This is a genomic window from Vibrio sp. Vb1574 (assembly GCF_033338675.1).
In genome coordinates this window covers 57672-173014 of the sequence record NZ_JAWOTC010000005.1, presented here as the reverse complement: position 1 = coordinate 173014, position 115343 = coordinate 57672, and the positions used below count along the sequence as shown (strand labels likewise).

General features: G+C 44.8%; 107 protein-coding genes, 1 riboswitch and 1 other annotated feature (2 of these 109 cut by a window edge). Of the genes, 45 read left to right on the top strand and 62 right to left on the bottom strand.

Annotated elements, in window-relative coordinates; genetic code table 11:
• Positions 1 to 675 carry the end of an aspartate:alanine antiporter gene (locus R7O12_RS06020; RefSeq protein WP_005378028.1) on the top strand. Its footprint begins 1008 nt before the window's first position, so 675 of the gene's 1683 nt are visible here — the last part of the coding sequence; its start codon lies off the left edge, out of view; it ends in the stop codon at positions 673 to 675.
• Positions 676 to 753: 78 nt separating this feature from the next.
• Here the strand turns inward: R7O12_RS06020 and fabV are convergent, their stop codons facing one another.
• The 8 genes from fabV to R7O12_RS05980 all read right to left on the bottom strand — a co-directional run bounded on the left by fabV (position 754) and on the right by R7O12_RS05980 (position 13114).
• Positions 754 to 1956: an enoyl-ACP reductase FabV gene (fabV, locus tag R7O12_RS06015; RefSeq protein WP_213907849.1), complete on the bottom strand. Its 1203-nt coding sequence runs from the start codon at positions 1954 to 1956 to the stop codon at positions 754 to 756.
• A gap of 174 nt (positions 1957 to 2130) precedes the next feature.
• A complete protein-coding gene (locus R7O12_RS06010) occupies positions 2131 to 4413 on the bottom strand; it encodes an acyl-CoA dehydrogenase (protein ID WP_262639508.1) in 2283 nt (760 codons plus the stop codon).
• A 71-nt stretch (positions 4414 to 4484) separates the two neighbouring features.
• Entirely contained in the window at positions 4485 to 5120 is a 636-nt protein-coding gene (locus tag R7O12_RS06005; RefSeq protein WP_005378033.1) for a TetR/AcrR family transcriptional regulator, read from the bottom strand.
• 718 nt (positions 5121 to 5838) lie between these two features.
• Positions 5839 to 6990 (bottom strand): Na+/H+ antiporter NhaA, encoded by a 1152-nt coding sequence (gene nhaA, locus R7O12_RS06000; RefSeq protein WP_005378034.1) that lies wholly within the window; start codon positions 6988 to 6990, stop codon positions 5839 to 5841.
• 330 nt (positions 6991 to 7320) lie between these two features.
• The gene (locus R7O12_RS05995; RefSeq protein ID WP_086046643.1) at positions 7321 to 8445 is read right to left on the bottom strand and encodes a lipocalin-like domain-containing protein; all 1125 of its coding nucleotides are present in this window, start codon (positions 8443 to 8445) and stop codon (positions 7321 to 7323) included.
• Positions 8445 to 10898 (bottom strand): ABC transporter permease, encoded by a 2454-nt coding sequence (locus tag R7O12_RS05990; protein ID WP_005378038.1) that lies wholly within the window; start codon positions 10896 to 10898, stop codon positions 8445 to 8447. Before R7O12_RS05990 ends, R7O12_RS05995 begins: the two co-directional genes overlap by 1 nt.
• Complete coding sequence (locus R7O12_RS05985) at positions 10879 to 11550, bottom strand: ABC transporter ATP-binding protein (protein ID WP_005378040.1); 672 nt, start codon at positions 11548 to 11550, stop codon at positions 10879 to 10881. Before R7O12_RS05985 ends, R7O12_RS05990 begins: the two co-directional genes overlap by 20 nt.
• Before the next feature lie 187 nt (positions 11551 to 11737).
• On the bottom strand, positions 11738 to 13114 hold the full coding sequence (locus R7O12_RS05980) for an MATE family efflux transporter (protein ID WP_205460905.1): 1377 nt from the start codon (positions 13112 to 13114) through the stop codon (positions 11738 to 11740).
• Positions 13115 to 13208: 94 nt separating this feature from the next.
• Between R7O12_RS05980 and R7O12_RS05975 the strand changes: the two genes are divergently transcribed.
• Positions 13209 to 14660, top strand: a complete 1452-nt coding sequence (locus R7O12_RS05975) for an SDR family oxidoreductase (RefSeq protein WP_258475054.1) — start codon at positions 13209 to 13211, stop codon at positions 14658 to 14660.
• 30 nt (positions 14661 to 14690) lie between these two features.
• Here R7O12_RS05975 and R7O12_RS05970 read toward each other — a convergent pair whose 3' ends face one another.
• The 3 genes from R7O12_RS05970 to rsuA form a co-directional block, all read right to left on the bottom strand.
• Positions 14691 to 15353, bottom strand: a complete 663-nt coding sequence (locus R7O12_RS05970; protein ID WP_005378053.1) for a DUF2913 family protein — start codon at positions 15351 to 15353, stop codon at positions 14691 to 14693.
• On the bottom strand, positions 15353 to 16555 hold the full coding sequence (locus R7O12_RS05965; protein WP_085569576.1) for a Bcr/CflA family multidrug efflux MFS transporter: 1203 nt from the start codon (positions 16553 to 16555) through the stop codon (positions 15353 to 15355). The genes R7O12_RS05970 and R7O12_RS05965 overlap by 1 nt, the downstream gene beginning before the upstream one ends.
• A 437-nt stretch (positions 16556 to 16992) precedes the next feature.
• A complete protein-coding gene (rsuA, locus tag R7O12_RS05960) occupies positions 16993 to 17694 on the bottom strand; it encodes a 16S rRNA pseudouridine(516) synthase RsuA (protein ID WP_318125688.1) in 702 nt (233 codons plus the stop codon).
• Positions 17695 to 17815: 121 nt separating this feature from the next.
• On the opposite strand from rsuA, the gene R7O12_RS05955 reads away from it, so the two are divergent.
• From R7O12_RS05955 to rplY, 5 genes are all read left to right on the top strand, one after another.
• Entirely contained in the window at positions 17816 to 19567 is a 1752-nt protein-coding gene (locus R7O12_RS05955) for a DEAD/DEAH box helicase (RefSeq protein ID WP_021707635.1), read from the top strand.
• A 155-nt stretch (positions 19568 to 19722) separates the two neighbouring features.
• Positions 19723 to 20088 carry a PepSY domain-containing protein gene (locus tag R7O12_RS05950; protein ID WP_372008595.1) on the top strand — a complete coding sequence of 122 codons (366 nt, stop codon included), beginning with the start codon at positions 19723 to 19725 and terminating at the stop codon, positions 20086 to 20088.
• 76 nt (positions 20089 to 20164) lie between these two features.
• Positions 20165 to 20824 (top strand): response regulator transcription factor, encoded by a 660-nt coding sequence (locus R7O12_RS05945; RefSeq protein ID WP_005378073.1) that lies wholly within the window; start codon positions 20165 to 20167, stop codon positions 20822 to 20824.
• A complete protein-coding gene (locus R7O12_RS05940; RefSeq protein WP_267922723.1) occupies positions 20814 to 22163 on the top strand; it encodes an ATP-binding protein in 1350 nt (449 codons plus the stop codon). Before R7O12_RS05945 ends, R7O12_RS05940 begins: the two co-directional genes overlap by 11 nt.
• 284 nt (positions 22164 to 22447) lie before the next feature.
• Positions 22448 to 22726 carry a 50S ribosomal protein L25 gene (gene rplY / locus R7O12_RS05935; RefSeq protein WP_005378066.1) on the top strand — a complete coding sequence of 93 codons (279 nt, stop codon included), beginning with the start codon at positions 22448 to 22450 and terminating at the stop codon, positions 22724 to 22726.
• Between the two features lie 146 nt (positions 22727 to 22872).
• Here the strand turns inward: rplY and R7O12_RS05930 are convergent, their stop codons facing one another.
• Positions 22873 to 23388: a GNAT family N-acetyltransferase gene (locus tag R7O12_RS05930; protein ID WP_017634886.1), complete on the bottom strand. Its 516-nt coding sequence runs from the start codon at positions 23386 to 23388 to the stop codon at positions 22873 to 22875.
• 751 nt (positions 23389 to 24139) lie between these two features.
• Between R7O12_RS05930 and ushA the strand changes: the two genes are divergently transcribed.
• Both ushA and R7O12_RS05920 read left to right on the top strand, forming a co-directional pair.
• Entirely contained in the window at positions 24140 to 25828 is a 1689-nt protein-coding gene (gene ushA, locus R7O12_RS05925; RefSeq protein WP_017820852.1) for a bifunctional UDP-sugar hydrolase/5'-nucleotidase UshA, read from the top strand.
• A 415-nt stretch (positions 25829 to 26243) separates the two neighbouring features.
• Positions 26244 to 26465 (top strand): hypothetical protein, encoded by a 222-nt coding sequence (locus tag R7O12_RS05920; RefSeq protein WP_318125686.1) that lies wholly within the window; start codon positions 26244 to 26246, stop codon positions 26463 to 26465.
• A gap of 134 nt (positions 26466 to 26599) precedes the next feature.
• On the opposite strand, the gene R7O12_RS05915 is transcribed toward R7O12_RS05920, so the two are convergent.
• Positions 26600 to 26848, bottom strand: a complete 249-nt coding sequence (locus R7O12_RS05915; RefSeq protein ID WP_005378062.1) for a DUF1289 domain-containing protein — start codon at positions 26846 to 26848, stop codon at positions 26600 to 26602.
• A 184-nt stretch (positions 26849 to 27032) separates the two neighbouring features.
• Here R7O12_RS05915 and R7O12_RS05910 point away from each other — a divergent pair, with 184 nt between their 5' ends.
• From R7O12_RS05910 to R7O12_RS05870, 9 genes are all read left to right on the top strand, one after another.
• Positions 27033 to 27479: an META domain-containing protein gene (locus R7O12_RS05910; RefSeq protein WP_005378077.1), complete on the top strand. Its 447-nt coding sequence runs from the start codon at positions 27033 to 27035 to the stop codon at positions 27477 to 27479.
• Between the two features lie 435 nt (positions 27480 to 27914).
• The gene (locus R7O12_RS05905) at positions 27915 to 29075 is read left to right on the top strand and encodes an ABC transporter substrate-binding protein (RefSeq protein ID WP_017820853.1); all 1161 of its coding nucleotides are present in this window, start codon (positions 27915 to 27917) and stop codon (positions 29073 to 29075) included.
• A gap of 9 nt (positions 29076 to 29084) precedes the next feature.
• Positions 29085 to 30794 carry an ABC transporter permease gene (locus R7O12_RS05900; RefSeq protein WP_017820854.1) on the top strand — a complete coding sequence of 570 codons (1710 nt, stop codon included), beginning with the start codon at positions 29085 to 29087 and terminating at the stop codon, positions 30792 to 30794.
• Positions 30760 to 31407, top strand: a complete 648-nt coding sequence (locus tag R7O12_RS05895) for an ATP-binding cassette domain-containing protein (protein ID WP_017820855.1) — start codon at positions 30760 to 30762, stop codon at positions 31405 to 31407. Before R7O12_RS05900 ends, R7O12_RS05895 begins: the two co-directional genes overlap by 35 nt.
• A complete protein-coding gene (locus tag R7O12_RS05890; RefSeq protein WP_017820856.1) occupies positions 31400 to 32011 on the top strand; it encodes a CDP-alcohol phosphatidyltransferase family protein in 612 nt (203 codons plus the stop codon). Before R7O12_RS05895 ends, R7O12_RS05890 begins: the two co-directional genes overlap by 8 nt.
• A gap of 123 nt (positions 32012 to 32134) precedes the next feature.
• On the top strand, positions 32135 to 32614 hold the full coding sequence (locus R7O12_RS05885; RefSeq protein WP_005386695.1) for a glycine zipper 2TM domain-containing protein: 480 nt from the start codon (positions 32135 to 32137) through the stop codon (positions 32612 to 32614).
• 202 nt (positions 32615 to 32816) lie between these two features.
• Entirely contained in the window at positions 32817 to 34346 is a 1530-nt protein-coding gene (norR, locus tag R7O12_RS05880; protein WP_025766857.1) for a nitric oxide reductase transcriptional regulator NorR, read from the top strand.
• Between the two features lie 174 nt (positions 34347 to 34520).
• A complete protein-coding gene (gene hcp / locus R7O12_RS05875; RefSeq protein WP_258645916.1) occupies positions 34521 to 36182 on the top strand; it encodes a hydroxylamine reductase in 1662 nt (553 codons plus the stop codon).
• Positions 36183 to 36262: 80 nt separating this feature from the next.
• Positions 36263 to 37318, top strand: coding sequence for a hybrid-cluster NAD(P)-dependent oxidoreductase (locus R7O12_RS05870; RefSeq protein WP_025766859.1), 1056 nt, complete (start codon positions 36263 to 36265; stop codon positions 37316 to 37318).
• 213 nt (positions 37319 to 37531) lie between these two features.
• On the opposite strand, the gene R7O12_RS05865 is transcribed toward R7O12_RS05870, so the two are convergent.
• From R7O12_RS05865 to R7O12_RS05855, 3 genes are all read right to left on the bottom strand, one after another.
• The gene (locus R7O12_RS05865) at positions 37532 to 38473 is read right to left on the bottom strand and encodes a class I SAM-dependent methyltransferase (protein ID WP_047100750.1); all 942 of its coding nucleotides are present in this window, start codon (positions 38471 to 38473) and stop codon (positions 37532 to 37534) included.
• Between the two features lie 31 nt (positions 38474 to 38504).
• Positions 38505 to 39197 carry a TIGR01621 family pseudouridine synthase gene (locus tag R7O12_RS05860; protein WP_213907082.1) on the bottom strand — a complete coding sequence of 231 codons (693 nt, stop codon included), beginning with the start codon at positions 39195 to 39197 and terminating at the stop codon, positions 38505 to 38507.
• An 82-nt stretch (positions 39198 to 39279) separates the two neighbouring features.
• Entirely contained in the window at positions 39280 to 40650 is a 1371-nt protein-coding gene (locus R7O12_RS05855; RefSeq protein ID WP_042522154.1) for a sodium-dependent transporter, read from the bottom strand.
• A gap of 430 nt (positions 40651 to 41080) precedes the next feature.
• Between R7O12_RS05855 and cls the strand changes: the two genes are divergently transcribed.
• The 4 genes from cls to R7O12_RS05835 all read left to right on the top strand — a co-directional run bounded on the left by cls (position 41081) and on the right by R7O12_RS05835 (position 45979).
• Complete coding sequence (cls, locus tag R7O12_RS05850) at positions 41081 to 42535, top strand: cardiolipin synthase (protein ID WP_005378105.1); 1455 nt, start codon at positions 41081 to 41083, stop codon at positions 42533 to 42535.
• A 211-nt stretch (positions 42536 to 42746) separates the two neighbouring features.
• Positions 42747 to 43952, top strand: a complete 1206-nt coding sequence (locus R7O12_RS05845; RefSeq protein ID WP_318125685.1) for a cystathionine beta-lyase — start codon at positions 42747 to 42749, stop codon at positions 43950 to 43952.
• 248 nt (positions 43953 to 44200) lie between these two features.
• A complete protein-coding gene (locus R7O12_RS05840) occupies positions 44201 to 45106 on the top strand; it encodes an esterase/lipase family protein (RefSeq protein ID WP_017820863.1) in 906 nt (301 codons plus the stop codon).
• Between the two features lie 12 nt (positions 45107 to 45118).
• Positions 45119 to 45979 carry a lipase secretion chaperone gene (locus R7O12_RS05835; protein WP_318125684.1) on the top strand — a complete coding sequence of 287 codons (861 nt, stop codon included), beginning with the start codon at positions 45119 to 45121 and terminating at the stop codon, positions 45977 to 45979.
• A 24-nt stretch (positions 45980 to 46003) separates the two neighbouring features.
• Here R7O12_RS05835 and R7O12_RS05830 read toward each other — a convergent pair whose 3' ends face one another.
• The 7 genes from R7O12_RS05830 to pspA form a co-directional block, all read right to left on the bottom strand.
• Positions 46004 to 46570, bottom strand: a complete 567-nt coding sequence (locus R7O12_RS05830; RefSeq protein ID WP_005378109.1) for a DNA-3-methyladenine glycosylase I — start codon at positions 46568 to 46570, stop codon at positions 46004 to 46006.
• A gap of 72 nt (positions 46571 to 46642) precedes the next feature.
• The gene (vmeI, locus tag R7O12_RS05825) at positions 46643 to 49753 is read right to left on the bottom strand and encodes an efflux RND transporter permease subunit VmeI (RefSeq protein ID WP_318125683.1); all 3111 of its coding nucleotides are present in this window, start codon (positions 49751 to 49753) and stop codon (positions 46643 to 46645) included.
• A complete protein-coding gene (locus tag R7O12_RS05820; protein ID WP_136976057.1) occupies positions 49750 to 50847 on the bottom strand; it encodes an efflux RND transporter periplasmic adaptor subunit in 1098 nt (365 codons plus the stop codon). Before R7O12_RS05820 ends, vmeI begins: the two co-directional genes overlap by 4 nt.
• A gap of 1 nt (position 50848) precedes the next feature.
• Positions 50849 to 51880, bottom strand: a complete 1032-nt coding sequence (locus R7O12_RS05815) for an efflux RND transporter periplasmic adaptor subunit (protein ID WP_053307438.1) — start codon at positions 51878 to 51880, stop codon at positions 50849 to 50851.
• A gap of 161 nt (positions 51881 to 52041) precedes the next feature.
• Positions 52042 to 52431 (bottom strand): envelope stress response membrane protein PspC, encoded by a 390-nt coding sequence (gene pspC, locus R7O12_RS05810; protein ID WP_025766867.1) that lies wholly within the window; start codon positions 52429 to 52431, stop codon positions 52042 to 52044.
• Positions 52424 to 52657, bottom strand: coding sequence for an envelope stress response membrane protein PspB (gene pspB, locus R7O12_RS05805; protein WP_005378117.1), 234 nt, complete (start codon positions 52655 to 52657; stop codon positions 52424 to 52426). Before pspB ends, pspC begins: the two co-directional genes overlap by 8 nt.
• A gap of 14 nt (positions 52658 to 52671) precedes the next feature.
• Positions 52672 to 53343 (bottom strand): phage shock protein PspA, encoded by a 672-nt coding sequence (gene pspA / locus R7O12_RS05800; protein ID WP_005378119.1) that lies wholly within the window; start codon positions 53341 to 53343, stop codon positions 52672 to 52674.
• A 232-nt stretch (positions 53344 to 53575) separates the two neighbouring features.
• Between pspA and pspF the strand changes: the two genes are divergently transcribed.
• The 6 genes from pspF to R7O12_RS05770 all read left to right on the top strand — a co-directional run bounded on the left by pspF (position 53576) and on the right by R7O12_RS05770 (position 60027).
• Entirely contained in the window at positions 53576 to 54583 is a 1008-nt protein-coding gene (gene pspF / locus R7O12_RS05795) for a phage shock protein operon transcriptional activator (RefSeq protein ID WP_064368044.1), read from the top strand.
• A 205-nt stretch (positions 54584 to 54788) separates the two neighbouring features.
• Positions 54789 to 56408, top strand: coding sequence for an ABC transporter substrate-binding protein SapA (gene sapA, locus R7O12_RS05790; protein WP_017820870.1), 1620 nt, complete (start codon positions 54789 to 54791; stop codon positions 56406 to 56408).
• Positions 56408 to 57370 (top strand): ABC transporter permease, encoded by a 963-nt coding sequence (locus tag R7O12_RS05785; RefSeq protein WP_005378122.1) that lies wholly within the window; start codon positions 56408 to 56410, stop codon positions 57368 to 57370. Before sapA ends, R7O12_RS05785 begins: the two co-directional genes overlap by 1 nt.
• The gene (locus R7O12_RS05780; RefSeq protein ID WP_005378123.1) at positions 57357 to 58244 is read left to right on the top strand and encodes an ABC transporter permease subunit; all 888 of its coding nucleotides are present in this window, start codon (positions 57357 to 57359) and stop codon (positions 58242 to 58244) included. Before R7O12_RS05785 ends, R7O12_RS05780 begins: the two co-directional genes overlap by 14 nt.
• On the top strand, positions 58244 to 59239 hold the full coding sequence (locus tag R7O12_RS05775) for an oligopeptide/dipeptide ABC transporter ATP-binding protein (RefSeq protein ID WP_318125682.1): 996 nt from the start codon (positions 58244 to 58246) through the stop codon (positions 59237 to 59239). The genes R7O12_RS05780 and R7O12_RS05775 overlap by 1 nt, the downstream gene beginning before the upstream one ends.
• Positions 59236 to 60027, top strand: coding sequence for an ATP-binding cassette domain-containing protein (locus R7O12_RS05770; RefSeq protein WP_005393308.1), 792 nt, complete (start codon positions 59236 to 59238; stop codon positions 60025 to 60027). Before R7O12_RS05775 ends, R7O12_RS05770 begins: the two co-directional genes overlap by 4 nt.
• Positions 60028 to 60109: 82 nt before the next feature.
• Here the strand turns inward: R7O12_RS05770 and R7O12_RS05765 are convergent, their stop codons facing one another.
• Positions 60110 to 60499 (bottom strand): DUF2750 domain-containing protein, encoded by a 390-nt coding sequence (locus R7O12_RS05765; RefSeq protein ID WP_017634677.1) that lies wholly within the window; start codon positions 60497 to 60499, stop codon positions 60110 to 60112.
• A 68-nt stretch (positions 60500 to 60567) separates the two neighbouring features.
• Entirely contained in the window at positions 60568 to 61473 is a 906-nt protein-coding gene (locus R7O12_RS05760; protein WP_017634678.1) for a manganese-dependent inorganic pyrophosphatase, read from the bottom strand.
• Positions 61474 to 61659: 186 nt separating this feature from the next.
• Between R7O12_RS05760 and R7O12_RS05755 the strand changes: the two genes are divergently transcribed.
• Complete coding sequence (locus tag R7O12_RS05755) at positions 61660 to 62874, top strand: putative manganese transporter (protein ID WP_025766868.1); 1215 nt, start codon at positions 61660 to 61662, stop codon at positions 62872 to 62874.
• Positions 62875 to 62951: 77 nt separating this feature from the next.
• Here R7O12_RS05755 and R7O12_RS05750 read toward each other — a convergent pair whose 3' ends face one another.
• From R7O12_RS05750 to torE, 4 genes are all read right to left on the bottom strand, one after another.
• Complete coding sequence (locus R7O12_RS05750) at positions 62952 to 64691, bottom strand: glycoside hydrolase family 36 protein (protein ID WP_318125681.1); 1740 nt, start codon at positions 64689 to 64691, stop codon at positions 62952 to 62954.
• A 198-nt stretch (positions 64692 to 64889) separates the two neighbouring features.
• The gene (torA, locus tag R7O12_RS05745) at positions 64890 to 67352 is read right to left on the bottom strand and encodes a trimethylamine-N-oxide reductase TorA (protein WP_005378138.1); all 2463 of its coding nucleotides are present in this window, start codon (positions 67350 to 67352) and stop codon (positions 64890 to 64892) included.
• A 26-nt stretch (positions 67353 to 67378) separates the two neighbouring features.
• Complete coding sequence (torC, locus tag R7O12_RS05740) at positions 67379 to 68563, bottom strand: pentaheme c-type cytochrome TorC (RefSeq protein ID WP_005378139.1); 1185 nt, start codon at positions 68561 to 68563, stop codon at positions 67379 to 67381.
• A 50-nt stretch (positions 68564 to 68613) separates the two neighbouring features.
• The gene (torE, locus tag R7O12_RS05735; RefSeq protein ID WP_005378141.1) at positions 68614 to 68793 is read right to left on the bottom strand and encodes a trimethylamine N-oxide reductase system protein TorE; all 180 of its coding nucleotides are present in this window, start codon (positions 68791 to 68793) and stop codon (positions 68614 to 68616) included.
• A gap of 462 nt (positions 68794 to 69255) precedes the next feature.
• On the opposite strand from torE, the gene R7O12_RS05730 reads away from it, so the two are divergent.
• Entirely contained in the window at positions 69256 to 70068 is an 813-nt protein-coding gene (locus R7O12_RS05730) for an ABC transporter permease (RefSeq protein ID WP_047100766.1), read from the top strand.
• A 354-nt stretch (positions 70069 to 70422) separates the two neighbouring features.
• Positions 70423 to 70560, top strand: coding sequence for a hypothetical protein (locus tag R7O12_RS05725; RefSeq protein WP_005378145.1), 138 nt, complete (start codon positions 70423 to 70425; stop codon positions 70558 to 70560).
• Between the two features lie 85 nt (positions 70561 to 70645).
• On the opposite strand, the gene focA is transcribed toward R7O12_RS05725, so the two are convergent.
• The gene (focA, locus tag R7O12_RS05720) at positions 70646 to 71506 is read right to left on the bottom strand and encodes a formate transporter FocA (protein WP_005378146.1); all 861 of its coding nucleotides are present in this window, start codon (positions 71504 to 71506) and stop codon (positions 70646 to 70648) included.
• A 299-nt stretch (positions 71507 to 71805) separates the two neighbouring features.
• Here focA and R7O12_RS05715 point away from each other — a divergent pair, with 299 nt between their 5' ends.
• Positions 71806 to 72039 (top strand): TIGR02647 family protein, encoded by a 234-nt coding sequence (locus R7O12_RS05715; protein WP_005387662.1) that lies wholly within the window; start codon positions 71806 to 71808, stop codon positions 72037 to 72039.
• Positions 72040 to 72082: 43 nt separating this feature from the next.
• On the opposite strand, the gene R7O12_RS05710 is transcribed toward R7O12_RS05715, so the two are convergent.
• Positions 72083 to 72529 carry a PACE efflux transporter gene (locus R7O12_RS05710; protein WP_042522041.1) on the bottom strand — a complete coding sequence of 149 codons (447 nt, stop codon included), beginning with the start codon at positions 72527 to 72529 and terminating at the stop codon, positions 72083 to 72085.
• Between the two features lie 89 nt (positions 72530 to 72618).
• Between R7O12_RS05710 and R7O12_RS05705 the strand changes: the two genes are divergently transcribed.
• From R7O12_RS05705 to R7O12_RS05695, 3 genes are read left to right on the top strand one after another with little or no spacing between them, the layout of a single operon-like run.
• On the top strand, positions 72619 to 73497 hold the full coding sequence (locus tag R7O12_RS05705; protein WP_005378151.1) for a LysR family transcriptional regulator: 879 nt from the start codon (positions 72619 to 72621) through the stop codon (positions 73495 to 73497).
• An 18-nt stretch (positions 73498 to 73515) separates the two neighbouring features.
• Positions 73516 to 74343: an NAD-dependent epimerase/dehydratase family protein gene (locus R7O12_RS05700; protein ID WP_064353801.1), complete on the top strand. Its 828-nt coding sequence runs from the start codon at positions 73516 to 73518 to the stop codon at positions 74341 to 74343.
• Positions 74340 to 74978 (top strand): YdcF family protein, encoded by a 639-nt coding sequence (locus R7O12_RS05695; RefSeq protein WP_318125680.1) that lies wholly within the window; start codon positions 74340 to 74342, stop codon positions 74976 to 74978. Before R7O12_RS05700 ends, R7O12_RS05695 begins: the two co-directional genes overlap by 4 nt.
• 60 nt (positions 74979 to 75038) lie before the next feature.
• On the opposite strand, the gene R7O12_RS05690 is transcribed toward R7O12_RS05695, so the two are convergent.
• Positions 75039 to 75617, bottom strand: a complete 579-nt coding sequence (locus R7O12_RS05690) for a thymidine kinase (protein ID WP_005378154.1) — start codon at positions 75615 to 75617, stop codon at positions 75039 to 75041.
• An 87-nt stretch (positions 75618 to 75704) separates the two neighbouring features.
• Positions 75705 to 77087 (bottom strand): cysteine--tRNA ligase, encoded by a 1383-nt coding sequence (gene cysS / locus R7O12_RS05685; RefSeq protein WP_005378155.1) that lies wholly within the window; start codon positions 77085 to 77087, stop codon positions 75705 to 75707.
• A gap of 202 nt (positions 77088 to 77289) precedes the next feature.
• Here cysS and R7O12_RS05680 point away from each other — a divergent pair, with 202 nt between their 5' ends.
• From R7O12_RS05680 to R7O12_RS05665, 4 genes are all read left to right on the top strand, one after another.
• Complete coding sequence (locus R7O12_RS05680; protein WP_005378156.1) at positions 77290 to 77784, top strand: peptidylprolyl isomerase; 495 nt, start codon at positions 77290 to 77292, stop codon at positions 77782 to 77784.
• A 60-nt stretch (positions 77785 to 77844) separates the two neighbouring features.
• Entirely contained in the window at positions 77845 to 78582 is a 738-nt protein-coding gene (gene lpxH / locus R7O12_RS05675) for a UDP-2,3-diacylglucosamine diphosphatase (RefSeq protein ID WP_170897160.1), read from the top strand.
• A 98-nt stretch (positions 78583 to 78680) separates the two neighbouring features.
• Positions 78681 to 79895 (top strand): EAL and HDOD domain-containing protein, encoded by a 1215-nt coding sequence (locus R7O12_RS05670; RefSeq protein WP_005378158.1) that lies wholly within the window; start codon positions 78681 to 78683, stop codon positions 79893 to 79895.
• Between the two features lie 80 nt (positions 79896 to 79975).
• Positions 79976 to 80491: a YchJ family protein gene (locus R7O12_RS05665; protein WP_171344584.1), complete on the top strand. Its 516-nt coding sequence runs from the start codon at positions 79976 to 79978 to the stop codon at positions 80489 to 80491.
• A 279-nt stretch (positions 80492 to 80770) separates the two neighbouring features.
• On the opposite strand, the gene hisIE is transcribed toward R7O12_RS05665, so the two are convergent.
• From hisIE to tet(35), 9 genes are all read right to left on the bottom strand, one after another.
• Positions 80771 to 81406 (bottom strand): bifunctional phosphoribosyl-AMP cyclohydrolase/phosphoribosyl-ATP diphosphatase HisIE, encoded by a 636-nt coding sequence (hisIE, locus tag R7O12_RS05660; RefSeq protein WP_005533681.1) that lies wholly within the window; start codon positions 81404 to 81406, stop codon positions 80771 to 80773.
• Positions 81403 to 82176, bottom strand: coding sequence for an imidazole glycerol phosphate synthase subunit HisF (gene hisF, locus R7O12_RS05655; protein WP_004749837.1), 774 nt, complete (start codon positions 82174 to 82176; stop codon positions 81403 to 81405). Before hisF ends, hisIE begins: the two co-directional genes overlap by 4 nt.
• A complete protein-coding gene (hisA, locus tag R7O12_RS05650) occupies positions 82158 to 82895 on the bottom strand; it encodes a 1-(5-phosphoribosyl)-5-[(5-phosphoribosylamino)methylideneamino]imidazole-4-carboxamide isomerase (protein WP_005390889.1) in 738 nt (245 codons plus the stop codon). Before hisA ends, hisF begins: the two co-directional genes overlap by 19 nt.
• Positions 82896 to 82907: 12 nt before the next feature.
• Positions 82908 to 83522 (bottom strand): imidazole glycerol phosphate synthase subunit HisH, encoded by a 615-nt coding sequence (hisH, locus tag R7O12_RS05645; RefSeq protein WP_017821716.1) that lies wholly within the window; start codon positions 83520 to 83522, stop codon positions 82908 to 82910.
• Positions 83523 to 83548: 26 nt separating this feature from the next.
• On the bottom strand, positions 83549 to 84622 hold the full coding sequence (gene hisB / locus R7O12_RS05640) for a bifunctional histidinol-phosphatase/imidazoleglycerol-phosphate dehydratase HisB (RefSeq protein WP_005378173.1): 1074 nt from the start codon (positions 84620 to 84622) through the stop codon (positions 83549 to 83551).
• A 69-nt stretch (positions 84623 to 84691) separates the two neighbouring features.
• Positions 84692 to 85732 (bottom strand): histidinol-phosphate transaminase, encoded by a 1041-nt coding sequence (hisC, locus tag R7O12_RS05635; RefSeq protein WP_262668612.1) that lies wholly within the window; start codon positions 85730 to 85732, stop codon positions 84692 to 84694.
• A gap of 18 nt (positions 85733 to 85750) precedes the next feature.
• Entirely contained in the window at positions 85751 to 87043 is a 1293-nt protein-coding gene (hisD, locus tag R7O12_RS05630; protein ID WP_318104647.1) for a histidinol dehydrogenase, read from the bottom strand.
• Positions 87044 to 87048: 5 nt separating this feature from the next.
• Positions 87049 to 87945: an ATP phosphoribosyltransferase gene (gene hisG, locus R7O12_RS05625; RefSeq protein ID WP_005378180.1), complete on the bottom strand. Its 897-nt coding sequence runs from the start codon at positions 87943 to 87945 to the stop codon at positions 87049 to 87051.
• A gap of 53 nt (positions 87946 to 87998) precedes the next feature.
• Positions 87999 to 88136 (bottom strand) — a sequence feature (His leader region).
• A gap of 180 nt (positions 88137 to 88316) precedes the next feature.
• Positions 88317 to 89918, bottom strand: a complete 1602-nt coding sequence (gene tet(35), locus R7O12_RS05620) for a tetracycline efflux Na+/H+ antiporter family transporter Tet(35) (protein ID WP_318125679.1) — start codon at positions 89916 to 89918, stop codon at positions 88317 to 88319.
• Positions 89919 to 90027: 109 nt separating this feature from the next.
• A riboswitch (Lysine riboswitch) is annotated at positions 90028 to 90210 on the bottom strand.
• 582 nt (positions 90211 to 90792) lie between these two features.
• On the opposite strand from tet(35), the gene R7O12_RS05615 reads away from it, so the two are divergent.
• On the top strand, positions 90793 to 91200 hold the full coding sequence (locus tag R7O12_RS05615; RefSeq protein ID WP_005378185.1) for an H-NS family nucleoid-associated regulatory protein: 408 nt from the start codon (positions 90793 to 90795) through the stop codon (positions 91198 to 91200).
• A gap of 126 nt (positions 91201 to 91326) precedes the next feature.
• Here the strand turns inward: R7O12_RS05615 and R7O12_RS05610 are convergent, their stop codons facing one another.
• Both R7O12_RS05610 and R7O12_RS05605 read right to left on the bottom strand, forming a co-directional pair.
• A complete protein-coding gene (locus R7O12_RS05610; protein WP_132936560.1) occupies positions 91327 to 92631 on the bottom strand; it encodes an inosine/guanosine kinase in 1305 nt (434 codons plus the stop codon).
• A 117-nt stretch (positions 92632 to 92748) separates the two neighbouring features.
• Positions 92749 to 93018, bottom strand: coding sequence for a hypothetical protein (locus R7O12_RS05605; RefSeq protein WP_005378190.1), 270 nt, complete (start codon positions 93016 to 93018; stop codon positions 92749 to 92751).
• Between the two features lie 188 nt (positions 93019 to 93206).
• Between R7O12_RS05605 and mnmA the strand changes: the two genes are divergently transcribed.
• The 3 genes from mnmA to purB all read left to right on the top strand — a co-directional run bounded on the left by mnmA (position 93207) and on the right by purB (position 96483).
• The gene (gene mnmA, locus R7O12_RS05600; protein ID WP_005378192.1) at positions 93207 to 94331 is read left to right on the top strand and encodes a tRNA 2-thiouridine(34) synthase MnmA; all 1125 of its coding nucleotides are present in this window, start codon (positions 93207 to 93209) and stop codon (positions 94329 to 94331) included.
• Between the two features lie 10 nt (positions 94332 to 94341).
• The gene (gene hflD, locus R7O12_RS05595) at positions 94342 to 94959 is read left to right on the top strand and encodes a high frequency lysogenization protein HflD (RefSeq protein ID WP_005378194.1); all 618 of its coding nucleotides are present in this window, start codon (positions 94342 to 94344) and stop codon (positions 94957 to 94959) included.
• Between the two features lie 153 nt (positions 94960 to 95112).
• A complete protein-coding gene (gene purB, locus R7O12_RS05590; protein WP_262627719.1) occupies positions 95113 to 96483 on the top strand; it encodes an adenylosuccinate lyase in 1371 nt (456 codons plus the stop codon).
• 133 nt (positions 96484 to 96616) lie between these two features.
• On the opposite strand, the gene R7O12_RS05585 is transcribed toward purB, so the two are convergent.
• From R7O12_RS05585 to htpX, 9 genes are all read right to left on the bottom strand, one after another.
• On the bottom strand, positions 96617 to 97150 hold the full coding sequence (locus R7O12_RS05585; protein ID WP_017821713.1) for a DUF3833 domain-containing protein: 534 nt from the start codon (positions 97148 to 97150) through the stop codon (positions 96617 to 96619).
• The gene (locus R7O12_RS05580; RefSeq protein WP_017821712.1) at positions 97150 to 97743 is read right to left on the bottom strand and encodes a chalcone isomerase family protein; all 594 of its coding nucleotides are present in this window, start codon (positions 97741 to 97743) and stop codon (positions 97150 to 97152) included. The genes R7O12_RS05585 and R7O12_RS05580 overlap by 1 nt, the downstream gene beginning before the upstream one ends.
• On the bottom strand, positions 97703 to 98215 hold the full coding sequence (locus tag R7O12_RS05575) for a DUF2878 domain-containing protein (RefSeq protein WP_042522066.1): 513 nt from the start codon (positions 98213 to 98215) through the stop codon (positions 97703 to 97705). Before R7O12_RS05575 ends, R7O12_RS05580 begins: the two co-directional genes overlap by 41 nt.
• Positions 98216 to 98221: 6 nt before the next feature.
• Positions 98222 to 99478 (bottom strand): SAM-dependent methyltransferase, encoded by a 1257-nt coding sequence (locus R7O12_RS05570; protein WP_238765127.1) that lies wholly within the window; start codon positions 99476 to 99478, stop codon positions 98222 to 98224.
• A complete protein-coding gene (locus tag R7O12_RS05565) occupies positions 99472 to 100290 on the bottom strand; it encodes a DUF1365 domain-containing protein (RefSeq protein ID WP_025766884.1) in 819 nt (272 codons plus the stop codon). The genes R7O12_RS05570 and R7O12_RS05565 overlap by 7 nt, the downstream gene beginning before the upstream one ends.
• Before the next feature lies 1 nt (position 100291).
• Complete coding sequence (locus tag R7O12_RS05560) at positions 100292 to 101602, bottom strand: NAD(P)/FAD-dependent oxidoreductase (RefSeq protein ID WP_318104640.1); 1311 nt, start codon at positions 101600 to 101602, stop codon at positions 100292 to 100294.
• 12 nt (positions 101603 to 101614) lie between these two features.
• The gene (locus R7O12_RS05555; RefSeq protein WP_025766886.1) at positions 101615 to 102340 is read right to left on the bottom strand and encodes an SDR family oxidoreductase; all 726 of its coding nucleotides are present in this window, start codon (positions 102338 to 102340) and stop codon (positions 101615 to 101617) included.
• Entirely contained in the window at positions 102337 to 102756 is a 420-nt protein-coding gene (locus R7O12_RS05550; protein WP_005378211.1) for a nuclear transport factor 2 family protein, read from the bottom strand. The genes R7O12_RS05555 and R7O12_RS05550 overlap by 4 nt, the downstream gene beginning before the upstream one ends.
• A gap of 209 nt (positions 102757 to 102965) precedes the next feature.
• Positions 102966 to 103835 carry a protease HtpX gene (htpX, locus tag R7O12_RS05545; RefSeq protein ID WP_005388085.1) on the bottom strand — a complete coding sequence of 290 codons (870 nt, stop codon included), beginning with the start codon at positions 103833 to 103835 and terminating at the stop codon, positions 102966 to 102968.
• Between the two features lie 510 nt (positions 103836 to 104345).
• On the opposite strand from htpX, the gene R7O12_RS05540 reads away from it, so the two are divergent.
• Positions 104346 to 104513 carry a hypothetical protein gene (locus tag R7O12_RS05540; protein ID WP_005378215.1) on the top strand — a complete coding sequence of 56 codons (168 nt, stop codon included), beginning with the start codon at positions 104346 to 104348 and terminating at the stop codon, positions 104511 to 104513.
• An 82-nt stretch (positions 104514 to 104595) separates the two neighbouring features.
• Here R7O12_RS05540 and bioD read toward each other — a convergent pair whose 3' ends face one another.
• From bioD to bioB, 4 genes are read right to left on the bottom strand one after another with little or no spacing between them, the layout of a single operon-like run.
• Complete coding sequence (gene bioD, locus R7O12_RS05535) at positions 104596 to 105282, bottom strand: dethiobiotin synthase (RefSeq protein WP_005388086.1); 687 nt, start codon at positions 105280 to 105282, stop codon at positions 104596 to 104598.
• On the bottom strand, positions 105279 to 106100 hold the full coding sequence (gene bioC, locus R7O12_RS05530; RefSeq protein ID WP_005388087.1) for a malonyl-ACP O-methyltransferase BioC: 822 nt from the start codon (positions 106098 to 106100) through the stop codon (positions 105279 to 105281). Before bioC ends, bioD begins: the two co-directional genes overlap by 4 nt.
• Positions 106100 to 107251 carry an 8-amino-7-oxononanoate synthase gene (bioF, locus tag R7O12_RS05525; RefSeq protein ID WP_064376604.1) on the bottom strand — a complete coding sequence of 384 codons (1152 nt, stop codon included), beginning with the start codon at positions 107249 to 107251 and terminating at the stop codon, positions 106100 to 106102. Before bioF ends, bioC begins: the two co-directional genes overlap by 1 nt.
• Entirely contained in the window at positions 107238 to 108290 is a 1053-nt protein-coding gene (gene bioB / locus R7O12_RS05520) for a biotin synthase BioB (protein WP_005378222.1), read from the bottom strand. Before bioB ends, bioF begins: the two co-directional genes overlap by 14 nt.
• A gap of 130 nt (positions 108291 to 108420) precedes the next feature.
• Here bioB and bioA point away from each other — a divergent pair, with 130 nt between their 5' ends.
• Positions 108421 to 109701: an adenosylmethionine--8-amino-7-oxononanoate transaminase gene (bioA, locus tag R7O12_RS05515; RefSeq protein ID WP_017634395.1), complete on the top strand. Its 1281-nt coding sequence runs from the start codon at positions 108421 to 108423 to the stop codon at positions 109699 to 109701.
• Between the two features lie 69 nt (positions 109702 to 109770).
• Here the strand turns inward: bioA and R7O12_RS05510 are convergent, their stop codons facing one another.
• The 5 genes from R7O12_RS05510 to R7O12_RS05490 form a co-directional block, all read right to left on the bottom strand.
• Entirely contained in the window at positions 109771 to 110037 is a 267-nt protein-coding gene (locus R7O12_RS05510; RefSeq protein WP_005437185.1) for a DksA/TraR family C4-type zinc finger protein, read from the bottom strand.
• Positions 110038 to 110233: 196 nt separating this feature from the next.
• Positions 110234 to 111541 (bottom strand): serine--tRNA ligase, encoded by a 1308-nt coding sequence (gene serS, locus R7O12_RS05505; protein WP_005378225.1) that lies wholly within the window; start codon positions 111539 to 111541, stop codon positions 110234 to 110236.
• Positions 111542 to 111632: 91 nt separating this feature from the next.
• A complete protein-coding gene (locus tag R7O12_RS05500) occupies positions 111633 to 112988 on the bottom strand; it encodes a replication-associated recombination protein A (protein ID WP_318125678.1) in 1356 nt (451 codons plus the stop codon).
• Positions 112989 to 113615 carry an outer membrane lipoprotein chaperone LolA gene (gene lolA / locus R7O12_RS05495; protein ID WP_005388103.1) on the bottom strand — a complete coding sequence of 209 codons (627 nt, stop codon included), beginning with the start codon at positions 113613 to 113615 and terminating at the stop codon, positions 112989 to 112991.
• Between the two features lie 61 nt (positions 113616 to 113676).
• On the bottom strand, positions 113677 to 115343 hold the 3' portion of the coding sequence (locus R7O12_RS05490; RefSeq protein ID WP_318125677.1) for a DNA translocase FtsK 4TM domain-containing protein. The gene runs 1381 nt beyond the window's last position; 1667 of the gene's 3048 nt are visible here — the last part of the coding sequence; its start codon lies beyond the right edge, outside the window; it ends in the stop codon at positions 113677 to 113679.

The window sequence follows — 115343 nt, the reverse complement described above, 5'->3', positions numbered from 1 at the left end:
GTAGTTCGCGCTCAGATTGAAATGCCTATGGACTTAGACATTGTGCTCGCTAAAGGGGACGTCCTTCAAGTGAGCGGCGAGAAAAGCCGAGTACATGGACTGGCGGAAAAAATCGGTTTCATCTCGATCCACAGTCAAATGGCCGATTTGCTCGCTTTTTGTAGCTTCTTTATTTTGGGTATTCTGTTTGGCCTCATCACAATGACGTTCGGTCAGGTGTCTTTCAGTTTGGGTAATGCGGTGGGTCTTCTGTTGTCCGGTATTACGCTTGGTTTCTTACGAGCAAATCACCCTACTTTCGGTTATGTCCCACAAGGGGCGCTGAATATGGTCAAAGATCTAGGGTTAATGTTCTTTATGGTCGGAATTGGTCTAAGTGCAGGTGGAAAGATGTTCGAGCACCTAACGCAAGTAGGACCAAAAGTCATTGGTTTGGCATTTATTGTCAGTGTTGTGCCTGTAGTTCTGGCTTACTTAGTTGGCGCACACGTACTCAAGATGAACCGTGCCCTGCTCTTCGGTGCCATTATTGGCGCCCGTACTTGCGCTCCGGCTATGGATGTCGTTAACGACTACGCTAAGTCCACCATCCCTGCCCTTGGTTATGCGGGTACCTATGCGATTGCGAATATTTTAATGACGTTAGCTGGTACGATTCTGATAATACTAAGTTAATACTCACTTTGACTATGAAATATAAAAAGGCGCTCAATGAGCGCCTTTTGTTTATTGGTTATCTAGTCTGTGATTCGATTAGATTTGAATGAAGTCTGCTTCAACTGCTGGATTCACATCCGCTTCGTAATCTACGCCTTCAACGCCGAAACCAAATAGTTTCAAGAACTCTTCTTTGTACTCAACGTAGTCAGTCAGCTCTTTTAGATTCTCAGTCGTAATTTGAGGCCATAGCTCACGACAGTGCTGCTGAATGTCGTCACGAAGTTCCCAGTCATCCAGACGTAGGCGGTTCATCTCATCAACTTCTGCCGTGCTACCGTCTTCTTTGTATAGACGTTGGCTGAACATACGGTAGATTTGTTCCATACAGCCTTCGTGCACACCTTCTTCGCGCATTTTCTTGAATACCATTGCGATATACAGTGGCATAACAGGAATTGCAGAACTCGCCTGAGTTACAACAGATTTAAGTACCGCAACATTGGCACTGCCGCCTGTTGCTGCTAACTTGTCGTTTAGCGCTTTCGCTGCACGGTCTAGGTCCATTTTTGCTTTACCTAGTGCACCATCCCAATAAATTGGCCAAGTTAGCTCAGTACCAATGTAGCTGTACGCGACGGTCTTACAACCTTCAGCAAGAACACCAGCATCAGACAACGCATTGATCCAAAGTTCCCAATCTTCACCGCCCATTACCGTGACAGTGTCTTTGATTTCTTCTTCTGTTGCTGGCTCAACGCTAGCTTCGATGATCACATCTTTGTTGGTATCAACAGCCGTTGATGTGTAAGTTTCACCGATAGGTTTAAGAGATGAACGAACTAATTCACCAGTTTCTGGCATTTTACGTACTGGAGATGCCAGTGAGTAAACCACCATATCGATTTGACCTAAGTCTTCTTTGATCAGCTCGATAGTTTTCTGTTTCGCTTCATTTGAGAAAGCGTCGCCGTTTAAGCTTTTTGCGTACAGACCTTCTTCACGCGCTAGCTTTTCAAAAGCAGCGGCATTGTAAAAACCTGCTGTACCTGGTTTCTTCTCAGTACCTTCTTTTTCGAAGAAAACACCGATAGTTGATGCACCGCCACCAAATGCCGCAGCGATACGAGAAGATAGACCGTAGCCACTTGATGCACCAACAACAAGAACACGCTTAGGTGCGTTTTTGATTGGACCTTGCGCTTTGGTGTACGCAATTTGTTCTTTTACGTTAGCTTCACAACCAACAGGGTGCGTTGTAGTACAGATAAATCCACGAATTCTAGGTTTGATGATCATATTCAACTTCCTTTAAAAAACCTTGTTAGGATAAAAGTTTCGTTGGGATTTCGCATCTAATTTCTGTAAAAATGCTCTTAAAAGGCAAGTGGTTGGAGCACTATCCCACCATCCACTCCCCAAGAATACAAAAAAGCACCTCATTGAGGTGCTTTTTTTAACATTAGTTGTCTATTATGCCGCCGGATTCAACTGCGACTTTTTTGGGCTATGAGTTCGCACTTCAGAAAAGTCATGACTAAAGTGGTCAACTTGAATCGCCTTGTAGCGCAATTTATCTGCAGCCATGATTTGATCAATTTCTTGTTCAGTTAACACGCCTGCTTCAAATGCTTGCTGCAAACGATCATGTAGCAGACCTTTACGAGCCACTTTACCATCCTTCGCAGCCTTCATAAGTTTACGCTCCAAAGGTTTAATGTCGTACATTGCAAGGAATGCATTCTCCATTAAGCCTACGCTGTCATCCTCTGATTTTCCGATGTAGCACAGATGCGTGAGGCGATCACGTTGCGCGCCTGGCGTCATCATCGCTTCAGCCAAATTCACACACAGCTCATCACTTGGCTTATTGAAATGATTACCAAGCGGGAACAATAGCCCCTTAAGCACACCGCCAACGTATTTCACAGGGAAGTTGGTGTAAGCCTCATTTAATGACTTAGAAGCGTTATACAAACAGTGTTGAACAGCGTAATGAACGAAGTCTAGATCGCCTTGTTGACGGCCTTCCTCTTCATACTTTTTCAAGGCAGCAGATGCCATATATAGATAGCTTAATCCATCACCCAAACGTGCGGAGATCATTTCTTTACGCTTCAAGTCTCCACCTAAGGTTAACATCGCAAAGTCTGCACTTACTGCAAGTGCACGACTGAGACGAGTAATGTCTTTGTAGTATTGCTGCGTTGGGCCACTCATGTGCGCGTTAACAAATCGAGAACCAGTTAGTGCTGCACCAAATGCACCGAATGTATTACCGAGAGCGTGCTTGATGTGTTTAAAGAGTAAGTTGTCAAATTCTTTCGCACCTTGTTCAGAATCTGGATTCGCCGCGGCTTCCATTTCTTTTAGAACATATGGGTGGCATCGAGTCGCACCTTGACCAAAAATCATCAGGTTACGAGTCAGAATATTCGCGCCTTCAACGGTGATAGCAACCGGGATACCAAGGTAATGTTTAGCAAGATAGTTCATTGGACCATCTTGAATCGCACGACCCGCGTGGATATCAAACGAATCATTTAGAATGGTACGCGCGATTTCCGTCATGTGGTACTTGGCAATCGCGGTTACAATCCCAGGTTTTTCTTTCATATCGAGAGAAGTCGTCGTTAGCGTACGCGTCGCTTCTAGTAGGTAAGTAAGACCACCAATGCGCCCCATCGCTTCTGCGACGCCTTCAAACTTACCGATCGACATTCCAAACTGTTTACGCACGTAAGCATAAGCACCTGTTGTACGTGTAGTAAGGTGACCAATCGCTGTGCCAAGCGCTGGGAGAGAGATACCACGCCCCGCAGAAAGACACTCAACCAGCATACGCCAACCTTTACCTGCGTAATCAGCGCCACCGATCAACCAGTCCATAGGGATGAAGACATCTTCACCACGAGTAGGACCATTCATGAACGCAGACCCCAGAGGATCATGGCGCTCGCCTATCTCGACACCTTCATGGTCAGCGGGAATCAACGCACATGTAATGCCAACCTCTTTCTTGTCACCAAGTAGCCCTTCAGGATCCTGCAGTTTAAATGCTAACCCGAGCACTGTCGCAACTGGCGCAAGCGTGATGTAGCGTTTATTCCAACTAACTCGCACGCCAAGCACTTCTTTGCCTTCATGGGTGCCGTAACAAACCACGCCTTGATCAGGTATGCCACCTGCATCAGAACCCGCTTCAGGGCCAGTTAGGGCGAAACAAGGGATGTCTGTACCATCAGCTAAACGAGGCAACCAGTAATCTTTTTGCTCTTGCGTACCATAGTGCGATAGCAGCTCACCAGGACCAAGAGAGTTCGGTACCATTACCGATACCGCGGTACTGATACTTCGAGTCGCAATACGAGAAACAATGGTTGAGTTCGCCAAAGCGGAAAATTCACGACCACCATATGCTTTCGAGATGATCAAAGAGAAAAATCGCTCTTTACGTAGGTACTCCCATACTTCAGGCGGTAAATCCCTGTCTTCTTTGACAATCTTCTGGTCATCAAGCATTTCTAGCAGGGTTTCAAGCTCATTATCCATAAATGACTGCTCTTCTGCCGTCAGTGTAGGCGTTGGATAATGATGCAATGTTGTGAAGTTTGGCTTGCCTGAGAATAGTTCGGCATCCCACCATACACTACCCGCTTCCATCGCCTCTTTCTCGGTGCTAGACAGAGGTGGCAATACTTTTTTGAACACTTTAAAAGCCGGGTCACTAATCCATTTTCTTCGTAGAGAGCTCATAGTTCAGATCCTTTTGTTCACGTAACCGCTCGGGGTATAATCTTATTATTGGTTTAACTTTCTTATTTGTCTTATGCCAACTGCTTTGCTGACATTCCTGCTGACAAATATGGAATCAGTAAATCGACGACAGATTTCACATCGACTTCCTTTTCAAACTTACTTTCTGCCAGCTCCGAAAGAGCTTGGCTTGAAGCCATCGTAAATACACAGGTCCCTAACGTGAAGTGCAGTCGCCAAAACAACTGTTCTTCACATAGTTCCGGGTTCGCCTTCATTATCGAGAAAGTGAAAAGGTTTAGTACCTCTTCGTATCTGGTGGTAATGAACCAGCGTAGATGACCTTGAACGTCTGTATAACCGCGGCCAATTAACAACATAAATAGCGCAGTACCATTTGGGCGTACATCATTTAATGTACGTAAAGGTAATCGCAATGACTCAAAGACATCGTCCATGTTGTAGCTATCGCGCGTGTTTAGCTCAATTAATGAAGTCTTAATGCTCGGCATTAGTGCTTCTAAATACCTATCTAAAACCGCTCTAACCAGCGTTTTTTTATCGCCAAAGTGATAGTTTACCGATGCTAAGTTAACGTTAGCTTTACCTGTTATCGTTCTTAGCGAAGTATCATTAAAGCCATGTTCAGCAAAGAGTCCTTCTGCGACATCGAGTATTTTTTCTTTTGTTGATGTTCTCGGGGCCATTTTAATCACTCGTATTAAACAACTGTTTGAAAATATACTCCCGAAACTTAAGATTAACAAATGATTAACATCACACTTTAACCAATTGGTCTGACCAGACAGTAAAAGGTGTGATCTAATCTTTTGAAATTCAATCGAATACTCCAGTGAAGCTTGTCAGAAGAAAACGATCAAATTTCTCAGTCCAGCGCAATTGAAACGCTAACAATAGCCTTGGCGGCTCGGAGTGAGCGACGAGAGTATGAAATACATCTTCGGTTCTAGGGGAGATAAAATGAGAAACACAGAAGTTAGTAACTTCGCCAAGTTGGTAATCCATCTCGATTTTTCTATTACTTTCGGATGTGTAAGAAGCTAGAAAGCATTAAGTAGAAATTTTTTGAAAAAAAATGGAACTGTTTGGAAAAGGCTCGGTCTGAACATACGTAACAGTTAGGGCATTTGAAGTTTCACTGGCCGTCAAACTTGTTTCCATCTAATTGTTACGTTGCTGCTTTTTTCTTATTAACTCCTATGTTTGTATCCGCCCAGTCAAATTTTCGGCTGGGCTTTTTTTCGCCTATAGATTTACCAAGCGCCTCTTTCGATGATTTGCCCTAACTCCATCAGCTAGACCTTAGTTGGTCACAAAAGTAACCACCCTGAAGTGGTTGATGTGCCGATCTGCAAGACATAAAAAAGCCTCCCGAATGGGAGGCTTTACTAAACAGTGTGTATCTTACGCTTGCGCTTTCTTAGGCAAAGAAAAGTGCAGTAACGCGTAGCCAAGTAACGCGGCTGTCGTCGAGCCCATTAAGATACCTAGTCGAGCATAGGTATCAAACTCAGGGCTTACATTTCCAAACGCTAAAGAGGAAATGAATATAGACATTGTAAAACCGATACCACACAACACAGAGACCGCAAAGATATGCTTGAAGTTAATGCCTTCCGGTAACTTAGCTACACCCATTTTCACAGCTGCCCAACTAAAGGTGAAGATACCTAGAGGCTTACCAACCAGTAGTCCCAAAGCAATACCTAATGGCAGCATTGAAGTTAGGCCTGACATCGATACGCCTTCTAGCGAAATCCCCGCATTTGCAAATGCGAATAGAGGTAATATACCAAATGCCACGTATGGATGAAGTGCGTGCTCCATGTGCTTAAGTGGGGAATGTTCGCCCTGTTTACCCTTAAGAGGAATAGCAAAGCCGATCACTACGCCTGCAAGTGTTGCGTGAACACCAGATTTAAGTACCGCAAACCATAAGATCGCGCCGACTATCATGTATGGTGTCAGTTTCGTTACTTCCTTCGCATTCAACATGAACAGGACACCAGTCATGATGAAGCCAACAAGCAGCGCCATGCTAGAAAGATCACCTGTGTAAAACAGTGCAATAATAACAACCACGCCTAAATCGTCGATAATAGCGAGAGCTAACAAGAACACTTTAAGGCTTACTGGTACGCGCTTACCTAGTAGCGCCATGATACCTAGAGCAAATGCAATATCCGTCGCAGCTGGAATTGCCCAGCCAGAAACCGCCTCTGGGTCGTTAGCATTAAACGCAACGTAAATAAGAGCAGGCGCTAACATACCACCAACCGCTGCAATCGCAGGGAAAATTGCGGTTTCTTTTGATTTTAGCGCTCCTTCAAGTAGCTCTCGCTTCACTTCAAGGCCAATAAGTAAGAAGAAAACAGCCATTAGGCCGTCATTAATCCAGTGAGAAACTGACATACCGAATACATAAGTATGCAGTACAGATTGATAAGTTTCGCCCAGCGGTGAGTTAGCAATGGTCATCGCAATTGCCGCTGCAATTACGAGAAGAATACCACCTGCTGATTCCATTTTGAAAAAGTCACGAATGACATCGTTCATGGTTTCGTCCTTATATTTATTATCTTAATAAACGATTAACAAAGAGTGATAAGAGTGTATAGCTGTCGAAAACTTTAGAATAATCGCTTCTTCAGAGTATAAACTTCGGTTTTTTCGATGTTAAGTTTACTATACATCGTATTTTCCAACATAACACTCAATTTTGATCGGAGATCGTATTTGTTTTTGTCGCACCAAATATTTATCAAGATGATGAGAAAATCAGCATAACACGGCTTGTACCATCATGATAACCCCGTACTTTTGAGAAAAAGCCAGGAAGCTTCGCGCACTAAAAAACCACCCGTAGGGGGTGGTTTTCTTCACAACTCAATAGCCTGTCAGCTGCATAAAGCCCCAAGCTTCATTGGAGCCGGAAGCTAAAGTAGGCCCTTCCCAGTAAGGTATTACAAAGGGTAGCCACATATCTGACTTGATAATGCGGGTAGTCAAGTTAATTTGATGCTTCGGAATATTGATAATCCACTGCAAAGGTAACCTTCTTCCATTGGATAAACTGGTCACTTGCATTGGTTTAATACTGATATCATCGTCTGAGAGGTTGATGACTTTACCTGAGCGTGTCGACAACGTGCCAAACACGTGCGGTGTTTGCCCATGGTGACGATAACGGCTAACAGTTAATGCTCGACCATCATCTAAATTGAAAACAAACCAATCCCAGCCTTGTTGCCCCTCACCAATTAAGCCGCTGCCCCACTCTTTTTGCGCCCAAGCAGAACCCGTCACTGAGAATCGCTTACCATTTAAGCTTAAGCTGCCTTTTACTTTTAAAAATGGAGCACTGAAGCTGAAAGAAGCAACAGATTGCAACGCATGTTTAACTTGGAAGCCTTTGTCTCCATTCACCACAAAGGGGCCGCTTGTCATGGTATTGAGCTCAAGTCCAAACGTATCAGTATTCACATTCAAGTTGCCCGGGAAAGGCGTCGCACCGAGTGATCGCCAAGTCCAATTATCAATCCATAACCTGAAAGGACGATTGATCATACCAGCTTGGCCTATCCCACCTCTAGCTACCCGTTGCTCTTTCCATACATGCGAGCCATGACTGACGACAACATGTGAAATGTACAATTGAGGGTTCTGCCAACCGCTGGTTTCTCGCTCGTCCGTCGCAACCCTGAAATAGCTCCATTGAACATTGTAGATCTTGCCTTGCTCATCTTTTAGTTTCGCAAAGTAGTGCCACCATTCATGCTGATACTCGGGATGAAAGCGAAAGTCTGAGGGTAAAGAGACATGCTCATTAGGTAGTACAGGCTCAAAAATCGTTTGATTTTCACGCGTTAAGATAGAATCAAGTTCGCTTTCTCGTGTTGCTGTCGCCTCCAACCAAAAAGTTGAGTAAAAAGCAGCCCCGGTCAGAAAAGCGAACGTAACAACAATGAGCGTTGAAACCAACAAGCGTTTTTTAGAGCCCACTTTTTTCATTACAACGCGTCCCTTAATGACTTCATCGGTGTACTTTTGATCATTCTAATAACTGGCAATGCGCCAGCAACCATGATGGCAAGCATCGCCCAAGCAATGGTTTGAGCATACTCCCATGGAATCGTTTGAAGCTCTAGAGACCAGCCAAATGATTGCTTAATGATAATATCAACGATCAAATGTGCGAGCGCCAAGCCGAGCGGCACTGCAATAATCGCAGAAATGGCTCCGAAGACGAATAGCTGCAAACCACCTAATACGACAAGTTCTTTTCCGGACACACCCATGCACCTTAATAAGGAAAAATGCCGCTGCCGTGAAAGTTCTCCTGCCAACGTCGCAAAGAATAAACCAAACACGGCAATAATCAGCGTGATATTGCCCAAGGTTCCCGCTATCGCAAAGGTATGATCAAACACTCTCATTGCTTGGCTATAAATATTACCGTTATCAAACACACGATCTTGCGGGAGACGGAATACATTCTCTAAGCGATTTTTCAGCCCTTCTCCATTGACGTTATCTTTTAATACGACGCCAAGACCAACATTACCCGTACCTGCAAATGCATACAGCCAATTCCGGTGCGACATCATCACCTGGTTATATGGGTTTCCATAATCGTAGTAAACGCCTACGACTTGCCAATCCCCACCAAGCGGTTCCTGCAAGTTAATGAAGTCTCCAGGGCGGATATCCAGCTTCAAGGCCATCGACTCGCTGACCATTAAGCTCTTGGTAGCGTGCAGTTGATACCAGTAATTTGGGACACCTAACTTGACGGTAAGTGAGTCTAGCTCACCTTCAGAAGAGCCCGTACTCACAACTTGCAGAGCACCATGCTCGGTCGGCATATCTTTTTCCCAGCGCCACCAAACCGAGTTCACCTCAGGCTGATTCTGGAGCCATGCGCTCATCCTAGCGGCTGAATTGTTGGTCGGATAGATGTACACATCAGCGGCTAATCGCTGATTTAGCCACTTATCGGTTGTATCTCGAAAGCTTCCGACCATTGTTTCTACACCAATGTTTGCCGCCAGCGCTAACATAAACGCCATCGTAGCCACACCGCGATAGCTCATGCTGGCTGCTGCATCAGCAAAAAACCAACGGACACGAACCCATCGCATGGTATAAGAAAAACTTTGGAACATATGCCACATAATAAATGGCATAAACAACGCCACACTAACCAACATCAGCGCAATAATTGCAAAGCCGGTTTCTTGTGTTTTCGGCGCCTGATATACCGCTATTGCAGCGACACAAAACGCACATGCCGCAAGCGCCTGCCAAGAGAACTCTCTTCCAGCAAATCGCATTAGCGACAGTCGAGAAGAAAGGCGGATTGGTTGTGACTTCAACAAACGGATTAATGGCCACAGACACGATATCAACGCACCCATCGCTGCCATGATTAGACTGTATAAGCTAGATTGCCATGACCATCCTATGGTTAAGCCTACGTTGGCATCATACAAATCACTCAGGCTCGAAGACACTGCTGGGATAAGTTCATTTGCTAAGATCAAGCCAAAAAAGTTACCACACGCCCACGCAATAAAGACGAGCAAAGACAACTCTAGTAATAAAGCTTGCGCTAACTGTGTTCCGTTAACACCAGTCTGTCTCAAAATACCTACCAAACGTTGTCGCTGGATGAAAGACAGAGACATCGCTTGATAAAAAATAAACAACCCGACCAAAAACGACAGCATTCCCATCGCGGTGAGATTCATATGGAATGCGTTAGTTAGCGACTCAAGCTCTGTACGCGTATTCCTAACGAGCGTCATTCCGTTTGGCAGCATGTTTTTCAGTGCTATTAGCTTTTCCTCTGGCATTTCACCACAAGAAATCGCAGACAAACCTGAGCTCCGCTTGAGCATACGCAACAACGATATATCAGTAACCAGCCGAGTACCCGAAAGCATCTTGTCCTTATCTACTTGAATAGGCCCAAGACGGCTTCCGTCATTCATCTCAATGAAGTCCCCATCCTGCCAACTCATGTAAGCGGCCAAATCTTGACTAACAAGAATAGGATAAGGAGGCTTCATTAGAGATAAAACAGGCATCTCACCTAGCGATTTTCCTTGTTGTAGTGGGATCATCGCGACAGGATCTATCCCCACCAACATCAGGCTCATATCGGTCTTGGCATCTAGATGAAGCACGTCAAACGGTGCACATTGGTTGAACCCAGCTCGACGTAACTGAATATAGAAACCTTGAGGAATTTTATTGGCAGAGTGCTTCGTTCGGATTCGGTATGGCAAAGGATTGGAGAAAAGCTTTTCCCCAGTAGCATAACTTTGTTTTGCATGCTGGTTGATAGAAGTAACACCAACAAGGAGGGACACGCCTAAAGTTAATCCCAGCCAGACAAGAATAATTTGTAGAGGGTAACGACGGTAATGACCGAGTAGTGCCTTAACTACGGGCCATAACATGTAGCTGCCCTCCTTGAAGTCGAATCTTTCCTTCCATATGGGCGGCCACTTTTTCACTGTGCGTCACTAACAGCAAAGTACACTCCAGTTGGCGAGCGAGACTCGTTAGTAAGCGCATTACGGCTTCTGCGTTTCGCTCGTCTAGGCTACCAGTTGGCTCATCAGCAAGCAGGATTTTTGGCTCCATATAGAGTGCACGAGCAATCGCCGCACGTTGTTGCTGACCACCAGACGCCTCTTCCGGATAACGTCCTAGCAATGGCATTAAGTCCAAAGCAGAAAGAATTTGACGCCACAACTCTTTATCTTCCGGCAGACCTTTTAACTGACGACAAAAACGAATATTGTCGGCAATATTAAGTGTAGGAAGCAGGTTGAATTGTTGGAAGATATTCCCAATATTGTTGCGGCGATAAAGGGTTCTTAAATGCTCCGGTGCTTCATGCATAGCAAAATTTGGAAACTGCACTTCACCAGAGTCAGCAGTATCTAATCCGGCGATTAAATTCAGCAGAGTACTTTTACCCGAACCACTTTCTCCCATCAGAGCAACTTGGTCGCCTTGCTGCAATGTTAATTCTGCCCCTTGTAATACAGGGTGAAACTCTCCCCCGTCTACATAGCCTTTACATAGGTCTGACAGTTTTAACATTGATTATGCCGCTCGGATGGTGTTTAAAAATTGGGATCAGAATCTACACTAAAATCCTGTTAGTAGAAAGTATTTTGAATGCTTGATCACACTATGGAAGTACAAATGCAACTCGATTCACTTTCTGTTGCTAATTTTGTTGACGTTTTGAGCAGATTTTTGCAGCCAAAATAAACTCTGTTCCTCCTTACTGGCCAATCAGGTTTTTCATCCATTTTCGGCTAACCATTCTTGGCAAGCAAATCGCCCACTTCACAACTTCTTCCGTCAAAAAGAGTAAGTAAACCCATTGTGGGTCCCAATTGAGATAAATCGCTGCAAATGCTGCGAGTGGAATCCCGATCACCCACTGCGCCAAGATGTCTTGATACAAACAAAACTTAACATCACCGCCCGCGCGTAATACACCAACAATCGCCATCATCGGCACCGAGCGTAACACGACACCCAACGCTAGAATCACCATAAACTGTTCAGCTAGCTCGCGAGTGTCTGTTGTCAGTGCACTAAACGCATTAAGGATCCATTGATTTGACACTATCAACAAGATGGCGACCACAAATGCGATAAGCACATTCAAAATGACCGTAGCCCATGCTTGATAATAAACGGGTTCAAAATTACGAGCGCCGAGCTGGTTCCCGACTAGAACTGCAGCCGCATTCGATAAGCCAATCATCATCGCCAATGCGATCGACTCAACAGGTGTCATTACGGAAAGTGCCGCCAAACCTTGTACGCCTGCTTGCCCCATGATGGCGTGATAAGCAAACAGCCCACCAGCCCACGCCAAGAAGTTAAATGTGGTTGGCAAAGAGAGGCTCAAGAAACGCGTAATTTTATCTAAGACCAATCCTGCGCGTATATCATCCCAACCAAATGCGATTATGTGTTTTTTCAACCATAGATAACCAAACAAGCAACCTACTTCGATCGCGCCACTGATTACCGTTGCGATCGCTGCTCCCGTAATACCCAGAGCAGGAAAGCCTAATTGACCAAAAATTAAAACCCAGTTAAGAAAAACATTAGATAAAATGCCTATACCACTAAAAAAAGTGCTTAGGCCTGGTTGGTGCATCGCCCTTAGGCCCACCGACATACTGGCCACACATGCAACAGCAAACATGCTAACCGACGAAATAATGAGATAGCTGGCCCCTAATTCAATCACTTCTTGTGAATCGGTAGTCAAGCTCATGATGAGTTGTGGAAAACCAACAAACAAAGCAACAGCAATCGCAGCAAACATCATTGCGATCATCCATGTTAAAGCGGTACTGCGACGCACCCCAACTTTATCGCCAGCCCCCCAATATTGAGCGGTTAACAACGCACCGCCCGTTGTCACCCCAACTAACATGATGGTGGTGACGAAAGTCGCGCGCGCAGCAACTCCAACAGCGGCAATTTCAGCTTCACCAAGTTGACCAAGCATAAGAACATCGACGAGGCTTCGGCTTGAAAACATCATGCTTTGCAGTGTAATTGGTAACGCGATTGCAAATAAACGACGTAAGAACGCTTTATCTGCGTGTATTGAGAGTTGAGAAAGAAAAGTCACAAGCGCTCCAACGACAACTTATTGATAGAATGGGGAAAGTGTCTCATGATTATACTCTGTGGTGTTTATTCCACCAACGATAAAAGGACAGATAATGAAAAAGGTGTTGGTGCTAGGCGCCTCGGGTTACATTGGCTCTCAACTTCTTCCGTTACTTTTAGATAAAGGTTACGCCGTCACAGCAGCGGCGCGACATATTGATTATTTAGAGTCAAGAACTCAGCCTCACCCTAATTTAACGTTAAGGTATCTCGACTTGGCTGACGCAGAGACCACGAAGGCTGTAGTGAACGATTTTGATTTAGTCTTTTTTCTCGTGCACGGGATGGCTCAAGGTGATGACTTTGTTGAGTACGAACTAAACCTTGCTTTGAACTTCAAATATGCGTTGGAACAAAGCTCCGTCGAGCATGTTATCTATTTGAGTGCCATTCAACCTCAAACCGGAAACTCTCGCCATTTAGCCGCTCGTAAAGCCACGGGAAAAATAATTCGACAGTCTGGTATTCCAGTAACTGAATTGCGTGCAGGCGTTATCATCGGCCCCGGCTCTGCTGCTTTCGAAATCATGCGAGATTTTGTCTACAACTTACCTATTTTGATTGCGCCTAAATGGGTCGACTCAAAAGCGAACCCTATTGCCTTGCCCAATCTCAACCACTATTTATTGAAGTTAGCAGAAGCCCCCTCTCCAGAAGAAAGTCACATTTATGAAGTTGGTGGGCCAAATACACTTAGCTACCGCGAACAGTTCAAAGTCATTTGCCGAATCACGAACAAGCCGTATCGGCTGTGGTCGACCCCGCTACTTACTCCGAAAATGGCATCGTACTGGCTAGGTTTAGTTACCTCAGTGCCAACTAGTATCGGTAAAGCATTACTTGCGGGCTTAGAGCACGACTACATTGCAGACTCCAAAGCGATTGAAGAACGATTTCCTCAAACGCTGATCAGCTACGAGCAAGCGGTAACTGATACCATTCAAGATGAAGGCACATTTGTACGCAGTAATGTCTGGGGGTTTGAACCCGCAGCGCTTCGTCGATGGCAACCAGGATATGGCTATTACCCAAAACAAGCTGGAGCGAGCATTAAAACTCATGCCTCCGCTGCGGCATTATGGAAAGTGGCGCAAAAGATCGGGAGTCGCGAAAAAGGCTATTACTTTGCCAACATCTTGTGGCGTACACGTGAATGGCTCGATATCTTTTTTGGTGGCGGAAAACCGATTCGCGTTTCTCCTCCTGGACCAGAGCTTAAAGTCGGTGATTTTATTGACTCTTGGAAAGTGATTCGCTGCGATAATAATCAGTTTCTTTCACTGTTTTTTGGTATGAAAGGCCCAGGCCTTGGGCGTTTAGAAATTACCATCAAAGATCTCGGTGACGAACGAGAGCTGGATATTACCGCCTGGTGGCACCCGCAAGGGTTTCTTGGGCTGCTTTATTGGTTTGCAATGATGCCAGCCCATCTTTTCATATTTAAAGGCATGGTCAAAGCCATCGCGAAAGAAGCAAACCGTTTAGAAAACAAAAAGCCCCAATAACAGGGGCTTCTAAACACTCAAAATGTCACTTTAGTCAGCTTTGAACGAGAGTGGAATTTCGGCTAACTGGTTGCCTTCGTTTGCTGGAAAAATAAGGTACTCGCCATGGTATTTCACCATCGATTTGTAGTCTGTTACCTTATGTACCATAAAGCCCGCTTGCGCTGCTTTCTCAACAAACTCAGCATGATTGCCACGTACAAACCAACTCATTGGCTTTACGAGCAACTCGCCATCAAAACAGCTTTCGCATTGGTCTGCACATAACGCTAAAGAGTTTTGACCTTCAGTGAAGATTTGTACTTTGCCGCACCCAATCAGTTGCTCAGACGTCGAGACTTCCCAGCCTGCTTGCTCCATCAAATCAAGAAAAGACTCAATATCTGAATCTTTGAACACTTTGGAGTCTTCACCTTCAGGGAAGAATTGCGCATAAAAAGCAGAAATACGCTTGAAGATAAACAACAAACCAGCATCGTTCCCCTTTGAGCGACCTGCTTTTTGCCAACGCGTTAAGTCATCGCCTACCGTACGTCCGAAACGTTGTGATTTTAGCGCCTTTGTTACCCAACGCACTAAATAATGGTTATTCGCAACAGGGGCATTGGCTAACTTACCTGAGCGATGCTCTTGATCTAACTCTTCAAGTGCTGAGTTAACCAAGTTTTGAATTTCTTTGGTGTAATTCGACATTACGCCTTTCTTCCTAAAGTCCAATAAAACAGTGCTGAAAGCACAGAACAAGCAAACATTACGATGATCATCGGCCAAGCAACATTCCCGGGCAGTGATGCCACCAGCGCACCAACCAATGAACCGATACCGAATCTTAATGTCCCCGCTAGAGACGACGCCGTACCCGCCATTGATGGGTAACCACTTAAAAGCAGCGCCATCGCGTTACTACCTATCGTCGACAATGTACCGATAAACAGCACAACAAAAGGTACAATGCCCCATAATCCGAAGTCCATTAACCAACTTACGAATAAACCAATCCCCGCCAAAAGTTGCACGAACAACCCAAAACGAAGCATGGCATGGGAACCCACTTTCTTCACCAAGCGACCATTAATACTGGTCATGATGATCATCGCCACAATGTTCAAACCAAATAGGTAACCAAAGTGGTCTGGTCGAACACCATATAAATCAATATAAACAAACGAACCCGCCGTCAAAAATGCAAACATTCCGGAAAATGAAAACGCACCTGAGAGCATCAAACCGATCGCTTCAGGATTGGAGCATAATCTGGCGTAGTTTCTCAGCGTCGTGCGGAAACGAAGAGGCTGACGATTTTCAGGCTGTAACGTTTCAGGGATTTTCCAAAGTACGAGAAAAATCACAACTACAGCGAAAATAGCTAATACCCAAAAAATGGAACGCCAACCAAACCAAATCGCGAGATGACCACCGATCATCGGTGCCACCAACGGCGCAATAGTAATGACCAGAGTAACGAAGGACATTGCGCGTGCAAAGTCTTCACGGTCAAACATGTCACGCACGACAGCTTGGATAATGACCGCCGCTGCCGCGCCAGCAAAACCTTGTGCCGTACGTACATAGGTCAGCGCATCAATGCCATTTGTTGTCGCACTCACAACGGCAGCCAAGCCGAAGAAAAATACGCCTAAAATCAACACAGGTCTGCGACCAAAGCTATCGGCAAGCGGCCCGTGAATTAACTGGCCGATCGCAAAACCCGCGGTATAAGCCGTCAACGTAATCTGAACCGCGCCAGGCGCGACCCCCAAATCTTTCGCAATTGTCGGCATCGCAGGCAAATACATATCGATCGCCAAAGGCGTCAAAGCGCCAATCGCTCCTAGTACAAGAAACAATAGAAAACTGATTTGGGATTGCGGAGCACTTTGAGCTTTTTCTGTCATTCTTTTACCTCTTGTTGGAGCCCTACCGTCAATACTTGCAGAACAAAGTGAAAATAACGGACAGTTCTCATATCGCTGAATGTAGAAGCCAAAAACCTGTTCTATCCAACGTTCGAGAATCATAAGGGCAAATATGTACCAAGGTGTGACCTTGACGAACTCGACATAGAAAAGCATGTGAAAGCGAAATGTGTTTATGGGAAACAAACACAATGCAGTAAAAATGATGGCGTTGACACCATCATTCCATTCACCGTAGCCGAAGGCTTTGCAATAAGAGTATGCATGCCTCAGCTAAATGCAAAGGCATATCACTGAGATGAGTAAGCACACCGGAATTGTCTAGGCACTAATTTTGGTAGGAAAATTTATTTTGAGCCAATTCCTACCAAAAGACTAGTTCCTATTAGGAACTAAAGAGTTTCCCATGCTGACAATTAATTCCAAATAGAATCAATTTCTTCTTGCGTGAGGTAGCGATAATCACCTGGTTCTAGTGCCTCATCAAGTTCGATAGAACCAATACGCTCACGATGTAAGTACTCAACTTTATTTCCTAACGCCGCGAACATACGTTTCACTTGGTGATACTTACCTTCCACGATAGTTAACAATACTTCATTCTCGGCCTCGTTCACGATTTCCAAACGAGCGGGCAATGTTGCTTCTGATTCATTGCGCAAAATGATGCCTTGTTCGAGCTTTTCCGCGTAATCTGGCTGAATAGCATCGACGAGCCAAACACGGTACGTTTTCTCACACTTATGCTTAGGTGAGGTAATACGGTGAGACCACTTACCATCATCCGTAATCAACACTAAACCAGTTGTGTCGACATCTAATCGGCCCGCAAAGTGAAGGTTTTCAATTTTAGGCTCATCAAGCAATGCGAATGCAGTTTGGTTGTAGCTATCTTCATGTGAACAAACAAAGTCAGCAGGCTTATACAACATAATGTAACGAGGACCAGGAGCACCAATAACACGGTCTTCCCACATCACTTCCGCACCTTCAGGTACTTTAAATGCACCACTTTTTTGAACCTCACCGTCTACGGTGATGTCTCCACTTTTGATGATCTTTGTTGCCTGTTTGCGTGTTGCACCCAGAGCGTCACACAAATATTTATCTAAACGCATGAATACCTCATTGAATTATACCCAAGTGATCTCTAAATCTTGGTTTAAAGGTCACTTGGGTATAAAAGTCAGGTATTATAGCGTTCCTCGTTCGAATAGTTGAGCAATTTCACATATTTTCATGTACACGCTTCGTCCTTATCAAGCCGACTCGGTTAAAGCCGTTATTCATTACTTTCGTAAACACTCGACACCAGCAGTGATCGTGCTGCCAACCGGTGCCGGGAAAAGCTTGGTGATCGCAGAACTTGCTCGCCTTGCGAAAGGACGAGTGTTAGTCCTCGCCCACGTAAAAGAACTGGTCGAGCAAAACCACGCGAAGTATGAAGGTTATGGTTTAAAAGGTTCTATCTTCTCAGCAGGATTGGGACGAAAAGAAACTGACCAGCAAGTCGTGTTTGCTTCGGTTCAATCGGTCGTACGTAACTTAGATTCGTTCAAAAACCAGTTTTCTCTGCTCGTTATTGATGAGTGCCATCGTGTGCCCGATGACAAAAACAGCAGCTACCAAAAAGTTATTACTCACTTACGAGAACTGAACCCTGGCATTAAGGTGCTGGGACTAACTGCAACGCCCTATCGTTTAGGAATGGGCTGGATTTATCAGTATCACACCCGAGGTCAAGTGCGAACCGAAGAGCCTCGATTCTTCCGCGATTGTATTTTCGAACTGCCGATCCGTTACTTGCTCGACGAAAACTTCCTCACTCCAGCCCGCATGATGGATGCGCCCGTTTTGTCTTACGACTTCTCTCAGCTGAAGCCCGCTAACACCGGACGCTACAAAGAAGCAGAAATGGACATGGTGATCGATAAAGCCAAACGTGCGACTCCACAAATTGTTGAGCAAATCATGCAATATGCGAAAGAGCGTCAAGGTGTCATGATCTTCGCTGCAACTGTTCGACACGCACAGGAGATACACAGTTTATTGCCAGAAGGCGAAACTGAAATCGTCATTGGTGATACACCTACGCCGGAGCGCGATGCGATCATCCAAGCGTTCAAGAATCGCCAAATAAAATACTTGGTCAATGTTTCGGTACTGACAACCGGTTTTGATGCGCCGCATGTCGATTTAATCGCGATTTTGCGACCAACAGAGTCAGTCAGTCTGTACCAACAGATAGTAGGACGAGGATTACGCTTATCAGACGGAAAATCAGAATGTTTAGTGCTTGATTACGCAGGCAACAGCTACGATTTATACCAACCTGAAGTCGGTGATCCAAAACCAGACTCTGACAGTGAAATTATCACGATTCCTTGCCCGGCTTGCGGATTCAATAACAACTTCTGGGGTAAGTTGGATAGTAACGGTTTCTTGGTTGAACACTTTGGCAGACGTTGCCAAGGTTACTTTGAAGATGAAGACACAGGCGAACGTGAACACTGTGGCTACCGTTTTCGTGCCAAATACTGTGGTGAATGTGGTGCGGACAACGATATCGCTGCACGAATTTGTCATGAGTGTGACGCGACGCTCGTTGACCCAGATAAAAAGCTAAAAGAAGCCCTTAATCTCAAAGATGCATTAATCTTTGAATGCACAGAAATGGACCTATCTGTATTTAAGTCCAGTGATGGTAAATCTCAGCTAAAAGTGACGTATTCTGGTGAACCATACCAAGGCGAAGGCAATGCGTTAGTTCATGAGTTTTGGTCATTGAGTACCAAAAAACAAAAACAAACGTTTAAAGATCAGTTCGTACGCCCCCACTTAGCAGACAAGCATCGCCCTTTTGAAGAGGCTTCACCGACACGCGTTGTAGCTAATCAACATCGTTTCCGTTTGCCTCAGTTTGTTATTGCTAGAAAATCTGGTCGCTTTTGGAAGCTGCGAGATAAAATTTTTGAAGATGAGTTGAAATAACATCGACAACACATGGCAAAACTTAATTAGCTGATTCACTCTCTGTTCATCTATATCCGATATACTGCGGCTAACGCTCCAGAAAAGGTTTGACTATGTATAAAGCAAGGACTTCTCTACATTCTGCGTTACTTTTCGGCCTTATCACGACATTCATGTGTGCACCAAGTTTTGCCAAGCATGGCAACGAGTACACATCACAAAATGGCCACGCCATCGTGCAAGATGTCGAAAAGCCAGGAACACGCATCGAATTCGATGAAGATCAAGATGAGGTCTACCGCGCGGTTCAACAAGGATATATACGACCATTTTCGGAACTTTACGCCGCAGTAGAAAACGACCTATACGGCCGCATCATCAAGGTCGAGCTTGAAGAAGATGATGATGCTTGGGTGTATGAATTGAAAATTCTGTACAACAACAGCGTCCTGAAAGTTGAGTACGACGCCGCCACGCTAGAAATGCTTGAGATCAAAGGTCGCAGCTTTAACAAAGCGTTAAAGCCGCAAAACAACTAAACTTGTCTAATGCGTAATCCAGACGCGATGCGTAGCTTACTTCGATAAAAATCCAAACATAATAAGAATCATCAATATGAAAATACTTGTTGTTGAAGATGATCCTCGTTTAGGCGAGCAAATCATCGAAACATTAGAAAGTACCGGCTGGGTACCAGAATTGTCCCAAGATGGCATAGACGCTCTGTATCGCGCGACTTCGGAAGAATGGGACGCCATTGTTCTCGACCTCGGCTTGCCAAAACTGGATGGTCTTACCGTCCTAAAAGGCATCAGAGATGAAAACATTAATACTCCTGTCGTGATTCTAAGCGCTCGCGACACCCTAACGCAGCGAGTTGAAGGCTTAAACGCAGGTGCAGACGATTACCTAACTAAACCATTTGAAATGGTTGAGCTTATCGCTCGTATTCGTGCACAGCTTCGAAGAGCCTCTGGTAATGCCTCTCCTGTGATGCAAATTGGCGACTTGAGCTTGGATACACGCACTTCTAAAGTCATGTGGCAAGGGCAAGCGGTAAGCTTGACGGCGCTAGAGTATAAAGTGGTCGCTTACTTTATGCATAACCCGGAAAAAGTGATTTCTCGAACCGAACTCGTCGAGCACATTTACAAACAAGACTTTGATCGTGACTCCAACACAATCGAAGTTTTTATCGGCCGAATTCGCAAAAAAATCGCACCAAAGATCATCAAAACTGTCCGAGGGTTGGGATACCAATTAAATGCCGAATAGAAACAGGCTACCGTTGAACGCAATAAAACGACTGAGTATCAAAAGTCGCCTCGTTTTAGCGGCGATCGTTTGGTTAACGGCAATGATCCTCGCCGCTGGTGTGACGATACCGACGCAGGTCTACAACTATATGGTTGATGACACTCGCTCACAGCTCAGCATTTTTATGGATGAAGTCGCAGCACAGTTAGAAGTCGATAACACCGGGCATCTTTCACTCGCAGCTCAGCTATCAGACCCTCGATTTAATCGACCTTACAGTGGTTTGTATTGGAGTGCCTCTACAGAGGCAAGCCTCGAACGTTCTCGTTCGTTGTGGGACAAAAAAATCGAATACAAAGGTTTGGATAAAGATGCGTATGGAGCAAGAGGCGAAAAACTAATTACGCTAGAAAAAGCACTGTATCTTCCTGATTACGATGGTCCTATTCACATTGTTATTGGTATTGACGAAGAGCCCATTAAAAATACCCTTCAGACGTTAATCGGCCAACTTTGGCTTATTTTGGGTTTATTATTCGCGGGCGTACTTACCGTCATTTTACTGCAAATTGCTTGGTCATTGAGTCCGCTTACAAAGCTACAAAAAGAATTAGCCGAGCTGAAGTCTGGTAATAAAAAGAGTCTAGAAGAAACCTACCCAAAAGAGATTTCTCCTCTAATCTTCGACCTCAATGCTCTGCTGTTCCATTACCAAGAATTACTAGAGAGGGCTCGCAATCATGCAGGTAACCTATCTCATGCACTTAAAACGCCACTTTCTGTTCTAAAAAATGAAGTTCAGACGTTAGAACCTGAGGCACAATCCCGTCTCCGAGCTCCAATCAATCAAATACAAGACCATATCGATTACCATTTGGGTCGTGCCCGTATGGCCGGATCGATGAACATATTATCAGTGAAGTCGAACCCAGCAGATCGTGTGGATGCTATCTCAATGGCGTTTGATAAAGTGTATGCGAGCCGAAGCATTACCTTAATTAATGAACTTGATTCAGAGCTGAATGTAGCAGTAGAGCAGACCGATCTCGATGAAATGCTAGGTAACTTGCTAGAAAATGGCTATAAGTGGGCCAACAGCATGATTCGTGTGCACTCCTCTCAGGATAAGGAAAATATACACATCATTATTGAAGATGATGGGCCAGGCATCCCTAAAGAGAAACTGAGTCAAGTAATCAAGAGAGGAGTTAGATTGGATGAAACAACCCCTGGCTCAGGTCTTGGTCTAAACATAGTCAGTGAAATGGCACACAGTTACCGAGGTCAATTAACATTGGATACAAGCGCTTTAGGTGGATTAAAAGCATCTTTAGTCTTACATCTCAGCCGAACATAAAGCATATAACACATAAACTTTGTTCTTCGGACCATGATTAGTAAACCGATGAAAATGAAGTCGATGTGAACAAAATCCAAGCAGAGCGTTAAAAGGGATAACCTTCCACCCCGCTAAATCATACCTTTTTGTTGATTTGGATACGATTTGGGTTGCCCATTTATAAGTGGAATGATAGTATCCGCGCTCGCTTGAACAGTTCCTGTTTCAAGCTTTACCACGAACAACAAGGTCGCATTGTTGATTGTGAACATTTGATTTTTACTAATTTGAGAGTAAATACTATGAAATTCGAAGCAGTAGTACGTACTGAACTAGGTAAAGGTGCGAGCCGCCGCCTACGTCACGCTGGCAAATTCCCTGCAGTTGTATACGGCGGTGAAGAAGCAGCAGTAGCTATCGTTCTTAACCACGACGACATCGTAAACCAAATGGACAAGCCTGAATTCTACGAAGGCATCGTTCTAGTTATCGATGGCAAAGAAGTTAAAGTTAAGCCACAAGACGTTCAACGTCACGCGTTCAAGCCAAAAGTTGAACACATGGACTTCATCCGCATCTAATTCCCTACCAAGGAATTAATCGGATTAAATCCAAACCTTTTGCATAAAAGATAATCGGACTTACCAACCGAGACATCTAAAAATTTCAAAACCCCGGAGTCTTACCACCTCCGGGGTTTTACTATATTTGGCATATAACATTTGATTTATGAACGGGCAATATACTTCACTAAAGTGAGATCGGTCAGCGTCATACTCTCAATCACTTCCGACTCTTCCTCTCCAGTACGCACAAAACCACACTTCTTGTAAAAGTTAAGCCCCTGTTGATTAGTATCCAGTGCTTTCAAACTGATCTGCATAACTGACGTAGAGAGCAAACGTGTCTCTAACTCATCTAACAGTGCACTTCCTGCTCCTTGCCCATAATGTAGCGGCGTAACGTAGCAACATGTCACTAATGCCGTTTTATCTTCGCTGGTGTGGTTAGGTAACTCGTAACTTAAAAAGCCAACAATTTCTCCTTGCCTCTCAACTACGATCAATTGGGCCAGTTGCTCCGTCATCACTCGTGCCCACATCCTTTCTCGACGCTCAATCGTAAACTGCTCTATGTAGCTCTTTGGCATTAATCCTTTATACGCCACCTGCCAAGAATCAACGTGTATCTTGGCGATTTGGGCTGCTTCCTTTTTGAGTGCGTCCCTTACTGTGTATCTCATAAGCATCCTTTATTAGCGTTCACCACTTACAAATTCTTTTAACCCTACCCTTTAAACCAAAGCTCAAAGATAACGGCTACAGTCGCAACGCTTTACATTAATCCATTTCATTTTCATTAATTAAATGATAGTTCACATCATAATATTCGAAGAAGAACGATCCATTATTTACTTTTCATTTTGACTCATTAGGTTGAATCTATTTGTTTAAACACTCGAGTGTCAAATGCGGAATAAGCACGATAAGGTATCGGATGAGGATAAATAAACGATGCCTAAAGCATAAGGTTTCTAAACGATCGCAATTATAGTGAAGAGATAAATACAATTTTTGATAGAGTTTGGCAGAATAAAGCCATGATCAAATGAGTTTAAGCTCTGTGCTGTTCATTATGCATACAAACCGAGCCCCTCATTATTAGAGCGAAAATTTATAACGATTTGTGTCATACCTATTAGGAAAAACATAAACCTGGCAAAATAATCACCAAAATCAGCGTAATACTTCGCAAAAATGCGCATTGATTCACACAAACAACACACATTCAATTAACTACCTCACAAAAAATAGAGCTAGCGATATAAAATAAATACTAAATACCAATTCTGTTTATTTATAGACGTAGTTTGCAGGCTTATTAATTCATTTCTCCGATAGAAGTATAAATAAGAGATAGATCACTAAAGTTTCACATTAATTCCGTATATTTCACGCCGTAACAATAACAAAATCACAAAGAAAGGATCCCTTATGAAGTTTTCCAAATCTCTTTTGGTAGTGGCAGTGGGCGCTGCGCTAGCAGGATGCGGCTCAGACAGCGACAATTCTCCAGTAACCTGCGAGACTGCAGATTCTTGTACTAAGTTCACCGTTCTCCACACTAACGATAACCATGGTCGCTTTTGGCATAACAGCGACGGCGAATACGGCATGGCTGCGCGTCACACTTTAATCGAATCTATCCGCGCAGAAGTCGAAGCAAAAGGCGGTGAAACCATTCTGCTATCTGGCGGTGATATTAATACCGGTGTACCAGAATCAGACATGCAAGATGCGGTTCCAGACTTCGTAGGGATGAACCTACTTGGTTACGATGCAATGGCTGTCGGTAACCACGAATTTGATAACTCACTAGATATTCTCGATATGCAAGCCGAGCTAGCTGACTTCCCTATGCTGGCTGCGAATATCTATAAAAAAGATACAAACGAGCGTTACTTCGACCCTTACAAAGTATTTACTATCAACGGCCTTAAGATCGCTGTTATTGGTCTAACAACGCAAGACACTGCGAAGCTAGTCAATCCAGACAACGTATCAAACATCCACTTCGAAGACCCTCAAGTAGAAATCAAAAAGGTACTGAAGGAAATCGAAGAGAACGAAAAGGTAGACCTAGTATTTGCAACGACGCACATGGGTCACTACGAAGATGGTAAAAACGGTAGTGAAGCACCAGGTGACGTGAAACTCGCTCGCTCTCTTGAAGAAGGACAGCTAAACGCTATCATCGGTGGTCACTCGCAAAACCCTGTATGTATGGAACCAGGTACCAATGAGTATGCTGATTTCAAACCTGGGGATGATTGTGCCCCAGACCAACAAAAAGGCACTTGGATTATGCAAGCGCATGAGTGGGGTAAATATGTGGGTCGTGCAGACTTCGAATACTACGACGGCAAGCTTCACTTAGCGAACTACGCACTGATTCCTGTAAACCTTCTAGACGAAAACGATGAAGTTATCGGTGAACGAATTCAACAAGATGCAACAGTAAAAGCGTTACTACTGCCATACCAACAACAAGGTCAAGAGTTATTAGATGAGAAGATTTCTAATACGACGGGTAAGTTAGAAGGTGATCGTAACGTAGTTCGCTCTCAACAAACTAACCTAGGTCACCTACTCGGCGAGGCATACCGTACTTACAAAACGGTAAATGCTGACTTTGGTGTGATGAACTCTGGCGGCGTGCGTGATTCAATCCAAGATGGTGATATCACTTACCGTGACGTACTAACGGTTCAGCCATTTGGTAACTTCGTGACTAAAGCAACTATGACAGGTAAAGAAGTTAAAGAATACCTAGACGTGGTTGCGACGAAATCTGCAGGGTCTGGTGCTTACGCTCAACTAGATAACATCACTTTAGATGTAAACTGTGATGCTGGCTCAGTAACCATTACCGATATTAACAATAAAGGCTTCGATCTAAACGAAACGTACACATTCTCTGTAATCAGCTTCAGTGCTGCTGGTGGCGATAACTATCCAATCATCGATGTTCAATCTACACAGCTAACCGATGCATACGTTTTGCGCGAGTTCTTCGTAAACAACCCACAAATCTCTGCGGATAACTACAACAAGAACTTAGAGAACGTCAAGTACTTCAGTAATGGCCAACCAGTAAAAGGTTGTCCTGCAACTGGTAGCTAATACTCAACACCTTACCCCTGGCGCTAAGAGCTTTTACAAGCAATTTCGTCAGGGCTTTCCTTAAAACCGAAGCTTTGTGCTTCGGTTTTTTATTTTCGATAAATTACTGAAAACTCTCCACCTTCACAATATGTTCAAAAATTGTTCATTTGTGTTATTGACGCCCCTGTGTTGGGCTTCTATGTTTGATAAGGTCTTTTAAATATGCAGGTTCATCGGCTAAATTTCGCGAAACATTTTCAATCGCACAGTCAATGATTCTGAGAAAGATGTGAATGGCGTTACAAACACTGCTCTCAAACAATTTGTCTTTGGACTTCAAACGATGGTGATGTGCCTCCACGCGCACACTAATGAGCAGCGATCTGGACGTCAATGTGTTCAAACTGCTGCCATCGAGTTCTGGAGGTCAAAAATGAAACGAGCCAGCAATAGCTACAGACTCCAAATGATCAAAGAAGTAGTTACCCGTAGAGAGCGTGAAGCTTGTACGGATCCTATGGCGAGATACATTCATCAACTCATGGATGAACGCCCAACAAGTAAATTAAATGTTGAATTCAATCATCGATTTTCAGGAAATCACTTCGACGAACAAGCGGGAGGCTGGGTTAGCGACCGTTGGTCGATGAAATAACGCCAATTACCGCTTTATAGGGAAAATGGATAGGAGATTCCCGGTTCTTAAAGGACACCTTGCCGGACCGGGAATATGTAAAAGCCTAATCAGAACCGAAAGCGAAGGCGTAACCCACAGACTGAACAAGAGTTCTAGAATAAGTCTTGTTGAGGCGATGACTCATCTTGAAGCTGTTCTGGCTTCGTCTTCCCTGCCAACATCTTTCTTCTGTACCTTTGACGACACAACTTAATAACGTGCAACTGCTGAGCGGGGGTTAAGTTAAGCCAATTAAACCTTTCCTCTCTCTTTCTCATACACCCCTTGCAATACCCTTTTTCATCGGAGGTACATACTCCAACACAAGGGCTTGGGACAGTAAAAAACTCCAGTTGCTCCATACTAAAACCGCTCTTTCCATATTAGGGCGTATTGGCCTAGTTTAAATAATGAGAAGATTAGTCAGCAACAAAACTTGCTATATACTTCGTTATGTCAAAAACATACGAAACCATAACCTTATGCTGACAAAAACAGTGTTTTATTACTTATACTTACCGCGTTTATAAAAACGGAGTCTATAAAATGAAGCTTAGCCTAAAAACGTTAGTTACAGCAATCTCTCTCCCTGTTCTTATGACTGCTTGTGCTAGCAACGGTGATGATGTGAAAGAAATAACGGCTCAAGATTTGCAGCACCACAACTGGGAACTTGTTCAAGTTGATGGCAAAAATATCGTTCTAGACGAACACCAAAAAGCGGCTCGCCTAGAAATCGGTGAAAATCTAACCGCAAACGGCAACGCAGGTTGTAACAACTTCTTCGGTCAAGCCGAGCTGAAAAACAACCAACTACGCATCGAAAAAATGGGCATGACCATGAAGATGTGTATGGAAGATCAAATGAAGATCGAAAACGCAATGACACAAACACTATCTAACTGGAGCGATATCACGCTAACTAAAGATGGTCTTGTTCTGAAAAGTGCCGATCACGAATTGACGTTTACACTACGTGACTGGGTAAACTAATCCCAACTAAGTAAACCAGATAGTATCTTAAAGCAGCCAAACGGCTGCTTTTTTTATATCGATGAATCGTTAGTCATGCATGCTAAAGTCATTTAAATGGCCAACTTTCTTTCTCTTTTCGCCCTCAATTCCATGCTTTAGACATCAATTTTGCTCTGTAAAACAACCTATTCATATCTCTGGGGACAATAATTTTCAATTACTTGAAAGAATATCCTCAAACAAACGGTCCGCTCCTAAAATGACACCAAATTTGTCCTTTATTCGTTTTGCTTCACATTGAGAGTAATTCTTTGAATCAATGAGTGATTCCGTTTGGGATTGGCATTGATAATAGAGAGAGATGAATTACTATCCTTGTAACAGAGCGGAACGACTTGCGAAAACGTCAATAGAAACGAAAGCAAGAACCAAAAGACATAACACGGAATAGATATGAAAAAGCTACTCAGCAGCATTGGCATTTTAGCCACGACTTTTGCGACACCTTCTTTTGCCGATTCATCAGTGAATAGCGAATGGCAAAAAATCGAACAGCAAGCCGACGGGCAATCCGTCTACTTTCATGCTTGGGGCGGGAGCCAAGAAATTAATCGCTACATACAGTGGGCGAGTAGAGAGCTAAAATCACGTTATAACGTGACGCTAAACCACGTTAAAGTAACTGATATTTCTGAGACCACTACTCGACTTATCGCAGAAAAAGCGGCAGGCAAAAACAGCGGTGGTAGTGTTGATATGGTTTGGATCAATGGCGAAAACTTCAAATCAATGAAGGATAACCAATTGCTATTTGGTCCTTTTGTCGAAGGTTTGCCAAGCTGGCAATATGTGGATAAATCTCTACCAATTGATGTGGACTTCTCCGAGCCAACAGAAGGTCTAGAAGCACCTTGGGGAGTAGGACAATTAGTGTTTATCCATGACGAGCAAACCCTCCATAACCCTCCAAAATCATTCTCAGAAATGCTGAGCTATGCAAAAGCGTTCCCGAATCGCCTGACTTACCCTCGACCACCAGAGTTTCATGGCACAAGCTTTATCAAAGCATTACTCATTGAACTGTCTAACAACGCCCCTGAGCTGCAACAACCAATTACCGATGACACGTTTGAACAAGTCACTCAACCGCTGTGGTCTTATCTAGATGAGTTCCATAAAGTCGCTTGGCGCGGTGGTAAGCAGTTTCCAGGCGGTACAGCAGAAACCCTTCAGCTACTAGATGATGGTCAGACTGACCTGGCGATTACCTTTAACCCGAACGCGGTTTTCTCTGCGCAGTCGAGCGGTAATCTTGCAGAGAGCACCAAAGCGTACGCAATGGACGCAGGAGCACTCTCAAATATCCACTTTTTAGCGATTCCTTGGAACGCAAATGCCAGTGCTGGTGCACAAGTTGCGATAAACTTTTTATTGAGCCCTGAAGCACAGTCTCGCAAAGGTAACCTAAACATCTGGGGCGACCCTTCGGTACTAAGCAACCAATACCTAACTGGTTCGGCCAAAAACACTCAACAATTCAAATCCATCGCTGAGCCACATCCAAGTTGGCAAGCGGCGTTGGAAAAAGAATGGTTGAAACGCTACGGGAATTAGTAAGAATCCATGTTAAGAGCGCTGTATTTAGTCATTATCGCAGTTTGTATTTTGCCTACCATTCCGGGACTACTTGGAGTGGTGGTCTCTGCGCTCGGTTATGTACCTCCTATCGGTCTACACCACTTTTCTTTTGATGGCTTCAATGCCGTCTTTGATTGGGAAGGTGTTTGGACATCCATCGGGCTTACTTTCTACTCCGCCATTTTCAGTAGCTACTTGGCTTGCTTCATCACGTTTGCCATTCTACAGGCGTCTTGGGGCAGCAAGTTTTGGCGAAAAATTGAAGTTAGCCTTTCCCCACTTCTCGCGATGCCGCACGTCGCGTTTGCAATTGGCTTTGCGTTCTTGTTTGCCCCAACTGGTATGGGCGTTCGTGTTCTCAACCAACTGTTTGGTTACGACCCGAATGCACAAACGGTGAATGACTTAGCATTGTTGATTAAAGACCCACATGCACTCGGTTTGGTCATCATGCTTGCGATTAAAGAAGTGCCGTTTTTATTGTTGATGAGTATTCCGATCCTTCAGCAATTGAAAGTCGATAAGGTTGAAAAAGTCAGTCACTCGATGGGCTATAGTTCGGCGCAAGCGTGGTGGAAATGCGTATTTCCGCAATGGTTAGCAAAACTTCGTTTCCCAATGCTGGCGGTATTGGCTTACAGTTTGTCCGTTGTCGATGTCGCCCTGATTATTGGCCCTACCAACCCGCCGACGTTTGCGGTTTTGGTATGGCAATGGTTTAACGATCCAGATTTATCGCTCCTACCAAGAGCGGCCGCTGGCGCAGTAATACTGTTTGTGATGGCTAGTCTTTTGATTGGTTTCGCTCGATTGGTGGAATGGTTAACGACCAAAGGCTTCAAACGCTGGCAGTACTCTGGTCGAAACGGGTTTCGTTTACCCGGTAAAACCCTATTTTCACTGATTGCGCTACTTGCACTTCTAATGATTCCACTCATGGTGCTGTGGAGCTTTGCTCAACGTTGGCGCTTTCCAGATTTGCTCCCAAGCCGTTACAGCCTGCGTTTTTGGGAATACGAATGGCACAGTATTCTAGGGACTCTAGAGCAAAGTATGTCAATCGCCCTGATCAGCGCGACTATCGCGCTAGTTCTTGCTTTAATAGCACATGAGTATCGCCTTCGTTATCGCTGGCAGATACCCGGTTACATCATCGCCATCCCGATGCTGATTCCTCAATTATCGGTGCTATTCGGTATGCAAGTGGTAACACTGTACTTAAACAGTAACGCGTATTTCTTTTGGGTATGCTGGGCGCATGTGTTCTTCGCATTCCCATTTATTTACCTCTCGCTAGACGGGCCGTGGCGCAGCTTCGATAACAGCTTAACTCGCGTCGCACTCAGCTTGGGTAAAACACCGATGCAAGCTTGGTTAAAAGTGAAACTGCCAATCCTCCTACCTGCGATTGCATTCGCGTGGGCTGTCGGTATTAGTGTCAGCCTAGCGCAATACCTACCTACATTAGTGCTAGGGGCTGGGCGCATTAGCACCATCACAACCGAAGCCGTTGCACTATCCAGTGGTTTTGACCGACGTGTCACCGCTATTTACGCCATTTGGCAAGCTCTGCTGCCATTCATGTTCTTCTCTTTTGCGATACTGCTTAGCCACTTGCACAGGACGTATCGCCGCTTGTCTATAAAAGGTTTACTACTGAATGAGTCTTTGTCTCGAAAACCTCGCCATCCGTAAAACCAATGGCGACGCGCTTTTCTCGGCGTTTAATATGACCGTAGAAAAAGGTGAAATCGTTACCCTGATGGGGCCTAGCGGTTGTGGTAAATCCACTTTGTTGGATGCCATTGCCGGGCACCTATCCGCCGAGTTCAATTACTCTGGAGCCATTACGCTTGATAACGAAAAGTTGGATGCCCTCCCTGCCCATAAGCGTCAGGTCGGTATTCTGTTCCAAGAAGATTTGCTCTTCCCTCATTTAACGGTGTGGGAGAACCTTGCCTTCGCGCTACCAAACTCAATCAAAGGTGAAGAGCGTAAAGCTCACGCCATGCAAGCACTGAAGAACATTTCATTGACCAAGCTAGCAGAGTCCTTTCCTGACCAAATCTCGGGAGGGCAACGCGCCCGTATCTCATTGACTCGTATGCTGCTAGCAAAGCCGAAAGTTGCGCTACTTGATGAGCCCTATAGCAAGTTGGATAAAGACCTGCGCGTACAATTTCGCAATTGGGTGGTCGAACAATTGCAGCAAGCGAACATCCCTACTTTGATGGTAACGCACGATGAAGACGATATTCCTGATGGCAGCCGCTGCATAAACTGGCCGTGGGAGACAAATCATGCTTGATAGCCTGAGTATAAAGCTCATCCGCAAACCGCTGGCACTCAGTGCGACATATATCGATAAATGTGGTATCACTGCAAATCAGACGACAGTATTTGGTTTTGTGCTTGGCTGTTTTGCCCTGCCTGCTTTGATCGCCGAACAGTACTTGTTGGCGTTGCTGTTTATTTTGCTGAACAGAATCTGTGATGGGTTAGACGGAGCACTGGCAAGGATTCAGGGCATTACCGATGCGGGTGGTTTTCTTGATATCAGCTTAGATTTTTTGTTCTATTCGTTGATTCCTTTTGGCTTTGTGCTTGCCAACCCAGAGCACAATGCCGTTGCAGGCGCATTTTTGATTTTTTCCTTCATCGGCACTGGTAGTAGCTTTTTGGCTTTTGCCATCATGGCAGGAAAACAAGGCATCGATAATCCGGTATATAAAAACAAATCGCTTTACTACATGAGCGGCTTAACCGAAGGTACAGAAACCATTGGCTGCTTGATTTTATTTTGTTTGCTACCGCAACACTTTGCCGTCATCGCGTATATCTTTGGCGCGGCATGCTGGTTTACTACTTTTACACGTATTTATTCAGGGTTTCATACGCTTAACGATCATTAATACTGCTTAGACAATCGCGTTTCCTTAAGGGACAGGCCGCTAAGCCACTGTTTTATAAAGCACCAAAACGCAGGTTAAATTGGGGTATATACTCTTTGAATGAAGAAACCATTCGGAGGCTATATGAAAAAACAGATCAATTTAGGCATGTTGCTCACCATTACTTGTGCGCTCGTGCTTGGCGGCTGTAGCTCACCTAACCCGTACGGAGATGCATACGGCTCATCCGACACTCGCAAAGTTCAGCAGGTTTACTACGGCACAGTAGAAAAAGTAGAACCCGTAACCATTGATGCCTCTACCCAATCCAATGCCATTGGCACCATCGCTGGTGCTGCCGTGGGCGGGATCTTAGGCTCAAAAGTTGGGGGCGGTTCTGGCTCGGATATCGCTGCCATTGGTGGTGGTCTATTGGGTGGCTATGCAGGCAGCAAAGCGGCTGAAGCAACCGCGAAAAGAAATGGCGTGAATCTGACCATTCGTTTAGAGGACGGAAAGATTATCTCTATTGTTCAAGAAGCAAATCCAAACATGATTTTCCAACCAGGCCAAGCGGTCCAAATCAATGTTTCTGGTAATGACGCCAGAGTCGTTCCTCGTTAATTCGGACGAACCAAACCTTTGGCCTGCTTTGATTCAAACACCTAACCCGCGCAAGCTTACATCACTGGCTTGTTAACTTGCGCGTTTCTTTTCGTATCAAACTTGATCGTCGTCAATGGAACATCAATCTCCCACACCTTTCGATGTTCAAATGACATCAAGTTGCTAGCATGAGCCCATTCCAGATAACTTTGGGCTTGTTATGACTCCGACTGTTGACCACGTACTCCTTAATATTGCGCTAAACCTCAGCTCAAATCGCTCTCACGAGCAGCAATATCAAAATCTCATTGATGGGGTCGCGCAAGTATTCCCATGTGATGCGAGCTGCCTGTTTATCTTCGATGAGGATGGGTTTCTAACTCCTGTCGCGGTAAAAGGCTTATCCAGCTCGGTCTTAGGTCGTCGCTATTTCCCCAAGGCGCACCCTCGCTTAGATGCCATTATTCATAGCCGTGAACCGGTGCGTTTCGATGCCGATTGTTCACTGCCGGATCCTTTCGACGGCACACTATTAACTGAAGACCAATGCATTGATGTTCACGATTGCATGGGCTTTAGCTTGTATGTCGAAGGCCAACTTGTTGGCGCACTAACGATGGATGCACTAACAGTGGGCGCGTTTGATGGCATCGATCCTGTCGCTATCGAAACCTTTGCGGCTTTGACCGCTGCGACATTGCGTAACATAGCTCAATTAAAAGCGCTCAAAGCGCAAAACCAGAAGCAAAAAAGCGTCACTCAAACCCTTATCCAGCAAGCCCGTTCTCAACATGGTGAAATGGTGGGTTTGAGTCCGCAGATCAACCAGTTACGAAACAACATTGCGACTGTTGCTCAATCAGATTACGCGGTACTTATCACAGGAGAGACCGGTACTGGTAAAGAACTGGTCGCGCACTCGGTACACGCGCAATCTCATCGTAGCGATAAGCCGATGATTTACGTCAACTGTGCGGCCCTGCCTGAAGGTCTGGCTGAGAGTGAACTGTTTGGCCATGTCAAAGGCGCATTTACAGGTGCTAATAGCCACCGTGCCGGTAAGTTTGAACTGGCAGACGGTGGAACGATTTTCCTTGATGAAGTGGGCGAACTGCCTTTGATTTTGCAAGCAAAATTGCTGCGCGTAATTCAGCAAGGCGAGCTGCAACGTGTGGGTAGCGATCAGCATTTGATGGTCAATGTGCGCATCATCGCCGCGACCAATCGACAATTAGAAAAAGAGGTCGAAGCTGGCACATTTCGAGCAGACCTATTCCACCGTTTAAATGTATTCCCAATCCAAGTCCCCCCACTTCGTGCCCGTGACGGGGATATTCCCGTTTTAGCAGGATATCTGTTAGAAAAGGTACGCCAACAATTTAATGCGCCCAATCTGCACGTTCACCCTAAAGTGTTGACTCAACTGGAGTCTTTACCTTGGTACGGAAACGTACGCGAGCTCGAACACACTTTAACTCGCGCGGCTTTACACGCTATTCAACAAGGTGCAAGCACGATCATGCTTAACCATTTTGACACCTCACTGGCTCTCGATGATGTAAAAAACACATCGCATTATCTGCCTAAAGAAAGCCAACCAATGCGAGAGCTAATAGAAAGCTATCAACGTGATTTAATTGAACATGCTTTGAGCCAAACTGGTGGCGTTTGGGCAAAAGCAGCGGAGTTTTTACAAATGGATCGCGGGAACTTATATCGGATGGGTAAAAAGCTCGGGATCAATAAATAACCAACCACAAGAAGCCGATGTAATTAAGACATCAAGCCCGTTGTCTTAATTACATCAACCACTCTCCTAAATCTGATAAAATTCAATACAAATCAACAAGATAAAAACTGGCACACATTCTGCTCTCTAGTGGTCAACATCACGACTATTAAAACAATCACTGGAGAACCCAATATGTTCTGTATTCAATGTGAACAGACAATTCAAACCCCTGCTGTTAAAGGTTGTTCTTTTGCACAAGGTATGTGTGGTAAAACTTCTGAAGTATCTGACCTTCAAGATGTGTTGGTTTACACACTGCAAGGGGTTTCTTTTTGGGCATCAAAAGCACTTGAATTCAACATCATTAACGATGAAATCAACCAATGGGCACCAAAGGCATTTTTCTCTACATTGACGAACGTAAACTTTGACCCTGAACGTGTCCTAGAGCTAACTTCTCAAGCGGCAACGTACAAAGCATTGCTAAAAGAGCAAGTAATGTCTGCTGCAACACTCGCCGATACCGAAGTTGCTGACATCCCTGTTGTTGCTCACTTTGAGCTACCAAATAGCGCAGAAGCAATCTTAGCTTTTGCTCCTCAAGTCGCGGTTAACCGTGGTAAGGACCAAGTACATGAAGATGTTATTGGCCTACGCCTACTTTGCCTATACGGCCTTAAGGGTGCCGCAGCATACATGGAGCACGCACGTGTTCTTGAGCAAACCAACAACGATATCTATGCCGAATACCATGAAATCATGGCGTGGTTGGGCACAGACCCTGAAGATCTTGGCGAACTACTTGATTGCTCAATGCGCATCGGCCTGATGAACTACAAAGTGATGGAAATGCTCGACCAAGGTGAAACAACGACCTTCGGCCATCCAGAACCAACCACGGTGAACGTCAAGCCAGTAAAAGGCAAATGTATTCTTGTTTCTGGCCATGATTTGCATGACCTAGAAAAAATCCTGCAACAGACCGAAGGCAAGGGCATTAACGTTTATACCAACGGTGAAATGCTGCCTGCACACGGCTACCCTGAGCTGAAGAAATATCCTCATCTTGTCGGCAACTACGGCAGCGCATGGCAAAACCAACAGAAAGAATTCGCAAACTTCCCTGGTGCAATCGTAATGACGTCAAACTGCTTGTTGAATCCAAATGTGGGTCAATACGCAGACCGTTTATTCACTCGTAGTATTGTTGGCTGGCCTGGTGTGGCTCACATCGAAGGCGATGATTTTAGCCAAGTGATTGAATGTGCTCTAGCGCAAGACGGTTTCCAACACGATGAAATCGAACACCACATCACGGTTGGTTTTGGTCGCAATGCACTGATGAACGCCGCCCCTACGGTTATCGACCAAGTGAAGCAAGGCAACATCAAACACTTCTTCCTAGTCGGCGGTTGTGATGGTGATAAAGCGGAACGCAGCTACTACACCGATTTTACGGCTGAAGCGCCAGAAGACACGCTAATCCTGACCTTGGCGTGTGGTAAGTTCCGCTTCAACAAGAATACGTTCGGAGATATCAACGGCATCCCTCGCCTATTGGATGTGGGCCAATGTAACGATGCTTACTCTGCAATCCAGCTTGCACTTGCACTGGCGAAAGAGTTTGACTGTGATATCAATGAACTACCACTCACGCTTGTGCTTTCTTGGTTCGAGCAAAAAGCGATCGTTATCTTGCTAACGCTATTTGCATTGGGCGTGAAAGGCATTTACACAGGCCCTACTGCACCGGCATTCCTAACGCCAAACCTAATCGCCATCATCCAAGAGAAGTTCGATATGCGCAGTATTGGCAATGTTCAGGATGATCTAAAAGCCATCCTAGCAGCTTAATAAACTTGCTTGTTCGCGCCTCCTTACGTGGAGGCGCTATCTATTTCGAACTAAAAATAGCCACAACCAAAGAGATTGTTATGTTTTTTGAATGGCAAGGTAACCAACCCGTCACACTCCGTTGCATCGACAAATACTTCGAAACACACGACACCGTCAGCATCAAATTGGCCGAACTAACCGAATCACTTCTGTTTCAGTTTAAGCCAGGCCAGTTTATTAACTTAGGCGTCGAAATTGATGGAAAAATGGAGTTTCGTGCCTATTCAATCAGCTCTATCAATGAAGACGATCACCTTCAACTCACCATCAAACGAGTATCTGGCGGTAAAGTATCGAACTACATCGTTGACTCGCTGCTGCTCGGTGATACCGTTCAAGCATTACCACCAGCGGGCGAGTTTAACTGCATTGACCACCCACCCGTTTTACGTAATGGCGAAACAAAAGCCTTGCTTATCAGTGCAGGTTGCGGCGTCACGCCCGTATTTTCGATGGCAAAACACTGGCTGAATAATCAAGATGAAGACGACAACGATGTGGACATCGCATTTCTTCATATCGCACGCAGCCCAGAAGAGACGATTTACTACGATCAGCTAGAAACGTTCGACGCTGTGTATCCCAACTTCCATTTAAAGCTGTTGCTGAAAAACCGCGAAGGAACGTCACACCCACAAGGTCGTTTGAATGCCGACTGGCTTAAAGAGCTTGTTCCTGATTTCAAGCAACGCACCGTTTACCTGTGTGGTCCAAGCCAGTTTATGCAAGATGTTCACGGCTATTTGAATGACCTTGGTTTTGACATGACGAACTTCTACCAAGAGAGTTTTACGCCTGCGACTGGCGCAGAAACATCGGTCTCCGATGAGACGGTTAACGTTTCTGTTCCTGATTTTGCTCAAAGCATCGATGCGCAAAAAGGTCAGGTACTGGCCGATGTGCTCGAAGGCGCAGGTTTACCATTAATCGTCGCTTGTCGAAGCGGGATTTGTGGCTCGTGTAAATGCAAGGTTCGTAAAGGCAACGTCTCTTCCACCAGCCTAGAAACATTGACGCCAGAAGAAATTGAACAAGGCTATGTGCTCGCCTGCTCATCAACCATCGAAGCGGATCTTGAAGTGCAGATCGGTTAATGCTGCTGGTATCAATCTTTTATTGTTTCCCGTCATTCCGGCGAGCCTAGGCGAGATCAGGAACCTAATATCAGCGTGTTAAGAATAACTCATTCTGATAATAGACTCTGAATCACACTCGCGTCTCGCTATTCAGATTGACGGGGTATCGCGGAAATGCCAGCCGTACTCAAACGGCTGGTATTATAGATAGGTACAACTTTCGTTTCGTCGTCATTGCTTCTCGCTAAACAGCAACACTTTCAATGCTGCTTCGCTGTCTACGTCCATAAACTCTGGTGGGTTATCCAGACGCTCACGGAATGTCAACTCTGGCGCTTCTTCTTTCATGCTTTCAATCAAGAAGTCGCTTGTCACAGATGGCGAGTTCACACATGCCATCACTTGACCGCCGTCTGCCAACAAATCCGGCAATCGACGTAGAATCTTTTTGTAATCTTTCGTCAGCGCAAAGCTGCCTTTCTGGAATGAAGGCGGATCGATGATAATCAAGTCATACTGACCAGATTTTTTAATCTTACCCCACGATTTAAAGATATCGTGCCCCATAAAGCTTACCTGGTTGATGTTATGACCATTTAGCTTGTGGTTCTCACGACCTTTAGACAGCGACGCTTTTGCCATGTCGACGTTAACCACTTTATCTGCGCCACCCGCAATGGCAGCGACAGAAAAGCCACACGTGTAAGCAAACAAGTTGAGCACGTTTTTTTGCTTCGCATTTTCGCGAACCCAATCACGACCGTAGCGCATGTCCAAAAACAGACCGAAGTTTTGATTGCGGCCAATATCCAATTGGTATTTCAAACCGCTTTCTTCAACGACAGGGCGAGCGTCTAATTCACCGACAAGCACTTCTGAAGGCGCACCATCGGCATAACGGTGCTGAAGAACCATAGTGCGACCTTGCTTGTCTGCCCACAGTGGTGATTGTGCCAACGCATTGAGGCTGCTTTTCAGCTCAGCGAGAAACGCGTCGTCGACTTCTTTAAACAAGTTGATGATCAACTGACCTTGTAACCAATCACAGGTGATTTGCTCTAGGCCCTCAAAACGACGGCCACGACCATGAAACAGTCGACGAATTTCGTTAGGAGCTTGCGCGAGCTCGGTTTCTAGATGCTGAAAGAACAGCGGAAGTTGTGATGCTTGCATCGAGTTCTCTTATTAGTTTTCTTTGTGACGGTTATTTGATCGTAGGCCAGTTCAGTTCCCAAGGGGAAAGCCAAGTATCCAAACCCTGAGAGACGATTTCACTGTGCCATTTGTTACCCAGCACTTGGTATTCTCGTGGATCGCAAACAAAGCGATATTGCTCATCTCGGTATTGGAAGCAAAGTGAAAATGCATGCAGGTAACCGCGATCAGCCTCATTGCCTGCATTGTAAATCGGGTCGCCAACAATACCTGAGCCAACCGATTTTAATGCCACGCGGATTTGATGCGTTTTACCAGTGTGTGGCTTACATAAAAATAGGCGCTCTCCGGACTCTGCCGCAAGAGAGAAAAACTGGGTGACGGCTGGGTTATTTTTGCTGTTGACCAGCTTCCATGATGAACGGCGCGAACGCTCCATATCACCAACGACCAAACCTTGTTTCTTTTTCGGCTTTTTAGAGCCAATCGCCAGATAGAACTTTTCCACTTGGCGGTCAGCAAAAGCTTGCGATAATGCACTGGCCGCTTTGGCGTTGCGTCCGAGGAGCAGAATACCCGATGTCATTTTATCCAAGCGATGGATAAGATAGAGCTGCTGATCACCACTCTGCTTAGCCACTTCTTGCAGCAGCATTGTGTCGCCATCGTCTTTATGAACAGAGACGTTGGGATGCTTATTGATGATCAGAAAATCGGGATGGGTATGTAGAATATCGAACATAAAAAACTGGCTCCACGTTTGGAGCCAGCAGTATACATAAGTTACCGGACAAAGCTATCGAGGCTTGCCCCCAAGGTCTTTGCTAAAGCTTCTTCGAGAAAATGCCAGCAAGACCAATGATTGCGATACCCAGCAGCATGATTTCACCTTTGCCACTATCAAAGCCAGACTTAATCCCCATGAAGGCAACAATAGCAATCGCAACAGGAATCAGGTATTTAACTAGGTTGTACCACAATCCAAATAACGGGAAGGATACTTCGCCGTCATTAGTGATCTCTTTTTCTAGCTCAGCACGGCTTAGGCGCCATCCAGCAAAGATACAAACCAACATACCACCAACCGCTAGGAAGATTTTGTCCGTTAGCAAGTCGAAGATATCAAAGGCACCTGTACCAAACAGCGTTGGCCCCATTCCACCTAACGATAGTGACGCAAAAATACATAATGCCGCCATAACTGCACTTGCAGACAGAACCGCGTTAGAGCGCTTCATGCCTTTCTCATCGATTAGGTAAGACACGACAACTTCCAATAGTGATACTGAAGAAGTTAATGCCGCCACCGTCAAGCCGATGAAAAATAGCAACGCGAATAGCAACCCAATCACACCGCCCATTTCAGCAAATAGTTGAGGAACGACAACGAATACAAGACCAGGGCCTGCCGCAGGCTCCATGCCAAAGGCAAACATAGCTGGGAACATAGCAACACCAGCAAGAATCGCTACACCTGTATCCATCGCAGTAACCATACCGGTTGTTTGAACTAGGTTCTCTTTCTTCTTCAGGTAAGAACCGTACGTCATCATACAACCCATACCTAAGCTAAGTGAGAAGAACGCCTGCCCTAGTGCAGCAAGAACCACATTGCTGTCGACTTTAGAAAAGTCCGGCATGAACAAGAACTCAAGGCCAGCCATTGCACCTGGCAGCATCAAGCCTTTAACAGAAACAACGATTAGGATTAAGAACAGAAGCGGCATCAGAACCTTACCGGCTTTCTCAATACCACCCGAAATCCCTTTCATCACGATCATGACGTTAAGGAACAGGTAAACACCCATCCACATTAAAGGTTGAATCGGATCTGAGATGAAACCGCCAAAACTGTCGCCAATTGCTTCTGGCGCGCTGAGTAGACCACCACCCACTTTAAAGATGTAGGCCAATGCCCAACCACCAACCACAGGGTAGAAGCCCATGATCAAAAGACCACTGAAGACTCCCATAACGCCAGTGAACGTCCAGCGTCGGTCAGTTGTTTTGAATGCACCTACGGCAGAAAGACCTGTCTTACGACCAATAGCGAACTCTGTCAGCATCACGCTAAAGCCGATAAAAATTACAAAGATAAGATAGATAGCAACGAATGCACCGCCGCCACTCTCACCTGCTGTGTAAGGGAATTTCCATATATTGCCTAAACCGACAGCGGAACCCGCTGCTGCCATTACGAAGCCTAGTTTAGACCCCCACGTATCACGTGGTGCTGCTGTATTAGTTGTAGCCACGCTTTTTCTCCAAAATTAGTTTGTTGTGTATGCATAGAGATAGGCGTCTAAAAAGTTTATGTAAAAATTATTGTACACTTATAAAATAAGCGTTCGACGCACTATGTCTAGAAAGTAAAGCAGCTCCCCTTTAAAATTGGAACCCCAAAAAAGTACATTTATCGCACAAGTGTCGAGTTACGCAGGTTAAATGCTACTTTTTTGTTCAAAAGTTAAAGAATGACCTTATTTTTCACATTAAAATAACAGAATCAGCTGTTATGAAATTCGTTCCTCATATAAGGTCAATCCCATGTCTAAATGGGAAATCTATTCCCCCAACCCACTTTTATGCTTAATATCCTAGAAGGGCATATTACTCTGAGCGTATATGGACAAGTTTTATCACTTTCTTACTTTAGCTGGCATCGGGCTATATTGGTTACTGGTCGCAGGTGTGACCATTCGTGTCGTTTTAAAGCGCCGTGCAGTGAGCGTGTCTTTAGCTTGGCTAATGATCATTTATATCCTTCCCGTTCTGGGTGTCGCATGTTATTTCCTCTTCGGTGAACTGAACTTAGGCAGAAAGCGAGCCGAACGTGCGAAAGAGATGTTTACACCATTCGAGAAGTGGTTCAGTCAGCTTAACGACTGTAACGCGCACAACCCAGAAACGATGGGGAGGCACATCTACCGAATTGATGAACTTTGTAACAACCGCCTTGGTCTTCCCGCATTGAGCGGTAATACATTGTCGCTGCAACAGTCACCTAATGAGATTTTGCATTCCATTATTGAAGACATCGAAAACGCGCAGAGCAGTATTCGAATGGTATTCTACATTTGGCATCCGGGTGGTTTGGCTGATTCTGTCGCTTCTGCGCTTATTCAAGCGGCTAAACGCGGCGTAGATGTCAAACTATTGCTCGATTCAGCAGGTAGTCCACGTTTTTTCAGAAGTCCTTGGTATCGAATGATGCAGGATGCTGGAATTGAAGTTATTCAAGCGCTAGAAGTGAAGATGTGGCGTATTTTCTTACGTCGTCTTGATCTTCGCCAACATCGCAAGATCATCGTAATTGATGATGAAATTGCTTATACCGGTTCAATGAACCTGGTTGACCCGGCTTACTTCAAGCAAAACAGTGGCGTCGGGCATTGGGTGGACATCATGGTTCGCATTACGGGACCAACGGTAAACGTATTGAGTGCCATCCACTGTTGGGATTGGGAAGTCGAAACTGGCGAACGTCATTTACCAAGACTACCTGAATGCAAGATCGATGAGAGTGAATTCCAACACCCTATTCAGGTTGTGCCTTCTGGCCCAGGTATGCCGGAATATCTGATCTATCAAGTATTAACATTGGCAATAAACCAAGCCAATCGCTCGGTACGAATCACAACACCATATTTCGTGCCCAATGCTGATTTACTCGAAACGTTAAAGATGACAGCACAACGAGGCATTGACGTTGAACTCATTATTCCACATAAAAATGACTCTATGATGGTGCAATGGGCGTCACGCGCTTTTTATAGTGAGCTCTTGAGTGCAGGGGTCAAGATTTATGAGTTTTATGGTGGTTTGCTGCATACAAAATCTGTCGTAATTGACGACCAATTCTGTTTAGTTGGCACCGTAAACATGGATATGCGCAGCTTGTGGCTGAACTTCGAAGTGACCCTCGCCGTTGATGACGAAGAGTTCACCAAGCAAATGTCTTGGTTACAAGATAGCTATATTAAGCAATCTCACACTGTTGTATTGGAAGAATGGGAGAAAAGGAGCCTATTTTCTCGGTTCTTAGAGCGAGTGTTCTATCTCTTCAACCCACTCCTCTAATACCTCAAATACACCGACTAAAAAACCTCCAGCGCTACATGCATCCTGCTGGAGGTTTGTTCTTTTAGCTCCCTATCTACACGATACCTCTCGACATCATTACCTGTTCATCTTGGCTGTTATTGGCTGATAGTCGACTTTTCCCTTGCATAACCTACGTCGTCCATGTTTTAAATATTCAAAACCGCAATATTTAAGACAGGGAACTTTTATGTCAGAGGGAAAAAAAACCAAACTCATTACCGCTGGCCGCGATAAAAAGTGGACAAATGGTGTTGTAAACCCACCCGTTCAACGCGCTTCAACAGTGGTATTCAATACCGTTGCAGAAAAGAACCAAGCCACCACTAATCGTGCAAACAAAACGTTGTTTTATGGTCGCCGAGGCACCAACACGCACTTTGCTTTCCAAGACGCAATGGTTGAGATTGAAGGTGGAGCTGGTTGCGCGCTTTACCCTTGTGGAACGGCAGCAATTTCAAACGCCATCCTCTCTTTCGTTGAAACTGGCGATCACATTCTAATGGTGGACACTTGTTACGAACCAACTCGTGACTTTTGTAACACCATCATGAAGAAGATGGGTATCGAAACCACCTATTATGACCCAATGATCGGTGAAGGTATCCAAGACTTGATTCAGCCGAATACCAAAGTCCTTTTCTTGGAGTCTCCTGGTTCAATAACCATGGAAGTCCAAGATGTACCTACATTAGCACGCATTGCCCATGAGCAAGATATCATCGTGATGCTAGACAATACATGGGGAGCTGGCGTGAACTTCTCTCCTTTCGAGCATGGCGTAGACATTTCCATTCAAGCGGCAACTAAGTATATCGTTGGACATTCAGATGTCATGCTAGGTACTGCTGTGGCTTCTGAAAAGTATTGGGATCAGCTTCGTGAACAAAGCTACCTGATGGGTCAGTGCGTTTCTCCTGACGACGCATACCTAGGTCTTCGAGGTATTCGCACGTTGGATGTTCGCCTAAGACAGCACGCAGAAAGCAGTTTAAAAGTCGCTCAGTGGCTCGCTTCTCGCCCAGAAGTTGATCATGTCCGCCATCCAGCTTTAGAAACAAATCCTGGCCATGAGTTTTTCAAACGAGATTTCACAGGTGGAAACGGCTTGTTTTCATTTGTTCTCAAAACGTCTTATCCAAAAGCGACGACGGCTCTGCTTGATGGTATGAAACACTTCAGTATGGGTTACTCTTGGGGCGGTTATGAAAGCCTCATTCTAGCTAACGAACCTAAGAGCTTTAACAGCCTGAGAACCATAGCTCACCCACACTTTGAAGGTACTTTGGTTCGTATTCATATTGGCTTAGAAGACGTAAATGACTTGATCGCTGATTTAGAGGCTGGTTTTGCGCGTTATAATGCCTTAATGCTTGAAAAAGAAGCCTCCCTATAACAATGATTGAATCGCCCTGCATTGCGGGGCGTTTTTATAAGCCCTTGACTTAATTAGAATTAACTAACATTCACCCGAACCATTAATTAATGTTAATCATTTGTGTTGTTTTTCAATTGAGCAGTCACAGAATGAAATAATGTGCCACAAATAGGCTTTTCAAATTTAGAGTTTCTCTCCTACTTTTTATCATTCATAAGAGGTCATACCACAAGGAGATAGTTTTGAAACTCAAATTTATAGCGCTAATGCTTTTTACCTTAGTTACCGTCCCAATAACCTCCGTATACGCTGCAACAGGTTATACCCAAACCAAGTATCCGATTGTTCTGGTTCACGGTTTGTTTGGTTTTGATACCCTGGCAGGCGTTGATTACTTTTTCGGAATACCACATTCCTTAACAAAAGATGGCGCTACGGTTTATGTTGCACAGGTATCCGCGACCAATAGCAGCGAAGTTCGAGGGGAGCAACTGCTTGCTCAAGTAGAAACCTTACTTGCAGCAACAGGCGCAGAGAAAGTCAATCTCATTGGTCACAGTCATGGTGGTCCAACAACGCGCTATGTTGCCTCTGTCCGTCCTGACCTAGTCGCATCAGTTACGAGTATAGGAGGCGTTAATAAAGGGTCTAAAGTGGCAGATTTAGTTCGTGGCACCGTATCTGAGGGTTCGGGTAGTGAGCAGCTCGCGGTAAAACTGGCGCAAGGCTTAACTACTCTTATTAATCTTCTATCAGGTGGTTCTGATCTCGACCAAGACCCTTTAGCCTCACTAGCAGCATTAACCACGGAAGGATCATTAGCGTTTAACCAACACTACCCGGAGGGGGTCCCTACCAGTGAATGTGGTAACGGTGACTTGCTGGCTTCAAATGGCGTTTATTACTACTCATGGACCGGATCATCCACTTTTACAAACGTTTTCGATCCGACCGACGCTGCCATGATGGTACTTGGCTTAGCCTTTGATGGGCCAAATGATGGCTTAGTTGGTGCGTGCAGCACACATTTGGGCAAAGTCATACGTGATGATTATCAAATGAACCATTTGGATGAAATTAACGGCCTACTCGGTATTCATCATCTTTTTGAAACCGATCCAGTCACGCTTTATCGCCAACATGCAAATCGTCTCAAACTTCAAGGTTTATAAGAGGTCATCACAATGAAGAAAGTCGCTCTCACCACTTTTATCCTGCTCTCGATATTTGGCGTGGGAGCGCTTTCTCTGTTACAAAGCGACAAACAACAAGAGATAACCTCTAACCATTCGCCATCTCAGCAAGATATAGCCGCCGATGTCTCTTCCCCAAAAGACTTCTTCGAATATTCTCTTAGCCGGCTGGGCGAAGAAGATCTCGATACGATCAAAGCGGAAGTCAATGATGACACTTTAGCAAAGCAAACTCTGAATATTGATGCCACACTTTTTCAAGCCTACCTTTCCTACAAGCAAGCACTCACTGCATTAGAGCCTTTTGAGCACAACCACCTAACGCTTGAACAGTTAACCATGCTGAATGAAGCAATACTGAACTTACAGCTTCAATACTTTAACGAGGTGCAGATAACCCAATTGTTTGACGAAGAAAACCGACTTCGCCAACTTGCTTTAGAAAAGCTGACGATTAAAACGCAGGCATCGGATATCGAGAGTCAAGCACACCTTCTCAATCAAGCGTTATCAGAACAACCGGATTACATACGAGAAAGTGAACGCAATAACGCATTAGCAGAGCAGCTCGAGCAAGCTTCTCAGCTTGATTCACAAGACAAGTACATCGCCCGTGTTGCTCTGGTAGGAGATGCCGGAGCGCAGAGGCTGCAAAAGCTTGATGAGCAAAGAGCATCATTTGAGACTCAACTCGCCACTTACTTAAAGCAGCGTCAAAATATTCTGAATAGGGATTTTCTAGGGCAAGACGAAAAACAGACAGAAATCATTGCTTTAAGAAAACAAAGCTTCGATGCCACTCAATGGCGTCGAATCGAAGCTTTGGAACGTATTCATGATAGCCAGAACTAACAACATTAGCTTAATCGCCAAACGTTACTTATTCTGCTTTTTAGGACATCCCACGATATGGTCATCCACCATGCCGACGGCTTGCATGAAAGCATAACAGATGGTCTCACCGACAAACTTGAAGCCTTTCTTTTTTAGAAATTTACTCATGGCTTTGGATTGCTCTGTCGAAGCTGGTACGTCACTCATATGTTGCCATTGATTGACGATTGGTTCACCGTCCACGAACTGCCACAACGCGTCTGATAAACTCCCGTATTCAGCAATTAACGCTTTGGCCGCTTTGGCATTACTGAATACCGAGTTAATCTTTCCGCGATGTCTCACAACATCGAAGTTTTCCACGATGTATTCAGCGCGTTCTTCATTTCTTTGTTCCAACGCATCTAGATCGTAATTCTCGAACGCTTCTCTGTAACCTTCGCGCTTTTTAAGGATGGTGATCCAACTAAGACCAGCTTGCGCACCTTCCAAAGTAATAAATTCAAACAGGACTTGGTCGTCATATACTGGCACGCCCCATTCGGAATCATGATATTCGCGCTCTAATGGGTGATTCATCGCCCACGCACACGTTTTTTGTTCTGTCATTATTCTTCCTTAAAAAGCGCCTCTAACTGATGAGCTAGAGGCGCAATACTTTTCATCGTTATATCAGTAGCACTAAGCCTGTTTCGGTACTGCCACTTTATGGAACAAACGATACAACACTGGCACGACAATCAGTGTCAGGACTGTCGCAAAACCCAAACCAAACATAATCGTAACCGCCATTGGTTTGAAGAAGATATCTGGCAACAGTGGGATCATACCAAGGATCGTCGTGATAGCAGCCATACAAACGGGACGGACGCGACTTACCGCAGCATCAACGACCGCGTCATAAGCCTCTTTACCGGACTTCATTTCAATTTCAATTTGGTCCAGTAATACGATGCCATTTTTGAGCACCATTCCCGATAAGCTTAAGAAGCCGAGCAATGCCATAAAACCAAACGGCGTGTTGAGCGCCAACAAACCGGTAGTGACACCAATTAACGCCAGCGGCACGGTAAGCCAAACAATGAGTGGCTCTTTGATAGAGTTAAATAGGAATACAGTGATCAAGAACATGAACAAGTACCCCATTGGCATGGTAGTAAACAGCGACTCTTGAGCATCACCAGAAGATTCGTATTCACCACCCCACTCTAGTGAATAGCCAGGAGGCATTTGAATCGCTTCGATTTGGGGCTGTAAACGTTTTTGCAACGTCGATGCGGTTTCTTCACCTAGAATATCAGGGTCTGCCATCACAGTGAGCATACGCTTACGGTTCTTACGTACGATGATAGGATCCTCCCAACGCATGTCGTAACCCATTGTGACTTGTTGAAGTGGGATAAACTCACTCTGTGCTGGACTCCATATTTTCATGCCTTCGATGTTACGAATATCAATGCGCTCATCTTCTGGTAAACGAGCCACGATAGGCATGAGCGTCGTGCCGTCTCGGTAAAGGCCTATCGTCATTCCAGAGAATGACATGGACAAGAAGTCATCGACATCTGATTTTGTAATGCCATAGCGACGTGCCTGACTCTCGTTAAACTGCGGTTCAAGAACTTGGGTTCGTTCACGCCAATCATGCCTGATATTTGTTGCCTGAGGATCGGCGTACATGATGTCCTTGACCTGAGCGGCTATCGTACGAAGGACGGTTGGATCTGAACCAATAATGCGCGCTTCAATTTTTGCACCACCACCAGGGCCTAACTCAATCTGTTTGAGCTTGTAATTGATTTCTGGGTAGTTGGCTTTTAAATACTCTCGAAACTTCGCCATTAATGGTTTCAACGCTTCGTAATTTTCCATACGAGTGGTTATCTCACCATAAGCCGCATAACTTTTCTCTGGCGCGTACGTTAACATGAAGCGCTGTAAACCTTTACCCGCGGTCGTCGTGATATGGTCAACATGCTCTTGCTTAACTAACCAACTTTCTAACTCTTTAAGCGTTGTGTTGGTTGCTCGAATATCAGTTCCTTCTGGCATCCATACATCTAACTGAAAAATCGGCGTTGTCGAAGATGGGAAAAACGCTTGCTTCACAAAGGTGAACCCGTAAACACTTGCCGCTAATCCCGCAATCAGCACCACAACGGTAAACCAAGCACGACGCATACAAAACTGAAGAAACTTTTTATAAATAACGAAAATAACCCCGTTATATGGATCATTTTCTTCCCCTTCACCTTGTTTAATCTTCTGGCCTTTAAAGAAGATGTCAGCAAAGAATGGTGTCAACGAGATAGCGGTAAACCAGCTCAACATTAAAGAGATCAGCAGAACCGTAAATAAAGTGCCACAGTATTCGCCCGTCGAGTCTTCAGACAGTCCAATTGGCGCAAATGCAGTTACCGCAATCACAGTTGCCCCAAGTAATGGCCACTTTGTTTGGGTAACAATGTCGGTCGCTGCTTGGAGTCGAGTTCGCCCTTTTTGCGTACCAATCAAAATCCCCTCCACCACAACGATGGCATTGTCCACCAGCATACCCAATGCGATAACCAAGGCACCTAATGAAATCCGCTGTAAATCTATCGCGAGATACTTCATGAAAATGAACGTACCCAGCACCGTCAGCAGTAAGATTAAACCGATAAGTAGCCCAGAACGTAGCCCCATAAAGAACAGAAGTACGATAATGACGATACCGACAGCTTGAGCCAAGCTGACAACAAAACCGCTAACCGATTTATCCACCTCTTTAGGCTGACTGTAAATTTCCGAGATTTCGATACCGACAGGTTGTTGGTACTTTAGCTCGGCAAGGCGATGATCAAACGCTTTTCCGACTTCAACCACATTGACGCCTTCAGCAAAAGAAACACCCACGTTCAGTGCAAGGCTGCCGTTAAAATTAATAACATTACTCGGTACTTCTACATACCCGCGTTTTATTTCCGCCACATCTTTCAAGAAAATGAGCCCCTGAGCGCCCGACTCAGTAATTAACAAATCACCCAGCTCCTCCACACTCTGGAACTCGCCAGTCGGCTGAATTCTGATGTACTCGTCACCAATTCTGATCGCTCCTGCGTCAGAAACCACGTTTTGCGTCGAAAGAAGATTAAACACGGTATCCGGAGCAAGACCTATACTGCTCAATTTTTTCATCGATACTTCGATGAACACTTGCTCTTGCTGTTGCCCAGATACCGAAACTTTACTCACGCCATCAACCAGTTCGAGCTCTCGGCGTAAGTAATCGACGTAATCCAGTAGCTCTTTATAGCTATAACCGTCGCCAGTCACCGCTAACAAAATCCCGTAAACATCACCAAAATCATCGATCACTTGAGGTTCATTCACACCTGGAGGCAACGTCCCTTTAAGGTCGTTCACTTTACGGCGCAACTCATCCCAAATTTGTGGTAGATCATCAGGGCCATAATTGTTCTTCATCGTGACCGTGATTTGAGATAAGCCTCGGCTAGAAATCGAATTTACTTCATCAACATAAGTAAGCTGCTGAATCGCTTTTTCGATTGGATACGTCACTTCTTCTTCGACTTGTTGCGGTGTCGCACCAGGGTAAGAGGTCACTACCATCGCATCTTTAATAGTAAAAGCAGGGTCCTCAAGACGCCCTAAACCAAAGAATGCGGCGATACCACCAATCAAAAATATCAGTGCGACCATCCAACTGATGACGCGATTTCGGATGAAGTACGCAGCAATACCGGTCACATCATCATCACTTTGAGGCACTGATTTATTAAGATCGCTCATAGACCGGCCTCCTGCGTAGCCATTTCCTGTATCACTTCCACTTTCATGCCATCCCTTAATCGAGAAACACCGGCAATCACAACTTTGTCTTTGAGCATGAGACCATCAAGGATTTGAATGGACGTTTTAGATGCCTTACCTGCTCGCACCTGTTTGCGCGATACCGTATTGTCGTCATTCAGTACCCAAACAAATTTGTTTTCGCGCCCCAGCTCGTCACCATCCGCATTAAAAATGGCTTCGATAGGGACATTAATTCCTAGGTTGAGATCAAGCCCAACATTCTCGTCTTTAGACGTTACTTCAACAGCCATCCCATCTAGGATGTACTCTTCTTCCGGCATAGGAAGCGACAGTGTGACAGTAAACGTACCTGTTGTTGGATCGGGCTCAGTCGTAAATTCTTTTACCGTCGCGTTGTATTCGTTACCGCTGGGCACGCGCACCAATGCTTTGATCGCGGTGAGTCTCTCTTCCGTTGGCGGTTGGTTCACATAGAGGCGGTCTGGAAGCTGAATCAACACTTCGACTCGCTCCAAGCTGTGAATATTAACGATATGCTGTCCGACTTGAACATTTTCGAATTGGTCGATATTAACTCGCGAAATAATCCCATCTACGGGCGCTTTTAAGGCAGTAAATGATAGACGAAGTTTGGCTAACTGAAGCTCTGCTAAGGCGATTTGTCGTTGTGCTGCAATTTCATCAAACTGAGACTTAGCTAATAGGCCTTTATCAACCAAAGGGCGTGAGCGGCGATACTGACTGTCGACAACAGAAAAACGCGCACTCGCATTATCTACATCCAACTCATAGTCCGTGGGATCTAGTGTTGCAATAACATCACCCTTCGTGACTTTGTCGCCCTCTTTTACCATGATGCTGCTGACTTCTCCTGCCACTCTGAAGCTCAAATGAGAGCGATCCGCTGCATTCGCAACCGCAGGGAAGTACAAGTTGTCGTCCACCTTGTTTCCCGCTAATGACGTAACTCTAACTCGTGGCGTTTCGAGCTCTTTTTCTGGCGCCTTATCCCCACAGCCAACGAGAAAAAGCGTTGAAAGTAAAGTCGCTAGAGAGATGATTCCTTTCATATTACAACCCTCTTTCCTTAATCCACGCTCTTACCTTAATTCCGGGTTCAATTACACTGACACCCGAGATAATGATTTGGTCGCCATCGTTAAGCCCAGCTAACACTTGATTTTTGTCATTCATCTCAATTGCGGCTTTAGACACAATGCCTTGCTCATCGACACGCCAAACGTATGTTTTGCCGTTTTCTTCTAGCAACGCGGAGTTAGGAATCTTTGTCGCTCCTGCACTTTTGGACAGGAGGTAAGCATTGCCAGACATTCCCGGCAAAAGGCCTATTTCTGCTGGCCGCTCCATGACCATCGTGACTTTGTAACTGCCCGTTTTAGGGTCGGCTTCTGTATCGATTTCCTGAAAGGTTAAGTCAAAGGCTTGCTCGGGGAACGCATCAAATATCATTCTGGCAGAGACATCGCTCCCCTGCGTGTAACGATTTAGAAGATAGTCTGGGATTTGGAATATCACTTTGAGGAGTTGGTTGGACTGAATATTCATCACCCCTTCTTTCGCGGCAACATATTCATGGTTTTCTGCTGGAATGTACGAAATAGTGCCATCATATGGCGCGACAAGTTTGGTATATCTTAAGTTTGCCTTTGCTTGATTCCATTGAGCTTTTGCTGAGTTGTGATTCGCTTTTGCCTCATCAAAATCTTGCTCAGATACTACTTGGTCTTTACGTAGCTTTTGGTATCGCTTGTATTGCACATCTGCGAGCAAAAAATTTGCCCGAGCTTGCTGTTCGAGCAGAGAATATTCATCTGGGTTTAATGACGCCAAAACATCACCTTTACTAACGACTTGACCTTCATTCACTTCTATCGTTTGAAGAAGCCCAGGAACTCGAAATGTCAGTACTGCTCTATCGCCAGCTTCCGTCGTGGCAGGAAAATGTCGCTCAAACTGGGCATTGCCAACAGATACTGTAAATAGCTTCGCAGGGCGCGATTCAGGTTCAGGGACAGGAGGAAGTTCTTTACCGCACCCCGACAAGACAGCCGAGATGGCAATAGGAATGAGCAATTTTCTCATTACATTCATCCATAAAAATTGGGGGATTATTTTTAAAGTAGATGAATTTTGAACGAACTTCCAGAGCAGAAAAGATTAATAGTGCTTTAAAATTAGTAATTTGTGATAAAAAAGCAGGCTTTATGCCTGCTTCAGTTAAATCTTCTTTGGATACAAAATGCCTAGAGCTTGCTGAATTCTCTGTTCACCCTATATGTATCAGACGTAACATAAGCTTCCATGTTACGAATTTTGCCATCAAGACGGTCAAAATCCCTTTCCAACACACTGAGCAGTTGATCAGGGCTTTGCCCTTTCTGCCAAGGCTTACTTTTGAGCGTATGCTCTTGCTGCGCTCTGATATTTTCAGAATACGTTACTGGTTGCTTTTCTAACATAAACGCCATCGCGATGTACGCTAACAATACCAAAAACGTACCACCTAACAGCGCTGCAGAAATCACTACAATACGAATCAACCAAACTTCTGCACCAAAGTAGTTGGCAATTCCGGCGCAAACACCGGAGATTTTGCCATTTACTGGGTCACGATACAGTTCTCGATTATTCATACTTGCGTCTCCATGTTGGTGACTCAGCATCCAAGATGCGCTCCAATGTATCAACTCGGGACTGCATCGCTTCCGCTTTTTCAGATAGTACCTGAAGGCGCTCTAAATCCTGGCTCGACAGTGCACTATCTGTTTTGCGTTTGCTGCGATAGTGTAAGAAGAGCCATAGTGGAGCGACAAAGATTAAAAAGACAATCACTGGTCCTGCTATAAAAAATGCCGACATAAATGGCTCCTTTCTTATTTATCTTTCGATGACATCTGTTCTTTCAGTTTTGCCAACTCTTTTTCAATTTCGTCTTGTGCCTGCAACTCTGCAAACTCTTGTTCTAGCGATTTAGCATTACCGGTTTGAGCATACAGGTCTGCTTCCGCTTCCATTTCATCCACTTTACGTGAGTATTGCTCGAATTTCGCCATCGCTTCATTAGTACGGCTAGTGTGCAGGTGTTTTTGCACATCACGACGGTTAGATGCAGTTTGGTTACGAATTGCTAGTGCTTGCTGTTTTGCGCGCGTTTCAGCAATTTTGCTTTCCAACTTACCAATCTCGCCAGTAAGCTTATCGATCGTTTCTTCCACTAAGGTTTGCTCAGTGTGGAGGCCTTTAATCACTTGCTCTAGCTTTTGCTTTTCAATTAACGCGGCACGAGCTAGATCTTCACGCTCTTTAACTAATGCTAAGCTCGCTTTTTGGCCCCATTCGCCAATTTGCTCTTCTAACGTTTCAACCTTACGAGCCAACTCTTTCTTGTCTGCAATCGCTTTAGCCGAGTTAGTACGCACTTCAACAAGTGTGTCTTCCATTTCTTGAATGATAAGACGGATCATTTTTTCAGGATCTTCCGCCTTGTCCAGTAATGCACTGATGTTTGAGTTAACGATATCTGCAAATCGAGAAAAAATACCCATAACGGAACTCCTCTTTTTTCCTATTAAAACTCGACAAGGTGGTGATTAACCTTGTGTCTCCCTGAATATATAACAAGTAACGTGCCAACTTATAATTTTCTTTTAAATCAGAGCGTTATTCATTTTGTTGTCGTTACACACTATTGTGCTATGATGTTTTTCACCAACTGTTGGTGAAATTTACCAACTCTATCTCTAAATCATGGCTCGGCTGTTAAATAAGAAGGACTTTATGAAGCAAAACCTGATTGGTGAATCACCTGCTTTTCTCGCTGTACTAGATAAAGTATCACAACTTGCACCCATTGAGCGCCCTGTCCTCATCATTGGTGAACGAGGTACGGGTAAAGAACTCATCGCTCAGCGTTTGCATTATTTATCAAGACGTTGGGATAAACCACTACTATCACTCAACTGTGCGACATTAAGCGAAGGGCTAATAGATTCCGAATTGTTTGGACATGAATCTGGCTCCTTCACGGGCTCTAAAGGTAAGCATAAAGGGCGTTTCGAGCGTGCCGAGGGCGGTACTTTGTTCCTTGACGAACTGGCAACCGCACCACTTTTAGTTCAAGAAAAGCTATTACGTGTCATTGAATATGGTGAATATGAGCGAGTTGGCGGTCATACCGCTCTCAATGCGGATGTTCGACTTGTTTGTGCAACCAATGCCGACCTACCAAAATTGGCAGAGCAAGGTGATTTTCGTGCAGATCTGCTCGACAGGCTAGCCTTCGATGTCATTATGTTACCGCCTCTTCGCGAGCGCAAAGAAGACATTCTCTCTTTAGCAGAGCACTACGCGATGAAAATGTGTCGTGAACTGCAACTGGAGTACTTTGTCGGTTTTACCCCAAAAGCGCAGCAGTCGCTTATTGAATATGAATGGCCCGGTAACGTCCGCGAACTAAAAAACGTGATTGAACGTGCGATTTACCAACATGGTCTGAATGCTCACCCAATTGATGAGCTGATTTTCAATCCTTTTGAAACGGTTTGGCACAGCGCGCTTGGCCATAGTGCAACACAAGCAGAACAACAAGAAGAGGAAGCATCAAGCAACACCATCCAATTCCCTCTAGACTATAAACAATGGCAAGAGGAACAAGATATCCATTTACTCAATCGTGCATTGGAAGAAGCCAAGTTTAATCAACGACAAGCAGCCGAGCTACTTGGCTTGAGCTATCACCAATTACGAGGGATGGTTAGAAAATATGGTTTGGTCGGACAAAGCTAACTTGACCGAGAGTACTCAATCAATACACGAGCTCGTGACTGCGCTCTAATTCGCATGCATTTATGGCATAACACCTTACAGTGTATGGATTTTATGTTTGGAGCGAGTTCACAAAGGTGATAAATTAGTGAGATCATTTTCGCTTGTTAGCTTTGAAAGAGTAAGATCAAACGAAACGAGCAAGATCCAATGAACATTTCATATTATGAATGCTTTTATAAGATTATCGCTGAGCCTTATTGGGATTAGCCTACTGACCGCTTGTGGCGATGAAATTGACCACAATGATATTCGCAAAGCTGGCTTTGTGTTTTGCGGACAGGGTAAGCCGACCACGTTTAACCCTCAGCTTATTGATAGCGGTATTACCGCAGAGGCTCTGAGCCCGCAGCTGTACGATACGCTGCTCACGCTCGATCCTAAATCACATCAGCCCGTGGCAAGCATCGCCGAGAGTTGGTCAGTAAATGAATCAGGGACGGAATACACGTTTAAGCTTAAACGTGGTGTTAAATTCCAAACCACGCCTTGGTTCACACCCACTCGCCCATTGAATGCAAAAGATGTGGTATTTAGCTTCAAGCGAATCATCGATGTAGACCATCCTTTTCACCAAGTAGGTGGTGGTTTTTATCCATGGTTTGCAGGGTTAGATTTTCAAAACCTACTCCAAGACGTGGTTGCAATAGATGAGCATACGGTAAGGTTTACGTTATCTCAGCCAAACTTTTCTTTCTTGGCCAATATTGCCACCAGCCATGCGGTTATCTTGTCTGCGGAGTATGGACAGCAATTGGCAGCAAAAGATCATAAAGAAGAAATCGACCAACTTCCTATCGGTACCGGCCCTTATCAATTAAAAGAGTACCAAGTGAACGATTTGATTCGATTAGAGCGTCATTCTAATTACTGGAAGTCACCAGCAAAAATGGAACAAGTGGTGTTCGATATCTCTCACAGAGGCACGGGTACATTAGCTAAACTTTTAAGAAACGAGTGTGACGTACTCTCTTCACCTATTTCGAGCCAAATACCTGTCATTCAAGAAAATGACAACCTTGAGCTGACGGCTACACCAGCTAACAACGTTTCCTTTATTGCGATAAACACAGAAACCACCGCGCTGAGTGATGCTCGAGTTCGCCAAGCTCTTAACTTAGCGATCAACCGTCAAAATATTTTAGATTCGGTTTACTACGGAACTGGCTCCCAAGCTTATACCTTGCTACCACCTAATTCATGGGCTTATCAAAAAGACAGCGTAAAAATTCGTTATGACCGGAATTATGCATTGGCACTACTTCGAGATGCAGGCTACGAAGACGGCCTAGAATTGACCATGTGGGTACCACTTGAACCACGTGCTTTTAACCCAAGCCCTCGTAAGACTGCGGAGTTAATCCAAGCGAATTTTGCCGATATTGGGGTTAAATTAACGCTACTTACCGATGATAGGTTTGAACGTGTGGATTTGGAGAACATCAACGATATCGATTTACTTTTAACAGGTTGGATTGGTGATACCGGGGATCCTGACAACTTTTTCCGCCCTTTATTATCTTGCGAGTCTGACCGCGTTGGCCTTAACGTGTCCATGTGGTGTAACGATGACTTCGATTTCTTGCTCGATTTGGCTTTAGAAACTCAAGAACCGCGTTACCGTTTGAACCTATATCGCCAAGCACAGAACATTTTGAATCAAGAGTTCCCGGTTATTCCTCTGGCGCATGGCGTGCAGTTCCGTGTGCACGACAAATCGCTGACAGGCTTCAAATCAAGCCCTTTCAATGCCCAACCGTTTGATAGAGTTGAGAGAATTCACTGATGTTTTGGTATACCGTTCGACGCTTTAACCTATTTATCATCACTTTGATGATCCTTACATTAGTGGGTTTTTCTCTGCTTCGCCTTGACCCTCTCTCGCACTGGGCAAACGTTGATTTTTGGTCTGGCTGGCAAACTTACTTAATCAACCTTTCTCAGCTTGATTTTGGCATAAGTAAAAACGGCAACGCGATTTATGACGAGCTCGCCGTTGTATTCCCAGCCACTTTGGAATTGTGTTTCTTTGCCTTTTTGGTGTCCCTTTTGATCGGTATTCCACTTGGAACCGTGGCTGGGATGAAGCAAGGTAAATGGCTCGATACCAGCATTTCATTCATGTCAATGTCTGGTTATTCCGCCCCAATCTTTTGGGTAGCTCTGTTACTTATCATGGTCTTTTCATTGGAATACCAACTCTTTCCCGTTGCGGGACGGTATGATTTACTTTACGAAATTGATCATGTAACCGGGTTTGCCATTATCGACGCATTCATGGCGAAAGGCGAATACCGCGCTCATGCACTGCAAAGCGTTATTGAGCATATGGTGCTGCCATGTTTGGTGCTCGCTTTGGCTCCAACCACCCAGGTTGTCGGACTAATGCGTTCCTCGGTAGCGGAAGTGATGAGCCAAAACTACATCCGTGCAGCGAGAATCAAAGGTCTTTCTAACCGCGAAATCGTAACTCAACATGTATTGCGGAATGCGATACCGCCTATCATTCCCAAAGTTGGTGTTCAACTTTCGAGTATGATTACCTTAGCTATCATCACGGAGTCTATTTTTAACTGGCCAGGTATTGGTCGTTGGCTTTTAGATGCGCTGGCAAGCCAAGACTATGCATCTATCCAAGCTGGCGTGATGGTACTTGCGACTTTGGTTCTTACCGCTAACATTCTCTCGGATTTGATTGGCGCGATGATTAACCCTTTAGTTCGAAAGGAATGGTATGCTAACAAATAACGTTTATCAGGAAGAGCGCATTCCAACACAGTTTGAGCGTTTTTGGCGAAGCTACCGCGCCAACGGACTAGCCATGTTTGGCTTGTGGTGCTTGGTGTTTATCGTCCTTATTACCATTTTTGCCCCCCTACTTGCACCATTTGACGCCCAAGCACAGTCAGGTGAGTTGCTTGTGCCGCCATCATGGGCCCCAGCAGGAACGGTTGATTACTTTTTGGGGACCGATGACTTAGGTAGAGATATTCTTTCGCGCCTGATTATGGGCTCTCAGCTAACATTTGGCGCTGCTGTCGCCATCACCGCAATTGCTGCCGTTGTAGGCTGTTTAATTGGCGTATTGGCAGGTATGACGAAAGGCTTACTGTCGAGTACTCTCAACCACTTGCTCGATACCGTCATGTCGATCCCGTCGCTCTTATTAGCAATCATTTTTGTGGCATTTCTCGGCTTTGGTGGGTTCAATATTTTACTCGCAATCTGCTTAGCTTTGATTCCGCGTTTTATTCGCTCTGTTTATATCGCAGTCCACACCGAAGTTGAAAAAGACTACATAATGGCAGCACGCCTTGATGGCGCTAATGATTTCTACTTACTGTGGAGTTCAATTCTTCCTAACATTCTGACGGTCATTGCCGCTGAAATCACACTCGCGCTCTCTGCTGCGATTTTAGATATTACGGCACTGGGTTTTCTTGGCCTAGGTGCACAGGCCCCAAGCACCGAGTGGGGAGCAATATTAGGTGACTCTGTCGAGCTTATTTATATTGCACCTTGGACAGTAACCCTACCCGGCCTGACCATCATGTTTACTGTTATTACCCTAAACTTAGTAGGTGAAGGTGTACGTCAAGCGCTTAATGCGGGGATCGAATAATGCCGTTGTTAGATATTCGACATTTGACCATTGAGATCGAAACACCTCAAGGGTTGGTCAAAGCCGTTGACCGAGTGAGCCTAACTTTGAACGAAGGCGAAATTCGTGGTCTTGTAGGTGAGTCTGGTTCAGGGAAAAGCTTAGTTGCAAAAGCGATTGTCGGGGTAAGTAAAGATAACTGGCGCATCACCGCAGACCGTATGCGCCTTGGCAATATTGACTTGCTTCAGCTTACGCCAAAAGAGCGTCGGCGCGTCATTGCTCGTGATATTGCGATGATTTTCCAAGAACCTTCAACTTGTCTTGACCCTTCAGAGGAAGTCGGGCGTCAATTGATTGAATCCATTCCATCTCGCGCATTTGAAGGGAAATGGTGGGAGCGATTTAAATGGCGTAAAAAACAGGCCATCGCGCTTTTGCATAAAGTGGGTATTAAAGATCACAAGCGTTTAATGGGTAGCTATCCTTATGAACTGACTGATGGTGAGTGTCAAAAAGTCATGATTGCCATGGCGATAGCGACCAAACCAAAGTTGCTGATCGCAGATGAGCCAACCAACGACTTAGACCCGATTACCCAATCGCAAATTTTGCGTCTGTTGAGCCGCATGAACCAACTTAATAACACAACCATTCTGCTTATCGGCCACGACTTAGCGACCATAACACAGTGGGCAGGACGTATTACGGTAATGTATTGTGGTCAGTCGGTGGAGTCTGCCGATACCAGTAAAATCATTGCGGCACCCAAGCACCCGTACACCGATGCCTTGCTTAAAGCGATGCCTGACTTTAATGATTGGGTACCACACAAGCAAAAACTCCAATCCCTACCGGGCTCGATTCCGCCATTGCAGCATCTACCTATCGGTTGTCGCCTCGGACCACGTTGCCCATATGCGCAGAAACAATGTGTAGAAATTCCACACACCAGACGAATTAAGAATCATAAATTTAACTGCCACTTTCCATTGAACACGGAGAAAAAGTCATGAGTGCGTTACTTGAAGTCGATAATTTATCGAAGCAATTTGTTACGCGCTCCCGTCTGTTCAAACGCCAGGTTAATGAGGCAGTAAAACCGGTAAGCTTTACTTTAGAGCCAGGGCAAACTATTGGTTTTATTGGTCAAAACGGGTCAGGAAAATCCACACTAGCTCGTATGCTTGCTGGCGTTGTTGAACCAAGCTCCGGAGAGATCCGTGTGAATGGCGAACGATTGGAGCACAAAGATTACGCGACACGCTGCAAGCTCATCCGCATGATTTTCCAAGATCCAAACACATCGTTAAACCCACGAATCCAGATTGGTCGTATTTTAGAAGGTCCGCTAAAGCGAAATACCAACATGCCGCCAGATGCGCGCATGCAGCGTGTAAAGAACACCCTGCTCCGCGTAGGATTGCTGCCTGAGCACGCCTATTTTTATCCACAAATGCTAGCTGCCGGTCAAAAACAGCGCGTGTGTTTGGCTCGTGCACTTATTCTTCAACCTTCCATCATTGTCGCTGATGAGGCGTTAAACGGTTTGGATATGGCAATGCGCTCGCAGATCATTAACTTATTCCTCGAGTTGCAAGAAGAGATGGGATTGTCATTTGTGTACGTGTCTCAGCATATTGGCATTGTTAAGCATATTACTGATAAAGTGATGGTGATGCATGAAGGTGAAGTGGTCGAGTTTGGCGAGACCAACCAAGTACTGACTCATCCCGAGCATCCTATTACTCAACGACTAGTCGAAAGCCACTTTTATAAAGCGCCAAGCCATCAAACAAAATAGCTTATCAAAGATGTAATCGTTCAAATGTAAAGAAGCCTGCTTTAACGCAGGCTTCTTTATTGCATGGGTACTAATCAAAGAACTAACGGCGGCTCGCTTGTTTGCGCAGTTCAAAATCAAACTCGTCAGGAAACAATACGACCCCTTCTTCATTTTGATTTGGGAATACAACAATCGATAGCTCGTCATCCTCTAGACCAGAGGTCCAACGGCTGTGCCACTTATTTAAAGAGATCGCCTCAGGCTCGCAATCTTCCCAATCACCATTCGCCCATTGCAAAGCAAACTCTTCGTTTGGCCATACTGGTACACAATCATCATCTTCTGTATTTAACATGACACAGCCATGTTCGTCTTTCAGAATCCAAACCTTACGATTCGCCACAATCTCTTTTACGCAGTACTTTAAACGTTGCTCTTCATCGTAGCGATTAATGGTATCCATCTGCTCTTGGGTCAGTTGCTCAGACATATTCGTCTCCTATTTCCCATAGAAAAATGCCCGCAGCTAGGCGGGCATTTAAAGTATATGCTAGAAAATTAAGCTAGCTCAGTTTGAAGCCAAGGCCAACCTTGCTTCTTACGGCTTAGCGTGTTTTCCATCATTAGCATGCCGTCTTTTTCGTGCTTAACAAGCTTCTCAGCCCACTCACCTTTGTATAGAAGACGAGTTTGAGCAGTCGTGATGTCTGTTAGCATTACAGCAGCGAACGCTAGGTTATCTTTCTCACAACGAGATTCTAGGTCTGCTTCTAGTGCTTCGATCATACCGTCAACTTGCTCAAGAGTTGCAAGTTCAACCTGACCAACCACTACGTCACGACCGTTGAATGGGTAACCTTTAAGGTCTTTCTCAACAAGCTCAGCCGCTGATAGACCTTCGATGTTTGTTTTAGCAATTAGAAGATCTTTAGTGAACGCGTCAACATCTTGTACGTCTGCGATTGCCGCTAATTCAGCAACGGCATCTTTGTCTTTTTGTGTACAAGTTGGAGAAGCAAAACCTACTGTGTCAGATAGAATTGCTGACATCATTAGCTTAGCAATTTGTGGAGTAATCGCGTGACCTTCAATCTTGAACATGTTGAATAGAACAGTGTTGGTACAACCAACAGGCCAGATCCATGCTTCCATTGGGTTTACTGTCATCACGTCACCTAGACGGTGGTGGTCAACAATACCCGCAATTTCAGCTTCTGCGATATCGTCTGGTGCTTGTGCTAGATCTGAGTAATCTACTAGCCAAACGGTCTCACCCGCAACTGATGTGCGAAGCTCAGGAACTTCAGCGCCAGCAACTTCTAGGATGTGCTGAGTTTCACGGTTGATTTCGCCTTGGCGAATTGGCATAGCTTCAACGCCACGCGCTTTTAGAAGTTCAGTTGCAACGAGTGCACTACAAATACTGTCACTGTCTGGGTTCTTATGACCTACAACTAGAATCATGTTTCTTCCTATTCAAGTCAATTTTATACGCCGCCTAATACAGTTAATTAGGGCGTGTTTGCTCACAAAGGCCGATACTTTACCTGATTTCAGAGAGTTTGACACGAAGAAAAGTTCACAATGCTATTGCGAATAAATCTCATTTACATATAATGATAATTATTCCTATTTGCATTTGAGTAAACGATGAACGCGACCCAATTATTACACTCTGCACAACAGTTGTTTCAGCCTACTCAGTTTCGTTTAGCTTATAAGCGATTGCTGATCCCTATCGTCATGCTCATTTTGCTAGGCAATGAAAATACACGTGACGTAGCCGTACAGACGCTATCCGACTCATTCTGGGCAGTGTCATGCTATGTTGCTGCCACATTGGCTATTTATCATTATCTTTCAAACTTTATGTCGAAAACCAATCGAATTACCGAGCTATATCATCGCTCGCGTAATCATCAGGTTTTCTTTGCTTCTTTATTGGGTGCTTTGCCTGGCTGTGGTGGCGCTATTGTTGTGACAACGCAATTTATTAGTGGCCGAGTGGGATTTGGTGCGATTGTCGCGGTACTTACTTCAACAATGGGTGACGCTGCCTTTTTACTTCTTGCCGCCAAACCAAGTGTTGGATTAGGCGTGGTTGGATTAGGCATTATCGTGGGTACTCTTTCAGGGTTAGTCGTTAATGCTTTTCATGCTGATAACTTTCTGCGACCAGAACCAAAAGAAGCACCTCAGACACATGCTTGTTGCCAACACCAGACAGACCGACACACGCCTCTTGAACAACGTGCAATCAATCTACAAGGCGCATTTTGGAAATGGCTTATTGTGCCTGCTAGTGTCGTTGCTGTGTTAATGTCTTTCCAAATAGATATTAATCAGTTGCTATCTTTGAAAGCCAACACCATTGAATGGCTGGGCGCTATCTTCGCGGTGATCACAATGTCGTTGTGGGCTATGACAAAAGAGCTCGGCGATTATCAGTCAACGGTCTCTGAAGATGAAAAAATTGTGGACTCGCATCCAATTCAAAAAGCGGCTCAAGACACAAACTTCGTCAGTGCTTGGGTGATCGTCGCTTTTCTGGCGTTTGAACTGACGACCTATTTTTCTGGAATCGACCTCGTAGAAACCTTTTCTCATTGGGGGATATGGATGCCATTAGCTGGCTTAGCCATTGGTATGCTACCTGGTTGTGGTCCGCAAATTTTAGTCACTAGCCTGTACATCTCTGGTGCAGCGCCACTTTCGGCGCAATTGGCAAATGCGATTTCTAACGATGGTGACGCCCTATTCCCCGCCATTGCTATGGCACCGAAAGCTGCTTTGGTCGCGACTATTTATTCGTCCATTCCTGCGTTTATTGTTGGATACGGGTATTACTTTTTATTCGAGTTCTAACGCCCAGAGCATCAAAACGAGAAAGGAGCCGCAATAGGCTCCTTTCTTGATCTTGGTATTAGGCGATTTACTTCACGTTATGCTGTAACGATCGCTTTCGCATTGAGCCCTTTATCCACGCTCACCATTAACAACTGGCAAGGTTCTTGGTTTAGCTTTTCCCCTGTCCAGTAATCATACCAGTCCACCGGTTGATCAGACGTCAGCGTAAATTCCATCGATCCGTAACTCGCATAATTAAACAAACAATGGAGGTCATTCTTCGTCGTTAGTTTTAAAAACGCGTGATTTAAACTCAAAGCGGTAAACTTTGCAGATTGCTGGTTACGTTGTTGACGTAACATGAGCTTAGCCAGTGTCTTCTTAGCAAACGGCGTAATCTCAGGGAGTGGGTCGCCAGACAGCAGCAAACCACCACTCGCTAATAACACCGTGCGATGAAATTCATACTCTTCTCTGGATGCAGATTGATTAGCTAATGAAGTGAATGTCGCGCAATCCGGGTCAATTTGCCACAGTTTTCGGTGCTGCCAACTACGGTAAAAGGTTTCTCTGGCTATCTGCTCGAATCGACGACTATGACGCTCTACATCGTCAGAAACACGCATTGCATCCACAAGCCCCAGAGATGGCCACATTGGCGCGTTGCAACCTAAAAGCCACGCATCACCAGCGCCTTTGGCAATCGCTTCCATTCCTAAGCGATACGCCTCAACGCCTGTAATACCAGATTGTTTACGAACACCTTTTAAGGTGCCCCAATAGTTCGCGTCTAGCTTGAACAACTCAACGCCCCACTCTTGTCTCATGACAGAGACTACATTCGTCAGATGGTCTTGTACTTCTGGGTTTGAGGTATCGAGTATGTACCAAGGCGTGCATCGCCAACCACCGTATGTGACATCTTCTGCTTTAAGTAAGCCACCATCCTTGTGGCGAACAAACCACTCTGGATGCTGTTTGAAGATCTCCGACTCAGGCTGTGCAATGAAAGGCGCCATCCAAATTGCCGGCTTTTTTCCTTTTGCACGGATGTTATGAATGAGCTCTTTTACGCCACCAGAAAACTTATCTGATGGGGTTAACCAATCGCCCATAAAGGCTTGATAGCCATCATCCAGAAGTACCCACTCAAGGTCTTCGAGCTTATCTTGCATGCAATCAACGTTCTGCATGATGTTTTGCTCTGTCACGTCTGCGTAGTACGCGTACCACGAACACCAACCAACAGGCGTATCTTGTGTCACACCTTGGCGAACAGGATGATGCTTTGCAATCATCTCGCCATAGGTTTGATAAAGCTCGGATAGCGATTGACCACAGAGTACCGCCACGGATTCAAGTTGATTACTTTCCCAATCCGCCACTTGAGTCAACTCACCATCAATTGCGGCTGATAAAACCCAATGCCCATCACGCAGTACAACATCAAAATAGCCAGCAAAGCGATGACATGATGTGAAGCCAAATAATGTGTAGCCCGCTGAACCTTCCACCACTAAATAGTTGTAATAACGCTTAGGGGCATCTTTAGGGTAGATTCGATAAGAAGGATTATTGTCTGGACAGCGACCAATATCAACGGGGTGATTGATCGTTCCCGCCGTTTGCGCCAACATTTGAAAACCATCCCCAATTACGTTGGCCTCGTGCTCGTACAAAAACGGCATTTCGAGCAACACTTCACGGTCGGTAAAGGTTTTATTGTGGAGACCAGCAAAAGAAAAATGTAATTGATTACCCTCGACTTCAACTTGGAAGTCATTGTTATTCACAGTGATCTCAGTGTGATTTGCCAATTGAATGCTCTGAGCCATAAAGAGTCTACTCACTTAATTATTATTGTTTAGCTTGGCGCATTATCTCCTGCTTGTCTCACCCAATTCGTTACCATCATCACGAATACCAGTCTCGTTTAACGTTATGAAGTTACTATTGAGACAACGCTCACTGAAATTTTGATAAAAAAATACCAGCCCTGAGGCTGGTATTTCGATTTATGCAAACTGCACTAATTAAGCAACTTCGATCGGACCACCAAATGAAGTGACTGGCGGCACTTTACCTGTGAACTTCTCGAAGTCTACGATACATGTGTTCGCAGAAGTCGCCTGTGCAAGCTCAGAAGAACCGATGTCTTGCGTTAGCGTGTTAGGATCACCGTAGGTACAGATTGCGCCCTCTTTCTCGTTTAGAGGACCGTACCATGCACCTTCTTCGATACGAATAACGCCACGTGGGTAGCTGTCAGTCAAAACAGCGCCAGCTAACAGCTGACCACGACCGTTGAATACACGTACCAAATCGCCATCTTTGATACCTTTTGCTTTGGCATCCGCTGGGTTGATGTAAACCGGCTCACGACCTTGTACCGCGTAAGTCGCGCGGAACTCTTCAGACTCACACATCTGAGAGTGCAGACGCTTATCAGGGTGGCAAGACTGCAACCAGAATGGGTATTTATCTGAACCAGGACCACCGTGTGAACGCTCTGATTTTTCGAACCACATTGGGTGCTCTTGACAGTGTTCGTAACCGTAACGGCCGATCTTACGAGACGTGATCTCGATGAAGCCAGACGGCGTACCTAGTGGATTCAGCTCAGGGTCTTTACGGAAGTCCGCATGACGAACCCAAGGTTTACCTTCACCGAAGTCTAGTACGCTCTTCTCCCAGAACTCGTTGAATTCTGGCATTTCAAACTTACCTTCGTTCGCTTTTTTACAATCGTTGTAAAGGCTTTCGATCCATTCCATCTCGCTCATACCACGAGTGTATTCTTCGCGGCGACCAAAACGCTGAGTTAGTTCACTCATGATTTGGAAGTCAGGCTTAGATTGGAACAATGGATCAACTAGGCGATGCATCGCAATCAGACCTTTGTTCGAGTATGAACCGTATACGTCGATGTCGTTACGTTCCCATTGCGTACACGCCGGTAGAACGATATCTGAGAAACGACATGTCGCAGTCCAAGCAAACTCGATCGTTACAACCGTTTGAAGCTTGCGGAACGCTTTCTTCATGCGGTTACGATCTTGATGGTGGTGCCATGGGTTACAACCCGAGATAACCATCATCTTGAAGTCTGGCAGTTTCACTTTACCGCCGTTGTAGTTGATCTCTTTGCCAGGCTCTAGCAGACAGTCGATCCAACGTGCAACAGGGATAGTACGACTGTAACCGTTAAAGTCGTTGTTGTCCCACTTCGGTTTCATACCTTGGTCAAGGTTACGAGGGAAACCACCAGGGCCCGCGAAACCAGTAGAAGGCACACCGATACTTGAGTAGTGGTGACCGTAAGAGATACCACCGCCAGGTAGACCGATTTGACCAACCATTGCAGCAACCACAGCCGCTGCCCAGTATGGCTGCTCACCGTGCTCTTGACGCTGGATACACCAACCCATCAGGATCTGTGTACGACCGCTGACTAGCATGCGTGCGAATTCACGGATCTTGTCCGCTTTCACGCCACAAATCGCTGCTGCCCATTCAGGCGTCTTCTCTACTTTGTCTTTTGTCTTACCTTGAACGTATTGAATGAACTCTTCAAAGCCGAGACAGTAAGTATCAATGAACTTCTTATCGTACAGGTTTTCGTTGTACAACACGTGTGCCACAGCGAGCATGAACGCTACGTCTGTCAGCGGGTTGATGTACAAGTGATCGTTCTCTAAGTAGCGCTGAGTTTTGTTCTTCACTGGGTCTACAGATAGAACGTTGATCTCACCTTTCGCCACTTTTTCTTTTAGTTGTGCAAGGTACTTAAACGACTCATGCGTTTCACAGTTCCAACCTACTTGAAGGTTTTTCACTGGGTCGTTAGCCCAAAGAACGATGTTGTCAGAGTTTTCTAGGATCTCAGACCAAGACGTACCTTGTGCATAAACTTCGGTTGAGCCTAGCACGTACGGCATAATGGTTTGACCTGCACCCGTCGAGTAGTCACCTACTTTAGTGATGAAGTTGCCATGCATACCTACTGCACGTTGCATGTGCGCAGTACAGTTGTTAAACGAACCCGTTTGGTTCCAACCTGTTTGACCTGCATGCAGCGCCCATGGGCCGTAGTCTTTTTGAATACGTTCTAGCTCACGGTAGAACAAGTCTAGCGCTTCATCCCAAGTTACTCGGATGAAACGGTTGTTACCGCGAGTATCCGCGCTGTATTTATGTTTCTTCAACCAATCTAGACGAACCATTGGGTAACGAACACGTGAAGGGCTGTAGATAATACCCTTAATGCCGTTCAACATTTCTGTTGGGTTTTTGTCTAGCTCTAGCGGCTTGATCTCTTGAACTTTACCCGCGTAGATGTGGGCGCGGAACGCGCCCCAATGAGAACCGGTTACTTTCCAAGTACCTGTCGTCTCAACGGCATTTGCAGAGGCGGATGCCAATAAGCTAGGACCAATTACTGACGCTGCACTTGTGGTTGCTACACCTTTAAGAAAACTTCTTCGTGTAATAGCCATTTAAAATTACTCCAATCCGACGCTTATTAATGGTGACCTTCAGCATAATCTGAAGAGTGTTTCTGTAGATACTTCAAGATCAGTGCTTCACTGTCTGTATCTAGGTTAACGAACGCCAACATACCGTCGAACATACCTGGCCAGGTGTTCGCGTCGAAGTGCGCTTCCGCAGGTTGAGTGTGACATACAGAACAATTGGTCTTGTAGGCTTCACGAGATTTTTCCCAAACAGGATTGATGTCGTTCAGCATAGACTCTTTCTTAATCCATACTTTCGCCGCTACTTTTTCCCAAGGAAGGCCTGTTAGCTCATCCACTTTTTTCTCACCAGTCGTCACAATGTTGCTGTCTGTTGCTGCTTCTTTCATCAGAGACGCAGTCGCAATGTTCTTACCGAAGTCTTCTTGAATTACACGACCAAAACCTTTTGCTTTGCGCCAACCGTCAATTTCGATCTCAACAAACTCGCCTTTGTCTTCAAGAACTTTAACGGTCGATGCAGGATTAAGAAGACCAGCTTCTTTACTGCCTTGCGCATCAAAGTAAATTGGTAGGTGACGAACGCTCACGAGTTGCTGACCAACGCCGTAATCCGTGTTAGAAGTCATACCCTCTAGATCACCCACGATACCGCCAATGCTGTCCATGCCTGCTGGTAGGTTGTGCGCAATACCCTTGTGACAGTCAACACAGCTTTGATCTTTCTCAGCGGCTTGCTTCATTTGGATACGAGCCGTAGGAGACATTTGCTCGAAATCCATCGATTCGTAGTTGTGACAGTTTTTACACTCCAGAGATTTGTTTGCCGAGAAACGATCCCATTCGTGTTTAGCAAGTTCGATACGACGCTCTTCGAACACACCCGGTTCGTCGTAGTTGCCAAATACTTGTGCAAATACTTCTTTAGAAGCTTGCATCTTACGAGCGATCTTATCTGTCCAGTTATGTGGAACGTGACAATCAGGGCAGGTAGCACGAACACCAGAGTGGTTTTTCCAGTGCACCGTTTCTTGTAGCTCAACGTACACGTTGTCACGCATTGTGTGACAACTAATACAGAATTCTTCTGTGTTGGTTGCTTCTAGAGCGGTGTTAAAGCCACCCCAAAAGATAACACCAGCAATAAAGCCGCCCATAGTCAGCACACCTAGGCTGATATGTACAGCTGGGCGCGTCATAGTACGCCACAGTTTAATGATTAATGATTTCATTATTTGCTCTCTTAAAATCTTTTCAAAAGTGTGGTTATGAGCTCACTGGCTTACATGCCGTGCGCGCCTGGAGGTCCAAAGAAGAAGACTTGCAACATCCAAACGATGAACCCGTAGCCGCCAACAAAGGCCACACTCAGAATTGGGAAGAGAACAACTGCAATGAAGAGGAACGACTTCCACTCCAGGGAGCGTTTTTCACCACTCTCAATTTTATTAACATCACTCATACATTTGCCTATTTTGTATCTAGTGTTATTGAAAAGCCCGCGTAACCAAGCTTAAGTTTTTTACAATCTCTAATGGAAAATGTTAGACCATACTAATAGTAGGGTTCAATCAAATAAGCGACCTCAGACCTTGTAATTCAACACTTTTTTGAGCTCATCCAGAGATATGATGGATTGATGTTATTTATTAAAAAACATGAACAGATGTGACAAAATAAGTCTTTTAAGGAGTTGTTAAATAACCAACATTTAAGAAACATCGATCACATTTAAATCGTAATTACCATGCCATAAATCGACTTAAAAACTCCGAAAAAGATAACCGTTTGTAAACAAAATGCTGCGTATTAATGTCGAAAATAGCACTCAAGATTTACTTTAAGAACAGCAAAAAGTGCACGTAGTGGTTCATATAAAGGGGAGGCTTAGATACAATTATTCGCGTATTTTCAAGGAGCGATTATGGACAACGTGGTGGATATAAGCTGGGTCAAACTGGCACTGTTTGGTTTGATTTTATTGGTCCCCTTCTTTATCAATGCCCGCTACAAATTAGGGATAGCAAAAGACACCATAATCAGTGTTATCCGAATGACACTTCAGCTCATATTGATTGGCGTGTATTTAGAATATCTTTTTCAATTAAACAGCTTACTTGTCAATATACTTTGGCTTGCCATCATGCTACTGATTGGTGCCAGCTCAATTGCGGGAAAAGCTCGCTTACCTAAAAAGCCACTTATGCTTCCGCTACTAACGGGCCTTACCTGTGGTCTAATACCACTTCTGATAGCAATTACAGCAGGCTTAGTGCAACCATCCCCTATTTACAATGCGCAGTACATGATCCCACTTGCTGGTATGTTATTGGGTAACAGCTTGAGTAGTAATATCATCGCTCTTCAGAATTTGTTTACGGCTTTTGAGCAGAGACAAGCAGAATATGAGGCTGCAATCTCACTTGGAGCCTCTCCTCGCTACGCATCCTTCCCCTTCATTCAGGAGGCTCTTAGAAAGTCCCTTGCCCCGACTTTAGCTTCTATGGCCACTACAGGGCTGGTTACCTTACCGGGTATGATGACCGGTCAAATTCTAGGTGGCGCGAGCCCGATGGTTGCGATTAAATACCAGTTAGTAATTATGCTGGCTATTTTCGTCATGTTGAGTGCCTCCGTAACCATAACGTTAGAAATGACATTGCGCTGGGTACAAACCAAAGAAGGCCGAATAAAGATAAAAATCGAGCAACCCGAATCGACCAAAACTCATGGTTAGCTGGCGCTTGTGGGTAAAGACCGTTAAACAACTTATATTGCCAAGTCGAACATACTTATAACTGAATAACTCAACTATTCTTCGAGCACTCATCAAGACGCTTTCAGATGAAAAGTCAGGCAGAATTCTTTTTGATATAAGCCTCTAATTTTATGAAATTTTCTTTGCAAGTTTAGATACGCACGACCTTTGATACAGGTTATCCACAGAAAATGTGGATAAGCCCCCAAAACCCATACGCAACCAGAAACATAGCAACATAAGTGATCAATCGAATCGTCATGCATTGATCACGTGACTGACATGTTCTAATTTTAAAGTAAAGGCAGTGACCACAAACTTGGAGAGACGTACATGGATGTCTTAATGATCAAAGAAAATTACGATGAACTCCTGTCCGATGCACCTCTGGATTGGCTCGTTCAAGAACCAAAGGAAGTAACTTCTCATTGGCTCCCAACCGATTTTGGCATCAACGAAGAGTTGATTTAACATGACTCGACTTATTTGACATTTGCAGAGACAAATAAAAAGAAAGGCGAACCATCTGGTTCGCCTTTCTTGTGATCTTCTAAACTTATCGCAAATGGTTATCTTCATCGCGTAGATAAATCATCCAATACCACATGCCAACAAATACGCCACCACCAATAATGTTTCCTATCGTAACAGGAATTAGGTTGTTTACGATGAACCCCATCATGTTTAAGTCCGCGTAGTTTGCAATATCTGCCCCTGTCATTTGCCAAAACGCTTCTGGCGCAAAGTACTTAATACCAATCGCCATAGGTACTTGGAACATGTTCGCAATACAGTGCTCAAAACCTGCCGACACGAACATAGCCACAGGCAAAATCATGACCGCTATTTTATCTGTCAATGTTCGCCCACTAAACGTCATCCAAACTGCAATACAAACTAATACGTTACACATAATGCCAAGCGCAACAGCAGCAAAGAAACCATGATGTAATTTGTGTTGGGAGATCGCCATCGCGTTAAGACCAACTTGGCCATGATCAAACATATATTGCTTGGTAACTAGCATACAGGCCACGAGCAAAATGGCCCCAACCATATTGCCAAAGTAAACCACCAACCAGTTTTTGATAAGTGCTTGCCAAGAGATTTTTCCACTCGCACGCGCAACTAGTGTCAGCACAGAGCTAGTGAAAAGCTCGCCGCCAGTAACCACCACCAAAATCAAACCAAGGCTAAATGCCAGACCACCAATGAGTCGTGTAATGCCCCAAGGCAGCTCGCCTGCGCCTGTCGTTACCGTGGTATAGAAGATGAAAGCAATACCAATATGAAGCCCCGCAGAAATGGCGAGCAGAAAAGATTTGATTGGAGCTTTCGTTGCTTTGCCTACCCCCACTTCAGCCGCGCGTTCCGCAGCTTGTGGCGGTAATAGTGAGTCAAACTGATTAAAGTTCATTCTGGTGTAACATTTAGAAACATTTAAAGAGGCGCGGATAATCGCTCTATTTCCCTATTTTTTCAAGTGCTATTTGGCGTGTTTACTAAAATCGTTGTTATTGGGAGATCAAGCAATAAATAGCGCCTATCATTCGCTACCGTAAGTATCATTGATACTTAACAAGTATTCGGCCTTTCGAACAAAGATCCTGCGTTATATCAGCCTGATAGCGCCATACTTAACACTTCTTGTCGTTGAATGTTGCCCAACGCTACTTTTCAGACTAGCTTGGTAAAAAAAGCGCAAAGGAATCATTTATGAAATATTCAGCTGAACATATCGCCGAATTGAATCTACTTCTTCAGTTCGACCTAAGTAGTGCTGCAACTGGTATTAAAGTTCATACAGACGCGTCAGAAGAAATGCAGGCAGCCGTTGCTCGTCTATATAAGAAGCAACTTTGTACACAGCCTGACGGTGGTTATCTAACAGACGAAGGCATTGAAGTTGCAGAACATGCAGATAAGATTTTGAGAGTTCTGTCTGTGTAATTTGAACAAAAAACGCCACCGAACTCGGTGGCGTTTTTTAGTCCTATATTTTTCCTGTCGATGCCTGTGGCAATAATCGCTTTTTCATTTTGCTAAATGGTTGAACCTTGTCATACAACCAGTTAAAACCAGTGGCATAAAATAGGAAGAAAACGAGGAAGCCGGCTTCCAGCATCAGAGCTTGAAGAAGCGTAATTTCTAAGAACCAGGCAATCACAGGTAGAGAGATAAAGATTAATCCTCCCTCGAAACCAATAGTGTGTCCAAGCCGCATCGCTAAACTTCGCTCAGCTCGATTGTCACCAAACCACTTATCAAAATACAAGTTGTAGATGTAGTTCCATATCACGGTATACATGCTCAACCCGACCCCAACCAACGCGAGATCACTAGAACCCTTTCCAGTGATCAATGAAGCCGCTGGTACAATAATCGCGAGTGCGATTAACTCAAAAAGTACTGCATGAAAAATTCGTTCGTTACGAGTCATATTTCTCTGTCCAAATAGTTCTACTCAATGCTTAGAATTTTATCTATCATTTAGATAACCAAAAGTTAGATACCATCGGTTTAAGCGATATGTTTACCATCGAACAACTGCAAGCTTTCATTGCTACATCAGAAGCAGGATCATTTTCAGGAGCAGCTAGAAAACTGGGGCGAGCTCAATCTGTAGTGAGCCAGCACATCATGAATATGGAGATCGACTGTGGTGTTGAGCTTTTCGATCGATCAGGCAGGTACCCTAAATTAACTGAGAATGGCCTCGCGCTCGTACCTTATGCACAAGCAACAATCAGCCAACTCGACCGCCTAAACAATAGGGCATCGCAGCTCTTTTCCACGCCAACGAACAAATTAGTCTTAGCTATTGATGAAGGGATTCCTCTGACTCGCTTGCCGGATGTGCTAAAGAAGTTAGAGCAACGCTTTCCACACTTACAAGTTGAATGCTTAACGGCTTCAAGCCCTGATATCATTGAATTGGTTAAGTCGGAACGCGCCACGACTGGGATTATTTTGAGTGATTTACAAATGCCAAGACACATCGATTTCACCAATCTTGGCAATATTGCATTTGATGTCTATGTCTCTTCAACACATCCTTTAGCAAAGCAGCAAATCACTCACATTGATCAACTAAAACAACATCGTCAATTGGTCATACGATCCAAAAGTGCAGAGCCATGTGGTCTCAATCAAGCATTTAGCCCAGATATCTGGTACGCTGATAACTACTATATTTTGTTGGAATTGGCGAATAAAGGGTTTGGTTGGTGCTTTCTACCACAGCATTTAGTCGCGTATTCACCTAATACATTAAAAAAGGTTGGGGATGATTTCACAAAACTGGCTTGGCAAGTCAATGTTGACCTTATTCAGCACCAGAAATGGCATTCAGATCCCCTCCATCAACAAGCCAAAGCAGAACTGCTCAACCTATTCGGGCAGACATAAGTAAGTAGGAAGACCCAAATGGCAAATACATTGATCGTAGGTGCAGGCTGGCTCGGAACTCCGCTAGCAGAAACATTGATGAAAGATGGACACTATGTTGTCGTCACTCGTCGTAGCCAAACTCGATTAAAAGAGTTACCCACCTCATTAACTCACTCCGCATTGTTCGATTTCAATCAATTGAACGCCACAGCACGGCTAGATGAGTTGCTCAAACAGCATCAAATTACGCACGTTATCGGTGCTTTTCCTCCAGGGTTTCGTAAAGGACGCGGTCAAGAATATGCCCAGCAATGGCAAATACTTGCCAACGCAGCTAAGCAAAACAACGTTGAAAAACTTCTCATGATCAGCTCTACCACGGTTTACCCTAACCTTGCTTCCGATATGGAAGAAGCTGACGCGTCACTCTCTTTAGCAGCCGAAAGCCCTTATTTCTCTGATAATGCACGTATTATGCTTCAAGCAGAGCAGCATGTTATCGACTCGAATATTAGCTTTGTTATTCTACGTTGTAGCGGATTAATCGGGCCAGATAGACACCCATCTCGCTTTGCAGCAAGGCTTCAACAAGTTAGTCGTAAAGCACCAGCTAATATGCTTCATCAAGATGATGCTGTCTCGGCTGCGAAATTTGCCTTAGGCAATTTAAGCAACCAAGTCATTAATGTGACGACACCTCATACTGTCAGCAAGGCTGAGTTCTACCAAGCTGCCATAAACAAAATCGGAAGTGAGATACCTCTTCCACCCGTCACAGAGCAAGCTGACAAGCGTATTCTTGCTGACAAACTACTCTCACTTGGTTATCGATTTCACTTCAATTCAACTTTGGATGCGCTATGAGACTCTATAGACATATAGAAACGCTTTGGGATTACATGCAACTCAAACATAAACTGAAGCCTGCGGACTGTTTGTTTGTGATGTGCAGTAATGATGTGCGTGTAGCGGAGCACGCTGCCAAGCTCTACCACCAAAAGTTGGCACCTTTGATTGTATTTTCAGGGGGGGAAGGTCGCTTCACAGATGGACTGTTTGAAAAAAGCGAAGCAGAAACCTTTGCCGAGATTGCAAAGATGTCGGGCGTTCCAAGTGAAGCAATTTTGCTCGAAACTGAATCCACAAACAGTGGAGAAAATGTTCGCTTTACTGAGCAACGATTAAAAGAGGAAGGAAAACAGTGTTTCTCGTTTATTCTGGTACAAAAACCGTTTATGGAGCGTAGAGCAATCGCGACATTTGAAAAACAGTGGCAGTCACCCTACACTCAGCTCCAAGTAAGCTCTGCGGCTCTTCCATTTTTTGAATACATTAATGAAGACATGCCATTAATGATGGTGCTAGAAGCACTAATGGAAGATTTCTCTCGCGTAAAAAGCTATCCAGAGAAAGGATTTCAAACCAAGCAGAACATCCCTCATCAAGTCGAATCTTCTTACCAGGTTTTACTCGAGCGGTTTGGTTTTGACTTAGTCTAACTTTTTCTAACCGACAACAAAAAGCCACCAAGTTCGGTGGCTTTTCTGTATCAATGCGGCTTATTTACCGAGCGCTTCTTTGTAATGTTGGCGGCATACGGAGACATACTTATCGTTACCGCCGATCGCAACTTGATCGCCTTCTTTAATTGCCACGCCGTGTTCATCGGTACGAATAACCATATTCGCTTTGCGGCCGCAATGGCAGATTGTTTTGAGCTCAACCAGCTTGTCTGCCCAAGATAATAGATACTTACTGCCTTCAAAAAGTTCGCCTAGAAAATCGGTGCGAAGGCCGTAACACAATACTGGAATATGCAACTTATCAACGACTTCAGTAAGTTGATAAACTTGTTCTTTCGACAAGAACTGACACTCATCAACAAGAATACAGTGACGTTTTTCAACCTCATTCAGAGCTGCGATCTCCTGATACAAATTGGTATCCTGACGAAATAAATGTGCGTCAGATTGAAGACCAATACGAGAGCTCACTTTACCGACACCAAAACGATCATCTAGCGCAGCCGTAAAAATAACTGGCGTCATGCCGCGTTCTTGATAGTTGAAAGAGGATTGAAGAAGCGTTGTTGATTTACCCGCATTCATTGCTGAGTAATAGAAATACATCTGAGCCACAGAGCATTACCTAAAGTTAAAGTTTTAATTTATGGAAATGGAAAATAAAAGGGCTGAATTATCAGCCCTTTAAAAATGAAAATTCAATTACTTACGACGCCACGTTGTGCCTTCTGGACCATCTTCCAGAACAATGCCCATTTCGGTCAGCTTGTCACGAGCCATATCTGCATTCGCCCAATCTTTCGCAGCGCGAGAGTCATTACGCAGCTTGATCAGAGCTTCAATTTCAGCCACTTCATCATCGTTACCCGCATCACCTTTTAGGAAGGCTTCAGGATCTTGGTGAAGAATACCGATCACGTCAGCTAGTTCACGCATTAGCGCACCGAGTTCGCTCGCTTTCTCTAGGTTTTCTGTCTTCAGACGGTTAACTTCTCGCGCCATGTCGAACAGTACTGAGTAAGCTTCTGGTGTGTTGAAGTCATCGTTCATCGCTGCAGTGAAGCGAGATACGTATTCTTCACCACCAGCAGGCGCAGCGTTTAGGTCTAAACCACGTAGAGATGTGTACAGGCGCTCAAGCGAAGCACGTGCTTGGTTTAGGTTATCTTCGCTGTAGTTTAACTGGCTACGGTAGTGACCAGACATTAGGAAGTAACGCACTGTTTCAGCATCGTAGTGACCAAGAACGTCACGGATAGTAAAGAAGTTACCTAGAGATTTAGACATCTTCTCACGGTCTACCATTACCATGCCGCTGTGCATCCATGTGTTCACGTATTGTGTATCGTGTGCACAGCATGATTGCGCGATTTCATTTTCATGGTGTGGGAACTGAAGGTCAGAACCACCGCCGTGAATGTCGAAGTGGTTACCTAGGATTGAAGAGTTCATTGCTGAACACTCAATGTGCCAACCTGGACGACCTGGACCCCATGGTGACTCCCACGTTGGTTCACCCGGCTTTGACATCTTCCAAAGAACAAAGTCTAGAGGGCTGCGTTTTGCTGTTTCGATATCAACGCGCGCGCCAGCTTGAAGCTGATCAAGGTCTTGCTTAGAAAGCTTGCCGTATTCGTTGAATTTACCTACTTCAAACATTACGTCACCGTTATCTGCAACGTATGCAAAACCGCGCTCGATTAGCTTCTCAACCAATTCGATGATTTCAGCAATAAACTGTGTCGCACGAGGTTCAACGTCCGGACGTTTCATGTTCAGCGCATCAAAATCAGCGTGCATTTCACCAATCAAACGCTCAGTCAATGAATCGCAAGACTCACCATTTTCTGCGGCACGTTTGATGATCTTATCGTCGATATCTGTGATGTTACGTACAAACGTCAGATCATAGCCCAAGTAGCGAAGGTAACGTGATACAACGTCAAAAGAGACGAAAGTACGACCGTGACCAATGTGACAGAGATCGTAGATGGTAACTCCACAGACATACATACCGACTTTGCCAGCTGTAATTGGTTTGAATTCCTCTTTCTGTCTTGTGAGTGTGTTATATATCTTTAACATGATCTCTATCTATGATTGTGAATGAATAAAAGAAGATGAGTATATCAACTCCAACCTAGTTAGGTAATAGCAATTAACCGATAAAACGATAATCGGCTAAACTTCAAGCACAAAACGAAGAATTTCCTCTTCCTGAGTTTTTAAAGCACTAGAACTTAGGCTAGAATCTCGGGCTCAACACAACACAGTAAAGGAAAGTAGCATGATCACCCTTCACACTAATTTTGGTGACATCAAGATTCAACTAAACGAAGAGAAAGCGCCAGAGACAAGCGCAAACTTCCTTCAGTACTGCCGCGACGGTTTCTACGACAACACGCTTTTCCACCGTGTTATTGACGGCTTCATGATCCAAGGTGGTGGTATGGAGTCTGGTCTACGTGAAAAAGCGACTCGTGCACCTATCAAGAACGAAGCAAACAACGGCCTAAGCAACAAAGTGGGTACACTTGCTATGGCACGTACTATGGAGCCGCATTCAGCAAGCTCTCAGTTCTTCATCAACGTAAACAACAACACATTCCTAGACTTCCGTAGCGAAAGCCTAGACGGTTGGGGTTACTGTGTGTTCGGTGAAGTAATCGAAGGCATGGACATCGTAAATAAGATCAAAGGCGTTAGCACTGGTTCTTACGGCATGCACCAAGACGTACCTCTAGAAGACGTAGTAATCACTGGTACAACAATTGAAGAGTAATTCTTAGGAATTATTTTTAAAAGATAAGTTAATGGGGAGGCATAGCTTCCCCTTATTTCTATGACGACATTATTTATTTCCGATCTTCACCTTACCCCATCACGTCCTGATATCACGGAATGTTTTGTGACGTTCATGCGAACAGAAGCAACAAAAGCTGATGCACTTTATGTACTCGGCGATCTGTTTGAGTTCTGGATTGGTGACGATGACAACACCCCTTTTGCAGACCAAATCCGTGCAGAATTTAAAGCACTGACGGATGCGGGTGTGCCAACTTTTTTCATCCAAGGCAATCGAGATTTTTTACTCGGCAAACGCTTTTGCAAAGAAACCGGTATGACATTACTCGACGATGTCTGCACGATTGATCTTTATGGTCAAAAAGCCGTAATCCTACATGGCGATACGCTCTGCATTGACGATGTGAAATACCAAGAGTTTAGAAAAACCGTTCACAAACCATGGCTACAATGGTTGTTTAACCGTATTCCTTGGTTCATTAAGAAGAAAATTGTCTCAAAAGTTCAATCCGATATTCGTGATGATAAAATGAGCAAGTCATTAGATATCATGGACGTCAACCAAAATGAGGTCGAGAAAGTGATGTCTCAGAACTGCGTCAACTTAATGATTCATGGTCACACACATCGCCCGTACACACATTTTTTTGACGTCGATGGCGTTAAAAAGACCCGAATTGTTTTAGGGGATTGGTATACGCAAGGCTCAGTTTTAAAAGTAAATTCTGATAGTTTTGACCTACAAACGAGACCGTTCATACAGAATTTGCGTTAAGCATGTAGAGCGTGTAGAAGATTCACGCTCAAGTCGTAGATATTTTGTAAAAAATCGCTATTATCATAATACTAAGTTAAACAGAACGAAGTACCTAATTGAAGTATTCTTACGTAGCTCGCCAACCGATTCTGGATAGAGAAAAACGAACCATAGGTTACGAACTCCTCTTTCGAGACGGCCCTAAAAATACCTTCCCTGAAGTAGAACCAGAGCTGGCTACTAGTCGACTGCTATCCGATCATTTTTTGTCGACGCATTACAACACATTAGGAAACAAACTTGGCTTTGTTAACTTTCCGCATCAAAGCTTGGTAAACTTGGTCCCAACTTTGTTCCCTAAAGAATCTCTCGTCATTGAAGTCCTTGAAGACTGCGAACCGACAGAAGAACTGTTAGAAGCCATCAAGCACCTTCATGAGTGCGGATACAAAATTGCTCTGGATGATTTTGTTCCGACGAAAGCTTGGAAGCGTTTTCTTCCATACGTTTCCATGATCAAGTTTGATATTAGACTTGTGCCGATCAAGAAAGCTGCCATTTTTATTCAGGCGTTGAGCCCATTTAAAATCGACTTTCTTGCGGAAAAGGTAGAGACCTATGAAGAGTTTGAGCAAGCTCTAGAAGCCGGTTTTAACTATTTTCAAGGGTATTTTTTTAGCAAACCTGAGATGATCCAGAAAAAACGGTTGAACCCCGCGTTTCTTACCGTCATCCAACTTTGTAAAGAGATTGCAGATAAGCCCATCGACTTCAATGAGGTTGAACGTCTGTTTTCGATTGATGTGACGCTGTCATACAAGCTGCTTACTTACGTAAATTCAGGATATACATTAACGACTAAGATCAAATCGTTCAGACAGGCGCTTATTTATCTGGGTGAAGAGCGACTACGACGCTTTATTTCCTTAGTTGCAATTGCGTCCGTTCAAGAAGATAAACCTGACTCTCTTTACTCTTTAGCGATTCAGCGTGCACGAATGTGTGAACTGTTACTTAGTCAAATGAACACTAGGTATGACCCTGGGCAGGCTTTTTTGACAGGCATGTTTTCTTTACTCGGCTCTTTGCTCGATCAACCGCTCTCGGATGTCATTGAAGATATCCCCGTTGACGAAGATATAAAACTCGCATTAACCAGTCGAAAAGGCGTACTTGGTCACTTACTTTCGATGACGATCGCCTATGAACAAGCGGACTGGGAGTTAGCCGAGCGATATTGCACCGTTCTTAAATTAACCGAACCTCAATTAGCGGACGCTTTTAATCAATCTACCGAGTGGGCTCAAGAACTGCTGTCTCAAACGCCCTAAATCGCTATAATGCCTCACCTCCAGCCTCGCAATTGTGAGGTTGTTTGTTTTTACCGCTTAATTAATCGAGATTTCATTTTATGGCTTCTTCTTGCCCTTGCGGATCTAACCGCACCTACCAACAGTGTTGTGAAATTGCCCACAACAACCATGCTGACGTCACCACTCCAGAGCAGTTAATGCGCTCTCGTTACAGTGCGCATGTGTTAGGTCTAGTCGATTACGTGGTCAACACTTATCATCCAAGCTGTAATGCAGAAGAGCAACGTGAAGGCATTGCCCAATCTATCGACAGCGATTGGTGCAAACTTGAAGTTGTAAAAACAGAAGCTGGCAGTAATAACAATGAAGGCTTTGTAGAGTTTAGCGCTTATTTTGATGAAGACGGCAAACGCTACTGCATGACCGAGCGTTCTCGTTTCGTGAAAGAAAATGGGCTTTGGTACTACATTGACGGCACGTTTCCAGAAAAAGAGCTAGAAGAAGAACCAGAACAAGATCCTCGCCTAAACCAACCAGTGAGTAGCCTAAAAGTAGGTCGCAACGACCCGTGTATCTGTGGAAGCGGTAAGAAATTTAAGAAGTGTTGTGGGTAAGATCATCCACTCCTAGCTTATTGAGCTCTCTTTAATGAGATTCCTGATCTCGTCTAGGCTCGTTGGAGTGACGTGAATATATGTACCTGTTTGAAGTAAATAACTCTACTGCAAGCACCATTAGAAAATATACCGTCATTCTTAACAGCGAGGAACGAGTGTGATTCAGAATCTAATCGCTACTAGCACTGTTGCCGGTTTTACCCCGAATCAAGAACACTAAATTAAAAAAGCCCCTAGGCTCGAGAGCATAGGGGCTTTCACTTATCTATAGCAAGCTTACTTATGACGCTCTTTCAGTTTGTTCACTACGTCATTCATCGATAAGCCTTGGTCTTGAAGCAATACCATTAAGTGATAAATCAAATCTGCTGATTCACACACTAACTCCGCCTTATCGCCCGACGTCGCCGCAAGCGCGACTTCAACGCCTTCTTCGCCCACTTTTTGCGAAATACGCTTGGTGCCACGGGCATAAAGACTGGCAGTATAAGAGGAATCTGGGTCGGCACTCTTGCGGGCAGCCAGTAACTGCTCAAGTTGATGAAGCCACACCATTTGTGACTCCTCTTGAGGGTCCACATCCCAGCAAGTTGTGTTACCCAGGTGACACGTAGGGCCAATGGGATTAACTTTCACCAGTAGCGTATCGTTGTCGCAATCGAGCTGCATGTTCACCAATTGCAATACGTTGCCAGAAGTCTCACCTTTCGTCCAAAGACGTTGCTTGGTACGAGAGAAAAACGTCACTTGACCCGTTTCGCCCGTTTTTGCCAACGCATCTTGGTTCATGTAACCCATCATCAGCACTTGGCTTGATTGGAAATCTTGTACGATGGCAGGTACCAGACCATCCACCTTTTCCCAGTTGATTCGCTCAGCTAGCGAACTTACTTCGGCGGCTTTCACACTCATAGTCGTACCTCAATGCCTTGTTGTTTCAAATACTGCTTTAATTCACCAATGTTGATGACTTGTTTGTGGAATACCGATGCGGCAAGCGCGCCATCCACATTGGCTTTTTGGTATGCTTCCGCAAAGTGCTCCATAGCACCCGCGCCACCCGATGCAATCAGCGGTACATTACATACTTCGCGCACCATATTCAGTTGTTCGATATCGTAGCCGTTACGCACACCGTCTTGGTTCATCATGTTCAGTACGATTTCACCAGCGCCGCGTTTTTGTACTTCTTGCACCCAATCACGCGTTTCCCATTGGGTCGCTTTGGTGCGTTCTTCATCACCAGTAAACTGGTAAACCTGATACTTGCCCGTCTCTTTGTCGTAGTATGAATCGATACCAACGACGATACATTGCACACCAAACTTATCAGCAAGGTCAGTAATCAACTGAGGGTTCGCCAAGGCAGGAGAGTTAATAGATACCTTATCTGCACCAAACTCAAGAATGCGCGCCGCGTCCTCTGCTGATTTAATGCCACCAGCCACACAGAACGGAATATCAATCACTTCTGCAACGCGAGCGACCCAACTTTTATCAACGACACGCCCATCACTTGAAGCGGTAATATCGTAGAACACAAGCTCGTCAGCGCCTTCTTCAGCATAACGCTGTGCCAGAGGAACGATGTCGCCAATGATTTCGTGGTTGCGGAACTGGACGCCCTTCACCACTTGTCCATCACGAACATCAAGACATGGAATTATTCGCTTTGCCAGCATGCAAATGCCTCCTCTGCTGTGAATTTACCATCTAACAGCGCACGACCAACAATCACACCAGCCACACCGCTGCCTTTTAGCGCTTCGATATCTGCTAATGAGCCAATGCCACCTGAAGATTGAAACTGCACTTGTGGGTACTGTTTACATAGGTCGACATAAAGCTCTACGTTTGAGCCTTCTAGCGTACCGTCACGAGAAATGTCCGTACAAAGCACGTGCTGCAAACCTACCGTCAGGTAATCGTTGATCAGAGCTTCGATAGTCACGCCTGAATCTTCTTGCCAACCAGAAATCGCTACTTTACGTGTGCCGTCTTGATCGATGTTGATGTCTAGCGCGAGAACGATTTTCTCTGCACCGTATTTTTCCATCCAACCTTTCACAAGCTCTGGTTGTTTTACTGCTGTTGAGCCAACGACAACACGCTGAGCCCCCGCTTCTAGCAGATCAATCACGTCTTGCTCTGTGCGCACTCCGCCACCGATTTGGATGTTCGCTGGCGTGCTTGCTAGTAGCTTTGCAATTAAATCAAGTTGACGTGCTGTCGTGTCTTTCGCGCCAGTTAAATCCACCAAGTGCAGCCAGTTAGCACCAGCTTGGTGGTACAAGTTGAACTGCTCTGCTGGGTCGACTTTGTACTCAGTTACTTGGCCGTAATCACCTTGATAAAGGCGAACCACCTGTCCTTCAATTAAATCAAGAGCTGGAATAATCACACTAAATCCCTTTTATAATTCTAAGAAGTTTTGAATAAGCTTCGCGCCCGCTTTTGAAGAACGCTCAGGGTGGAATTGCACGCCGTAATAGTTACCGCTTTGTACTGCTGCTGTGAACGGGTTGCCGTATTCACATTCCGCAATCGTGTAATCCCCAACAGGCATCGCAAAGCTGTGCACGAAGTAGAAATACTCTCCTTCTTCAATATCTTTGAAAAGTGGATTACCTGCTTTTGCAGAGACCGTGTTCCACCCCATATGCGGCAACGGCAAATCGCCAGTTTGTAGTAGCTTCACTTCGCCATCACAAAGTCCAAGACACTCAACTAACTCGTCGGCTTTCTGCCCTTTCTCTTGAGACACTTTGCCCAACAGTTGCATGCCTAAACAGATACCTAGTAATGGCTTTTCTACCTGTTTTACCAAGCTGATCAGATCGCGCTCTTCTAGGTTCTTCATCGCTTCGCTGGCGGTTCCCACACCCGGTAGGAATAGCTTATCTGCGGATAATACGACTTGCGGATCTTTTGAAATCGTTACGTCATAGCCTAGGCGTTCAATGGCAAACTTCACCGAAGAAACGTTGGCACAGCCAGTATCGATAATGACAACTTTCTGTTCTGTCACTGTTTTTCTCCTTGCTAACGTTAGCCTTAAAGCACGCCTTTACTACTTGGTAGCTCAGTGCCTTCTACTTTGATTGCTTGGCGTAACGTACGACCAAACGCTTTAAATAGACTTTCAATGATGTGGTGATCATTGTTGCCCGCAGAAGAAAGGTGCAACGTACATGCTAATGTGTCAGTCAGAGAGCGGAAGAAGTGAACTACCATCTCTGTTGAAAGATCACCCACTTGCTCACGGCTGAATTGCGCGTCGAACTTAAGGTAAGGACGACCTGATAGGTCTAGTGCGCATTGCGCCAAACACTCATCCATTGGCAAACTAAAGCCAAAGCGACCAATACCACGCTTGTCACTCAGTGCTTCTTTCAACGCTTGACCCAACGCAAGAGCGGTATCTTCTACTGTGTGGTGATCATCAATGTGCAGGTCACCTTCCACTTTGCACACCATTTGGAATCCACCGTGCGTCGCAATTTGATCCAGCATGTGGTCAAAAAAGCCAAGACCTGTAGAAATATCGTTACCGCCTTGCTCGTCAAGGTTAACGAATACTTTAATGTCTGTTTCTTTTGTGGTTCGAACGACTTCAGCAACACGCGCCTTCACTGTGAGATCTTTTAGGATCTGTTTCCAGCCCATGGTTTCTGGGTTGTATTGAATGCCACGAATTGCCATGTTTTCTGCAAGTTGAAGATCAGTTTGACGATCGCCAATCACAACAGAATTTTGGAAATCCACTTTGCCACCTTGAAGGTACTCTTTTACCAAGCCTAATTTAGGCTTACGGCATGAACAGTTATCTTCATCAAAGTGAGGACAAATCAGCACGTCATCAAATTTCACACCTTGAGATTCAAAGATCTCCATCATCATGTTGTGTGGTGCATCAAAATCAGCTTGTGGGTAGCTGTCGGTACCCAAACCATCTTGGTTCGTGACCATCACTAGGCGGTATCCTGCATCCTGCAACGACAGCAGGCTTGGGATAACAAATGGTTCTAGTTTTAGCTTATCTAAACGGTCTACTTGAAAATCAATCGGCGGCTCAACAATTAAGGTGCCATCACGGTCGATAAAAAGGATTTTTTGTTGTTTGCTCACTCGAACTTCCTTATTGCTATTCTTTTGGCGCTCCCGCTATTGAGCGAGAGCGATAAATTCTGTCTCTATTTATGCGTAGTAGTTTCTGATAAATCCAAGCGTTTTTTCGCACTCGTCACGGTTACCCACACTGATACGCACACAGTTTTCAATTGGCGAGTTACGCAAAATAATGCCCGTATCCCAAGCCGCTTTGAAAAGGTCATCGCCATCTGGGAATTTCACCAATAGGTAGTTTCCCCACCCTTCAAACACTTCCAAGCCCGGAATCATTGAAAGGCCAACTTGCAAGTAAGCACGGTTTGCATTCAAATCGAGAACTTGAAACTTCGCTCGTGCTAAACCAGCTTCCGAAAGCGCCTGAGTCGCAATTTCTGCCACTGGAACTGGGACTGGGTAAGGTGCGATAACTTTAAGAAGTACATTAATCAGCTCTTCGTTCGCAAGCGTAAATCCACAACGCAGACCTGCAAGCGCAAAAGCTTTCGACAGAGTACGCAGAATTGCAAGGTTCGGGTATTGCGCCAGTAGGTCTACCGTTGACGCTTCTGGACAAAAATCGATGTACGCTTCATCCATTACCACGATTGCACGGTCTTTTGTCATCTCAAGCAGAGACACAATGTCTTCACGCTTAACCAAGTTACCCGTTGGGTTGTTTGGCGAACATACAAAAACCAGTTTCACGTTATCCAGATTAGCTTCGATGCCTGCAAGGTCTAGTTGCCAATCTGACGTTAGCGGCACGGTTTTACGCTCTACACCTATGGTTTCTGCACTGATGGCGTACATACCGTAAGTCGGTGGGCAGTAAAGAATCGCATCTTCACCCGGCTCACAGAAAGCACGAATCAGTAGTTCAATACTTTCATCAGCACCGCGAGAAGTCAGTGTTTGTTCTGGTTTAACACCCGCATACGCTGCGTAAGCGGAAATCAGTTCTTTCGGTTGGCATTCGCTGTAACGATTAAGACGAGCAAAGTCTGTTTTGTATTCATTGTTAAATGGTGATTCGTTGGCATTTAGCCATACGTCACCCGTACCACCGATTCGGCGAGCCGACATATAAGGGGTAAGCTGTTGGACTTGTTTACGCGCTAGCTTTTCCATCTCATTACTCTCTTATTCTTACTTACTTGCTAATTTTTCTACGCGGATAGTAACAGCACGTTTGTGAGCGTCCAGACCTTCCGCTTCAGCCATCGTGACTACCGTTGGTGCAAGGTTCTTTAAACCATCAGCAGAAAGCTCCTGAACCGTCATTCGTTTAGAGAAATCCGCCAAACCTAAGCTTGAATAAGTACGTGTGTAACCGTAAGTAGGAAGGACGTGGTTGGTGCCCGATGCGTAATCACCTGCTGATTCAGGCGACCAATCACCTAGGAAGATAGAACCTGCGTTATCTAATAGAGGTAAAAGCTCGCGTGGGTTCTTAGTCTGAACAATTAAGTGCTCAGGACCGTAGTAATTCGAAATGGAAACCGATTGAGTAAGAGACTCGGCAATGATGATCAAGCTTGAAGCCAATGCTTGCTCTGCGATGTCTGCACGAGATAGCTCCTTAAGCTGACGTTGAACCGCATCCGTCACTTGATCAGCAATCACAGGAGAAGGAGTCACAAGTACCACTTGAGAATCAGGACCGTGTTCCGCTTGGCTCAAAAGATCCGCAGCGATAAAGTCTGCATCTGCGGTTTCATCGGCAATCACAAGAACTTCTGATGGACCTGCTGGCATATCAATCGCAGCACCACGGAAATCATTGCTAACCTGACGTTTTGCTTCGGTCACGTAAGCGTTGCCCGGACCAAAGATCTTATCTACTTTCGATACAGTCTCGGTGCCATAAGCCATTGCAGCAACTGCTTGGCCACCACCGACGTTGTACACTTCATCAATGCCACACAGTTTCGCGACATAAAGGATCTCATCAGCGATTGGCGGTGGAGAACAAAGAACGACTTTACGACAACCTGCAATTTTTGCAGGAACGCCGAGCATCAAAACAGTCGATGGCAAAGGCGCACTGCCACCAGGAATGTACAAACCCACTTTTTGAATTGGACGTGTTACTTGTTCACAAAGAACACCTGGCTGCGTTTCCACCTTGATCGGTTGCGGCTTTTGCGCTTTGTGGAACTTAGAAATATTGGCGTAAGCTTGCTCTAGTGCGCTCTTCATTGACTCTGACAAACGCTCTGACGCTGCCTTAATTTCCTGAGAAGAAACACGAATGGATTCAGGCTTAACACGGTCAAACTTTTCTGTCAGCTCAATAAGAGCAGAGTCACCTTCTTCTCGAACTTTAGCAATAACTTCGGCCACAGCAGTGGTGATATTGGCACCTTCTGCAATAGCAGGGCGCTCCAAAATAGAGTCTTGCTGATTCTCACTTAATGATTGCCAAACGACTGTTCTCATGATGCTTACTCCATCATTTTTTCAATTGGTAGAACGAGAATTGAACTTGCGCCCAACTCTTTCAGCTGTTCCATTGTTTCCCAGAACAGGTTTTCAGAACTCACCAAGTGAACAGCCATTTTCTGCTTATCTGCAGAAAGAGGAAGAACAGTTGGGTCTTCAGCACCTGGCAGTAGCGCTTTAATTTGATCTAACTTCTCTGCTGGGGCGTGAAGCATAATGTACTTAGATTCTTTCGCTTGCTGCACGCCTTGCATGCGAGTTAACAGCTTTTCGATTAGCGCCACTTTGTCTGCGTCGAACTCACCTGTGCGTTGAATCAATGTCGCTTTTGATTTGAAGATAATTTCAGCTTCTTTAAGGCCGTTCGCTTCCAGTGTTGCACCTGTAGAAACCAAATCAGCGATAGCATCAGCGAGACCCGCGCGAGGCGCAACTTCTACAGAGCCTGTCAGCATACATGTAGAGAATGGAACGCCGGCTTCATCCATGTACGCTTTTAGAAGTTGAGGATACGTTGTAGCAATACGCTTGCCAGCTAAGTCTTGTGGACCGTTGTACTCTTCGTCCTTGTCGATTGCGATAGATAAACGACAGCCACCAAAATCAAGTCGACGAAGCTGAACAAACTCGCAGGGTTCACCTAATGCTTTGCGGTCAAGGCGAACTTCTTCTAGTTCATTTTCGCCAATAAAGCCAAGGTCAACAACGCCATCCATAATTAAACCTGGGATGTCGTCGTCACGAACCAAGAGTAAATCAATTGGCATATTTTCAGAATGGACAACTAAACGCTCGCCCATCACGTTGAACTTTACGCCGCACTGTTTTAGTAGAGCTTGACTCTCTTTGCTAAGACGACCTTTTTTCTGAATTGCGATTCTTAAACGTTGTGTTTGCATTGCTTTGTCCCTATACAAGATTTTGATATCTAAGTATTTTTCAAACTAATAAAACTAAAAAACCCTCGGGAGATTGAAGTCTCCCGAGGGTTTAAAATCTGCTTTTACTTTGATTTTACCTCCGGGAGTTTCCTGCCTCCCGGGTATGCGTACATCTCCCGAAAGACTAGATTGGGTGATGATGGTGATGAATGTTCATTACAAAATTACGCATACTTATTTCAAGGCTCTTCTCATTTGCTTTGTTACCAACCACACTAACCAAGCTGATTACTTTTTTCAACCCTTAATTTTAAAAAAATTCGAATTGTATAATACAAATAAAAAAGGAGGCCGAAGCCTCCTACAATTTCACCTTTTAAATCAGTGAATTACGCACTCTGGCAAGACGCTATTTTAGACTTTGAAAGCCATGACAAAATAGCGCAAACGATAACGAATGTGATCGACGCTGCAATGAACGAGAACGCAATTGAAGCAGTCATACCAAGGGCAATAAAGCCGACGCATGAAACAAGCGCGACTGATAATGCATAAGGTAGCTGTGTTGATACGTGATCAATGTGGTTACAACGTGCACCCGTCGATGACAAGATAGTCGTATCTGAGATTGGTGAACAATGGTCACCGAATACCGCACCAGCTAAAACCGCACTCAGCATCGGTAGCATTAGCGCTACGTCTGTTGCCCCAGCCATGTCACCCGCGATTGGTAACATGATACCGAACGTACCCCATGAAGTACCTGTTGAGAACGCCATTAGGCCAGACAACAAGAATAGGATAACTGGTAGCCAGTGCGGGTTAATGTTGCCCTGCGCCATTGTCGAAAGGTAAGTACCAGTCTTCATATCACCGATAACAGAACCAATGGTCCAGGCAAATACTAAGATTAGAATCGCACCAAACATAGACTTAGCACCAATCCAAAGTGTACGTGCGATCTCAGCCATTGGTAGACCTTGCTTCACAACAGTAAACAGTGCAACTGCTAAGCCAAGCAAGCTACCGTAGATTAGTGATGTACCTACATCTGTATTTTCAAAAGCACCAAGAAGCGCAAACTCCTTACCATCAGCAGCCAATGCTTGGCCACCCGTGTAAAGCATTGAAGCGATAGTCGCGATAATCAGCGTCACGATAGGAAGTATCAAATCTGACACTTTACCCTTTTCACTTTCACGGATATCTAGCTCTTCGTTTAGGTCATGCGCTTCTTGCGAGTCATTTTCTTTGTCTTTATCAAAGCCACGACCTTGCGATGCAGAAATTTCATGCTCACGCATTTTACCAATATCAAGACCAAACCATGCAACAGCGAACACCATTAGCAGCGCAAAAACGGCGTAGAAGTTCATTGGGATAAGACGAACATATGCGCCAAGAGCCGAATACTCTGTGATCCCATGTGAGACTAAGATCCCGCCAATAATAGTAATAATGTAAGCACCCCAGCTAGAAGCAGGCATAATTACACACATTGGAGCAGCGGTTGAGTCTAGAATGTACGCAAGCTTAGCGCGAGACACATAAAAGCGATCGGTTACTGGGCGAGAGATCGCACCAACAGCAAGGCTATTAAAGTAATCATCGACAAAAATGAATACGCCTAAAAAGGCGGCAAGAAGTTTGGAGCCGCGTTTACTCTTCACTCGAGATTGTGCCCATTCAGCAAAAGCACGAGTACCGCCAGATAGCGTTAATAAAGCTGTTGTCATACCTAATAAGATTAGGAAACCAACAATGCTCATGTTCCAAGTGTTAATTCCGCCATCTTCAATAAAGACAGAAGAAACTTGAGAACTGACGTAACCTGCGGTGTCGCTGATAGACCAGCTATTAAGTAGCACCGCACCTAGCACGATACCTACACCCAAGGAAACTAATACACGTCGAGTAAAAATCGCCAAAGTCAAAGCGACAATAGGTGGCAATAATGAAACAGGAGAACTAGAAAAATCTATTAAATTCATGATCTTCAAAAACCAAAGTTTGGCTAGAGATCTACTGCAGACAAGTCACGTAGCATACGATACGTGCTCATGTTGAACTTAGCGACAGGGAAGCGAACACTCCACCCAACCCTACAGTAGCGCTCCATAGTTTAATGTGAATATATACTATGGCAGTGTTGTTCCTTTCAGATACAACCCCAGCAAGTAACTTTGATGAGTTACTTACTTCGGCAATCTTCGCCTTCCACTATTACTCATTGGCATCACCCCAATAATAGCTACTCTTCGAGACCGCGCCTCTACGGCAACAACAAACAATTAACCACTAACTGTACAAATTAACAACAAATTGTCTGCAATATTGCATCAGGTGGCAGCCATTGTACTTATGATGAGAGTCAATGCAACACATCAAACTAAATTAAACAAATAAATAATGGCTGAGATAATTTATAAACCTTGCCTACTTCCATAAGTTTTGTGCAACTGAAATCACATCAATCATGTTATTTATGAAACATTATTACTACCTTAGAAATATCATGGTTTATCTTATATCAATAAATTAAGGATATATGACACAGCATTAAAGATGGATGCTTCATATTTTTAAGTAATAACTCAAATTTTTTTATAAAAAACCAAGCTGTCACTCTCTCTATACAATAATGATTGTTGATTTTAGTTCTCATCTAATAATGATTTATTTCGAGTGTAATAATATTAATTGCTTTAAAAAATAGTCAAATTTAAACAAAATCTTGATTTAGCATTTGCACATAAGGAAAAGATAAAGTTAAATATAAGGACTCTTTGTTTATTTATAGATTGGCATTATTTAATCGTAACGATAAAAAGTGCCCAACACATTAACCTTTTAATAGGAATCGTTATGTCAGAGCTGACTAAAACCCTTCTAAATATCCGTAGCCTTCGTGCATTTTCTCGTGAGCTGACTCTAGAACAATTGGAAGAAGCTCTAGATAAACTCACTACTGTCGTAGATGAGCGTCGTGAAGCAGAAGAAGCAGAACGCGCAGCACAAGCAGAGCAAGAAGCTAAGCTTGCAGAGATTGCTGAGAAAATCGCTCAAGACGGTATTGATGTAGAAGCACTTATTACTGCGCTATCTGGCGAAACTAAGACGAAAGGCAAAGCGAAGCGCGCACCTCGCCCTGCTAAATACAAATACACAGATTCAAACGGTAATGAGAAAACTTGGACTGGCCAAGGTCGTACACCTTCGGCGATTCAAGAGCAACTTGATGCAGGTAAATCTCTGGATGAGTTCCTAATCTAGATCCGTGCTATTTTTAAAAGGCTCCCATAGGGAGCCTTTTTATTTAAACCATTACAAATAAAAAAGGCACATTTCTTAATGCGCCTTTTACTTTAGTTACAGAATAGTTAATTAAACCGCTTCGTATTAACGTTCCCAGTATGCTTCTTCTAGGCTATCTTCTCGCTCAGGAAGTCCGCGCGACAATCGTGGTGAATGTTGCACGAGAACTTCGTAGCTCGCACGGTTTGCGTATTTGCAGACTTGAGAAAAAGAAGAGTAAGTTAAATACTCGTTACTGTGCTTGCTTGAATTAGGCACATTTTCTTTATGGTATTTATTTGCTGCCATATCATGAAGAACCGCAGATAACGCGGCATCACCTGCGCCATTTGTATTCTTAATTTTTTCTGGACCACCCATATATGGCGAGATATGCGAGTACACTTTTATTGGCGCCTCGCATGAGTCTTTTTTCGCCGGACGACTAAATTCATAACGATTAAATTCAGCAATTGACCCTGGAAGTAATGGCAAAGAAGTTTCGCGCTTCGCGCTATCTTCCGTATACCCAGCCATAAATAGACCTACAGGACCCGCCGTGCACAATACTAGATCAGCCCACTCCAATGTTTTATCAGACGCAGCAAGTGGATCAGATTCCCCCGTCAGAGCTTCTGCTTCATCTTCATTCATCGCAACGACTGAAACGTTATCTCGAATGAATTCTTGCCAATATTTAGGGTCATCTTGAATAACAAACTTTGTGCCTAAAGTCAGAACAACAGGCACATCATTCTTTTTCGCGTACTCAATTGCTTTCATTGTTGCTTCCGGCATTGGGTCGCCGTCTTTGCAACGTACTAGATATGACGTCAGTACAAGTGCTGATGCATTTTTAAAGATTTTCTCTGGAATGCTATCAGGATGGAGTTGGTTCATTTGCCCTTCGCTGATAGCAAAAGTACGTTCACCGTCTTCTGTGATAAGAGCAAAACAACGGCCAATTGCACCATCTACACCTTGTAGGTAGTTCAAGTCCATGCGGCTTGATGTATTACAAAGATAACGGTAACCGTAGCTGCCAATCTTAATATCCTGGCTCATCACTCCAAGTAGTGTGGAGCGGTCATCCGCTAGCACGGAGTAGTTATGTAGCGTGTTACCAATTGTACCGCCCGCATACTCATTGGTAATCAAGTTCTCTTCTTTCAGTTGCTGGTATAACTCTTCTGCTCTTTCGTCATCGATAACCAGAGAGTGACCTTTACTCAGACCGTACTTTTCAATCACATCCGTTGTAACTTTTGCTTCAATATCAACCAAGGTTTGGTCAATACCAATGATGTGAGTGCGCGTCATCTTCTTGCTTTCTTGTGCTTGGCTCACCAGCGGGTCACGAGCATGAACAGGAAAATAGTGCTTCGATTTGCGTTGTCCAGGAAATTTCATATTGTCAGTCTGAGTAAGGGGATGAAAAGGAGAGCGGATTCTATACCGCTTATAATAAAGCAGCAATAAAAGCGATTATAGCAAACGTTTGCTGACAGCTTTTTTCTTTTAGGTGGCTTATTCACCTTCCATAAAGCTGAGATCTGGTAGTTGCTCAAGGTGCTCGCTATAACGCTTTAGGTTGAACTCACCTTCATTCTTCATTACATCAAAAATCTCAATTGACATCGCACATGCCATCATCGCAACCGCATCTTCACGTGGTGTGCCAGTCATCATTAAACGCATAAGGGTTTCTTTTACTTTAAGCGGGTTGCCATCTTCGAGCTGATTTTCCACAATTTCAATCAACTCACTTTCTTGCATAAATTGGTTTTCTTCTGTCATTTGGTGTTTCCTCTTGGATTTTGGCCAACTATGCCATATATACCTCTTCTATACTTGCGAAATTACTCGTTCGAATCTTTGTTGAAGAAAAATCCAGCGAAACGAATTGTGATTTCGATCTCGGATCTGTCACCGGTCTGTGGATTCTGATAGAATCTGCATCCCGTTTATTTAAGTGGTGTTTAGTAATGTCTGATAACAGCCAAAAGAAAGTCATCGTCGGTATGTCCGGCGGCGTTGATTCATCTGTTTCCGCGTATCTTCTAAAGCAGCAAGGCTACCAAGTAGAAGGCCTTTTCATGAAGAACTGGGAAGAAGATGACAACGAAGAATATTGTACAGCGGCAGAAGATCTTGCTGACGCTCAGGCAGTATGTGACAAGCTAGGCATCCACCTACACACTATCAACTTTGCTGCCGAATACTGGGATAACGTATTTGAGTACTTCCTTGCTGAATACAAAGCTGGCCGTACTCCGAACCCTGACATTCTTTGTAACAAAGAAATCAAGTTCAAAGCATTCCTAGAATTCGCTGATGAAGTACTTGATGCTGATTACATTGCAATGGGCCACTATGTGCGTCGCTCTTTCCCAGAAAATGGTGAAAAACCACAGATGCTACGTGGTCTAGATGGCAACAAAGATCAAAGCTACTTCCTGTACACATTAAGCAACGAGCAAATCGCACGTAGCCTATTCCCTGTTGGTGATCTAGAGAAGCCAGAAGTGCGCCGCATTGCGGAAGAACAAGATCTAATTACCGCTAAGAAGAAAGACTCAACTGGTATTTGTTTCATCGGTGAACGCAAGTTTACAGAATTCCTCGGTCGCTACCTTCCAGCTCAGCCTGGTAATATCGAGACTCCAGAAGGCGAAGTGATTGGTCAACACCAAGGCCTGATGTACCACACACTTGGTCAGCGTAAAGGTCTACACATCGGTGGCCGTAAAGGCGGCGGTGGTAACGAGGACCCATGGTTCGTTGGTGAGAAAGATCTAGAACGTAACGTTTTGATTGCTGTTCAAGGTAAAGACCATCCAATGTTGAAATCAGAAGGTCTACTTGCATCACAACTTCATTGGGTAGATCGTGAGCCAATTCGCGATGTTATGAAGTGCACAGTGAAAACTCGTTACCGTCAGGAAGATATTCCTTGTACAATCATCCCTATCGATGATGAAAACATTAAAGTTATCTTTGACGAGCCACAAATTGCTGTAACTCCAGGTCAATCAGCAGTGTTCTACAAAGGTGACGTGTGCCTAGGTGGCGGCATCATCGAGCAACGCATTAAATATTCTCAAGCTTAGGAGTCGTTACGTGGCGAATACACTTTATGACCGTACTATCGCTTTCGCTGGGATTTGCCAAGCTGTTGCTTTAGTTCAACAGGTAGCGAGAAACGGACATTGTGATCAAGATGCTTTTGAAACATCAATCAACGCTATTTTGAGCACGAACCCTGCTAACACAGTTGGCGTATTCGGTCGCGAAGCCGATCTAAAGCTCGGCCTAGAATGCTTGGTTAAAGGGATTGATAGCACACCATCAGGCAGTGAAATTACTCGTTACATTATTAGTTTAATGGCGTTAGAACGTAAGTTAAGCTCTCGTAACGATGCTATGTCTCAGCTTGGTGATCGTATTCAAATGGCCAAGCGTCAGTCAGAGCACTTTGAGCTACTAGACGATCAAATGATCAGCAATTTAGCGAGCATCTATCTGGATGTCGTTAGCCCTATTGGCCCACGCATTCAAGTAACGGGCACGCCATCTGTACTGCAGCAGACGGCAAGCCAACACAAAGTTCGTGCGCTGTTGTTATCTGGCATTCGTAGTGCAGTTCTTTGGCGTCAAGTTGGTGGTAAGCGTCGCCACCTAATCTTCGGGCGCAAGAAGATGGTAGAGCAAGCACAAATCCTTCTTGCTCGTCTGTAGTAAAATATCAAATAAGCAGCTCGCGTTTATCGCGAGCTCATTTTTTTCGACTAAAACAAATCTCGCGCAAACGTTTGCGCAATATTCGTGACAATTGCCACAGTTATTGGTATAAAGCTCACGAAATTTAGAAACCCAATTCAGGAGAACATCATGGAACTGTCAGCATTGACTGCTGTTTCACCAGTAGACGGCCGTTACGGAAGCAAGACAATTGCGTTACGCGAAATTTTCAGTGAATACGGTCTACTAAAGTACCGTACTATCGTTGAAATCCGCTGGCTACAAAAGCTTGCTGCTACTGCTGAAATTGCAGAAGTGCCAGCGTTTAGCGCAGAAGCAAACCAATTCCTAGACGACCTTGCTGCAAACTTCTCTGAAGAAGATGCACGCCGTATCAAAGAGATCGAGCGTACAACTAACCACGACGTAAAAGCGGTTGAGTACTTCCTAAAAGAGAAAGTAGCAGACGTTCCTGAACTGCACGCAGTAAACGAGTTCTTCCACTTCGCATGTACTTCTGAAGACATCAACAACACATCACACGCTCTAATGCTTAAAGAAGCTCGTGATAACGTGATTCTTCCAGAAATCCGTAACCTAATCGACGCTATCAAAGCACTAGCAGTGGAATACCGCGACATTCCTCTTCTATCTCGTACACACGGTCAGCCTGCTTCTCCATCTACTATGGGTAAAGAAATGGCAAACGTGGCGTACCGTATGGAGCGTCAATTCAAGCAAATCGAAAACGTTGAGATCCTAGCGAAAATCAACGGTGCAGTAGGTAACTACAATGCACACCTTTCTGCTTACCCAGAGCTAGATTGGCACAAGTTCTCTGAAGAGTTCATCACAGAGTCTCTAGGCGTAACTTGGAACCCTTACACAACTCAAATCGAACCGCACGATTACATCGCTGAGCTGTTCGACGCTATCGCTCGTTTCAACACTATCCTGATTGACTTCGACCGTGACGTTTGGGGTTACATTGCACTAGGCCACTTCAAGCAAAAAACTATTGCTGGTGAGATCGGTTCTTCAACAATGCCTCACAAAGTTAACCCAATCGACTTTGAAAACTCAGAAGGTAACCTAGGTCTTGCGAACGCTGTATTCGGCCACCTAGCACAGAAACTGCCTATCTCTCGTTGGCAACGTGACCTAACTGACTCAACGGTTCTACGTAACCTTGGTGTTGGTGTTGGCTACGCTATCATCGCTTACACTTCGACACTTAAAGGCATCAGCAAGCTAGAAGTAAACCGTGAAGCGCTTCTTGCTGAACTAGACAAGAACTGGGAAGTACTAGCTGAGCCAGTACAAACCGTTATGCGTCGTTACGGCATCGAGAAGCCATACGAGAAGCTGAAAGAGCTAACTCGTGGTAAGCGTGTAGACGGCGAAGCAATGCGTAACTTCATCGACGGTCTTGAGCTTCCTGAGCACGAGAAAGCACGTCTGAAAGAGATGACACCAGCGAACTATATCGGTCAAGCAATCGAGCTGACAGATAAGCTGTAATACTCCTGTAACGACCAGATACTTAAAAGGTTGACGCGAAAGCGTCAACCTTTTTTAGTTAGGAGAGTTAGGTCGGGAGAAAATAATTTTAGTTATATGGAATGGATTATTAATTGAAGATCAGCCCCATTTGTTATGGCAGCTTTTGGAAGAACAAGGTTATTGTTCCTACTTCCACACCAAACTTTTTTATTTTCGTTAGATTGAAAACGTGTCTGTCATCCTGACGATAAAGCCAATCATCAAAAGCAACCGTCACTGATGAATCCTCCATTTGTAGCTCAAAGTCATATTGCCACTGTAGCGCATTGCCCTGCTCTTCCCCTGTTGCCACACCTATAATATCGTCTGCCTTACCTTCATAACGACCGTCTTCTAATCTAGTGATAACCCAAATTCGCTGGTCCACCTCTCCGTCATCAAACACGAAGTCTTCCACCAGCGTCAGCGTATCACCCGCTACAGTACCCACTATATCGACTTCAAAGCGACGCGTTTGCTGTCCGGTATAATCTTGCACCATCCCCCACGCCTTTATGTCGCCTTCGAAATAACCGAATACGTCAAAAGTCGGTTTAGAAGAGCGGTAATTATCAATGTCTGCGGAACATGCCGAAAGAAAAACAGCTGCCACTAAAGTCGCTGATTTAAAAATTCGTTTAAACACTATCTAACCTGCCCTATCAATTGTTTTCGGAGTTTCGGAAATTCTGTGTTGGGTGATAACCATATAGCCAAAAATGCATCGTTCATTCGTTCGTCTTCAATGATGCCAACGTTCTTTACTTGCACGTCCCCAACCTGCTTATAAAAAAGCTGACCAGATTTTCCATCTGTTAGATAAGTAAGCTCGTCACCTTTTTGAATATCAGGAAACATACGATCGAGCTCGCTGATCCAAGCTTTTCGATATGAGTCCGTAAAACCCAATTTCGCCCACTGCTCATCCGTCACATCAAGCAGCTGTTGCTTACTGATGTCTCTCTTGTAATTAATTTCCAACGCAAGGGGATGTGGCGATACGTCATCGCTTACGATGAACTTTCCATCAGGCGCTTTTAATCTTGAGTGATAAATATCGAAGATGAACCAAGTAAGTTGGGCTTCTCCAACAGTTTTCCATCCCTTCCAATTCGCAATGTTGCTAGCAGCTTCGCTGTTTCCAACAGGTTGAGCTTGCAGAGCAAAAGAGCCAGTTACTATTACCAACGCAAGCAGCCTAGTCAGTCTCTGAGTTAAGTCTCTCTTCAAGCTTTTCATTTCCGTACACCTTGAGTATCAAGAGCATCATGACGCACCATTCGACAAACAACATTGCCAGTGTAGCGCCAGTGCTAAATCCAAATTCAACGGCTTGGAGCTTATAGCCAGCAAAGTAGCTCGCTGTTCCTCCGAGTCCGCCTACTATTGATACGTAGGTTTTTGGGAAACGGTACAAAATTGACTTGAGTTGATAGGCATACCAGGCGAACAGAATCCAAAGGCACAAAAGCCAAAGGGGTAACCATTGAGTGGCAAACATGAAAATTGAAAATTGCTGATTTAATGTATCAAGCACGAGACCAATCGTGGCGATAACACCAATACTTTTGAGCGAAGATGCGTCAGTTTTCAAACAATATAGTAGGGTTGCCAAAGTAAGGAATAACGTCACCCATTGCCATTGATAGGTTCCAAGCACCGCTGCAAACCAGCAGAGTTGGAACCATGTCGAAGCAAGAAACACCTTCATAACGAACTACGGGCGTTGAAACGTCATGTGAACGGCACTGATCGTGCGAGCCAAAAAGCCACCTTCACAGTAGCTCAAATAGTAGCGCCACATACGCACAAAGCGGTCGTCGTAGCCAAACGAGCGCACTTCATTCTCTGCTCGATTAAAACGTAAGTGCCATTCGTTCAGCGTCTTGGCGTAGTCCAAACCAATATCGAACAAGTCTCGCGTCACTAAGTCACTGTACTTTGTTGTTGCTTGGGTTAGTGAGGTTACCGACGGTAAAAAACCACCCGGGAAAATGTACTTTTGGATAAAGTCGACGTTGTTACTGTAGTAATCGTAACGCTGATCGGCAATCGTAATCGCTTGAATCGCCATCAAGCCACCAGTCTTCAATAAAGACTCACAGACCTTAATGTACGAAGGCAGGAATTGTTTGCCCACAGCTTCAATCATTTCAATAGAAACGAGCTTGTCATAAGTGCCGGTTAGGTTTCGGTAATCTTCTTTGAGTAGAGTGATTTTGTCTTCTAAGCCACGCTCTTTGATTTTTTGCTCCGCGTACGCGTGTTGCTCTTCAGATATCGTTGTTGTGGTGACCTGACAACCGTATTGTTCAGCCATGTAAATCGCCATAGCGCCCCACCCAGTGCCAATTTCAACAACATGATCGGTAGATTTCAGCTCAAGTTGCTGACATAGACGATCCATTTTGTTGATTTGAGCCTGCTCTAGAGAGTCATCCGCATGATTGTAAAGCGCCGACGAGTACAGCATATTGGTGTCAAGGAACGCTTCGTATAGGTTGTTACCCAAGTCGTAATGCGCATGGATATTTTTACGTGAGTTCTCTTCAGAATTTCTGTTTGACCAATGGCTGAACTTGTACAGTATTTTAGTCAACCAACTGCCTTGCTCTTCGAGTTTATCTAGAGCACGCATGTTAAGGGCCATCAGTTTCATTAATGAGGTTAAATCGGGGCTATCCCACCACCCATCCATATAAGCCTCACCAGCAGCAATACTGCCGCCCTGCAAGATCCGTGAATAAAAGCCTGGATGTTTTACCTCTATAGTAGCGACAACAGGTTGACCACTGTACTCCCCATTTGGCGCACTAAAACGCTCGCTTCGCTCTGTCGTTTCCGTCTTAAAACTTTCAATAACTGTTAAGCAGCCGATTTCCATTTTTTGCAGACATTGAAAAATAACTCCGCGAGCCGCTTTTTGCGTTGTCGTCAATTTACGCGGCAATGTCATAGAACTAGTATTTAACATGCAGAATTCTCCTTGTGCTTTTTATTTTTTTTGTCTGTTTTTTCAGTATCGGCTTCTATTTCTTCATGCGTTGAATATTTAGGATGAGAATAAAAAGGTGCGCCTTTCACCCAAAGTTTTAATGCGTGCCAATAAATACCAACCATTACTTTTACCGTTTGTATTGGTGTAACGATCAAACACCTCAATAAGGTTTTGCTTGAAAGTGGCTTGGCTTTCATAACCATGGTGGCATCAAAGTGTTTCTCTCCTTTGTGACATTCAAGATGAATATTCAACTTGTCTGTCAAAGGTTTAATTCTCCAGCGGTAGAGTTGGTCAATCGGGTTGAATGGTGAAACATGGAATGCTTTAACTTGTTCCCAACCAAACTTTTCTTCTTCTTTATCTGCTGACACCACGTAGTAATGTCGTTCATTCCAAGGAGTGTTACTCACCTCTGCGAGGAGATACTTCCATTCTCCTTCCGCGTTATAAACGTAGTAGAAATTAACGGGACTGAAATAAAGTCCTAGATAACGCAAGTGACAGACTGCGATTACCTTGCCGGTACAGCGAACACCTGTCAGTTCTTCAATTTTGCTGTGCACTGCCGACTTGACGCTACCTTCACCAATGTAATCACTGCGCTTGAAGCGAGCCCAATGCCACCAACGCGAACCAAAACCCCATACTTTTTTCTCTAAAGCATCGATCTCGTCTACATCAATGGCGGGCATAAATAAAGAGTAGTTCAACTCATGATTCACCGGCGTGAATCGACGGTGACGAACGTTGCCTATAAACAATCGGCTGTTCATTTGGCTATCCATATCACGCTGCGCCTTTTTCGAAAGGAACCACATTTTGTTCGCGGTACTTTTCTTCTAGTTCTTTCACAACATCAAGCGCGCTACGCACGCCATCTTCATGAAAACCGTTGTACCAATAAGCCCCGCAGAACCAGGTACTTTGTTTGCCCTGTATCTCATCTTTGCGCTGCTGCGCTGCAATAGACTCAGTGGTGAATACTGGATGATGATAAGTGAACGAACGCAAGACTTTATTTGAGTTAATTTGCTCAGTACTGTTCAACGTTACACAAAACGTGTGTTCTGATTGAATATGCTGAAGAATATTCATGTTATAAGTGAGCGAAGGGAGGCGTTGCTGTTCCTCTTCACTTCCTTCCAATAGGTAGTTCCATGATGCCCATGCTGCCTTACGTTTTGGTAGTACGGCAGAGTCGGTATGAAGAACAACTTCATTTGCTTGGTATGTCATATCCCCCAAGATTTCCTGCTCAATTGGGCTGATATCCTCTAGCGTTCTCATTGCTTGATCACTGTGACAAGCAAAGATAACGTCATCAAACCAATGTGTTTCTCCGCGAACTTGAACGCCAACCCCTTTTTCGTTGCGAACCACTTTTTCGACAGGACTATTAAGACGAATATTCTCGACAAAGCCTTTAGTCAATGGTGGAATGTATGAACGTGAACCACCTTTAATCACATACCATTGTGGTCGGTTAGTCACATCTAGCAGACCGTGGTTGAGGAAGAAACGTAAGAAGAACATAAGAGGGAATACGCGCATGTCAGCCAAAGTCGACGACCAAATCGCAGCGCCCATCGGTAATATGTAGTTATCGGTAAAGAAAGCACTGAATTTGTGTTCGTCAAGGAACTCACCTAACGTCTGAGAGTGCGTGGACTGCTCGCTAGCGAAGCGCTTGGCAAGTTTATTGAAACGAAGTATCTCGAAGATAAATCGATAAAATTTAGGGTTTGCCCAGTTACGTTTTTGAGCAAACAATGTCGACACTGTGTGGCCGTTGTACTCTAGTCCGTTCCCATCATTTCTGACACTGAAGCTCATTTGAGTCGGCAGACCTTCAACGCCAATCTCGCTCATCATTTTAATGAAATTAGGGTACGTACGGTCGTTATAGACGATGAACCCAGTATCTATCGCGTATTCTTTACCATCAAGGCTCACATCAACGGTTGCAGTATGGCCACCGATGTAATCGTTCGCTTCAAACAGCGTTACATCATGTTCTTTATGCAAGTAATAACCACAAGTAAGGCCAGAGATTCCCGTTCCCACAATCGCTATCTTCTTTCTTCCTGCTGTTTTCATTTTTATTCCTTCTTATGATACGAGTTTAGCAGTTAGGCGAGCTTGCCAACTGTATGGAAGTAACGAGATAAAACGTAAAATACTGGTAAATCTCGCCGGGAAATAGATATAGGTCTTGTTGGCGGCTAACTGCTTCCTGATAGAGTCCGACGCTTGCTGAGTAGAAATGATCATTGGCATTTCGAAGTCGTTTTTGTTAGTCAACGGCGTTTCAACAAAACCAGGAAACACCGTTACCACTTTGATCCCTTTCTTTTTCAAGTCGACGGCGAGCGTGCGTGCAAAATAACTGACTGCCGCTTTGGATGCGCCGTAAGCTTCAGCACGAGGCAATGCCACTTCTGATGCGATAGAGCCAACAATAACAATGCGGTGCCCTCTCTCTAAATGCACTTGGCAGCCTTCAACGCAGTTGGCAACACCGACAACATTTACGTTCATCACACGCGCCATGAGTTTCGCGTCGACCACTCCCTCATCCATGTACTCACAATCGCCTGCGTTAAAAACCCATGTGTTTGGCGTAAATGGCAAATTAGAGAGCGCCTGCTGAGTTTCCTCATAATTTGTCACATCAAACTGCAATGTATGAATTTTGGAGGAAACTGCCTCCAGTTCTGCAAGAACATCTTGATTCCGACCACAAGCAATCACATTCCATTCTGAGTTCGCGTAATCTAGGGCAAGCTGCCTTCCTATTCCGGAGGTGGCGCCTGTGATTAAGATGGTGTTGTTCATTGTCCTAACCTCTGCTTGATGGTTTTAACGACTGAACCAAGTAACGGTAAATGCTCATAGAGCATCTCTCCGAGATCAAAATAGTCTCGGTGATAAATGACCTGACCTTCGCTAAATTTGAGGTGCGAAACACCATTGACGAGAATAGGCGCACCCTTCTGAAGTTTGGGATGCTGAAGGTCCATTGTCCAAGTTAGGAAGCCTGTATCTCCGACTTGTTGATGCTCATGGATTACAAAATCACAACTGATGACGTTGGCATATAATGAGGTGAAATAATCCGAAAGTGCTGGCCATCCTTCTAAACGATGCGCTGCGTCCTCAAATACTACATCTTGGTGATATATATCCTTAAGCAGATGTAAGTTCGCTTTGTTGAGCTTTTGATAGATATTGCCAACAGACTGTATGTCCATTTTTTACTCCTACACGCCCATTAAGTTGTACAAAATTATTATATGTACAAGATAGTTCATTCCACCAAAGTTGTACAAAAATAATTTTGTATAACTTTATTTCTGTAAGTAGTACGTGATGAAGTTCGCACGCGATCAATCGGCGAAAAAAAAGGCTTGGTCAAAACCAAGCCTTTTCAGCAGATTAACAATTATTTAAGTAGGAACAATTAGTATTGCTGGCCTCGCAACGCTGCAATACGTTTATCTAGCGGAGGGTGGCTCATTAATAGCTCAGTCAGCGACTGCTTGCCATTGATACCAAACGCCATCATGGTGCCATCCAGTTGAGATTCATGACTCACCTTCAAACGCTCTAGAGCCGCAATCATTTTTTCTTTGCCAACGAGGCGCGCAGCACCAGCGTCCGCGTGGAATTCGCGATGACGGCTGTACCACATAGTCAAGAAGCTAGCTAGGAAACCAAATACCAGTTCAAGCACCATGGATACGCCAAAGTAAACCATCATATTTGTACCTTGGCCTTCTTCATCATCGTTCGATGCCACGATATTGGCAATAAAGCGTGATAGGAAGATAACAAACGTGTTCACGACACCTTGCATCAACGTCATCGTGACCATATCACCATTTGCAATATGGCTCACTTCGTGTGCAAGTACTGCCTCTGCCTCATCACGAGTCATATTGTGTAAAAGACCAGTAGAAACGGCGACAAGAGAGTCATCTCGTTTTGCACCTGTCGCAAATGCATTGATATCTGGTGAATCATAAATAGCCACCGTTGGCATACCAATACCCACTTGTTGAGCTTGACGACCCACAGTTTCGACTAACCAATGCTCCGTTTCGTTGCGCGGGCTTTCAATGACCATACCACCAACCGAGCGTAGCGCCATACCCTTTGACATCATCAACGAAATAAATGCGCCACCAAAACCAAATACAGCAGCCATTACAAGTAAACCTGACAGACTGCCTGGTTGCATTCCAGTTACAGCGTAAACAATATTCAGAACAACACTAAGCACTAGCACGACAGCTAGGTTAGTTGCTAGGAATAACATAATTCGCTTCATTACTTTTCTCCGAGGAAGCTTATCGTTTTTTTTAAAACGGATTGTTATAAGGAACAAATGGTAATCGCTATAAAAGCCAATTCCGTTGATTTTCATGTTCCGTGCGTTATAGATATAGTCTATCCGCGATAAAAACAAGGTTAAGCAATAAATTGCAACATTTGTTTTCGGGACTGAAATATTTAATTCAAGCGATTTCAAAACATGCTTTGGTAGGAGCCGGAACCTCCGTTCATATACATTTATCAAAATGATAAAATAAGCTCTGAGCTACCCATCATCTATTGATAGATGATCTTGGTGTTAAATCTATCACCTCTTAGCAACTTAGCTAGAAATTTTTTAATAGACCAAAAACAGTACGTTAGCTCTGCTATAGACTTTGGTCTTATTGTGCGGCTACATGGACATGCTAAATTCGAATGAGATGAACAAAACAGAGCCACTCTAAGTACATTGCAAAAAGTGCATTGGGTGAGCTCAAAAACTCCATGTATTGAGGGAAAAACCATGGTAGAAACTAACGACTATCAAATGGCTATTGATTTACTACGTTGTCACCTAGGCATCTCAGAGGACGAGGCAAAGCAACAACTTGGTATTTCAACCGATCATCATATGTCTCAGCGTGTTGCAGAAACACAACAAGCATTGATGGGGCTCAGCCAAGATAAGTAATCTGACTTTTTAGGTTACACCAACAAGAAAGGGCTGCATTGCGCAGCCCTTTGGGTTTTTTAGTCTTTTATCCTAAACACCATTAGTCAGTGTTTAGCAACGGCTCTACATTAATGTACTTGCCTAGCTCTTTGCGTTTAGCACTTGGAATATATGGAATTTCCCCAAGCTTAGGTGCATCGATACGTGCTTCTAGCATCTCGATAATGTCAGCGTAGTGCTCTGTGCCTGGGTTGACGCGGTTTGCCACCCAGCCAACAAGATTCAAACCATCCGCTTTAATACTCTCCGCTGTGAGTAAAGCGTGGCTCAAACAGCCTAATTTAATGCCAACCACCAGTACAACAGGTAACTGCTCTTCTTTTACCCATGTAGATAAACAGTCCGTATCGGATACTGGCACACGCCAGCCTCCAGCACCTTCAACGAGAACAACATCGGCTTGCTGCTTATGTTGAGCCAGTTTTTGACTCAGAACATCGTAACTTATTTCGACATGTTCATGCTTCGCTGCAATGTGGGGAGAAGCAGGCAACTCTAAAGCGTATGGGTTCACATCATCATAGGCCACATCGAGTGTTGCGACGTCTTGTAAGTGTAAAGCATCAGAGTTGCGCCATCCCGCTTCAGTCTTGTCACTCCCTGCTGCCACTGGCTTATAACCAATAGTGTTTAGTCCTTTTGCTGCGATCGCTTGCAAAATGGCTTTAGACGCTACCGTCTTTCCAACATCAGTATCCGTACCAGCAATAAAAAAAGCATCAATCATAGATGTATTACTCCAAAACAAACCTGATAACTTGCAGGTAGAAGACCTTGATCGTTTTTAAACGCTTGGTACGCATGCTCAACTTTTAACAAAGTCTCGCGACTAGTTAAACCGTGTGAGCGCCCGCTTACGTGATTTGCACCTATACCTTTGAGGTCACGCATAACTGAAAATGCAGAGTCGTACCAAACTGTGATGGTGGTCAAGTCTAGTTGATGGCTGTCACATCGAGATTGCGCTAACGCAATTTTTACCTGATTGAGCGTTAGAAAGTTATTGACGTGTTGATATGCATCAATTTTTTCCCATGATGCACGCAGCTCATACAGTGATCCATCAACCAGTGTAGAGAACCACGCTTTCCCACCATTTTTTAGCACGCGGCGCACTTCTTTTAGTGGGTAACTTAAATCTGTACACCATTGCAGCGCTAAACTTGAAAACACGTAATCGAAGCTATCATCGTCAAATGGTAAGTTTTCAGCATCAGCAACTTGGTAGTGCATTCGTACTGCACCACAACGCTGCTCTGCTTTATCTAACATGGCTTGAGAGATATCTCCGCAGACTACTTCCGCACCGCGTTGTTGAAGTAGTTGGGAGAAATAACCCGTGCCACAACCTAAATCCAATACACGTTTTCCCGTCAAGTTTTCAGGAAGTTTATCAAGCAGCTGATGCCCGACATCACGTTGAAAAGCCGCATGTTTATCGTATGTTTCTGCTGCTTTACCAAACGAAGAGGCAATCGCGTCTTTATCTTGATGGAAACTCTCTAACGCGAGCGTTTGCGCTAATGCGGTAGTTGCATTATCCATTACAGCGCTCCTAATGCTTGCTTCAATGCCATTGAAAGCGTTTTAACTTGTTCGTTGGTGTGATTGGCAGTGAGTGTGATTCGAAGGCGAGACGTCCCTTTAGGCACCGTCGGTGGTCGAATAGCGGTAACCCAAATGCCGTTTTGGCGACAAGCGCTCGCAACCTGCAAAGCCAGTTCAGATTCACCAATCACAAACGGCTTAATCGAAGTCTGAGTCTCAACAAAGCCCTCCAGATCGCTGAGGCAGTCTCGATACACTTCACTAAGCTCTGAAAGCTTTTCACGTCGCCAAGACTGCTCTTGAACGATAGAAACCGCATGCGTTAGCGCATAGGCTTGTGCCGGAGGCATCGCTGTGGAATACACATGGTGACGAGCAAACTGAGTTAAAAAGTCCCCCGTTGCGTGGTCACATAAAATAGCCGCGCCAGACATACCAAACGCTTTGCCGAAAGTAACGATCAGTATCTCGGGTTTAACCGTTGCCAACTCACAAGAACCACCACCGGATTGACCAAGAACGCCAATACCATGAGCGTCATCGACAGCAAACCAAGCATCATGACTACGAGTGACTTCAGCTATATCGCTAAGCGGCGCACAGTCGCCGTCCATGCTGAATACCCCTTCAGTCACAACTAGATGGTTGTCTTCGCTATTAATCAGCGACTTTAGGTGCTCGATGTCATTGTGTTTGAAGCGCTTCATCTTAGCTGGTGACAACGCCCCCGCTTCCATCAGTGAGGCATGGTTCAAACGGTCTTGGATCAATACGTCTGATTTTTCCAACAAGGTGAACAACAAGGCTTGATTAGCACTGAATCCAGAACCAAACAGAATTGCTCTGTCGTAACCCAACCATTCGGTCAGTGCGGCTTCTAAATTGCTGTGCGCGGCACTAAAGCCAGTCACCATCGGTGATGCTCCACTGCCACTACCATATACGCTTAAACCTTGCTGCCAAGCCCGAACAAGCGCTTGGTCATTAGCCAATCCCAAATAATCATTACTTGAGAAATTAATGTAGCGTCTACCTTCGTGTTCCAAAACGGACTGGTTACCGGCAAACACCACATTCATAGAACGATTCAACCCTTGCGTTTTACGCTCAGCAAGGGCGGACTCGATACGAGATTTAAACGCTGGCATCGTAGAAAAGGTCGTCTTTTGTCGGACGGGCAGCAACGCGCTCTACGACGCGATCGAGTAACTCGTTTTCTTCGATTTCATCAGGCTTTTGAGACACCTCTTGGCTGTTAATACCGAGCTTGTTGAACAGCATCATGTCTTTGTCTTCAGAAGGGTTTGGCGTGGTCAGAAGCTTGCAGCCATAGAAAACGGAGTTTGCACCCGCCATAAAACACAGCGCTTGCATTTGTTCGTTCATGTTTTCACGGCCAGCGGATAAACGAACGGCTGATTGAGGCATCATGATTCGTGCAATCGCAATCAGGCGAATGAAATCGAAAGGCTCAACATCATCCACTTCTTCCAGTGGTGTCCCCTTTACCTTCACGAGCATGTTGATTGGAACGCTTTCAGGGTGTACCGGTAAGTTAGCCAATTCAACCAACAAACCAGCTCGGTCGTTAGCACTTTCACCCATGCCGATGATGCCACCGGAACAAATCTTCATGCCAGCATCACGAACGTGAGACAAAGTATCTAAACGGTCTTGGTAAGTACGTGTGGTAATGATGTTGCCGTAAAATTCAGGTGAGGTATCTAGGTTGTGGTTGTAGTAATCCAGACCTGCGGTTGCCAATTGCTTTGCTTGATCTGGTGTCAACATACCTAATGTCATACACGTTTCTAAACCCATGCCCTTCACACCTTTGATCATGTCAGTCAAATGCGGCATGTCACGCTCTTTAGGGTTTTTCCATGCAGCGCCCATACAGAAACGAGTAGAACCAGCATTTTTGGCTTTTTGCGCAGCATCGAGTACGCGTTCTACTTCCATCAGACGCTCTTTTTCGATGTCTGTGGTGTAACGAGCACTCTGAGGACAGTACTTACAATCTTCTGGACAAGCACCTGTCTTAATCGACAGAAGCGTGCTTACTTGAACATGGTTGGTTTGTTGATATTGACGATGTACAAGCTGCGCTTCGAATAGGAGATCCATGAATGGTTTTTCCATGAGATCGCGCACTTCAGCATGCGTCCAGTTATGACGAACTTCCACGTGTATTCCTTTAGTCACTTTTGTTGTTGTGTTGACAGTCTACTGAGTCTCGATAAACTGTCAACACAACACAAAAGAACAAAGTTTACATCTGTTTATTTTTTAACCTCAATTATTATTGGAATCGCACATGGATCTCGCCTTCGACCGCCAGCATATCTGGCATCCCTACACTTCGACATTGACACCTCTGACCTGCTACCCAGTAGCATCGGCAAATGGTGTTCACATTAAATTGGAAGACGGTACTGAGCTGGTCGACGGCATGTCTTCTTGGTGGTCGACGATCCACGGCTACAACCATCCGCATTTAAATCAAGCCGCTCACCAGCAAATCGATCAGGTCTCTCACGTGATGTTTGGCGGGATTACCCACCAGCCAGCAATCAGTTTGTGTAAGAAGTTGCTATCCCTAACCCCAAGTAATCTTGAAAATGTATTCCTTGCCGATTCAGGCTCCGTTGCCGTAGAAGTCAGCTTAAAAATGGCACTGCAATATTGGCATGCAAAAGGCGAACGCCGACCGAAGTTTCTTACTTTGCGACACGGTTATCACGGCGATACGTTTGCGGCGATGTCGGTTACCGATCCCGATAACTCAATGCACTCTCTCTACAAAGGCTTTTTGCCTGAGCATATCTTTGCGGAGTCACCAACTTGTGGTTATTGGGATGAATGGAAGCCAGAAGACCTCACCGACTTCGAGCACAAGATTGAGACGCACCATAAAGAACTTGCTGCGGTGATCCTAGAGCCTATCGTTCAAGGCGCAGGCGGCATGCGTATCTACCATCCAGAGTTTCTCAAAGGCGTGCGTAGGCTTTGCGACAAATACGGCTTGTTATTGATTGCAGATGAGATCGCAACCGGATTTGGGCGTACCGGTAAATTGTTTGCCTGCGAACATGCAGACATTCAGCCAGATATTTTGTGTGTCGGGAAAGCACTCACTGGAGGCTACATGACCCTCTCTGCAACTCTGGCGAGCAAACACGTTGCGGATACCGTTTGTGGTGGTGATGCAGGTTGTTTTATGCATGGCCCAACGTTTATGGGTAACCCACTTGCCTGTGCTGTTGCAACTGCAAGTTTGGAATTGATTGAGCAAGGTAACTGGCAACAGCAAACCCAACAAATCGAAGCGTTGTTTTCTGAGTTACTACCAAAACTTGAAGAATACGACTTGGTGAAAAACACCCGTTGGTTGGGCGCTATTGGCGTAGTGGAAACGTATCGCCCTGTGAATATGGAAACCATCCAAGCCTTGTTTGTTGAACACGGAGTGTGGATTCGTCCATTTGGCAAACTGATTTATATGATGCCGCCGTTCATCAGCAAGCCAGAAGATATTGAAAAGTTAGTGAATGCGATTGATGCTGCGTTACAACGTAAAGACTGCTTCGCTTCATAGTTCAATTCAATACGAAAACGGTTTGAGTATGAGACTCAAACCGTCTCGTTATTTATTAGAGCAGTAAAGCTATCGAAGTTGACTGTCTTTACTCGCTCGTCGATTGAACAATGCTTGGCGTTGAGATACCAATTCGATTGTTGACTGACATTCGATACACAAACGAACGCCTTTCATTGCAAGACGACGCGCTTCTGGAATCTCATCACCACACTCATCGCAGTAATGGGCGCTCTCACCCTTTGTGATACTGCCACGAACACGGGAAATCTCGTCGTCTATTGTGTTTTGAATTTGTTGGCTGACGCTATCGTCGTTTGCCCACCCTACGGCCATAAGCCCTCCTCGTTACTTGAATGAGAAAATCTACTTACCGTGGTAAGGTGGACGATTATATCGATTACAAATAACAAGATAATTAGGGTAAATTCGAAAACACTATTGCAGCCTAGTAATAATCAATTTTCACTCGACGCAGATAACAAAAAACCCAGCACTAAGGCTGGGTTTTGGTGTTCTAGTGGTTAATGAATTAACCGATGTGCGTTGCGCCCGCCATGTACTTCTGAAGTACTGTAGGGATTGCAATGCGGCCGTCTGCTTCTTGGTTGTTTTCTAGGATAGCAACCATTGTACGACCTACAGCTAGACCAGAACCGTTTAGCGTGTGTACAAGCTCAGGTTTCTTCTCGCCTTTACGACGGAAACGCGCTTGCATACGACGAGCTTGGAAGTCCCACATGTTAGAACATGAAGAGATTTCACGGTAAGTTTCTTGAGCAGGAACCCAAACTTCTAGGTCGTAAGTCTTACGAGCGCCGAAGCCCATGTCACCTGTACATAGAACCACTTTACGGTAAGGAAGCTCAAGAAGTTGTAGAACTTTCTCAGCGTGACCTGTTAGCTCTTCTAGTGCGTTCATTGAATCTTCTGGCTTAGTGATTTGTACTAGCTCAACTTTGTCGAACTGGTGCATACGAATCAGACCACGAGTGTCACGACCGTAAGAACCCGCTTCTGAACGGAAACATGGCGTGTGAGCTGTCATCTTAATTGGTAGATCCGCTTCGTCAGAAATCGTGTCACGAACTAGGTTCGTTACAGGTACTTCTGCAGTAGGGATTAGAGACAGTTTACGTGGCTCTTCGTCGTTTACTTTTTCCGCTAAAGGCTCAGTGTGGAAAAGATCTTTACCGAACTTAGGAAGCTGACCAGTACCGAATAGGCTGTCAGAGTTTACTAGGTAAGGTACGTACATTTCTGTGTAGCCGTGCTCTTCAGTGTGAAGATCTAGCATAAACTGAGCGATTGCACGGTGTAGACGAGCGAATTGGCCTTTCATCACGATGAAACGTGCGCCAGTGATCTTAACTGCACTTGCGAAGTCTAGACCGTCGCCCATTTCGCCTAGGTCAACGTGATCTTTCAGTTCGAAGTCGTAAGACTTTGGCTCACCCCAACGAGAGATTTCAACGTTGTCGTTTTCATCTTTGCCATCTGGCACTTCATCTGCTGGGATGTTTGGTACAGAAAGCGTGAATTCGTCTAGTTGAGCCATTACTTGCTCAAGTTCAACTTTCTTCGCATCAAGATCGCTACCTAGCGTACCGATTTGTTTCTTGATCTCTTCTGCGCCTTCTTTGTCGCCAGCCGCCATTTTTTGGCCGATTTGCTTGGAGATGGAGTTACGCGTGGATTGTAAATTTTCTACTTCTACTTGAATGGACTTACGTTGTTCTTCAAGTTTACGAATAGTATCTACGTCTAGCTTAAAGCCACGACGCGCCAGTTTAGCAGCTGTTTCATCCAGCTCTGTACGAAGTAATTTAGAATCCAGCATTGTTAATCCTATGCTTTTTGTTGTGAAATCACGCGCACTTTCCAAGCGTACGCGTTAAAAAAATTTACTAAACAAATGTATCCAAAAACGCCTACTTTTCATAGCGCTTTTGTGGGCTATTTGCGTCTAAAGTAGCCAAGTAATTTAACTTTTCGCCGATTTTGGTCTCTAGACCACGATTTGTCGGCTGATAGTACCTACGATCGCCCATTTCAGGCGGCAAATATTGCTCACCGGCTGCGTAAGCACCAGGCTCATCGTGAGCATAACGATACTCTGCCCCATAACCCATGTCTTTCATCAAACTGGTTGGTGCATTTCGAAGGTGATGCGGCACTTCATATTCAGGTAAGTTATGAGCGTCCGTGAGCGCTTGTTTCCAAGCAACGTAAACGGCATTACTCTTTGGAGCGCACGCGAGATAAACAATAGCTTGAGCAATCGCACGTTCACCTTCTGCTGGACCAACGCGCGTAAAACAGTCCCACGCGGAGAGTGCCACTTGCATGGCTCTAGGGTCCGCATTGCCGACATCTTCCGATGCTATCGCAAGTAATCGACGGGCAATGTAAAGAGGATCACATCCCGCTGCAATCATACGTGCAGCCCAGTAAAGCGCAGCGTCCGGGTTTGAACCACGAATGGATTTGTGGACCGCAGAGATTAAGTCGTACCAGATATCACCTTTGTTATCGAAGCGAGAGACTTTCTCCCCTGCCACTTCAGCCAGCAACTTAAGCGTGATCTCTTTTTCACCTTGCGCATTGTCTTCTGCCATGTCGTAGAGCAGCTCAAGATAATTGAGAGACATGCGAGCATCACCGTTTACCAGTTCTGCTAGGCGGTCTAATACGTTATCAGCGAAGTGTGCAGGTGTATTGCCCAAGCCACGTTCTTTATCGCTGATCGCTTGGTTCAGCGCCAGTGAGATTTCATCTCTATCAAGAGACGTCAGCTTGTAGACACGTGCACGTGACAGCAATGCGTTGTTTAACTCAAACGATGGGTTTTCTGTCGTCGCACCAATAAAGGTAACCGTGCCATCTTCGATATGCGGTAAAAACGCGTCTTGTTGAGATTTGTTGAAGCGATGCACCTCATCCACAAATAAGATGGTGCGGCGGCCCGCCATTTTGTTCTCACGTGCTTTCTCGATTGCAGCACGGATTTCTTTCACACCAGACGTTACCGCAGACACACGCTCTACTTCAGCATTGGCATAGTTTGCAGCCACTTCCGCTAATGTCGTTTTGCCTGTGCCTGGTGGTCCCCAAAGGATCATAGAGTGAATGTGACCCGCCTCTAGCGCACGGCGCAGTGGCTTACCGGGGCCTAAAATGTGCTGCTGTCCGATGTATTGTTCGATCGTTTCCGGTCTCATACGAGCAGCAAGGGGACGAAAATCTTCGTCCCCCGAGAAATCTAATGTGTAATTACTCACTACCAATTAATTCCTTTGGTCATCCACTTCCACACCTTTTGGAATTGTGAATGTGAATCTGTCTGCTTTTGGTTTACCCAGCTTCACGTTGTTAAAGGTGAACAAACCTTTTTGACCGTCTTGCTCAACCACGTTGAAGCCTTTCACCACACCTTTGGCATCAATATTAATCTGGAATTGACCTTGTGTGGAGTCTACTGCGGTAGGAATGAGAGTGAACTGGTCACCTTTTTGAGATATTTTGTAGTTATTCCAATCACTTGCTCGGTTACGCGTTAGCAAAACAAATGGCGTTTGCTCTGTTGCTTGCTCTTGCCAGTAGATGCTCACTTGCTCGATGAATGGGCTGTAGTACCACAATGTCTTACCGTCAGAGACCAATAGGTTCTCATCGGGGAATGTTGTACTCCAACGGAACAGGCTTGGGCGAGCGATTTCAACCGTACCTTCTCCTTCCATCACCGTTTCGCCTTCAGGGCTGATAACCTGCTGAGAGAAATCCGCACTGAAGCCATCATTCATAGAAAGGCGTTTGTTTAATTCATCTTTAGGAGATGCTGCGTGTGCGGTAGAAAAGAGGGAAAAGCTTAAAACAAGCGCAGAGAAAAGTTTCGCTGAAAATAGTTTTTTCATTCAGATACCTATTATTAGAACCACTCACCTCAGTTGGACTGAGGTGAGTAACACAAGTTCATTAATCTTTTGGTGGCGCAGGTGCCAGTACTTCACGGTTACCGTTATGACCCGGAGCACTTACGATGCCCTGCGCTTCAAGCTGCTCTACAATACGGGCGGCACGGTTGTAACCTATCTTAAATCGGCGCTGAACACCGGAAACCGAACCTCGACGTGATTGAACCACGTGCTCAACAACTTGATCGAAGAGCGGGTCCACATCTTCATCCGCTTCCATTTGCTCACCTGGCAATAGACTTTCTGGAGTTTGATCTCCACTGATGATCTCTTCAATGTAGTTCGGTTTACCACGCGCTTTCCAGTTGTTTACAACAGCATGAACATCATCATCTGATGCAAATGCACCGTGAACACGAGTTGTATGACTTGATCCCGGCGGTAGATACAACATATCACCCATACCAAGTAGTGATTCTGCGCCGCCTTGATCTAGGATTGTACGAGAGTCCGTTTTAGTCGATACCGTAAACGCAACACGAGTTGGAATGTTCGCTTTAATTAGACCGGTAATAACATCAACCGATGGACGCTGAGTCGCAAGAATTAAGTGAATACCTGCCGCGCGCGCTTTTTGCGCCAAGCGAGCAATCAGTTCTTCAACTTTCTTACCTACCACCATCATCAGGTCAGCAAATTCGTCAACAACAACGACGATGTAAGGCAGCTTTTCTAGCAATGGCGGTTCAGTATCCATGCTGTCGCCTTCCTGCCAGAACGGGTCATGGATTGGGTGGCCCGCTTCTGCTGCCATCTTCAATTTTTCGTTGAAGCCCTTCACATTACGTACACCTAATGCCGACATCAATTTGTAACGACGTTCCATCTCGCCCACACACCAACGTAGAGCGTTTGATGCGTCTTTCATATCAGTCACAACTTCAGAAAGAAGATGAGGGATACCTTCATAAATAGAAAGCTCTAGCATTTTCGGGTCAATCATGATGAAGCGTACATCTTCTGGGCCTGCTTTATACAGCATGCTCAAAATCATCACGTTCACACCCACCGACTTACCAGAACCTGTTGTACCTGCTACTAGCACGTGAGGCATCTTCGCAAGATCGGCCACCACAGCTTCACCCGCAATGTCTTGACCTAACACAACCGTTGTTGGTGACGTTGCTTGCTCAAACTGAGGGCTACTGATGACATCAGATAAATAGACCGTCTGACGACTCATGTTTGGCAGTTCCAAACCGATGTAAGGCTTGCCAGGGATTACTTCCACGACACGTACCGCCATCGCAGACAATGCACGCGCTAAGTCAGTTGAAAGACCAGAAATACGACTTACTTTCACCCCCGGCGCCAAATCAAGCTCAAAACGAGTGATCACTGGACCAGGATAAATACCAACCACATCGGCTTTGATTTTGTAGTCAGCGAGTTTGCTCTCTACCAATCGAGCGACCTGCTCTAACGCATCACGGTCGATAAAGTTTTCACGTTTTTCTGGATGATAAAGCAACTCGAGCGTTGGGAGTGGCTCTTCCGGAACTGGCAAGTTTTCTTCTTTCTGTACCAAAAATGGGTTCTGTGTTGCAGCGACTTTGGCTTGCGCATTGGAAACCATATCTTGGAATGCGGTAACGTCTTGGTCGTTGTCTTGGACCTCTTCTACCTCCACTTTTTGAGGTGCAGGTTCAAATGTTGTTGAAGGTGTTG

What these genes read in the sequence shown, in the direction of transcription:
- R7O12_RS05550 (WP_005378211.1), bottom strand. Translation starts at nt 102,756, where the DNA reads ATGGACATACAGTCTGTTGGCAATATCTATCAAAAGCTCAACAAAGCG.
- R7O12_RS05815 (WP_053307438.1), bottom strand. Translation starts at nt 51,880, where the DNA reads ATGAGAAAATTGCTCATTCCTATTGCCATCTCGGCTGTCTTGTCGGGG.
- R7O12_RS05560 (WP_318104640.1), bottom strand. Translation starts at nt 101,602, where the DNA reads ATGAAAACAGCAGGAAGAAAGAAGATAGCGATTGTGGGAACGGGAATC.
- R7O12_RS05780 (WP_005378123.1), top strand. Translation starts at nt 57,357, where the DNA reads ATGCTAACAAATAACGTTTATCAGGAAGAGCGCATTCCAACACAGTTT.
- R7O12_RS06005 (WP_005378033.1), bottom strand. Translation starts at nt 5,120, where the DNA reads ATGGCCCCGAGAACATCAACAAAAGAAAAAATACTCGATGTCGCAGAA.
- hisG (WP_005378180.1), bottom strand. Translation starts at nt 87,945, where the DNA reads ATGCAAACACAACGTTTAAGAATCGCAATTCAGAAAAAAGGTCGTCTT.
- torE (WP_005378141.1), bottom strand. Translation starts at nt 68,793, where the DNA reads ATGAGTGATGTTAATAAAATTGAGAGTGGTGAAAAACGCTCCCTGGAG.
- purB (WP_262627719.1), top strand. Translation starts at nt 95,113, where the DNA reads ATGGAACTGTCAGCATTGACTGCTGTTTCACCAGTAGACGGCCGTTAC.
- mnmA (WP_005378192.1), top strand. Translation starts at nt 93,207, where the DNA reads ATGTCTGATAACAGCCAAAAGAAAGTCATCGTCGGTATGTCCGGCGGC.
- R7O12_RS05900 (WP_017820854.1), top strand. Translation starts at nt 29,085, where the DNA reads ATGTTAAGAGCGCTGTATTTAGTCATTATCGCAGTTTGTATTTTGCCT.
- R7O12_RS05955 (WP_021707635.1), top strand. Translation starts at nt 17,816, where the DNA reads ATGTACACGCTTCGTCCTTATCAAGCCGACTCGGTTAAAGCCGTTATT.
- R7O12_RS05890 (WP_017820856.1), top strand. Translation starts at nt 31,400, where the DNA reads ATGCTTGATAGCCTGAGTATAAAGCTCATCCGCAAACCGCTGGCACTC.
- R7O12_RS05730 (WP_047100766.1), top strand. Translation starts at nt 69,256, where the DNA reads ATGGACAACGTGGTGGATATAAGCTGGGTCAAACTGGCACTGTTTGGT.
- R7O12_RS05945 (WP_005378073.1), top strand. Translation starts at nt 20,165, where the DNA reads ATGAAAATACTTGTTGTTGAAGATGATCCTCGTTTAGGCGAGCAAATC.
- R7O12_RS05870 (WP_025766859.1), top strand. Translation starts at nt 36,263, where the DNA reads ATGTTTTTTGAATGGCAAGGTAACCAACCCGTCACACTCCGTTGCATC.
- cls (WP_005378105.1), top strand. Translation starts at nt 41,081, where the DNA reads ATGGACAAGTTTTATCACTTTCTTACTTTAGCTGGCATCGGGCTATAT.
- pspC (WP_025766867.1), bottom strand. Translation starts at nt 52,431, where the DNA reads ATGAATAATCGAGAACTGTATCGTGACCCAGTAAATGGCAAAATCTCC.
- pspA (WP_005378119.1), bottom strand. Translation starts at nt 53,343, where the DNA reads ATGGGTATTTTTTCTCGATTTGCAGATATCGTTAACTCAAACATCAGT.
- R7O12_RS05995 (WP_086046643.1), bottom strand. Translation starts at nt 8,445, where the DNA reads ATGAAAAAAGTGGGCTCTAAAAAACGCTTGTTGGTTTCAACGCTCATT.
- R7O12_RS05725 (WP_005378145.1), top strand. Translation starts at nt 70,423, where the DNA reads ATGGATGTCTTAATGATCAAAGAAAATTACGATGAACTCCTGTCCGAT.
- R7O12_RS05990 (WP_005378038.1), bottom strand. Translation starts at nt 10,898, where the DNA reads ATGTTATGGCCCGTAGTTAAGGCACTACTCGGTCATTACCGTCGTTAC.
- R7O12_RS05540 (WP_005378215.1), top strand. Translation starts at nt 104,346, where the DNA reads ATGGTAGAAACTAACGACTATCAAATGGCTATTGATTTACTACGTTGT.
- R7O12_RS05510 (WP_005437185.1), bottom strand. Translation starts at nt 110,037, where the DNA reads ATGGCCGTAGGGTGGGCAAACGACGATAGCGTCAGCCAACAAATTCAA.
- R7O12_RS05950 (WP_372008595.1), top strand. Translation starts at nt 19,723, where the DNA reads ATGTGTGCACCAAGTTTTGCCAAGCATGGCAACGAGTACACATCACAA.
- R7O12_RS05555 (WP_025766886.1), bottom strand. Translation starts at nt 102,340, where the DNA reads ATGAACAACACCATCTTAATCACAGGCGCCACCTCCGGAATAGGAAGG.
- R7O12_RS05860 (WP_213907082.1), bottom strand. Translation starts at nt 39,197, where the DNA reads ATGTTCGATATTCTACATACCCATCCCGATTTTCTGATCATCAATAAG.
- R7O12_RS05975 (WP_258475054.1), top strand. Translation starts at nt 13,209, where the DNA reads ATGAAAAAGGTGTTGGTGCTAGGCGCCTCGGGTTACATTGGCTCTCAA.
- R7O12_RS05940 (WP_267922723.1), top strand. Translation starts at nt 20,814, where the DNA reads ATGCCGAATAGAAACAGGCTACCGTTGAACGCAATAAAACGACTGAGT.
- hisF (WP_004749837.1), bottom strand. Translation starts at nt 82,176, where the DNA reads ATGCTGGCAAAGCGAATAATTCCATGTCTTGATGTTCGTGATGGACAA.
- R7O12_RS05905 (WP_017820853.1), top strand. Translation starts at nt 27,915, where the DNA reads ATGAAAAAGCTACTCAGCAGCATTGGCATTTTAGCCACGACTTTTGCG.
- serS (WP_005378225.1), bottom strand. Translation starts at nt 111,541, where the DNA reads ATGCTGGATTCTAAATTACTTCGTACAGAGCTGGATGAAACAGCTGCT.
- R7O12_RS05710 (WP_042522041.1), bottom strand. Translation starts at nt 72,529, where the DNA reads ATGACTCGTAACGAACGAATTTTTCATGCAGTACTTTTTGAGTTAATC.
- R7O12_RS05695 (WP_318125680.1), top strand. Translation starts at nt 74,340, where the DNA reads ATGAGACTCTATAGACATATAGAAACGCTTTGGGATTACATGCAACTC.
- R7O12_RS05865 (WP_047100750.1), bottom strand. Translation starts at nt 38,473, where the DNA reads ATGCAAGCATCACAACTTCCGCTGTTCTTTCAGCATCTAGAAACCGAG.
- R7O12_RS05775 (WP_318125682.1), top strand. Translation starts at nt 58,244, where the DNA reads ATGCCGTTGTTAGATATTCGACATTTGACCATTGAGATCGAAACACCT.
- R7O12_RS05785 (WP_005378122.1), top strand. Translation starts at nt 56,408, where the DNA reads ATGTTTTGGTATACCGTTCGACGCTTTAACCTATTTATCATCACTTTG.
- sapA (WP_017820870.1), top strand. Translation starts at nt 54,789, where the DNA reads ATGAATGCTTTTATAAGATTATCGCTGAGCCTTATTGGGATTAGCCTA.
- R7O12_RS05770 (WP_005393308.1), top strand. Translation starts at nt 59,236, where the DNA reads ATGAGTGCGTTACTTGAAGTCGATAATTTATCGAAGCAATTTGTTACG.
- R7O12_RS05930 (WP_017634886.1), bottom strand. Translation starts at nt 23,388, where the DNA reads ATGAGATACACAGTAAGGGACGCACTCAAAAAGGAAGCAGCCCAAATC.
- R7O12_RS05565 (WP_025766884.1), bottom strand. Translation starts at nt 100,290, where the DNA reads ATGGATAGCCAAATGAACAGCCGATTGTTTATAGGCAACGTTCGTCAC.
- norR (WP_025766857.1), top strand. Translation starts at nt 32,817, where the DNA reads ATGACTCCGACTGTTGACCACGTACTCCTTAATATTGCGCTAAACCTC.
- R7O12_RS05700 (WP_064353801.1), top strand. Translation starts at nt 73,516, where the DNA reads ATGGCAAATACATTGATCGTAGGTGCAGGCTGGCTCGGAACTCCGCTA.
- R7O12_RS05820 (WP_136976057.1), bottom strand. Translation starts at nt 50,847, where the DNA reads ATGAAAGGAATCATCTCTCTAGCGACTTTACTTTCAACGCTTTTTCTC.
- R7O12_RS05715 (WP_005387662.1), top strand. Translation starts at nt 71,806, where the DNA reads ATGAAATATTCAGCTGAACATATCGCCGAATTGAATCTACTTCTTCAG.
- bioD (WP_005388086.1), bottom strand. Translation starts at nt 105,282, where the DNA reads ATGATTGATGCTTTTTTTATTGCTGGTACGGATACTGATGTTGGAAAG.
- R7O12_RS05680 (WP_005378156.1), top strand. Translation starts at nt 77,290, where the DNA reads ATGATCACCCTTCACACTAATTTTGGTGACATCAAGATTCAACTAAAC.
- bioA (WP_017634395.1), top strand. Translation starts at nt 108,421, where the DNA reads ATGGATCTCGCCTTCGACCGCCAGCATATCTGGCATCCCTACACTTCG.
- rplY (WP_005378066.1), top strand. Translation starts at nt 22,448, where the DNA reads ATGAAATTCGAAGCAGTAGTACGTACTGAACTAGGTAAAGGTGCGAGC.
- R7O12_RS05830 (WP_005378109.1), bottom strand. Translation starts at nt 46,570, where the DNA reads ATGACAGAACAAAAAACGTGTGCGTGGGCGATGAATCACCCATTAGAG.
- R7O12_RS05920 (WP_318125686.1), top strand. Translation starts at nt 26,244, where the DNA reads ATGAAACGAGCCAGCAATAGCTACAGACTCCAAATGATCAAAGAAGTA.
- R7O12_RS06010 (WP_262639508.1), bottom strand. Translation starts at nt 4,413, where the DNA reads ATGAGCTCTCTACGAAGAAAATGGATTAGTGACCCGGCTTTTAAAGTG.
- R7O12_RS05840 (WP_017820863.1), top strand. Translation starts at nt 44,201, where the DNA reads ATGCTTTTTACCTTAGTTACCGTCCCAATAACCTCCGTATACGCTGCA.
- R7O12_RS05845 (WP_318125685.1), top strand. Translation starts at nt 42,747, where the DNA reads ATGTCAGAGGGAAAAAAAACCAAACTCATTACCGCTGGCCGCGATAAA.
- R7O12_RS05665 (WP_171344584.1), top strand. Translation starts at nt 79,976, where the DNA reads ATGGCTTCTTCTTGCCCTTGCGGATCTAACCGCACCTACCAACAGTGT.
- fabV (WP_213907849.1), bottom strand. Translation starts at nt 1,956, where the DNA reads ATGATCATCAAACCTAGAATTCGTGGATTTATCTGTACTACAACGCAC.
- hisD (WP_318104647.1), bottom strand. Translation starts at nt 87,043, where the DNA reads ATGAGAACAGTCGTTTGGCAATCATTAAGTGAGAATCAGCAAGACTCT.
- R7O12_RS05755 (WP_025766868.1), top strand. Translation starts at nt 61,660, where the DNA reads ATGAACGCGACCCAATTATTACACTCTGCACAACAGTTGTTTCAGCCT.
- hisC (WP_262668612.1), bottom strand. Translation starts at nt 85,732, where the DNA reads ATGGAAAAGCTAGCGCGTAAACAAGTCCAACAGCTTACCCCTTATATG.
- R7O12_RS05915 (WP_005378062.1), bottom strand. Translation starts at nt 26,848, where the DNA reads ATGGAGCAACTGGAGTTTTTTACTGTCCCAAGCCCTTGTGTTGGAGTA.
- R7O12_RS05765 (WP_017634677.1), bottom strand. Translation starts at nt 60,499, where the DNA reads ATGTCTGAGCAACTGACCCAAGAGCAGATGGATACCATTAATCGCTAC.
- R7O12_RS05835 (WP_318125684.1), top strand. Translation starts at nt 45,119, where the DNA reads ATGAAGAAAGTCGCTCTCACCACTTTTATCCTGCTCTCGATATTTGGC.
- htpX (WP_005388085.1), bottom strand. Translation starts at nt 103,835, where the DNA reads ATGAAGCGAATTATGTTATTCCTAGCAACTAACCTAGCTGTCGTGCTA.
- pspB (WP_005378117.1), bottom strand. Translation starts at nt 52,657, where the DNA reads ATGTCGGCATTTTTTATAGCAGGACCAGTGATTGTCTTTTTAATCTTT.
- R7O12_RS05575 (WP_042522066.1), bottom strand. Translation starts at nt 98,215, where the DNA reads ATGAAGGTGTTTCTTGCTTCGACATGGTTCCAACTCTGCTGGTTTGCA.
- R7O12_RS05580 (WP_017821712.1), bottom strand. Translation starts at nt 97,743, where the DNA reads ATGAAAAGCTTGAAGAGAGACTTAACTCAGAGACTGACTAGGCTGCTT.
- R7O12_RS05855 (WP_042522154.1), bottom strand. Translation starts at nt 40,650, where the DNA reads ATGGCAGCAGCGGGTTCCGCTGTCGGTTTAGGCAATATATGGAAATTC.
- R7O12_RS05760 (WP_017634678.1), bottom strand. Translation starts at nt 61,473, where the DNA reads ATGATTCTAGTTGTAGGTCATAAGAACCCAGACAGTGACAGTATTTGT.
- bioF (WP_064376604.1), bottom strand. Translation starts at nt 107,251, where the DNA reads ATGCCAGCGTTTAAATCTCGTATCGAGTCCGCCCTTGCTGAGCGTAAA.
- lpxH (WP_170897160.1), top strand. Translation starts at nt 77,845, where the DNA reads ATGACGACATTATTTATTTCCGATCTTCACCTTACCCCATCACGTCCT.
- nhaA (WP_005378034.1), bottom strand. Translation starts at nt 6,990, where the DNA reads ATGAACGATGTCATTCGTGACTTTTTCAAAATGGAATCAGCAGGTGGT.
- R7O12_RS05705 (WP_005378151.1), top strand. Translation starts at nt 72,619, where the DNA reads ATGTTTACCATCGAACAACTGCAAGCTTTCATTGCTACATCAGAAGCA.
- R7O12_RS05910 (WP_005378077.1), top strand. Translation starts at nt 27,033, where the DNA reads ATGAAGCTTAGCCTAAAAACGTTAGTTACAGCAATCTCTCTCCCTGTT.
- hisIE (WP_005533681.1), bottom strand. Translation starts at nt 81,406, where the DNA reads ATGAGTGTGAAAGCCGCCGAAGTAAGTTCGCTAGCTGAGCGAATCAAC.
- R7O12_RS05605 (WP_005378190.1), bottom strand. Translation starts at nt 93,018, where the DNA reads ATGACAGAAGAAAACCAATTTATGCAAGAAAGTGAGTTGATTGAAATT.
- R7O12_RS05750 (WP_318125681.1), bottom strand. Translation starts at nt 64,691, where the DNA reads ATGGCTCAGAGCATTCAATTGGCAAATCACACTGAGATCACTGTGAAT.
- torC (WP_005378139.1), bottom strand. Translation starts at nt 68,563, where the DNA reads ATGAAATCATTAATCATTAAACTGTGGCGTACTATGACGCGCCCAGCT.
- torA (WP_005378138.1), bottom strand. Translation starts at nt 67,352, where the DNA reads ATGGCTATTACACGAAGAAGTTTTCTTAAAGGTGTAGCAACCACAAGT.
- R7O12_RS05895 (WP_017820855.1), top strand. Translation starts at nt 30,760, where the DNA reads ATGAGTCTTTGTCTCGAAAACCTCGCCATCCGTAAAACCAATGGCGAC.
- vmeI (WP_318125683.1), bottom strand. Translation starts at nt 49,753, where the DNA reads ATGAGCGATCTTAATAAATCAGTGCCTCAAAGTGATGATGATGTGACC.
- focA (WP_005378146.1), bottom strand. Translation starts at nt 71,506, where the DNA reads ATGAACTTTAATCAGTTTGACTCACTATTACCGCCACAAGCTGCGGAA.
- hcp (WP_258645916.1), top strand. Translation starts at nt 34,521, where the DNA reads ATGTTCTGTATTCAATGTGAACAGACAATTCAAACCCCTGCTGTTAAA.
- bioC (WP_005388087.1), bottom strand. Translation starts at nt 106,100, where the DNA reads ATGGATAATGCAACTACCGCATTAGCGCAAACGCTCGCGTTAGAGAGT.
- lolA (WP_005388103.1), bottom strand. Translation starts at nt 113,615, where the DNA reads ATGAAAAAACTATTTTCAGCGAAACTTTTCTCTGCGCTTGTTTTAAGC.
- R7O12_RS05970 (WP_005378053.1), bottom strand. Translation starts at nt 15,353, where the DNA reads ATGTCGAATTACACCAAAGAAATTCAAAACTTGGTTAACTCAGCACTT.
- R7O12_RS05985 (WP_005378040.1), bottom strand. Translation starts at nt 11,550, where the DNA reads ATGTTAAAACTGTCAGACCTATGTAAAGGCTATGTAGACGGGGGAGAG.
- R7O12_RS05965 (WP_085569576.1), bottom strand. Translation starts at nt 16,555, where the DNA reads ATGACAGAAAAAGCTCAAAGTGCTCCGCAATCCCAAATCAGTTTTCTA.
- pspF (WP_064368044.1), top strand. Translation starts at nt 53,576, where the DNA reads ATGAAGCAAAACCTGATTGGTGAATCACCTGCTTTTCTCGCTGTACTA.
- R7O12_RS05570 (WP_238765127.1), bottom strand. Translation starts at nt 99,478, where the DNA reads ATGTTAAATACTAGTTCTATGACATTGCCGCGTAAATTGACGACAACG.
- cysS (WP_005378155.1), bottom strand. Translation starts at nt 77,087, where the DNA reads ATGTTAAAGATATATAACACACTCACAAGACAGAAAGAGGAATTCAAA.
- R7O12_RS05885 (WP_005386695.1), top strand. Translation starts at nt 32,135, where the DNA reads ATGAAAAAACAGATCAATTTAGGCATGTTGCTCACCATTACTTGTGCG.
- R7O12_RS05615 (WP_005378185.1), top strand. Translation starts at nt 90,793, where the DNA reads ATGTCAGAGCTGACTAAAACCCTTCTAAATATCCGTAGCCTTCGTGCA.
- R7O12_RS05610 (WP_132936560.1), bottom strand. Translation starts at nt 92,631, where the DNA reads ATGAAATTTCCTGGACAACGCAAATCGAAGCACTATTTTCCTGTTCAT.
- rsuA (WP_318125688.1), bottom strand. Translation starts at nt 17,694, where the DNA reads ATGCGTTTAGATAAATATTTGTGTGACGCTCTGGGTGCAACACGCAAA.
- ushA (WP_017820852.1), top strand. Translation starts at nt 24,140, where the DNA reads ATGAAGTTTTCCAAATCTCTTTTGGTAGTGGCAGTGGGCGCTGCGCTA.